The organism is Rhizobium sp. ERR 942 (assembly GCF_007828395.1).
GTDB classification, from domain to species: Bacteria; Pseudomonadota; Alphaproteobacteria; order Rhizobiales; family Rhizobiaceae; genus Rhizobium; species Rhizobium dioscoreae.
This window is the reverse complement of sequence record NZ_VIUA01000004.1, coordinates 571795-687137: the sequence shown is the minus strand read 5'-3', so window position 1 is coordinate 687137 and position 115343 is coordinate 571795. Positions and strand designations below refer to the sequence as shown.

Annotated in this window: 101 protein-coding genes and 12 pseudogenes (1 of these 113 running past the window's edge); 58 read left to right on the top strand and 55 right to left on the bottom strand. The window is 59.3% G+C overall.

Annotated features, from left to right (window positions below):
• The 3 genes in view from FBZ97_RS20130 to FBZ97_RS20120 are tightly spaced (each overlapping or abutting the next) and all read right to left on the bottom strand, a layout consistent with a single transcriptional unit that may run on beyond the window.
• A protein-coding gene (locus FBZ97_RS20130; RefSeq protein ID WP_145320984.1) for a CusA/CzcA family heavy metal efflux RND transporter crosses the window boundary here: on the bottom strand, window positions 1-44 show its start. It extends 3127 nt beyond the left edge of the window; the window shows 44 of its 3171 coding nt (coding positions 1-44); it begins with the start codon at window positions 42-44; its stop codon lies beyond the left edge, outside the window.
• Window positions 41-1480: an efflux RND transporter periplasmic adaptor subunit gene (locus FBZ97_RS20125; protein WP_246661812.1), complete on the bottom strand. Its 1440-nt coding sequence runs from the start codon at window positions 1478-1480 to the stop codon at window positions 41-43. Before FBZ97_RS20125 ends, FBZ97_RS20130 begins: the two co-directional genes overlap by 4 nt.
• Window positions 1477-1881, bottom strand: a complete 405-nt coding sequence (locus tag FBZ97_RS20120) for a FixH family protein (protein ID WP_246661811.1) — start codon at window positions 1879-1881, stop codon at window positions 1477-1479. The genes FBZ97_RS20125 and FBZ97_RS20120 overlap by 4 nt, the downstream gene beginning before the upstream one ends.
• A gap of 299 nt (window positions 1882-2180) precedes the next feature.
• Here FBZ97_RS20120 and FBZ97_RS34480 point away from each other — a divergent pair, with 299 nt between their 5' ends.
• The 3 genes from FBZ97_RS34480 to FBZ97_RS34775 all read left to right on the top strand — a co-directional run bounded on the left by FBZ97_RS34480 (window position 2181) and on the right by FBZ97_RS34775 (window position 3120).
• A complete protein-coding gene (locus FBZ97_RS34480; RefSeq protein WP_186449519.1) occupies window positions 2181-2423 on the top strand; it encodes a hypothetical protein in 243 nt (80 codons plus the stop codon).
• A gap of 84 nt (window positions 2424-2507) precedes the next feature.
• Window positions 2508-2912, top strand: a complete 405-nt coding sequence (locus FBZ97_RS34780) for an enolase C-terminal domain-like protein (RefSeq protein ID WP_246661810.1) — start codon at window positions 2508-2510, stop codon at window positions 2910-2912.
• On the top strand, window positions 2884-3120 hold the full coding sequence (locus tag FBZ97_RS34775) for a hypothetical protein (RefSeq protein ID WP_246661809.1): 237 nt from the start codon (window positions 2884-2886) through the stop codon (window positions 3118-3120). The genes FBZ97_RS34780 and FBZ97_RS34775 overlap by 29 nt, the downstream gene beginning before the upstream one ends.
• A 209-nt stretch (window positions 3121-3329) precedes the next feature.
• On the opposite strand, the gene FBZ97_RS20105 is transcribed toward FBZ97_RS34775, so the two are convergent.
• The 7 genes from FBZ97_RS20105 to FBZ97_RS20075 form a co-directional block, all read right to left on the bottom strand.
• A complete protein-coding gene (locus FBZ97_RS20105) occupies window positions 3330-4547 on the bottom strand; it encodes a S41 family peptidase (RefSeq protein WP_145320988.1) in 1218 nt (405 codons plus the stop codon).
• A 289-nt stretch (window positions 4548-4836) separates the two neighbouring features.
• Complete coding sequence (locus FBZ97_RS20100) at window positions 4837-6126, bottom strand: LLM class flavin-dependent oxidoreductase (RefSeq protein WP_145320989.1); 1290 nt, start codon at window positions 6124-6126, stop codon at window positions 4837-4839.
• 18 nt (window positions 6127-6144) lie between these two features.
• Window positions 6145-7488, bottom strand: a complete 1344-nt coding sequence (locus tag FBZ97_RS20095; protein WP_145320991.1) for an MmgE/PrpD family protein — start codon at window positions 7486-7488, stop codon at window positions 6145-6147.
• A gap of 1 nt (window position 7489) precedes the next feature.
• Entirely contained in the window at window positions 7490-8281 is a 792-nt protein-coding gene (locus FBZ97_RS20090; protein WP_145320993.1) for an amino acid ABC transporter ATP-binding protein, read from the bottom strand.
• Between the two features lie 10 nt (window positions 8282-8291).
• Window positions 8292-9071, bottom strand: a complete 780-nt coding sequence (locus tag FBZ97_RS20085; protein WP_145320995.1) for an amino acid ABC transporter permease — start codon at window positions 9069-9071, stop codon at window positions 8292-8294.
• A complete protein-coding gene (locus tag FBZ97_RS20080) occupies window positions 9068-9814 on the bottom strand; it encodes an amino acid ABC transporter permease (protein WP_145320997.1) in 747 nt (248 codons plus the stop codon). The genes FBZ97_RS20085 and FBZ97_RS20080 overlap by 4 nt, the downstream gene beginning before the upstream one ends.
• A gap of 21 nt (window positions 9815-9835) precedes the next feature.
• Entirely contained in the window at window positions 9836-10672 is an 837-nt protein-coding gene (locus FBZ97_RS20075; protein ID WP_145320999.1) for a transporter substrate-binding domain-containing protein, read from the bottom strand.
• 406 nt (window positions 10673-11078) lie between these two features.
• On the opposite strand from FBZ97_RS20075, the pseudogene FBZ97_RS34770 reads away from it, so the two are divergent.
• Window positions 11079-11629: pseudogene (locus tag FBZ97_RS34770) on the top strand (conjugal transfer protein TraH).
• Between the two features lie 43 nt (window positions 11630-11672).
• Here FBZ97_RS34770 and FBZ97_RS20065 read toward each other — a convergent pair.
• The 3 genes from FBZ97_RS20065 to FBZ97_RS20055 all read right to left on the bottom strand — a co-directional run bounded on the left by FBZ97_RS20065 (window position 11673) and on the right by FBZ97_RS20055 (window position 13976).
• A complete protein-coding gene (locus FBZ97_RS20065) occupies window positions 11673-12089 on the bottom strand; it encodes a DUF5615 family PIN-like protein (RefSeq protein WP_186449518.1) in 417 nt (138 codons plus the stop codon).
• Window positions 12086-12739: a DUF433 domain-containing protein gene (locus FBZ97_RS20060; protein ID WP_145321001.1), complete on the bottom strand. Its 654-nt coding sequence runs from the start codon at window positions 12737-12739 to the stop codon at window positions 12086-12088. Before FBZ97_RS20060 ends, FBZ97_RS20065 begins: the two co-directional genes overlap by 4 nt.
• 454 nt (window positions 12740-13193) lie before the next feature.
• Window positions 13194-13976, bottom strand: a complete 783-nt coding sequence (locus FBZ97_RS20055; protein ID WP_145321003.1) for a FadR/GntR family transcriptional regulator — start codon at window positions 13974-13976, stop codon at window positions 13194-13196.
• A 388-nt stretch (window positions 13977-14364) separates the two neighbouring features.
• Between FBZ97_RS20055 and FBZ97_RS20050 the strand changes: the two genes are divergently transcribed.
• From FBZ97_RS20050 to FBZ97_RS20000, 10 genes and pseudogenes are all read left to right on the top strand, one after another.
• Entirely contained in the window at window positions 14365-15513 is a 1149-nt protein-coding gene (locus tag FBZ97_RS20050; protein WP_145321005.1) for a four-carbon acid sugar kinase family protein, read from the top strand.
• 11 nt (window positions 15514-15524) lie between these two features.
• Complete coding sequence (gene pdxA, locus FBZ97_RS20045; protein ID WP_145321007.1) at window positions 15525-16571, top strand: 4-hydroxythreonine-4-phosphate dehydrogenase PdxA; 1047 nt, start codon at window positions 15525-15527, stop codon at window positions 16569-16571.
• Between the two features lie 3 nt (window positions 16572-16574).
• On the top strand, window positions 16575-17705 hold the full coding sequence (locus FBZ97_RS20040) for an iron-containing alcohol dehydrogenase (RefSeq protein ID WP_145321009.1): 1131 nt from the start codon (window positions 16575-16577) through the stop codon (window positions 17703-17705).
• Between the two features lie 80 nt (window positions 17706-17785).
• Entirely contained in the window at window positions 17786-18676 is an 891-nt protein-coding gene (locus FBZ97_RS20035; RefSeq protein WP_145321011.1) for a dihydrodipicolinate synthase family protein, read from the top strand.
• Between the two features lie 102 nt (window positions 18677-18778).
• Window positions 18779-20188 (top strand): sodium:solute symporter family protein, encoded by a 1410-nt coding sequence (locus FBZ97_RS20030; RefSeq protein WP_145321013.1) that lies wholly within the window; start codon window positions 18779-18781, stop codon window positions 20186-20188.
• A 70-nt stretch (window positions 20189-20258) separates the two neighbouring features.
• On the top strand, window positions 20259-21443 hold the full coding sequence (locus tag FBZ97_RS20025; protein WP_186449517.1) for a sialidase family protein: 1185 nt from the start codon (window positions 20259-20261) through the stop codon (window positions 21441-21443).
• Between the two features lie 86 nt (window positions 21444-21529).
• Window positions 21530-22294 (top strand): fumarylacetoacetate hydrolase family protein, encoded by a 765-nt coding sequence (locus FBZ97_RS20020; RefSeq protein WP_186449516.1) that lies wholly within the window; start codon window positions 21530-21532, stop codon window positions 22292-22294.
• Window positions 22291-22986: an SDR family oxidoreductase gene (locus FBZ97_RS20015; protein ID WP_348642375.1), complete on the top strand. Its 696-nt coding sequence runs from the start codon at window positions 22291-22293 to the stop codon at window positions 22984-22986. The genes FBZ97_RS20020 and FBZ97_RS20015 overlap by 4 nt, the downstream gene beginning before the upstream one ends.
• Before the next feature lie 162 nt (window positions 22987-23148).
• Window positions 23149-23448 (top strand): tyrosine-type recombinase/integrase, encoded by a 300-nt coding sequence (locus FBZ97_RS20010; protein WP_145321017.1) that lies wholly within the window; start codon window positions 23149-23151, stop codon window positions 23446-23448.
• Window positions 23449-24018: 570 nt separating this feature from the next.
• A pseudogene (locus FBZ97_RS20000) lies at window positions 24019-24404 on the top strand (helix-turn-helix domain-containing protein).
• 16 nt (window positions 24405-24420) lie between these two features.
• On the opposite strand, the gene FBZ97_RS19995 reads toward FBZ97_RS20000, so the two are convergent.
• The 5 genes from FBZ97_RS19995 to FBZ97_RS19970 form a co-directional block, all read right to left on the bottom strand.
• Window positions 24421-24780 carry a hypothetical protein gene (locus tag FBZ97_RS19995; protein ID WP_145321019.1) on the bottom strand — a complete coding sequence of 120 codons (360 nt, stop codon included), beginning with the start codon at window positions 24778-24780 and terminating at the stop codon, window positions 24421-24423.
• A gap of 154 nt (window positions 24781-24934) precedes the next feature.
• Window positions 24935-26344, bottom strand: coding sequence for an MATE family efflux transporter (locus FBZ97_RS19990; protein ID WP_145321021.1), 1410 nt, complete (start codon window positions 26342-26344; stop codon window positions 24935-24937).
• 1022 nt (window positions 26345-27366) lie between these two features.
• Complete coding sequence (gene ftsZ / locus FBZ97_RS19980) at window positions 27367-28251, bottom strand: cell division protein FtsZ (protein WP_281406128.1); 885 nt, start codon at window positions 28249-28251, stop codon at window positions 27367-27369.
• The gene (gene fabF, locus FBZ97_RS19975) at window positions 28244-29542 is read right to left on the bottom strand and encodes a beta-ketoacyl-ACP synthase II (protein ID WP_145321025.1); all 1299 of its coding nucleotides are present in this window, start codon (window positions 29540-29542) and stop codon (window positions 28244-28246) included. The genes ftsZ and fabF overlap by 8 nt, the downstream gene beginning before the upstream one ends.
• Before the next feature lie 182 nt (window positions 29543-29724).
• Complete coding sequence (locus tag FBZ97_RS19970) at window positions 29725-30312, bottom strand: TetR/AcrR family transcriptional regulator (RefSeq protein WP_145321027.1); 588 nt, start codon at window positions 30310-30312, stop codon at window positions 29725-29727.
• Window positions 30313-30411: 99 nt separating this feature from the next.
• On the opposite strand from FBZ97_RS19970, the gene FBZ97_RS19965 reads away from it, so the two are divergent.
• The 3 genes from FBZ97_RS19965 to FBZ97_RS19955 are packed head-to-tail and all read left to right on the top strand — an operon-like array spanning window position 30412 to window position 35418.
• Window positions 30412-31527: an efflux RND transporter periplasmic adaptor subunit gene (locus FBZ97_RS19965; RefSeq protein WP_145321030.1), complete on the top strand. Its 1116-nt coding sequence runs from the start codon at window positions 30412-30414 to the stop codon at window positions 31525-31527.
• Window positions 31524-34634, top strand: a complete 3111-nt coding sequence (locus FBZ97_RS19960) for an efflux RND transporter permease subunit (protein ID WP_145321032.1) — start codon at window positions 31524-31526, stop codon at window positions 34632-34634. The genes FBZ97_RS19965 and FBZ97_RS19960 overlap by 4 nt, the downstream gene beginning before the upstream one ends.
• Window positions 34635-34638: 4 nt before the next feature.
• Window positions 34639-35418 (top strand): TetR/AcrR family transcriptional regulator, encoded by a 780-nt coding sequence (locus tag FBZ97_RS19955; RefSeq protein ID WP_145321034.1) that lies wholly within the window; start codon window positions 34639-34641, stop codon window positions 35416-35418.
• Between the two features lie 121 nt (window positions 35419-35539).
• Here FBZ97_RS19955 and FBZ97_RS19950 read toward each other — a convergent pair whose 3' ends face one another.
• Window positions 35540-35986 (bottom strand): PaaI family thioesterase, encoded by a 447-nt coding sequence (locus FBZ97_RS19950; protein ID WP_246661808.1) that lies wholly within the window; start codon window positions 35984-35986, stop codon window positions 35540-35542.
• 376 nt (window positions 35987-36362) lie between these two features.
• Here FBZ97_RS19950 and FBZ97_RS19945 point away from each other — a divergent pair, with 376 nt between their 5' ends.
• On the top strand, window positions 36363-37172 hold the full coding sequence (locus FBZ97_RS19945; protein ID WP_145321036.1) for an oxidoreductase: 810 nt from the start codon (window positions 36363-36365) through the stop codon (window positions 37170-37172).
• A 236-nt stretch (window positions 37173-37408) separates the two neighbouring features.
• On the opposite strand, the gene FBZ97_RS19940 is transcribed toward FBZ97_RS19945, so the two are convergent.
• From FBZ97_RS19940 to leuC, 9 genes are all read right to left on the bottom strand, one after another.
• Window positions 37409-39043 (bottom strand): thiamine pyrophosphate-dependent enzyme, encoded by a 1635-nt coding sequence (locus tag FBZ97_RS19940; RefSeq protein WP_145321038.1) that lies wholly within the window; start codon window positions 39041-39043, stop codon window positions 37409-37411.
• Between the two features lie 75 nt (window positions 39044-39118).
• Window positions 39119-40597 carry an aldehyde dehydrogenase family protein gene (locus FBZ97_RS19935; protein ID WP_145321040.1) on the bottom strand — a complete coding sequence of 493 codons (1479 nt, stop codon included), beginning with the start codon at window positions 40595-40597 and terminating at the stop codon, window positions 39119-39121.
• Between the two features lie 27 nt (window positions 40598-40624).
• Window positions 40625-41623 carry a branched-chain amino acid ABC transporter permease gene (locus FBZ97_RS19930; RefSeq protein ID WP_145321042.1) on the bottom strand — a complete coding sequence of 333 codons (999 nt, stop codon included), beginning with the start codon at window positions 41621-41623 and terminating at the stop codon, window positions 40625-40627.
• Window positions 41620-42492 (bottom strand): branched-chain amino acid ABC transporter permease, encoded by an 873-nt coding sequence (locus FBZ97_RS19925; protein WP_145321044.1) that lies wholly within the window; start codon window positions 42490-42492, stop codon window positions 41620-41622. Before FBZ97_RS19925 ends, FBZ97_RS19930 begins: the two co-directional genes overlap by 4 nt.
• Before the next feature lie 2 nt (window positions 42493-42494).
• Window positions 42495-43211, bottom strand: coding sequence for an ABC transporter ATP-binding protein (locus tag FBZ97_RS19920; protein ID WP_145321046.1), 717 nt, complete (start codon window positions 43209-43211; stop codon window positions 42495-42497).
• Window positions 43211-43933: an ATP-binding cassette domain-containing protein gene (locus FBZ97_RS19915; protein ID WP_145321047.1), complete on the bottom strand. Its 723-nt coding sequence runs from the start codon at window positions 43931-43933 to the stop codon at window positions 43211-43213. Before FBZ97_RS19915 ends, FBZ97_RS19920 begins: the two co-directional genes overlap by 1 nt.
• Window positions 43934-43976: 43 nt before the next feature.
• Window positions 43977-45263 (bottom strand): ABC transporter substrate-binding protein, encoded by a 1287-nt coding sequence (locus tag FBZ97_RS19910; protein ID WP_145321049.1) that lies wholly within the window; start codon window positions 45261-45263, stop codon window positions 43977-43979.
• 30 nt (window positions 45264-45293) lie between these two features.
• Complete coding sequence (gene leuB, locus FBZ97_RS19905; protein WP_145651020.1) at window positions 45294-47030, bottom strand: 3-isopropylmalate dehydrogenase; 1737 nt, start codon at window positions 47028-47030, stop codon at window positions 45294-45296.
• Window positions 47030-48436, bottom strand: a complete 1407-nt coding sequence (gene leuC / locus FBZ97_RS19900; RefSeq protein ID WP_348642376.1) for a 3-isopropylmalate dehydratase large subunit — start codon at window positions 48434-48436, stop codon at window positions 47030-47032. Before leuC ends, leuB begins: the two co-directional genes overlap by 1 nt.
• Window positions 48437-48579: 143 nt before the next feature.
• On the opposite strand from leuC, the gene FBZ97_RS19895 reads away from it, so the two are divergent.
• Entirely contained in the window at window positions 48580-49344 is a 765-nt protein-coding gene (locus FBZ97_RS19895) for a GntR family transcriptional regulator (protein WP_145321051.1), read from the top strand.
• A 597-nt stretch (window positions 49345-49941) separates the two neighbouring features.
• Here FBZ97_RS19895 and FBZ97_RS19890 read toward each other — a convergent pair.
• On the bottom strand, window positions 49942-50730 hold the full coding sequence (locus FBZ97_RS19890) for an MBL fold metallo-hydrolase (RefSeq protein ID WP_197044212.1): 789 nt from the start codon (window positions 50728-50730) through the stop codon (window positions 49942-49944).
• 343 nt (window positions 50731-51073) lie between these two features.
• On the opposite strand from FBZ97_RS19890, the pseudogene FBZ97_RS35115 reads away from it, so the two are divergent.
• Window positions 51074-51253: pseudogene (locus FBZ97_RS35115) on the top strand (LysR family transcriptional regulator); the annotation flags it as partial.
• A gap of 21 nt (window positions 51254-51274) precedes the next feature.
• Window positions 51275-51967 (top strand): LysR substrate-binding domain-containing protein, encoded by a 693-nt coding sequence (locus FBZ97_RS19885; RefSeq protein ID WP_348642467.1) that lies wholly within the window; start codon window positions 51275-51277, stop codon window positions 51965-51967.
• Between the two features lie 51 nt (window positions 51968-52018).
• Here FBZ97_RS19885 and FBZ97_RS19880 read toward each other — a convergent pair whose 3' ends face one another.
• Entirely contained in the window at window positions 52019-53101 is a 1083-nt protein-coding gene (locus FBZ97_RS19880) for a helix-turn-helix domain-containing protein (RefSeq protein ID WP_197044213.1), read from the bottom strand.
• A 60-nt stretch (window positions 53102-53161) separates the two neighbouring features.
• On the opposite strand from FBZ97_RS19880, the gene FBZ97_RS19875 reads away from it, so the two are divergent.
• The 5 genes and pseudogenes from FBZ97_RS19875 to FBZ97_RS19855 all read left to right on the top strand — a co-directional run bounded on the left by FBZ97_RS19875 (window position 53162) and on the right by FBZ97_RS19855 (window position 55925).
• Window positions 53162-53998: an alpha/beta hydrolase gene (locus tag FBZ97_RS19875; protein ID WP_145321055.1), complete on the top strand. Its 837-nt coding sequence runs from the start codon at window positions 53162-53164 to the stop codon at window positions 53996-53998.
• Window positions 53999-54039: 41 nt separating this feature from the next.
• Entirely contained in the window at window positions 54040-54669 is a 630-nt protein-coding gene (locus FBZ97_RS19870; RefSeq protein WP_145321057.1) for an FMN-dependent NADH-azoreductase, read from the top strand.
• Window positions 54670-54690: 21 nt separating this feature from the next.
• Complete coding sequence (locus tag FBZ97_RS19865; RefSeq protein ID WP_145321060.1) at window positions 54691-54999, top strand: YciI family protein; 309 nt, start codon at window positions 54691-54693, stop codon at window positions 54997-54999.
• Between the two features lie 328 nt (window positions 55000-55327).
• A complete protein-coding gene (locus FBZ97_RS19860) occupies window positions 55328-55636 on the top strand; it encodes a type II toxin-antitoxin system RelB/DinJ family antitoxin (RefSeq protein WP_145321062.1) in 309 nt (102 codons plus the stop codon).
• Window positions 55633-55925, top strand: a pseudogene (locus FBZ97_RS19855) (type II toxin-antitoxin system RelE/ParE family toxin). The gene FBZ97_RS19860 and the pseudogene FBZ97_RS19855 overlap by 4 nt, the downstream one beginning before the upstream one ends.
• Window positions 55926-56095: 170 nt before the next feature.
• Here FBZ97_RS19855 and tehA read toward each other — a convergent pair.
• The 6 genes from tehA to FBZ97_RS19825 all read right to left on the bottom strand — a co-directional run bounded on the left by tehA (window position 56096) and on the right by FBZ97_RS19825 (window position 60947).
• Window positions 56096-57106 carry a dicarboxylate transporter/tellurite-resistance protein TehA gene (tehA, locus tag FBZ97_RS19850; protein ID WP_145321064.1) on the bottom strand — a complete coding sequence of 337 codons (1011 nt, stop codon included), beginning with the start codon at window positions 57104-57106 and terminating at the stop codon, window positions 56096-56098.
• A 309-nt stretch (window positions 57107-57415) separates the two neighbouring features.
• Complete coding sequence (locus FBZ97_RS19845; RefSeq protein WP_145321066.1) at window positions 57416-58135, bottom strand: hypothetical protein; 720 nt, start codon at window positions 58133-58135, stop codon at window positions 57416-57418.
• Window positions 58132-58560 carry a heme-binding protein gene (locus FBZ97_RS19840; protein ID WP_145321068.1) on the bottom strand — a complete coding sequence of 143 codons (429 nt, stop codon included), beginning with the start codon at window positions 58558-58560 and terminating at the stop codon, window positions 58132-58134. The genes FBZ97_RS19845 and FBZ97_RS19840 overlap by 4 nt, the downstream gene beginning before the upstream one ends.
• Before the next feature lie 3 nt (window positions 58561-58563).
• Window positions 58564-59283 carry a hypothetical protein gene (locus tag FBZ97_RS19835; protein WP_145321070.1) on the bottom strand — a complete coding sequence of 240 codons (720 nt, stop codon included), beginning with the start codon at window positions 59281-59283 and terminating at the stop codon, window positions 58564-58566.
• Between the two features lie 25 nt (window positions 59284-59308).
• The gene (locus FBZ97_RS19830; RefSeq protein WP_145321072.1) at window positions 59309-60139 is read right to left on the bottom strand and encodes an alpha/beta hydrolase; all 831 of its coding nucleotides are present in this window, start codon (window positions 60137-60139) and stop codon (window positions 59309-59311) included.
• 1 nt (window position 60140) lies between these two features.
• Entirely contained in the window at window positions 60141-60947 is an 807-nt protein-coding gene (locus FBZ97_RS19825; RefSeq protein ID WP_145321074.1) for an SDR family oxidoreductase, read from the bottom strand.
• A 541-nt stretch (window positions 60948-61488) separates the two neighbouring features.
• Between FBZ97_RS19825 and FBZ97_RS19815 the strand changes: the two genes are divergently transcribed.
• Entirely contained in the window at window positions 61489-61896 is a 408-nt protein-coding gene (locus tag FBZ97_RS19815) for a helix-turn-helix domain-containing protein (RefSeq protein ID WP_145321075.1), read from the top strand.
• 443 nt (window positions 61897-62339) lie between these two features.
• Here the strand turns inward: FBZ97_RS19815 and FBZ97_RS19810 are convergent, their stop codons facing one another.
• A complete protein-coding gene (locus tag FBZ97_RS19810; protein ID WP_145321077.1) occupies window positions 62340-63746 on the bottom strand; it encodes an RtcB family protein in 1407 nt (468 codons plus the stop codon).
• A gap of 540 nt (window positions 63747-64286) precedes the next feature.
• Window positions 64287-65843: pseudogene (locus FBZ97_RS19805) on the bottom strand (RNA-binding protein).
• A 210-nt stretch (window positions 65844-66053) separates the two neighbouring features.
• Here FBZ97_RS19805 and rtcR point away from each other — a divergent pair.
• Window positions 66054-67658 (top strand): RNA repair transcriptional activator RtcR, encoded by a 1605-nt coding sequence (gene rtcR / locus FBZ97_RS19800; protein ID WP_145321079.1) that lies wholly within the window; start codon window positions 66054-66056, stop codon window positions 67656-67658.
• 186 nt (window positions 67659-67844) lie between these two features.
• On the opposite strand, the gene FBZ97_RS19795 is transcribed toward rtcR, so the two are convergent.
• Window positions 67845-69482 (bottom strand): XylR N-terminal domain-containing protein, encoded by a 1638-nt coding sequence (locus FBZ97_RS19795; RefSeq protein ID WP_186449514.1) that lies wholly within the window; start codon window positions 69480-69482, stop codon window positions 67845-67847.
• A gap of 326 nt (window positions 69483-69808) precedes the next feature.
• On the opposite strand from FBZ97_RS19795, the gene FBZ97_RS19790 reads away from it, so the two are divergent.
• The 10 genes from FBZ97_RS19790 to FBZ97_RS19745 all read left to right on the top strand — a co-directional run bounded on the left by FBZ97_RS19790 (window position 69809) and on the right by FBZ97_RS19745 (window position 79144).
• Entirely contained in the window at window positions 69809-70627 is an 819-nt protein-coding gene (locus tag FBZ97_RS19790) for an SDR family NAD(P)-dependent oxidoreductase (RefSeq protein ID WP_112341950.1), read from the top strand.
• Window positions 70628-70696: 69 nt separating this feature from the next.
• Window positions 70697-71998 carry an ABC transporter substrate-binding protein gene (locus FBZ97_RS19785; protein ID WP_246661805.1) on the top strand — a complete coding sequence of 434 codons (1302 nt, stop codon included), beginning with the start codon at window positions 70697-70699 and terminating at the stop codon, window positions 71996-71998.
• Window positions 71999-72129: 131 nt separating this feature from the next.
• Window positions 72130-72858 carry an ABC transporter ATP-binding protein gene (locus tag FBZ97_RS19780; protein WP_113396038.1) on the top strand — a complete coding sequence of 243 codons (729 nt, stop codon included), beginning with the start codon at window positions 72130-72132 and terminating at the stop codon, window positions 72856-72858.
• On the top strand, window positions 72855-73583 hold the full coding sequence (locus FBZ97_RS19775) for an ABC transporter ATP-binding protein (RefSeq protein WP_113396037.1): 729 nt from the start codon (window positions 72855-72857) through the stop codon (window positions 73581-73583). The genes FBZ97_RS19780 and FBZ97_RS19775 overlap by 4 nt, the downstream gene beginning before the upstream one ends.
• On the top strand, window positions 73570-74427 hold the full coding sequence (locus tag FBZ97_RS19770; RefSeq protein ID WP_113396036.1) for a branched-chain amino acid ABC transporter permease: 858 nt from the start codon (window positions 73570-73572) through the stop codon (window positions 74425-74427). The genes FBZ97_RS19775 and FBZ97_RS19770 overlap by 14 nt, the downstream gene beginning before the upstream one ends.
• A 3-nt stretch (window positions 74428-74430) precedes the next feature.
• Window positions 74431-75468 carry a branched-chain amino acid ABC transporter permease gene (locus FBZ97_RS19765; RefSeq protein WP_246661223.1) on the top strand — a complete coding sequence of 346 codons (1038 nt, stop codon included), beginning with the start codon at window positions 74431-74433 and terminating at the stop codon, window positions 75466-75468.
• Window positions 75465-76478, top strand: a complete 1014-nt coding sequence (locus FBZ97_RS19760) for an alcohol dehydrogenase catalytic domain-containing protein (RefSeq protein ID WP_145321085.1) — start codon at window positions 75465-75467, stop codon at window positions 76476-76478. The genes FBZ97_RS19765 and FBZ97_RS19760 overlap by 4 nt, the downstream gene beginning before the upstream one ends.
• Before the next feature lie 23 nt (window positions 76479-76501).
• Complete coding sequence (locus FBZ97_RS19755; protein ID WP_113396034.1) at window positions 76502-77281, top strand: alpha/beta hydrolase; 780 nt, start codon at window positions 76502-76504, stop codon at window positions 77279-77281.
• A gap of 43 nt (window positions 77282-77324) precedes the next feature.
• On the top strand, window positions 77325-78551 hold the full coding sequence (locus FBZ97_RS19750) for an acyl-CoA dehydrogenase (protein ID WP_113421336.1): 1227 nt from the start codon (window positions 77325-77327) through the stop codon (window positions 78549-78551).
• Entirely contained in the window at window positions 78548-79144 is a 597-nt protein-coding gene (locus tag FBZ97_RS19745; protein ID WP_233790218.1) for a flavin reductase family protein, read from the top strand. Before FBZ97_RS19750 ends, FBZ97_RS19745 begins: the two co-directional genes overlap by 4 nt.
• A gap of 16 nt (window positions 79145-79160) precedes the next feature.
• Here FBZ97_RS19745 and FBZ97_RS19740 read toward each other — a convergent pair whose 3' ends face one another.
• Window positions 79161-80111, bottom strand: coding sequence for a LysR family transcriptional regulator (locus FBZ97_RS19740; RefSeq protein WP_145321087.1), 951 nt, complete (start codon window positions 80109-80111; stop codon window positions 79161-79163).
• 79 nt (window positions 80112-80190) lie between these two features.
• On the opposite strand from FBZ97_RS19740, the gene FBZ97_RS19735 reads away from it, so the two are divergent.
• The 9 genes from FBZ97_RS19735 to FBZ97_RS19695 all read left to right on the top strand — a co-directional run bounded on the left by FBZ97_RS19735 (window position 80191) and on the right by FBZ97_RS19695 (window position 89582).
• On the top strand, window positions 80191-81072 hold the full coding sequence (locus FBZ97_RS19735; protein WP_145321089.1) for a dioxygenase: 882 nt from the start codon (window positions 80191-80193) through the stop codon (window positions 81070-81072).
• On the top strand, window positions 81069-82130 hold the full coding sequence (locus FBZ97_RS19730) for a maleylacetate reductase (RefSeq protein ID WP_145321091.1): 1062 nt from the start codon (window positions 81069-81071) through the stop codon (window positions 82128-82130). Before FBZ97_RS19735 ends, FBZ97_RS19730 begins: the two co-directional genes overlap by 4 nt.
• Window positions 82131-82165: 35 nt before the next feature.
• On the top strand, window positions 82166-83449 hold the full coding sequence (locus tag FBZ97_RS19725) for an ABC transporter substrate-binding protein (protein WP_145321093.1): 1284 nt from the start codon (window positions 82166-82168) through the stop codon (window positions 83447-83449).
• Window positions 83450-83528: 79 nt separating this feature from the next.
• On the top strand, window positions 83529-84248 hold the full coding sequence (locus FBZ97_RS19720; RefSeq protein WP_113396027.1) for an ABC transporter ATP-binding protein: 720 nt from the start codon (window positions 83529-83531) through the stop codon (window positions 84246-84248).
• Entirely contained in the window at window positions 84248-84958 is a 711-nt protein-coding gene (locus FBZ97_RS19715; RefSeq protein WP_145321095.1) for an ABC transporter ATP-binding protein, read from the top strand. The genes FBZ97_RS19720 and FBZ97_RS19715 overlap by 1 nt, the downstream gene beginning before the upstream one ends.
• A complete protein-coding gene (locus FBZ97_RS19710; protein WP_145321097.1) occupies window positions 84955-85818 on the top strand; it encodes a branched-chain amino acid ABC transporter permease in 864 nt (287 codons plus the stop codon). Before FBZ97_RS19715 ends, FBZ97_RS19710 begins: the two co-directional genes overlap by 4 nt.
• A 1-nt stretch (window position 85819) precedes the next feature.
• Window positions 85820-86938 (top strand): branched-chain amino acid ABC transporter permease, encoded by a 1119-nt coding sequence (locus tag FBZ97_RS19705; protein ID WP_145321099.1) that lies wholly within the window; start codon window positions 85820-85822, stop codon window positions 86936-86938.
• Window positions 86931-88685, top strand: a complete 1755-nt coding sequence (locus FBZ97_RS19700; RefSeq protein ID WP_145321101.1) for an FAD-dependent monooxygenase — start codon at window positions 86931-86933, stop codon at window positions 88683-88685. The genes FBZ97_RS19705 and FBZ97_RS19700 overlap by 8 nt, the downstream gene beginning before the upstream one ends.
• A gap of 9 nt (window positions 88686-88694) precedes the next feature.
• The gene (locus tag FBZ97_RS19695) at window positions 88695-89582 is read left to right on the top strand and encodes an intradiol ring-cleavage dioxygenase (protein WP_113396022.1); all 888 of its coding nucleotides are present in this window, start codon (window positions 88695-88697) and stop codon (window positions 89580-89582) included.
• 94 nt (window positions 89583-89676) lie between these two features.
• Here the strand turns inward: FBZ97_RS19695 and FBZ97_RS19690 are convergent, their stop codons facing one another.
• Window positions 89677-90651, bottom strand: a complete 975-nt coding sequence (locus FBZ97_RS19690; protein ID WP_113248730.1) for a LysR family transcriptional regulator — start codon at window positions 90649-90651, stop codon at window positions 89677-89679.
• Between the two features lie 174 nt (window positions 90652-90825).
• Here FBZ97_RS19690 and FBZ97_RS19685 point away from each other — a divergent pair, with 174 nt between their 5' ends.
• Both FBZ97_RS19685 and FBZ97_RS19680 read left to right on the top strand, forming a co-directional pair.
• Window positions 90826-91782, top strand: coding sequence for a VOC family protein (locus FBZ97_RS19685; RefSeq protein WP_113396021.1), 957 nt, complete (start codon window positions 90826-90828; stop codon window positions 91780-91782).
• A gap of 9 nt (window positions 91783-91791) precedes the next feature.
• Complete coding sequence (locus FBZ97_RS19680; RefSeq protein WP_113396020.1) at window positions 91792-92430, top strand: phospholipase; 639 nt, start codon at window positions 91792-91794, stop codon at window positions 92428-92430.
• Window positions 92431-92631: 201 nt separating this feature from the next.
• Here the strand turns inward: FBZ97_RS19680 and FBZ97_RS34765 are convergent.
• The 4 genes and pseudogenes from FBZ97_RS34765 to FBZ97_RS19660 form a co-directional block, all read right to left on the bottom strand.
• Window positions 92632-92890: pseudogene (locus tag FBZ97_RS34765) on the bottom strand (IS6 family transposase); the annotation flags it as partial.
• 339 nt (window positions 92891-93229) lie between these two features.
• Window positions 93230-93751, bottom strand: a complete 522-nt coding sequence (locus tag FBZ97_RS34475; protein ID WP_186449513.1) for a hypothetical protein — start codon at window positions 93749-93751, stop codon at window positions 93230-93232.
• Between the two features lie 60 nt (window positions 93752-93811).
• Window positions 93812-95001: pseudogene (locus FBZ97_RS19665) on the bottom strand (IS3 family transposase).
• Window positions 95002-95065: 64 nt separating this feature from the next.
• A pseudogene (locus FBZ97_RS19660) lies at window positions 95066-96922 on the bottom strand (hemagglutinin repeat-containing protein); the annotation flags it as partial.
• 1 nt (window position 96923) lies between these two features.
• Here FBZ97_RS19660 and FBZ97_RS19655 point away from each other — a divergent pair.
• The 4 genes and pseudogenes from FBZ97_RS19655 to FBZ97_RS19640 all read left to right on the top strand — a co-directional run.
• Window positions 96924-97318 (top strand): annotated as a pseudogene (locus FBZ97_RS19655) (ATP-dependent DNA ligase); the annotation flags it as partial.
• Window positions 97319-97489: 171 nt separating this feature from the next.
• Window positions 97490-97966 (top strand): Hsp20 family protein, encoded by a 477-nt coding sequence (locus FBZ97_RS19650; protein WP_145321105.1) that lies wholly within the window; start codon window positions 97490-97492, stop codon window positions 97964-97966.
• A 74-nt stretch (window positions 97967-98040) separates the two neighbouring features.
• Window positions 98041-98340, top strand: coding sequence for a DUF982 domain-containing protein (locus FBZ97_RS19645; protein WP_113355644.1), 300 nt, complete (start codon window positions 98041-98043; stop codon window positions 98338-98340).
• A 10-nt stretch (window positions 98341-98350) separates the two neighbouring features.
• Window positions 98351-98623 (top strand): hypothetical protein, encoded by a 273-nt coding sequence (locus tag FBZ97_RS19640; RefSeq protein WP_145321107.1) that lies wholly within the window; start codon window positions 98351-98353, stop codon window positions 98621-98623.
• A 30-nt stretch (window positions 98624-98653) separates the two neighbouring features.
• Here FBZ97_RS19640 and FBZ97_RS19635 read toward each other — a convergent pair.
• Window positions 98654-99072, bottom strand: a pseudogene (locus FBZ97_RS19635) (DUF4112 domain-containing protein).
• Window positions 99069-101741 (bottom strand): DNA ligase D, encoded by a 2673-nt coding sequence (gene ligD, locus FBZ97_RS19630; protein ID WP_145321109.1) that lies wholly within the window; start codon window positions 101739-101741, stop codon window positions 99069-99071. The pseudogene FBZ97_RS19635 and the gene ligD overlap by 4 nt, the downstream one beginning before the upstream one ends.
• 1889 nt (window positions 101742-103630) lie before the next feature.
• On the opposite strand from ligD, the gene FBZ97_RS19620 reads away from it, so the two are divergent.
• The 5 genes and pseudogenes from FBZ97_RS19620 (at window position 103631) to FBZ97_RS19600 (ending at window position 109458) form a co-directional block, all read left to right on the top strand.
• Window positions 103631-105463, top strand: coding sequence for an EAL domain-containing protein (locus FBZ97_RS19620; RefSeq protein ID WP_145321111.1), 1833 nt, complete (start codon window positions 103631-103633; stop codon window positions 105461-105463).
• A gap of 68 nt (window positions 105464-105531) precedes the next feature.
• Window positions 105532-106488, top strand: a pseudogene (locus tag FBZ97_RS19615) (HD-GYP domain-containing protein).
• Between the two features lie 511 nt (window positions 106489-106999).
• Entirely contained in the window at window positions 107000-107776 is a 777-nt protein-coding gene (locus FBZ97_RS19610; RefSeq protein WP_145321113.1) for an SDR family NAD(P)-dependent oxidoreductase, read from the top strand.
• Between the two features lie 1098 nt (window positions 107777-108874).
• Complete coding sequence (locus FBZ97_RS19605) at window positions 108875-109141, top strand: type II toxin-antitoxin system ParD family antitoxin (RefSeq protein ID WP_145321115.1); 267 nt, start codon at window positions 108875-108877, stop codon at window positions 109139-109141.
• A gap of 98 nt (window positions 109142-109239) precedes the next feature.
• On the top strand, window positions 109240-109458 hold the full coding sequence (locus FBZ97_RS19600) for a type II toxin-antitoxin system RelE/ParE family toxin (protein WP_348642378.1): 219 nt from the start codon (window positions 109240-109242) through the stop codon (window positions 109456-109458).
• Window positions 109459-109799: 341 nt separating this feature from the next.
• Here the strand turns inward: FBZ97_RS19600 and pqqE are convergent, their stop codons facing one another.
• The 8 genes and pseudogenes from pqqE to FBZ97_RS19555 form a co-directional block, all read right to left on the bottom strand.
• Entirely contained in the window at window positions 109800-110948 is a 1149-nt protein-coding gene (gene pqqE / locus FBZ97_RS19595) for a pyrroloquinoline quinone biosynthesis protein PqqE (protein ID WP_145321117.1), read from the bottom strand.
• Entirely contained in the window at window positions 110945-111241 is a 297-nt protein-coding gene (gene pqqD, locus FBZ97_RS19590) for a pyrroloquinoline quinone biosynthesis peptide chaperone PqqD (RefSeq protein ID WP_113355819.1), read from the bottom strand. Before pqqD ends, pqqE begins: the two co-directional genes overlap by 4 nt.
• Complete coding sequence (pqqC, locus tag FBZ97_RS19585) at window positions 111238-112023, bottom strand: pyrroloquinoline-quinone synthase PqqC (RefSeq protein ID WP_113355818.1); 786 nt, start codon at window positions 112021-112023, stop codon at window positions 111238-111240. The genes pqqD and pqqC overlap by 4 nt, the downstream gene beginning before the upstream one ends.
• On the bottom strand, window positions 112007-112912 hold the full coding sequence (gene pqqB, locus FBZ97_RS19580) for a pyrroloquinoline quinone biosynthesis protein PqqB (RefSeq protein WP_162748903.1): 906 nt from the start codon (window positions 112910-112912) through the stop codon (window positions 112007-112009). The genes pqqC and pqqB overlap by 17 nt, the downstream gene beginning before the upstream one ends.
• A 32-nt stretch (window positions 112913-112944) precedes the next feature.
• A complete protein-coding gene (gene pqqA / locus FBZ97_RS19575) occupies window positions 112945-113040 on the bottom strand; it encodes a pyrroloquinoline quinone precursor peptide PqqA (protein WP_069614208.1) in 96 nt (31 codons plus the stop codon).
• 522 nt (window positions 113041-113562) lie between these two features.
• Window positions 113563-113973 (bottom strand): annotated as a pseudogene (locus tag FBZ97_RS19565) (IS110 family transposase); the annotation flags it as partial.
• A 388-nt stretch (window positions 113974-114361) separates the two neighbouring features.
• Entirely contained in the window at window positions 114362-114658 is a 297-nt protein-coding gene (locus tag FBZ97_RS19560) for a type II toxin-antitoxin system RelE/ParE family toxin (protein WP_145321120.1), read from the bottom strand.
• Between the two features lie 5 nt (window positions 114659-114663).
• Window positions 114664-114921, bottom strand: coding sequence for a type II toxin-antitoxin system ParD family antitoxin (locus tag FBZ97_RS19555; RefSeq protein WP_113391326.1), 258 nt, complete (start codon window positions 114919-114921; stop codon window positions 114664-114666).
• Between the last annotated feature and the right edge of the window lie 422 nt (window positions 114922-115343).

Sequence of the window (115343 nt, the reverse complement as noted above, 5' to 3'; positions counted from 1 at the left end):
AGCACGAGATTATGGGCGGACCAGGAGATGATACGCGAGATCATGGCTTGGCCTCCTCGGTCATTGCGCTGAGGGCCGAGTTCAGGTTGCTTTCGGCGTCGAGTAGGAAGTTGGCGGAGACGACGATCTTGTCGCCAGCGGCGATGCCCTGCCGGATCTCGGTGCTGTCGTCGCCGCGGACGCCGAGCTTGACGTCCTTCGGCTCGAACTTCCCGTCGCCCTTGTCTAGGAAGACGACCTGGCGGTCGCCGGTGTCCACGACGGCGCTGTTGGGAACGGCGACGACCGGGTTCGGCACGCCCGCCGCGATCTCGACATCCGCATACATGTTGGCCAACAAGACGCCGTCTGGATTGGGAAGCTCGATGCGGACCTTCGTCGTGCGCGTCTGCATGTCCACTTCCGGATAGACGAGGTCGACGGTGCCGTGGAAGGTCCTGCCGGGGAGGCTGCGGACCGTAACATCGGCCTTCCTGCCAATGGCGACGGAGGAAAGATCGTATTCCGGAACGTCGGCGATCACCCACATGTCGGAGGTATCCGCGATACGGAATAAGGTGTCGCCGGGCTTGGCCATCATGCCTGCGGTCGCCATGCGCTCCAGCACAATGCAGTCGCGCGGTGCGGTGTAGGTCATGCTGGTCGGAACCTGCCGTGTCCGGGCGATGCCGTCGATGATCTCCTGCGGCACGCCGAGGTTTTTCAGCCGCAGCGCCGATCCCGTGTCGTCGCTGCCGCGCGAGCCGTCGCGGCCGGCGGCGTATTCGGATGCCGCGGTGGCGATCTCCCTGGAATAGAAGCGGAAGAGCTTTTCGCCCTTGCCGATGTGGTCGCCCGTCGTGACATTGGCGACGTCGTCGACGAATGAATCCGTCCGCATCGAGATGATGCTGACAAGGCGCTCGTCGAGCGCCACGGTGCCCGGCACGCGCACCTTTCGGCCGACGCTGGCCATCTCGGCGATCGCAGTCTTCACACCCGTGCGCTGCAGCTTGCCAAGCGAGACCTTGACGGTGGAGGCGTCGGACTGCTCACCTTCGTAGACCGGGATATAGTCCATGCCCATGGAATCCTTCTTCGGCACCTTCGAGGTGTCCGGCAGGCCCATCGGGTTGCGGTAGTAGAGGATACGACCTTTCGACGCCGAAACCTCGGGGGATGCGTCTGCGGCCGCAGTGCCAGCGGATGCCTTCGCCTTGTCGTCGAAGCTGACGTCCTCGCTCGCATGCACGGCGACGAACGGCCGTCCGTCGCCGGCGGTCTTCGGCGTCGCCGAGAACTGCGGAAGGCCGTCCGGATGGCGGTAGTAGATGACAGCACCCGTTGGAGCGGGCCCACCAGCCACGGACGTGGCCATCGCCGTCTCGGCCAGATTGAGACCGAGGACGGATGCCAGGTTGTTCGTGCCAGCCCAATAGCCTCCCCCGCCGAGCAACACGGCGAGGGAGAGCGTGGCTGCCACACGCGATGGCGTGCTCAAGGGGCCGCCTTCAGCACGACTTCGCCCTCGATCGTGTCCGCCTCGCCCTGGACCTTGGCGGCTAGCTTGAAGCGCCAACCGCCCGCCATGCTGAAGTCGGACTTGAAGGCGTAGACACCGGGTTCCTTCGAGGTTGCGGCCTCGACCGGGGTCGTCATCATCTCCATGCCCTCCGGGGCCATGTCCATGCGGGTGGTGAAGATGACGGCGTCGGGGACGGGCTTGCCCGTCCGCTTATCGACTAGGCGAACGGCGACCGGCGATCCCTGGCCTTGCTTGACGTTGGCCGAAATCGGCTGGAACTCGTAGTCCTGTGCGGCTGCGAAGGAGACGACGGGAGATCCGGCAAGCAGGGCACCGGCGAGGAGCATCGCTCCTGCTGAAAAGGAAGTCTTGTTCATGTTCATGATCTCTTCTCGGGACGGATTTCCAAATCGCGTCCACGGGGCAAAATTGATGGCCGTCGGATCGTAGCGGACGCATTCGTGCATCCGGCGTGAGCCGCAGGCGTGTTTCAAGAATGGTTTGAGATCAGACTTTTGGGGGTCTGGCCGGTGGCTCGATGAGGGCCGACGTCAGTTGCGACGCGGGCATCAGGTCGTATCGGTGGGACTGCCAGGAGATGGCGAAGGACCAGCCGTGGGCGTCTGGCGCTTGGCCGGAGATGGATGTCGTGCAGACCAGAGCCAGGGGACATCCCTTGCCGCAGTCGACCTTCACAGGTTGCCGTTCGGGGCAACAGGGCATCTCTTCAGCCCTCTGCATGCCCGGCATGGCGCTGGCCATTGCTTTCATTGTCATCGAGCCAGAAGATGCCATGGCGCTACTGGCCAACCCGATGCTCATCGGGCCGATGGCGACCGCGAGCAGGGGAATCAGCAAAATCAGGCAATGGGCGACCCTTAGAAATTTCATAGGCGAAGATTGGCATGCCGTTTGCTGAATTGGAAGCGGCTCACGGAGATGTGTTGTGACGCGATGTCCAATCACAAAGGTCTTCGACGCCGGGAAGATTGCAAATCACGCATTGCAGACCTCCACGAAGCTAAACGAGTCTGGTACATCCGAGCCATACGACCTGCTTTTCATTGAGGACTCGATTGCGCCGGAACTCGTCGATCAGTACGCGCGAATTCGCCAGCATGTAAGCGTGCCGCTTGCGGCGGGCGAAAGGATGAGTTCGCTGTGGGGCATGAAGAACCTCATCGAACGCGAACTAGTTGACGTTATTCAACCGGATACCGGGCGGGCTGGTGGCTTGAACCAAATGAAGAAAATTGCCGCGATCGCTGAAGCACATGGTACCATGCTAGCGCCGCATTCGGGATCGCTAGGGCCGGTGGCGGAGTTCGCGGCCCTTCATCCTATGGCCTCTCTCCCCAATGCGCTCATGATCGAGCGAGTTGAAAACGATTGGCAAGGGCCGCAATGACGTGATCTCGGCGCCTCCTGTCTGCGAAAACGGCGCGCTGATTGTCCCCGATGCGCCGGGCCTCGGCGTCGACATCGTCGAATACGAGATCGCGAAATATTCTTCGACCAAAAACATTGCGGAAGGGACGGGAAGAGGGCGGGAAGCCGGGAGTTCCTACATCCAAATGCGGCGGCTGCGCACAACGCTGACTAACAGAAGGTTTTAGGCAGCCTCGAATTGCCTCAGGAGTTCGGATCGCCATTGGCCAAGGCTTCCGGCAGCTTCAAGCCAGTGTAGCTTCCAACCCTCTTCTCCAAATTTGCGAACGTCGTTTGGACGATCACGACACCTCCTATCATGCGAATAGAATGGTCAATCCGTAGCGTCCTGCGAAGCGACGATGACGTTCCTGGCGAGTTTCGGATGAATAGCCTGTTACTGTGCCAATACCGCCTTGGCCGCAAGTTCGAGCTGGCTATCAGTGCCTTTCCTCAGCTCGTTTCGTGTCAAGGGGATCGATACGTCCGGTGTTATGCCCACGCCTTCGAACTGGCGTCCATCGGGAAAATACTCGCGCTTGGTGGATACCCTGAACGACATACCGAATTCCGGGAATCTAACGAGGTAGGGCTGTCCAGTCGATCCGAAGCTAGGTTCACCGACCACGAGGCCTCGATTACCATTCTTAAAACGCAGAACGAAATCCTCGCAGGCAGAAGCACTGCCGCCATTGATAAGCAGGGCTATCTTCCCCTTCCAGCTGTCCGGCAGGGGCATTGTTAAATCCGAGCCAGATTTCATCATGGTTGCGGACAACGCTGGAATGCTGCCGCTAAACGAGTTGGATGCATCGGAGTCGGCGATCGTCAGGGGGGTGGAAACCAACGTGCCGCGATAAGGGTTGGTCATGATGGCGGACAGCAGGTTGCCGGGTGAGCCGCCGCCGTTGTTATCGCGCAGGTCGAGGAGGATGGCAGCGGCATTCTCGACGCCTCGAATGGCTCCAACTGCAGCTTCCTCATATTTCGGATCGTCAAAGCCCGGAATACGGATCACCGCCACACCGTCTGGGCGGTGGATGGTTTCGACTTCGGTTGCGGGCAGAACACCGCGCTCCGGGTCGGTCGATGGTTCGGTCAAATCGATTGCCACCTGCCTGCCGTCATCCGTGCCGATCGTAAAACGCCGTGGCAACAGAAATGGACGGAGCCATGTCATCCAGTCGAGTGCCGCCAGGCTGGACTGGCCGATGTATTCACGCACCGTCTCAAGCCAACCGTCGACGGGTTTGCCGTCGACGACGGTCACGACATCACCGGGATGAAGCTCCGCGAGCCTTGATCTTACGATCGTCCACTGATCATCGACTCGTCTTATTCGAAACGGCATCGGCCCGGTCTGCTGCGCCAATCCTTCGTCCCAGAACGAGGTATGGCCATTTTGCAGGCTTGCGAAGAAGCGCATTGTGGTCAGCGAAAAAACTATCCGATTTGGTGCTTCCAATGCTTCTCCAAGATAAGCACGGTAACGACGCTCGAAATCATACGTGGCAGGTAGTCCTTCAGCATGCGCAAAATAGCGCTTGATCGCATGGTAAGCGGTCGCGCCAATGTAGGCACGATCTGTGAGATCCGGGTCAAGAAATGGGGTCATGCGGGGTGTCTCGCCATCAGCTACGGCAGGTTACCGTTCTGCTATCTCATAGCACAGCAGGCTTCAGGAAGATTTAATCGGCGGTATACATTAAACAGAACGCAGACATGCTGGCCAGCCACTGCGGCCCAAAGGGGTGGGGCGGAACCTTCCCAGCGAGAAGTGATCATTAATTTGCAGGCCTTCCAGCATCGTTGATGAGGTGCTACCAATCGGCTCGCAACATACTCTCGAAATGGTCCAGCTTGTTACGGAGCTTCTACTTATCCCGAATAACCGTCGGAGCGTGCTACGGCCTCGCAAGGCCAAGATGATTCCGCAACGTTGCGCCGCTGTAATCCGTGCGAAATAGCCCGCGCTCCTGCATAATCGGCACTACCAACTGCGTGAAATCCTGCAGACCTTCGGGGAAGAAGGGTGGCATGACGTTGAAGCCATCAGCGGCGCGGCCGTCGAACCATTCCTGCATTCGGTCGGCAATTTCGATTGGCGTGCCGAGAACAATATGATGACCGCGGCCGGCAGCGACTCGCAGCGCCAGCTGGCGGATCGTCAGTTTTTCTCGGCGTGCCAGCGCCGTTAGAAGCTCAGCGCGACTGCGCAGCTGGTCAGAGATCGGGAGGTCGGGCAGCGGGCCATCCGGATCATAGCCGGCGAGGCTGTGGCCGATGCGCTCTTCGAGCAGCGGCATAGCGCTCTTAAGATCAGTCCACTGGTCGAGTTCTGCGAGCTTGTCGGCCGCCTCCTTCGCCGTGCGGCCGACGACCGGCAGAAAGCCGGGCATAACTGCGACATCGTCGGCGCGTCGGCCGAACTTGGCCACGCGCTCCTTCAGGCTCCTGTAGAAGCCCTGTGCCTCTTCCAGGCTCTGCTGCGCGGTGAAGACCACGTCGGCGGTGCGCGCTGCGAGATCCTGGCCGGGACCGGACGAACCGGCCTGGATTAGGACCGGATGCCCCTGCGGAGAACGTGGAATATTGAGCGGCCCCTTGACGGAAAAATACTTGCCGTTGTGATCTAGCACATGCATCTTGGCGGGATCGGCGTAGACACCATTCTGCTTGTTCTTGACGAAAGCGTCGTCTTCCCAGCTGTCCCAGAGACCGCGCACCACATCGACGAATTCTTCAGCTACGGCGTAACGTTCGTCATGCTCCGGATGCGACTTCGAAAAGTTATTCGCGGTGCGGGCATAGGACGTGGTGACGATGTTCCAGGCGGCGCGGCCGTGGCTCAAGTGATCGATCGAGGCAAAGGCACGGGCGGTGTGATAGGGCTCGCCGTAGGTTGTCGATGAAGTGGCGGCCAGGCCGATCTTGTCAGTGACCATCGCCAACGCCGCAAGAAGCGTCAGTGGCTCGAAGCGGGCGATCGTTGAAGGATGCGCGTCGGCGCCGCTGGTGAGCCCGTCGGCAAGAAACACCATGTCGAATTTTGCCGCCTCGGCAATCTGGGAGACACGCCGCAGCAGGTCGAAATTCTCGCTGCCGGCCTCGGCATGCGGATGCCGCCAGCCTGATACGTGATGGCCGGCGCCTTGCAGAAACAGGCCGAGGTGGATTTGTCGCTTGGCACTCATGGCAAGTCTTTCGTCAGTTCAGATTGAGGCGGCGTCCTGGTTGAGCAATGCCAGCAACCGATCGAGATCGGCGGCGCTGTGCATTGTACGAACGAGGGGTGGGATATCGGCGAAGGCACGATTGCCCGCCGTTGCGTCACGGAATTTTTCGGTGGGATCCGTCACGCCCGGAAGGCCATCGAAGCGACGCGTTATGGTACTTCCGTCACGAAGTTTGAGGTCGAGGATAACGAAACGCGATGTCGGATCGCTCGACATGTGCGGGGCGCTTTCGTCATACCGGCGTCGCGCGAGGCTTGCGAGGGCCATCAGGCGCGGTTCCACTGGCTGCTCGTCGAAATGGTCCAGTCGCAACGCTCCATCGATGAGCGCAGCGGAAAAGACGTATTCCGGGCTGAAACGCGCTTCGATGCCGTTGATTGGCTTCGTTGCCACCAGCGCTGCATCGGCGCCGCGCGGATAGGTGAAGATGATGGTCTCGATCATGTCAGCGGCGAGGCCTTCGCGGTGAAGCTCGATGCCGAGGGACGCGACGGGATGGCTCGCCGTACAGCAGGGATAAGCCTTCAGCGTGAGGCCCGGTGCCATGATCTGCCAGGGCCCACCCCAATTTTCCGTCAGCACAGCCAGACGTTCCGCGCCGAAGGCATAGGCGGAATGAAAACCGATGGGATTGTCGAGAAAGTCGGGCGCGCCACTGAAGCCTGCCGCAGCCAGGCGCGCTGCCAAAAGGCCCGAACGTGCCGCCATGCCAGCGTGGAATGGCTTTGCATCATAACCGAATTGCAGCCGCAGGCCGGAAGACTGGGTTGCCGCCAGTCCTAGCGAAACGGCGGTTTCTTTCACCGAGGCTTTGGTCAGATGTGCGATTGCCGCGGCAACACCGACGGGTCCGAGCGTCGCGGTGGCGTGAAAGCCATTCTCATAGTGTTTTGAGCCGATCGAGAGGCCGAGGCGCGCCATCGTCTCCAGCCCGACGACATAGGATGCGATCAGATCACCTGCAGTGAACTTGCGCTCGGCAGCAAGGGCAAGGAGCGCCGGGATGATAACGGTCGTCGGGTGCCCGCGCACGCTGGCATGGACATCGTCGTAATCGAGCACATGGCCTGCATAACCGTTGACCACGCTTGCGACGAGCGGATCGGTGCGGCGGCTCGTCCCGACGAGGATTGCACTACCCGCCAGCCCTGCGCCCACGGCCTGAGCCAGAAGGCTGGTGGTGCGATCGCCGGCGCCGGCAATGGCGCAGGCGAGAAAATCGATGATCGCCGTGCGGGCTGCTCCAATCGCAGCGGGATCGCGACCAGGGGCCGAGTGGACGATCGCCTCTGCGAAGGCAGTAGTCAGTGGTGCAGTCATTTCAGATTCCTTCGCCGTCGCGCAGCGAGCCGCGTCCCACCGACAGGCCCCCGACGAACTGGCGGATGCGCGGATTCTCGGTTGTGTGGAAGATCTGTTCCGGCGAACCATGATCGATAATGCGGCCGTTCTCGGTGAAGACGACCGTGTCGCTGATCTCCTCGGCAAAGCGCATCTCATGCGTGACGAGAATGCTGGTCATGCCATCGCGTATCAGGTCGCGTATCACCCACAGGACGTCGCCGACGGTTTCCGGGTCCAGCGCTGAAGTCACTTCGTCAAACAAGACGAGTTCCGGTTTCATCGCAAGCGCGCGGGCAATGGCGACACGTTGCTGCTGGCCGCCCGAGAGCTGGCCGGGATAGGCATTTGCTTTATCCGCAAGCCGCACCTTTTCCAGCAGGTCGCGAGCCAGCTTTTCCGCCGTGCGCGGTTCGATGCGGAGAATGCGGACGGGTGCCAGAACGATGTTGTCCAGCACGGTCAAGTGCGGGAAAAGGTTATATTGCTGGAAGACGATGCCGACGCGTTTGCGCAGGGCGATGCGTTCGCTTTCCCGGACCAATTGATCGACCCGGGTTCCGCCGACCGTGATTCTGCCGCTCTGCGGCTGGACCAGCGCGTTGATGCAGCGCAGGATGGTGGACTTGCCGGAACCGGACGGACCGATGATAGACACGGCATCGCCCTTATTGACGGTGAGGTCGATGCCCTTCAACACCTGCGTATGTCCGAAGGACAGATGCACGTCTTCCAGTTTGACGATCGCGTTATTGGCGGATGGGCTTGTCATCTCTTGGTCCTCAGGCCGTCTTGAAGCGCCCTTCCAGGCGTCTGGTCAGGCGGGAAATCGGATAGCAGAGCAGGAAGAAGGCGGCCATGACCACGAGATAGGCGATGATCGTGAAATCAAGCCGCCGTACTGCCGTGCTTGCATCGGTGGCGGCATGCAGAAGTTCGTGAACTCCGACTAGCGAGGCCAGCGCCGTTCCCATGGTGATTGAGGACGCCACATTCATCCAAGGTGGCAGCGAGCGGCGCAGGCATTGCGGCAGGATGATCCACCGCAACGCCTCGCTGCGCGCAAAGCCGAGGCCTTTGGCCGCCTCCCACTGGGTCGTGGGTATGGAGAGGATCGCGCCACGGGTGATCTCTGCGACATAGGCGCTAGCGGGAATGGCTAGTCCAATCACGGCCTTCACCCAGTCTGGAAAGGGTAGATAATTACCGAAGACGACAATTTCGAAGGGAAAGACATAGGTGGTCGCGAAGATCAGCACGAGATGCGGCGCATTTCGGAACAGCTGGACATAGGCGACGACGGGATAGCGGACAATGCGATAGGGCACCAGCTCCAGGATACCAAACAGCGCCCCAACCAGGGTGCCGAGCGCCATCGCAAGTACGGCGATCACGACATTCATAGCGAAGCCGGAGGCGAGATAGGGGATCCATTCCACCACCTCCCGGCCGAGCGTCGGATCTGCCAACGACCAGACAAGGACGATCAGTGGCAATGCGAGGAAGCCGAGATTGCGTAGCACCTGGTGGCTGACTGGTTGGGAAATCGTTGCCGCCGTCATAGGCCATATCCTGGAACAGCCAGCCGTCGCTCCACCCACGAACCGATGCGGGCGACAGCAAAGTTGATCAGGCTGAAGAAAAGGAGAATGACGATCATCAGCGAGACGACGTTGTCGCGTTGCGTCCAGACCATGATGGAGGCATAGGTGATTTCGCTGACGGCAATCGCATTTCCCACCGTGGTCAGCTTCACCAGGTTGATGAGGTTATTGATGATTGCCGGCAGCGACGCACGGAAGGCCAGCGGAATTTCCACGTAGCGCAGGATCTCGAACCGGCTGAAGCCGATGGCTTGTGCCGTTTCGACCGTGGATGGCGGCACCGCCTCGATGCCGGCGCGGATGGCTTCCGCATGCAGAGCTGCAATATGCAGGCCGACCACCACGATAACCCAGAAGAAGGGAGAGAGCGGATTGTTCTGCGTGCCGCCAACCAAGTTGGAAACGAGGGTATTCAGGACGAGGAAGCTGAACATCAACTGCACCAGCGTCGGTGTGTTGCGGGTCAGTTCCACAAAAGCGCGAACCGGTGATGAAAGCCACAGCCGCCCGGATGTCAGGCAGGCGGCGAATGCCACGCCCGCGATGAGGCTGACGGGTATCAGGACGGCGATCAGATATAGCGTGGTGACGAAACCATCGCGCCATATCTGCGCCTCGTAACCAGAGGCCAAGAACTCGTAGTTCAAACCAATCCTGCTCGTCAGGCTGATGAACAGGTCAGTCAGGCTCATATCCTGCATATCTTTTCCAGTGTGACGGCCCTATTTGACGGCGGACATAGCCTTCTGCTGCTCCTCAAGATACTTGGTGTTCAGCAGCCGATTGGACTTGGCGAATTCCAGAAGCTTGCCGGACGCGTGTAACTTCTTGACCGCGTTGTCGAGCGCCGTCTGGGTATCTTTCTCGCCCTTGCGCAACCATATCACCGAATCCGAAGGGACAAGCTCGGTCGGGAAGGGAATTGCGTAATCCTTCCACTCTTCTGCGCGATCCTCAAGCAGGAGACCAACCGTTGCGCCGACATGAACGGCGGCAACACAGTTGCCGCCCTGAAGGGCGAGCAGGGATTCCGGCTGACTCGGCAGAGCCTTGACCACGGCGCCGTAGGTCTCGATCAGCGGCTGCGTGTAGTTAGAGCCTTGAGAAACGCAAACCGTTTTCCCCTTGAGATCGGTCCAGTCCTTCAGCCCGCTGTCCTTTCGCACCACGGCGGCACCGCCTGCGCGGTCATACGGTGTGGGCACATAGTCGAGAACCTTGGCGCGCTCTTCCGTGTACTGCATGTTGGCGATCAGAATGTCGACCTTACCCTGCTGCAGGAACTGGACGCGGTTCGGCGGCGTCACCGTAACCGTTTCGAGCTTCACGCCGAGATCATCGGCAAGCGCTTTCGCGATGTCGAGATTGTAGCCCCTCTGCTCCTGACTCTTCGGATCGATATAACCAAAGGGCGCGCCCGACAGGATGACGCCTACGGTCAGCTTGTCACGGCCTTTGATACGATCGAGCGTGGCATCTGCGGAAGCCTGCGTTGCAGCGAGCGTCGCGATTGCAAAGGCAAGTCCGAAGAGGGTTTTGATAGACGGCGTTGCAAACATCTATTGGCTCCTTGTGTGCGTCGCAACCTATTTGAGCCTTGTTGCCCCTGCGAGAAAAGCCGTTCTATGTGTCGCTGAGATATGGGAATGCATCTGCTCGCACCCGCAAGAGAAAGCAATGATGTTTCAGGCAGCTGTTGAGGCGCTCCGCGATATTACTCAAAAAGCTGCATGTGACAGCCACCGCTCTGGCGCGCGACGAGGTAAGCTAGGCCTCCTCGTCAAACATCCGCGAAGCGTTTTCAGATGCACCTCAGTCGTCCTTCAAACCTAGTGGGGCTGCATTTATAATGTCGCCGGGGCATGCTGGATGAGGCGCAACGCATCGAAGCGTTTGCGATATCCGAAAGGCCGACTGCCACGCCTATCGTCATAGCCCTCAACATCTGAAACAGGAGAAACCGGGATGGTCGACGCCGCCCTTGTCCAGCAATGCGCCGATCCGGAGCTGAAACCCGCAATCATCGAGAAGTCCATCGAGCAAGTAGGGTCGCAGGATCCTTTGGCCATAACGGTCCGATCCGACAACCGCGTAATACAGGTGCCGAAGCCGGTTAATCCGGACGAGGCCATGGCGGTTAGCAGGTAGCACGTCGGGCGAAACACAGTGGGCGTCGGGATCACGCAGTATCCCACGGGTGAGCTGAAGCCCGATCTGGTCGACGCCTGCGCGAATCTTCGCATGGGCACCGCGCTCTTCGCCAAGGTCTACCGGATCGTCAAGGGATGATAACGCCGTCGATGAGGCGTTTGCGGACCCCATTATCGCTCAGCAGACAGGATATTTCGAGGGGAGGCCGTCTTCAGCGCGCCCCGATCTAGACAAGCTCGATTTCGGTACGCCGCAATCGGAGCTGGGGGAGGGTGGCGCCAATGCCAATCAGCAAGCGGGAAGATCATGGTGATCCAAACAAGGCCGGCATACATGTCGATCTTTTTGGGATCGGCGCAAGGTGAGCGTAAGGGTGCAACGCTTCTTGAAGCCTCACACCGGCACCAGTTACTCCTTTGGAAGTGCGTACCGGACGATGCGCAGGTTCTCGTCGTCATCAAGGGTCACTTCGAGCACGTGGTTGACAAGGTCCGCGTCCTGATCCAGCTCCATTAGCGCTTGTTCGAATAGCTCGACTTGCATGTCGAGATCCATGCCGGGCGGCCCGTTCAGGCAAACGAGCCCCGCATGGATTGCGACATCGGCATACTGCCCCTTGGCGCCTGGATTGTCCTTTGCTCCCCGGAAATCCACAGAGTTCTTGGTAACGAAGATCCAGTCACCGTCGAGGATCATCGGCTTGAGTTCCCAGTCCTTGCGCCCGGCAAGTCCCATCCACACGACATGGCTGGCTTCGCCATGGCCTTTTTCATGCGCGATCTTTGCCAGCTCTGGACTCAGGCATTCATCGATCAGGAACCTCATCCTGCCTTCCTGAGCCGCGGAACGCGACGGTCGCTGATGATGACAGAGCCTTCGGGCAGATCCCCGATGGAGCGCGGGCGGCCACGAAGCGGGTTAGCCTCGGCGTAGATCGCGGCTAGCCGTACCCTCTCGGCATCGACGCTCGGATAGGCCTCAAGAATTCGCTCGATCGAGTGACCGGCCGCAAGCGATGCGGCGACGTCATATACCGGAACACGTGTGCCACCGATAACGGGCGTCCCACCAAGCACATCCGGCGACGATGAGACCACCTTCCGAGCGGCCTCGAGATCGGACATCCGCTCACTTGTGCTCTTGAGGAACGGCCTCAGGTCGATGGTGAGAAATTCGTCGCGTACGGTCCAGTCCTCTCGCAGCAGCGCAGCCCATGCGAGTTCGCGCGAGCGCGTGAGCTTCGGTCCTACCGTTCTGATCGCAAACAGACGCTCTTCCGAGGTCAGGCGCTTTGCAGTCTCGAAGTAGAAGCTGATGAACGAGCAGGCGCCGGCCAGGACATGCCGACCATTGTCCACCGATACGAAGGCTTCCGGCAGAATGCGCTCGTCGATGGCGCGATTGACGTCGCGCAGGCTCACACGCGAGACTAGGGCGGCCTCGGTGGGCTTTAGCATTTCCCCAACTGCTGGCATGACGCGCTCCCAACTAAAATCTTCCGACACGCCGGAATATATATAGCGCGAGCGCAGGTTTCAATCCCTGCCCAGGAGCGAACCGACATCCGTGTGACTTGGTCCGATATGCAGGACAGTGATGAAGGTCGCAGATTGAAGACAGTTGAGAAATATAAATCACTTACTGCATTTGTGGCGCTTTTCACTATTGCAGCGGATCGAGAACGGACAGAAACCCGTGAACAATCCCGCGTACTGCCGGTTCCAGCCTTCCGCGCAAGACGCAGAAATTGCGTGCGTCTCCGACCGCCTCTTTCTCGCTATGTGCGCCAGAAGCGGGCGCTCCCCCGCAAGTGCCCGGCCCCACGGCAACCATACCACGAGCAACGAGGCCGGTACCGATCGCGGCGCGGCAGCGACCGGCTGCAGGAGCCCGTCGAGGCGCGCACCTGTTCCCGACAGTTCCGCAACTTCAGAACGCCAGGTCGAGTAGCTTGCCACCGAAGGTGCGGTCGCGTGAGCCTTCCAGATGCAGTTGCATCAGCCGCCGCGCCCGCTCGCCGTCCCGGTTGCGGATCGCGGCACAAAGTCCGACATGTTCTTCGTAGACAAGTTCGAGGTCGCGTCCGTGGCCAATCAACGACATGCCGTGGAATTTCATGCCAACATTGATGTGCTCTTTCAGCGCCAGCATTGCCGAGGCGTAATAGTGGTTGTTCGACGCCTCAGCGATCGCCAGGTGGAACTTGAAATCGGCATCCTCGTGGTGCTGATTGTCGCGGGTCGCTGCCCGCATCTCCTCCAGCGCGCTCTCGATCGCTTTCAGCCGTTCCTCGTTATGTCGTTCCGCTGCCCGCGCCGCCGCGTCCGGCTCGATGGTCATGCGGAACTCGTAGCAGCGCTGCACGTCGGCGATCGACTCCACCGGCGCGAAGGTCGGCCTGTTCGCCGGTGCCTCGCGCTGCACGGCGGCAACGAAGCTGCCGGAGCCCCGCCGCGAATAGATCGCGCCGTCCTCGCGCAGGCGCTGCAATGCGTCACGTATGATTGGCCGAGACACCATGAAGCGCGCCGCCAGATCCATTTCGCTCGGCAGTCGTTGCCCGACGGCGAGGCGGCCTGATTCAATTTCGGCACTGAGACGCCGCCAGACCCGCTCGATCATGGGGCTCAACCCGGTGCGGAAATTGCCTTTCACGCTATCCAACACCGGGTTCGCGCCGGCCGCCTCATTCTGCATCCCGTTTTCCGTCATGGTATTCCGCTGCTACTCCGTCATCTGGCGCAGGGCGCCACTAAGACTACAGAAAGCAACTTCCATCAAAGTTGTCAACTTGTAAGTTTTGTAGACCGGATCGCTTACGCTGCAAGCTTTTCCGACGCCCTCGTCTGCCAGACGAACGCCGGCATGAACACGGCGATGAGGGACGCTCAAACATAGAAATATCAATTTAACCAACAGTATAACTTACAGTGCAGTGAATTTGGGTGTCGGAACGGCATTTTCGTTCCGCGTGCAAAGCGAAATATCAACATTACAACATATTGACAACTTTATGAGTCGGCTATACGGTTCGCGGCAATGAGGAGATCGGGGGGCGGACAAAGTGCTCTTCGGGTTTCACGGAGGAAAACACCTGACCATGATCACGGCTCTCCCGACAGATTCGCCGATTGCAAGACACGCGCATCGCCGCTTGTTCCTTGTTGCCGACGACTTAACAGGTGCCCTTGACGCTGCTGCTCAATTTGCAACTTTGGACAGGTCGATCCGAGTTCGCTGGACCCCGCTATCCTCGACGCCTGGAGACAGCATCGCCTGCGACACTGGTACGCGCGAATGTTCGCCCGAGGCCGCCCGCGCCACGGTATCCCGCTGGCTCGCGCATTTGCCGCCGCACGACGGCACCCTGTTCTTTGCTAAACTCGACAGCCTGTTGCGCGGTCACGCGGCGATCGAACTCCTGGCCTGGCTCGACGTGCTACGCCCGACCCGCTGCATCGTAGCTCCGGCCTTTCCGTTCCAGAACCGTGTCACCGTCGGCAGCCGGCAATATATCCGCACGGGCGCCGAGCTGCGTCCGGCAGCCTCGGACCTCGCTGCCGATCTGGAGAGGCTCGGCGTGGCCGTGTCACGCTGCCGGCCAGGTGACCGCGCGCCGGCTGGCGTCTCCTTCTGGGATAGCACTGATGACGTCGATCTCGCCACCATTGTCGCCTCGGTCGACCCCACCGAAGGCACTGTGCTGTGGTGTGGTAGCGGCGGCCTTGCAGCTGCGCTTGCCGGTGGCTCATCGGTCGCGGCCGAGATTGCGCCGCTGCCAAAGCCTGTTCTCGGTCTCTTCGGCTCCAATCACGGCGTGACCCTCGAGCAGATCGCGGTATGCGGTAATGCTGCCGTCACGATCGCCGCTGGAGATGCCGAGGCAGTCGAGCGGATCAACGCCAAAATAACCGCCGAGGGCACGGCGCTGGTCCAGATCAAGCTCGCTGCCGGCACCTCAAGGGACGCGGCCGCTATCGAAATCCAACGCGTCTATGGCGAGCTTGTCACGCGCTTGACGCCGCCTGCCGCGCTGGTGGTCGCCGGCGGCGAGACACTTCGGGCGATCTGTTCGTCACTCGGCAGCGAAGAGCTGCTGGTTGATGGCCAAATCATCCCCGGCATTCCAACCTCGCGAATGCGTGGCGGCCACTTCGATGGGACACGCATCATATCCAAGTCTGGCGCCTTCGGCGCTGCCGACCTTCTGCGGCAGCTGACGGCGCGTGTGACCGTCTTTCAACCCTGACAAGGAGCAAGATGTCCATCCCCCAACTCGCCATCACCATGGGTGACCCGGCCGGCGTCGGCCCTGAGATCATTGCCAAGGCGTGCAAGGCGCTGAAGCCGCGCATCGATGCCGGTGAGCTGCGGCTCCTCGTCATTGGTTCGAACGTCGCCTTGGAGACTGCCCGCGAGGCCCATACGCCCGAGATCGCCATTCCCACGGTCAACGAGACGGACGCGATCTGGCCGGCGCTGGCCGCGCTACAGGCCTGCCCCGAGGGTGCGGCGATCCTGCCCGGCGTCCTCTGCGCCGATGGCGGCCGCTTCGCGTACCACGCTGTCGAGACCGCCGTGCGCCTCGCCCAAACCGGCCGGATCGACGGCATCGTCACCGCACCGCTCAACAAGGAAGCTCTCAACAAGGCGGGCTTTCACTTCGCAGGTCACACCGACATGCTCGCCGCGCTCACCGGCGCCAAAGGCTCCGTAATGATGCTCGCCCACGGCGGCATGCGCGTCAGCCATGTTACGACGCACGTCGCGCTTGAGGATGTGCCGAAGAAGCTGACCAAGGAGCGCCTGCGCTATGTCCTCGACCTGACCGAGGACGCCCTTGCCGGTCTGGGCCTGTCGCGTCGCCGCATCGCCGTCGCCGCCCTCAACCCACACGCCGGCGAGGGGGGGCTGTTCGGCCGTCAGGATATCGACATCAGCGAGCCGGTGATTGCCGAATGCGTTGCTGCAGGCCGCGACATCGTCGGTCCGGTGCCCGGTGATACCGTGTTCGTCAAACTGCATGCCGGCCAGTACGACGCCGTCGTCGCCATGTATCACGACCAGGGGCACATCCCGGTCAAGCTACTCGGCTTCAACGTCAACCCACAGACTGGGAAGTGGGACTCGCTGTCGGGCGTCAACATCACGCTCGGGCTGCCGATTATCCGCACCTCTGTCGATCACGGCACCGCCTTCGATATCGCCGGCAAGGGAATCGCCAATGAGCTGAGCTTGCTCGAAGCGATCGAATACGCCGAGAAGCTCGCCGCCGCCCCCAGCGCCAACATCCAAGGATCGCACTGACCCATGTCCGCTTTTGTCACCCCCATTGATCTGGTGCAACCGGCCCGCATTGTCTTCGGCGCCGGGACTGCATCTCAAGTCGGCAGCTTCCTTACCGAGCGCGGCATGTCGCGCATACTTGTCGTCACCGATCCCTACAACGCTACCCGCGTCGCCAAGCTCAACTTGCCCGGCCAGCCGGCGGTCTGGAGTGACTTCACCGGAGAGCCCGATACCGCCGAACTGGCGCGACTCATTGCAATCGCGGAGGCGGCCGACATCGACGCCGTCATCGGCTTCGGCGGCGGTTCATCCATGGACCTCGCCAAGCTCGCTGCCGTCCTGCCGAATAGTGGTCAGAGCTTCCAGCAGGTCGTCGGTGCGGAGAAGGTCCATACCAAGGGCAAGACGCTCGTCCAGGTGCCCACCACCGCCGGCACCGGCTCGGAGGTTGGTACCCGCGCACTCGTCACGGACCTCGACACCCGGTCAAAGTCGGCAGTGCAGAGCATGCACATGTTGGCCGATATCGCCGTCATCGATCCGGAACTGGCCCTCGGCATGCCGCGCGCGCTCACGGTGTCGACTGGCGTAGACGCGCTCGCCCATTGTGTCGAAGCCTACACCAACCGCAAGGCCCACCCGCTTATCGACGTCTATGCGCTGGAAGGTATCCGCCTCGTCGGCGAATGGTTGCCGAAGGCGGCCGACGACAGCCAAGACGTCGCGGCTCGCAGCGCCATGGCGCTTGCCTCGCTCTACGGCGGCTATTGCCTTGGCCCCGTCAACACAGCTGCCGGTCACGCCGTCGCCTATCCGCTCGGCACGCGCTTCCATGTGCCGCATGGTGCCGCCAATGCACTGATTTTCCCGCACGTCCTGGCGTTCAACGCTCCAGCCGTTCCCGAGCGCACCGCTGCGATCCTGACAGCTCTCGGCTTGCCGACCTCGTCCGATCCAGAGGCCGTTCTGGCTGCCGCCCATGACTGGTGCGTCCGGCTCGGTTGCGAGATGCGTCTCTCCGCCTTCGGCGTCACTGAAGCCGACACGTATGTCATGGCGAAGGAGGCGCACGCCATACGTCGTCTGCTGGATAACAATCCGCGCGACCTTTCCGAGGCTGACATCGTCGCCATGTACCGCGCCGCGGCCTGATCGTCGCGACGTCTGATCATTCTGGAATAATGCGGTCGCGCGACATCCCGCGGCCGGACAATACAGCTGGGAGGAAACACATGTCCAAGATCGCAGGTCCCTTTGTCGCCATCGTCACGCCATTCAACGCGGACGAGACCCTCAACACGGCAGCCCTGAGGCGCCAGGTGAAGCGCCAAGCAAGCACCGGCAACGGTATTTTCTGCGCGGGGACCAATGGCGAGTTCTACACGCTGTCATTCGAGGAGAAGATGCAGGTCGCCGCTGCCTGCGTCGAGGCAGCCGCCGGCGGCGTGCCGGTGCTCGCCCATATCGGAGAAATATCTACCCATCAGACAATCGTGCTCGGCAAGGCGGTCTCCTCACTCGGGGTCAAGGCCGTGTCGGTGGTCACCCCGTCCTTCATCGCCTGCTCGCAGAACGAGCTGATCGAACACTATCGCCGCATTGCTGATGCCCTCACCGTGCCGGTCTACCTCTATAATATCCCCGCACGCACCGGGAATAAAATTGAGCAGTCGACCGCCGCCGCCCTTGCCGATCATCCGAACATCATTGGCATCAAGGATAGCGCTGGTTCGCAAGAGAGCCTCGATGGCTTTCTAGAGGTCGCGCGCGGTCGCGACGACTTCGATGTTCTCGTCGGCCCTGACCACCTCATTCTGCACGGTCTGAAGAACGGCGCTGCCGGTTGTATCTCGGGCCTCGGAAACATCGCGCCAGTAACGCTCAACACTATCCACGCATCCTTCGTCGCCAGCGACCTCGCCAAGGCCGAAGCCGCTCAGGCTCATTTCGGCGAGCTGCGCACGCAACTGTATGCATACGGCTTCCCGCCCACCATGGTCAAACGCGCGCTTTTCCTCGCCATGGCCGACGTCGGCAAGAGCCGCAGCCCGGCTATGATCACCGAAGCCGTCGACGCCCAGGTCGCCGCGGTCTCGCGCCGCTTCGTGGAAGCTATCGTCTGATTGGCACCCGCCGGTGTGGTCACAGTTCCTCACCGAGCGCCTGCTCCGAAATTCTGCACGACAACGACCACATACGAATGTGGACAAGGGAAGGAGTACGTCATGCATGAGTTCAGTACGTTCGATACGATGATCATCGTCGGGATGATCGTCGCATACATCCTGGGAACCGGCTGGTTGACCCTAAGGCTGCGATCGACCACCAACTCCCAATTCATGGTAGCTTCTCGGGGTATGCCAGCCGCCGTCGTCGGCGTGCTACTGATGTCGGAGTTCATCGGCGCCAAGTCGACCGTCGGCACGTCCCAGGAGGCCTTCAACTCCGGCAGCGCCGCTGCGTGGTCGGTTATCGCTGCCGGTATCGGCTATCTGCTCTTCGGCATGTTCTTTGTCCGAAAGGTCTACGGATCCGGTGAATACACCATTTCCGGCGTTCTCAAGCAGAAATATGGTCAGGGCACCATGGTCGTTGTCTCGTTGATCATGATCTACGCTTTGTTCTTGGTGAATGTCGGCAACTACATCTCCGGCGCGGCGGCTTTATCGACGATCCTGAAGGTCAACATTCCCCTGGCCATGGTGATCATTGGCGTGATCTCGACTTTCTATTTCACCTTTGGCGGCCTTAAGGGCGTCGCCTACGTCACGCTGCTGCATTCCGCGATGAAGATTCTCGGTATTGGCATCATCCTCGGTGTCGCGCTGTACATGACCAGCGGCTTCCGTCCGATGATTGAACAGATGCCTCCCGAATACTTCACCGTCACCGGTAAGATCGGCGTGTCCACCATTCTGGCCTGGATAATTGGCACAGTCGGATCGATCTTCTCGACCCAATTCGTCATCCAGGCGATTTCGTCCAACAAGTCGGCCGACGACGCTCGACGCTCATGTTTCTACGCTGCGGCCCTGTGCATCCCCGTCGGTCTGGCCCTCGGCATCATCGGTGTTTGCGCCAGGTTCCTGTTCCCGACTATGAATAGCATCTACGCTCTTCCGGTTTTCTTGCAAGACATGAATCCGGGCCTCGCCGGCATTGTCGCCACCTCGTTGGTTGCCTCGGTCTTCGTGTCGGTTGCGACCGTGGCGCTGGCCATCGCGTCTCTGATCGTCAAAGACTTTTACATTCCTTGGAAAAAGCCGACGGAGGCCCAGCAGCTCAGAACCACTCGCATTCTGTCGGTCCTGATCGGCTTGGCACCACTGGTGTTCTGCTTCTTCCTGCCGGAAATTCTGAAGCTGTCCTTCTTTACCCGCGCCATTCGCTTGTCGATCTCGGTCGTCGCTCTCGTTGGTTTTTACCTACCGTTCTTTCGCACGTCGATCGGTGCCATCGGCGGTCTGCTCTTCGCCACAGTCGCGACCAGTGTATGGTACTATCTCGATAATCCCTACGGCATCGACAACATGTATGTAGCGCTCGCTACCCCGGTCGTCTTCATCGCCGTCGAGCGCCTCATCGAGGTCGCCCTGGGTGTGAAGCCGCACTCCGCCACGGAACCCGCCGAATAATTGGATCCGGCGAGCCCGGGTCGTGACCATCCCGTCGCCGCCCGCGTCCGCCGAGGGAGCCTTGAAAGTCATGTTTAGCATTGGACCTGAAGCTGCAACACTACCCCACGATGGGATCCTACGTCGCGCGCCGCTCGGCGAGGGCGCGACAATGGCGCTCATCCCCTCGCCATGCATTCAGAACCACGCTGCCAATCTCCTTGAGCTGCGCAACGGCGATCTTGCGTGCGTCTGGTTTGGCGGTACCCAGGAGGGCATTCCAGATATCTCGGTCTGGTTCTCTCGTTTGAAGAAAGGTAGCGATCGTTGGAGCGACGCGGTCAAGCTCTCCGACGACCCGACTCGTTCCGAGCAGAATCCGATACTATTCGATGCACCCGACGGGCGCCTCTGGCTAATCTGGACGGCACAGATCAACGGTCGTCAGGACACCTCTGTTGTCCGCCACCGCATCTCCGAGGACGCAGGCATGACATGGGGTCCGATCGAGACGCTGATCGCAACCGAAGGCACCTTCGTGCGCCATCCGCCGGTCGTCGCCCCCAGCGGCGTCTGGCTGTTGCCGGTCTTCCTGTGTCGCACCGAGCCGGGCATCGCCTGGGTTGGCGACGACGACGTCTCCGCAGTCGACATCAGCCATGATAATGGCAAGACTTGGACCCGCTCGGCCATCGTGCCCGACAGTCTTGGCGCCGTGCACATGGACATCGTCCCGCTCGGTGGCGCCGAGATGGTAGCTTTCTTCCGCTCGCGTTGGGCCGACCACGTCCGCATCTCCCGTTCGCACGACAGCGGGATGAGCTGGGGCCCCGTAGAGAACACCGCATTGCCGAACAACAACTCCTCAATCCAGGCCATTTGCTTGGCCGACGGTCGCATCGCCATGGTGCATAACTGGTCGAGCCGTCTCAATGCCACTGAGCGCCGCGTGTCGCTTTATGATGAGATCGAGGATCCGGACGCCGGCAAAACCAAGAAGATCGTGCCAGAAAGCGTGCGCCCGACCGCTTTCTGGGGGGCGCCACGCGCGCCGATGACGCTGTCGATTTCCGCCGATCAGGGCCGCACTTGGACGTTTCGCTGGGACCTCGAGACCGGCGACGGCTTCTGCCTCTCCAACAATTCCAAGGAAAGCAAGAATCGTGAATTGTCCTATCCGTCGATCCACCAGACGTCCGATGGTCGTATTCACGTTGCCTACACATGGTTCCGAAAGGCCATCAAGCACCTGTCTTTTCTTCCTCCCTCGACTTAAGCCCCCTGGGGTCGATCGTCCGGCCGATCCCAGACTCTTGTTGCCTTCTGGACGCGGATCACCGCGCAGCTGCAGGACACCGTCACATGATTTCACCGCGCACGGATCTTCTCGCACAGCTCTTCGTCGATGCCCGTCGCAGTGGTGTTAGCCTGGCGTCGCTCCCTCATAACATGGAACCGATCACCCCTGAGGAAGCCGACGCGGTGCAGGACGCCACCGTGACTCTGCTCGGCGATACCGTCGGCGGCTACAAAGTCGCTCAGGTCGCCGCCGCGCCGGGCAGCTGGGGCGCCATCATCGCTTCGCGCCTGATCAAGAGTCCGGCCAGGGCAATCGTCCCCGCGAGAGGCCTGTGCATCGAGATCGAGCTGGCCTTCGAGATCGGCCGCGATCTGCCCGGCCGCGGCGACGGTCAGCCCTATGGCGCCGACGAGGTTCGTGACGCCATTACTGGCGCTTGCACGGCCTTCGAACTGGTCAAGAGCCGGCTGGCCGCCCATCCCAAGCCTGCACCCGCTGTCGCCCGCGCCGATATGATGAGCAACTGGGGCCTGGTCTTCGGCGAAAAGATTTCAGACTGGGGACCCGCCGTGCATGCCGATCTTGCCGTGAACCTCGATATCGATGGCCGGCCTGTCGTCGTCCAGCGCGGCGGACATCCTTCCGGCGACCCGTTCCATCCCATCATCTGGCTCGCCAATGCACTCGTCAGCCGAGGTCGTGGCTTGACCGCCGGCCAAATTGTCACCACCGGTTCATTCGGTGGCAGCCACCCGCTGCCCGCCGGCGCCATCGCCAACGGCAGCATCGCTGGCTTCGCTCCAATCTGCTTCGAGGCGGGACGATGATGACAGCCCTCGATACAGTCGGCCGCGCGCTGGTGACTGGAATCTCCTCCGGTATTGGCGCTGCCATTGGCCGGCTGCTGCTCGATGCCGGCTGGTCGGTCATAGGTCTCAGCCGCACCGCGCCCGCGTGGCGGCACGACCGACTAACCTTCGTCGCCACCGATATTGCTGACACACGCGGGTTCGCCAAGGCCTTGGTCGACCTACCGCAGGTCGACGCCATCTTTCACGCCGCCGGCGTGCTACGTGTTGGTGCGATAGGCGCGCAGTCACTCGATGATGGTCGCATCATGTGGCGCCTGCACGTCGAGGCGCCTATCCAATTGATAGAGCACCTCGTGCCTCAGATGCCCGAGGGCGGTCGCATCGTGCTCATTGGGAGCCGCACCGCCAGCGGTGCGGCGGGGCGGGCACAATATGCGGCGTCGAAGGCGGCTCTGACCGGCCTAGCGCGCTCCTGGGCACAGGAATTGGCACCCCGCCGTATCACCGTCAACATCGTCGCCCCTGCAGCTACGGATACACCAATGCTGCGTGATCCAGCCCGCAGTACTTTGCCACCGCGCCTTCCGCCAATGGGGCGTTTCGTCGACCCAAGCGAAGTCGCGGCCTTGGCACTATTCCTGGTGTCGCCGGGTGCCGCTAGCATCACAGGCCAACAGATTGTGATGTGCGCCGGATCATCGCTGTAGTGCTGACGATGAGAACGGCAGCGCAGAGCAAACCCAGTTGTCCGCCAGCGTTGGGCTTCCTATTCTTACGAAACTTGTCGAACAGCAGGTTATGAAAAAGGTCGCGCAAGGGCAACAACTGGCTGATCATCCGCCTGCCAACGATGGCATATCTAGAAGAGTATGACCTTTGCCGGCAAGGTCCGTCGCGAAGAACGCCTGCCGCTGACCCAGGAGATCGGCGATGCCATGCTGGCCTATATCGAGCGGGCATGGCCACGCTTTGCGACGGCGCGAGTTTTTGTGACGAGCGCGGCGCTGGTCCGCGCACTGAGCCGCATTGCCCCGAAATGCATCGTGCGCCGCGCCCTGGACCGGGCTGAGATCAAGAACACCCATCGCGGCGCCCACGTTCTGCGCCACTCCGCCGCGACGGCCATGTTGCGCAACGGCGCGAGCCTCATGACGATGTCGATCACCTGATGATTTGTGATACCTTCGCAAATCTTCCAATCTATGGTCTCGAGGACATGGGATTTGTAAAGCGCGGCGAGGCGGGCGCGTTCATTGGCGACGGCCATACCGCATCCGGCGGATCTCTTCCTGTCAACACGAACGGCTGGTGGTTTGTCATACAGGCGTACCGGAATGTACGGCATGTTTGCGATTATGGAGTCCGTTCGTCATTTTCGTGGGGAAGCGGCCGCTTAGGTCGATAACGTGAATATCTCGGTTGTGTTTGGCAATGGAGGCATGTGCATGTCCGCTGCCACGCTCGTTCTCGGCGTTTCCCCAAGATGAAGCGAAACTCCGTCTCTACGACGCCAATGACTTGTTCTGCTTGCCTTCCTGTAATGGTGTGGCTACGTCAACAGGCGTCAAGCCGCTCATCAGGATTCGGCCGGACGGTGATATGATAGCCTATGGCTGGCAATTATGTGCTGTCGGGACGCCCCATTCTACCAAGATAGGAGGGAGGCCGTTCGTTTCGAACTCGGCGGCAAGGCTCGCGCAAATTGCGCCGGCACCGATGATGCGCCCGGCGTTTCTTCTTTGCATCTTCCGGCTCGCGTATGCCTTCGCCCATGGCTTCGCCGAGAGCTCTACCGCCCCATCGAAAGGAAGTGGAAGATAATTGTCATCTGCCAGCTTTTCGGCGCGAAAGGCCTGCTCCGCTTCTCCGAACTGGAAAAGCGTACCGAGGGCGTGAATCAAAAAATGCTCATCCAGCAACTGAAAGAGCTTTAAAAGGATGGCATCGTTACGAGAACTGTTTATCCGCAGGTTCCGCCCAGGGTTGAATATGCCCTGAGCGAGATGGAGATTGCCCTGGGTCCTGCAATGACTGAACTCATCGACTGGGTTTCATGCGACGTGACGCTCGTGCTTCGAAAACTACAAAATCCGATGTCAGACACTTGATAACCGAACCCCGTTGATAAGGGCTTCAGGGTTCTATTTCCATGCAATCGCGCTGATTTTCTTGCGGATCGCTTTCGCATGCAGGGCTGCGGTAGCCTCTTCGATGGAAGTATAGGTCACAGGATCGATGCCATCTGCGCGCCACGCGACAACAGCGAGGATATGTCCTCGCCTGTTTTTTCTGGCAAATAGAAGCGCTCCTGCCGGCAAGTCACCTGGATGAACCATCCCGAAGACATCTGTTCTGACGTGAGGCCAAAGTTCCCTGGATATTCTCGTTGCCGACAGCGCTTGTAGTTCGTTCCAGAACAGTTTCGAGGCGACAGCGCCGTCGGCGGTCTGAATCGCAATTACGTAGCGGCTTCCTTGTCGCAATCGCATCAGAATGGGCAAGCTTGTTGACTGTGAAGGCACCTGCGGGCGACAGCTCATTAGCGGCGAAATTCCGTTTATGGTATGATTCTCACGGATGTCGGGCAGTCCTCCCGGCGTATGCACGTGCGATGGTCGCAGTAACGCAGCTAGAGGGCCAAACTTAATGCCTCCGTTAGGCGGGTTGGCGGTGGGGTTCCCTCACCGGAACGAACATCCGACGTGGAAGCACGGCGATGGCTGTGAGGACTCCATACGCGATCGCCGCAACTGCCACGATTCGAAAGAGGAAATGGAGATTTGCCCCAAACCAGATGACTGAAGCCCACCCGACAAAAGCGGCTACAATCATTCTTACGGTTCCGGCGAGGACGGGGAAACGCACGCGCTTTGCTCCCTGGCTAGCGAAATAGAGCGCCATCCCCAAGCCAACGGCACCGTATGCCGGGGCCACCGTTCGTAAGTAGACAAAGCCCATTTCCTGTACATGTGGGTCGGTTGTGAAGAGGCCCATCCATGTGGCTGGGAATAGAGCGGCAACAATGCCAATAGTCTGCGCAATGCCAAAGGCAATGGCTGCGCCAACCCATGTCACGCGGCGCGCCCGCGCGATCTGGTTCGCCCCGATATTGATGCCGACCATCGTGACAATAGCGGTTCCGAGACCGAAGATGATAGGGATCTGTACATAATCAAGACGCGACGCGATGCCGAACCCCGCGATAGCGTCCGCGCCGAAGTGACCGACGGCAGCCGTCACGAAAGTGACCGTGAGATTGACCTGGACCGTGCCGACGGCCGATGGGAGGCCGACGCTCAATATATCTGCGAACAACCGCCTCTGCAGTGGAACGATGTTGAGCTTCAGCGGGCTGCCAGACGAGCGGAGGAAAAGCGAAAGCGAAAGCGCTGCAAGGACATAATATATAAAGATCGCGGCACCGCCGCCAGCAACGCCGAGCTTCGGAAAAGGGCCCCAGCCGAAAATCAAAGCCGGCGACAAGGCGAACAGAAGAACGGCTCCTGAGATGATCACCAGCGCCGGAATATTCACGCTCCCTGCGCCTCGCAGGGCTGCCGAAAGCAGAGCGGTGATCCAGATCGGAATGGAGCCTGCGAATACCATTCCTGAATAGGTGAGGGCGGCTTTAAGGGTCGCTCCCGTTCCGCCCATCGACCGATAAAGCATCGGTCCGAAGAGGATTGCAAAGACGGAAAGGACGGCTCCAAGAACCGTGGCGAGGACAATTGAATGCCAGACAAGCGCATCTGCATCGTCTTGGCGATTGGCCCCGAGCGCGCGCGCAACGGCCGAAGAAACTCCCCCTCCAATCCCGCCATTCGCCATCATCTGCATCAGCATGAGCACCGGAAAGACAAGGGTAACTCCCGCTAACGCCTCGGTGCCAAGAAAACTGATGAAGTAAGTTTCTGCGATCCCCACAAAGGTCTGGACCACAAGAACGATCACTGTTGGCAATGCCAACCGGAGCAATGTGAAGGTGACTGAGCCATCAAGGACGCCTGAAGGTGCTTTCTGCACGCCTTTCGAGGCAAGAGCATCTTTCAGGCTGTGCATGGTCATCGTTCGTCCTCAGCGAAATTTGACGCCTGCTATCGAGGCGGGCCGCGTCAAGCGATCATGACGCCGCCCGCCGACAGATGATCGACGTTACTTTTGAATAGATTGCAATTGACATCAAAACCACATATAGAGTTCATTTGCAATCTAAAAATCCACATTCCCAGCACGCGATATTCGGGCCTCGACGAAAGTGTTCAAAAATAAGTCTTCCAACCGAAGACCTAGCAAGGTCGAACCCACGGGCAAACCGTTTACCGAAGATCTTTGTTTCGTCGTCCAGCGCACATGCCGCCTAATTTCGCGGCGTGCCGATACGATCTTGCGTTCAACGGGACTGACCTCTGAGCAGACCTATCTACTTGCAACGATCGCTGGGTTGGGTTCGCCGCGCGTCTCGGACCTCTCACGGGCCCTTTGCTTTGACCATTCTACCGCTACTGCAAACCTCAAACCCCTGGTGAGACAGAATTGGGTGACTGTGTCTGCGGATATGGAAGATCGCAGGGCGCGAAGACTTCGATTGACCGGCAATGGAAGAGAGCGGCTGAGGAGTGCGCTTGAACTCCTCCATGAACTTGAAGACGCAATGGCAATACAGTTTGGGGATACGCGCAATGCTCGCAGCCTGTGTCACGCACTTGGCCAACTAACCACAATATCCGCTTGATAGCGCCCTAACGCCAACGGTTCCCTTTATAGAAGATCGCGGCGACTATCACTCGCTATTGCCAAGGGAAACTGGCGCAAGCCACCATTTTCCCGTAGCCCGAGGTTAACGCCTCAACTGAATTTCTGAATAAAGGACCGGAGATGCTCGCGTCATCGACCGGTGGCAGACCTAACGATCTCAACGGGGTGTCCTTATTACATCTGAACTATTTTTCATGCGAAAGCCGCCGAGATCGAAACAGGTGGCTCGATGGGCTGTTTGGCAAGAAGTTCAGGAGCCACTGCGTGGCGCCGACAATGAGTCTAGTTGGTCTTGAACTACTATGTTCTGCGAATGACGTAGACGCATTCCGTCAGGCAATCCTGTTCGCAAATTCAATAACCTGTGCCGATTGTCGCAACCCTGTCGCGATAACAGACACTCTGAAATTCGCTTCCAGATTATCGTCGTATATAGCTCCGACAGTAATGTCGGCTTCGGAATTGACTTCCTCACGAATACGAGTGGCCGCTTCGTCAACCTCGAACAAAGTCATATCTCGGCCGGCGGAAACAGACACGAGAACTCCCCTTGCTCCTCGCAGAGACGCGTCGCCGAAGAGTGGATTTTCAATAGCCGCCTTTGCAGCCGCAGTCGCACGACCCTGACCTGCTGCCTCGCCCGTACCCATGACAGCAGGGCCCATATTCTTCATCAATGATCGGACATCTGCGAAGTCGAGATTGATCAATCCTTCTTTCATGATCAGTTCGACAATCGAGGTAACTCCTAAGTAGAGAACCGAGTCCGCCAATGCGAATGCTGTTTCGAGCGTTGTATGAGGATCTGAAAGGAGGAAGAGACTTTGGTTCGGGACGACGATCACGCTATCCGCGGCCTCAATCAGCTGTTGAATACCTTGCTTGGCTTGACGGGCCCGGTGCGTACCCTCAAAGTCGAACGGCTCGGTGACGACTGCGACGGTGAGGATGCCGGACTGACGCGCCGTATGGGCAATAATTGGGGCGGCACCAGTCCCCGTACCTCCTCCCATGTCCGCCGTCAGGAAACACATCTGAGTATCGGTCAGGTGTTCCATAACCTCCCCGATAGACTCCTCGGCTGCGGCTCTGCCGAGGTCCGGCAGGGAACCCGCGCCCAAACTTTCCGTGGCTTTCGCGCCAAGCTGGACAATGTGCTGGGCTCTTGACATTGCAAGTGCCTGTGCATCCGTATTCACGGCGATGAGGTCAGCCAATGGAGGACGTCCGGCCACTCCTTCCCATAGGCCACCGTCGAAAAAGCGCGCTGGCATTGACGCCGCCAAAGCCGAAACCATTGGATATCGCGTATTCAGCGTCCAGGCGGCGCGCCTCATTTGCGACGAAATCGATTCCGTGCGCTTCCGGATCTGACCTATTCAAGTTCTGGGTCGGTGGTGCGACTTGGTTCTTGAGCGCCAAGATCGTAAAGATTGCCTCTAGACCCCCTGCCGCGCCAAGCAGATGGCCGGTTGCCGACTTCGTTCCACTGACGGCGACAGACTTTCCGTCGCCAAATAGGCTCTTGATGGCTCTGATTTCACAGAGATCTCCCACCGGTGTCGAGGTCGCATGCGCGTTCAGATGACCCACGTCATGAGGGGATACGCCGGCTTGCGCGATGGCAAGCTCCATTGCTCTGCGCGCGCCACTTCCATCTTCGGGGCCGGAGGTGATGTGGTGGGCGTCGGCTGTTGTGCCGTATCCAACAAGCTCGGCGATCGGGGTGGCGCCGCGAGCAAGTGCGTGGCTCAGTGCTTCGATCACGAGTATGCCCGCTCCTTCGCCCATGACGAAGCCGTCACGCGACGTGTCGAAGGGACGCGACGCCTTGCTCGGCGTTTCGTTGAAACCGGTCGACAGCGATCTTGCCGCGGCGAAACCGCCAAGGCTGACGATGTTCATGCAGGCTTCCGTTCCACCGCAAATGGCGATGTCGGCTTCATTGGATCGAATGAGCCTGGCGGCATCGCCGATGGCCTGAACGCCGGCAGCGCATGCCGTTACGGGCGCGCCAAGCGGGCCTTTGAAGCCGTGGCGGATTGAGACTTGCCCGGCTGCGAGATTGACGAGGAAGGACGGAATGGTGAAGGGCGAGAGGCGGCGCACGCCGCGTTGATCTACGGTGCGGACGGCCTCGGTTATCGCAGGGAAGCCACCGATGCCGGACGCGATGATCGTCGCGGTTCTCAGCCTGTCTTCATTCGACGTCGGTCTCCAGTTCGCCTGCGCCAGGGCCTCTTCCGCGGCTGCCAGCGCGAAGACGATGAACCGGTCGACCTTGCGTTGATCCTTTGGCGGCATGATCGTGTCCGGATCGAAGCCTCCCTCAGGGTCTTCGGCTACGGAGGGGACCACGCCTCCAATTTTCGAAGGCAGATCCCCGACTATATCGTCACTCAGCCGCCGAATACCGCTTTGGCTCGCGAGAAGGCGCGACCAGGAGATATCGACATTTGCTCCAAGGGGGCTGACAGCTCCCATACCTGTGACAACGATGCGGCGCATCTATTTTCCACCTGTCTTCGCATTGAAAATTGGCATGCAATCAGGGTCCCGGCCGACAACGGCTCGGGGCCAACTCTTAAAACATGCAGCTTACTCAGAGGCCTAAGTCGCTCTCACCCTGCACAAGCGGCAGCCACATCTCGCACCGTGTCCGCGTTGAGGCGTGGAGGCCGACATGGCCCTCAAGCAACATCGTCGCGATGCGCAATGCGCCTGACTTCGCCACCGGCTGCGTCGAGCACGCCTTGCGACAGGCTTTCGTCCTCGATGATGCGGGATAGCGTGACGGCACCCACCATCAAAGACAGTATCGCCATCGCCTTATCGCTGGGACTTGCGCTGTCGGCGTCACCCATCAGCTCATCCAGCACCTCGAAGTGAGCTCGAATGCCATCCTCAAACGGACGCCTGACCTCTCTGCTTTGCCGAGCAGCATCCGCTCCCAGCGCCACAAGGGGGCAGCCTTCCGCTCTCTCTCCTTTATGATCCTTGGAGAGATAGAATGCCATGACAGCTTCCAGGGGATCGGAGGCGGTTGCCGCCGCGGCCGACCATCTACTTGTGGCGCTTTCCAGAGCGCGCCTTGATGCAAGTGCGGCAAGGTCGTCCTTCGAAGCGAATTGTTTGTAGAACGCGCCTTGGGTAAGGCCGGCGCCCTTCATCAGGTCCTTGAGCCCAATCCCATCGAATCCATGCTCCCGGAAGAGCCGGCTTGCCGCGTTGATGACCGCTTCGCGATTTGCTTCTGCCTGAGCCCGACTGACTCGCATATGGATCTCCATTTAGATTTCACTTGACATCTATAACACATTTAGAGTTAGATCGCAATCTAAATTAACCGCCGTGCCCGCCAACAAGGGTCAAATCACATGAACCGCAAAATTCTCCTTGCCTCCGTGAGCGTATTGGTGGCCGCTGGCGCCACGGCATTCGTTCTCCTTGCCGAGTCTTCGGAAGGAAGAGCACAAGCCGCAGACCCTCGCGTCGCGCCGCCGCTCGTCAGTTTGGTGGATGCAAAGAGGCCAGATACCACTATGCGCACCTTCACCGGTACGATTGCCGCTCGCGTGCAGAGTAACCTGGGGTTTCGGGTGCCCGGCAAGATCATTGAGCGCTACGTCGACGTCGGCCAGCAGGTCAAGGCGGGTCAGCCCCTGATGCGCATTGACGAGACTGATCTGAATCTGGCGCTGACCGCGAAACGCAACGCGGTCGCGGCGGCTCAAGCCGTCCTGACCCAGGCGCAAGCTGACGAGAGACGCTACGCCGCCTTGGTGAAAAACGGGTTGGCGGCCGCTTCTCCGCAGCGTTACGAGCAGGCAAAGGCTGCGTTGGACACAGCTACCGCGCAGCTCGCAGCGGCGGAAGCCGATGCCAGGGTCGCCGAAAACGCGGCGACTTACTCGTTGCTGATCGCCGATACCGATGGCACTGTCGTCGAAACGCTTGGGGAGCCGGGCCAAGTCGTCACAGCTGGGCAAACGGTGATCCGACTCGCCCAGGCCGGGCCTCGTGAGGCACTGGTCTGGCTTCCGGAATCCATTCGACCCCAGATCGGCGACGAAGCCGAGGCGAGCATCTACGGAAGCGGAGGCCGGGAGGACAAGGCGCGACTTCGGCAGATCTCGGATGCCGCCGATCCTCAAACCCGCACGTATGAAGCACGCTGGGTTCTGGATGGCGCCTCCGCATCGGCCCCGCTCGGCGCGACGGTGACGATCAAAATCGCCAGCGATACTGGTCAAGCACATGCGCAAGTACCGGTCGGCGCTATTTTTGATGACGGCAGCCGGACTGGCGTGTGGGTCTTTGACGAAAAGTCATCCACGGTCCACTTCCGCCAAGTCAAGGTCGAGAAGATGGGTGAGGAGGTCGCGGTGGTTTCCAGCCTGAAGGCGGGCGAGCCGATCGTCGCGCTTGGAGCGCATCTCCTGCACGACGGCGCGAGCGTCCGTGCGGAACAAGCAGAGGCAGCTAACCAATGAGCTTCAATCTATCCGCCCTCGCGGTTCGCGAGAGAGCCGTTACGCTGTTTTTCATCATCCTGCTCGCCGCCGCTGGCGTTTATGCCTTCGCCAAGCTCGGGCGCGCAGAGGACCCTTCGTTCACCATCAAGACGTTGACCGTAACAGCCGTATGGCCGGGCGCGACAGCGCGCGAAATGCAGGATCTTGTCGCCGAGCCCCTGGAGAAACGCCTCCAGGAGTTGACATGGTACGACCGCGTCGAGACGACCACGCGGCCGGGATACGCCTTTCTGACCGTTACCCTGAAGGATAGTACACCACCCACGGCGGTGGAGGAGGAATTCTATCAGGCGCGAAAGAAGCTTGGAGACGAAGCGCGAAACCTGCCCCAAGGTGTTCTCGGTCCCTTTGTCAACGACGAGTATTCCGACGTCAGCTTCGGTCTTTATGCGCTTAAGGCGAAGGGCATGCCGATGCGCGACCTTGTACGTCAGGCCGAGGTGATACGCCAAGACCTTCTGCATGTGCCCGGCGTCAAGAAGATCAACATTCTCGGAGAACGCCCGGAGCAGATATTCGTTGAATTCTCCTTCGCCAAACTGGCTACCCTGGGCATTTCCGCGCAGGACATCGCTGCCGCGTTGCAGCGGCAGAATACCGTTACGCCGGCTGGATCCATCGATACTCGAGGCCCGCAGGTTTTCATCCGCTTCGATGGCGCTTACGACAGCATACAGGCGATTGCAGACACGCCGATCGTCGCAGGCGGGCGCACGCTGAAGCTCTCCGATTTTGCGGAGATTCGCCGCGGCTATGAAGATCCGGCCACCTATCTCATCCGTCACAATGGCGAACCGGCCATCATGCTTGGCGTGGTGATGCAGCAGGGCTGGAACGGTCTGGAACTCGGCAAAGCGCTGGAAGCAAGATCCGATGCGATCGCGCAGACCTTGCCGCTCGGCATGACGCTCGCCAAGGTCAGTGACCAGGCCGTCAACATCCAGGAAGCCGTCGGCGAGTTCATGCTGAAATTCGCCATGGCGCTCGGCGTCGTGCTGTTCGTAAGCCTCATCAGCCTCGGTTGGCGCGTCGGCATCGTTGTCGCCCTGGCCGTTCCGCTCACCCTTGCGGTTGTCTTCCTGATCATGCTGGAGACCGGCAGGTTCTTCGATCGCATCACGCTCGGCGCGCTCATCCTGGCACTCGGCCTTCTGGTCGACGATGCCATCATCGCCATCGAGGTGATGGTGGTGAAAATGGAAGAGGGAATGGACCGGATCAAGGCGGCCGCCTATGCGTGGAGCCACACCGCTGCTCCGATGCTATCCGGTACGCTGGTGACGATCATCGGGCTGATGCCGGTAGGCTTCGCCCGTTCGACCGCCGGCGAATACGCAGGCAACATTTTCTGGGTGGTGGGCTTTGCCCTCATTGTCTCCTGGATCGTCGCCGTGGTCTTCACACCTTACCTCGGCGTCAAGATGCTACCGGCTATCAAGCCGATCGAAGGTGGCCATCACGCCATCTACGACACACCGAACTATCGCCGCCTTCGGGGGGTGATCGAGTTTGCCGTGCGGCACAAGTTCGTCACCTGCGCGGTGGTCGGCATCGCTATGGGTATCTCGGTCATCGGAATGGGAGCGGTCAAGCAGCAGTTCTTCCCGACCTCGGATCGTCCGGAAGTCTTGGTTGAGGTCCGCTTGCCCGAGGGCACCAGCATCGAGACGACGACGGCGACAGTTGAGAAGCTAGAGGGATGGCTGCAGAAGCAGCCCGAGGCAAAGATCGTCACAAGCTATATAGGACAGGGCGCTCCTCGCTTCTTCTTCGCCATGGCGCCGGAATTGCCGGATCCGTCTTTTGCCAAGATCGTCGTGTTGACACCCGACGCCGAGGCGCGCGAGGCGCTGAAGCAGCGCCTCCGCGACGCCGTCTCGGAGGGGCTCGCTCCTGAAGCCTATGTCCGCGTTACGCAGCTGGTCTTCGGACCCTATACCCCGTTCCCGGTCGAGTTCCGCGTCATGGGTCCGGATCCCAAGCAATTGTATCAGATCTCCGAAAAGGCTCTCGACATCATGAAGGGCATACCGGATGTCCGGCAGGCAAATCGCGACTGGGGCAACCGCACGCCCGTGCTGCGCTTCGTTCCCGATCAGGATCGGCTGAGCCTCATCGGCCTTTCGCCGGCGGAGGCAGCCCAACAGATGCAATTGCTGTTGAGCGGCATTCCGATCACGCAGGTTCGCGAGAATATTCGCAACGTGCCCGTCATCGCGCGTAGCGCCGGTGAAAACAGGCTGGATCCGTCAAGACTGGCAGACTTCTCGCTGATGAGCCGGGACGGCCGACAGGTTCCGCTCGATCAGATTGGACACTCGGAAATCCGGTTTGAAGAACCGATCCTGAAAAGACGTGATCGAACGCCTGTCATTACGGTTCGCTCGGACATCAACGAGGCCACTCAGCCCCCGGAAGTCTCGCAACAGGTTCTAAAGGCGCTCCAGCCGCTCATCGCCTCGCTTCCGGCCGGATATCGTATCGACATGGGCGGAAACATCGAGGAATCCTTGAAGGCCAATGTTGCCCTCGTCCAGATCTTCCCGGCGATGATTGCCGCCATGCTGATCGTCATTGTGCTGCAAGTCCGCAGCTTGTCGACGATGACCATGGTGATGCTGACGGGACCGCTCGGTCTTGCTGGTGTCGTTCCCGTCTTGCTTATCTTCCATCAACCGTTCGGCTTCAACGCCATCCTCGGACTGATCGGTCTTGCGGGAATTCTCATGCGCAATACCTTGATCCTGACGGAGCAGATCAAGGAGAACCAGGCGGCCGGTCTCGACGACTATCACGCCGTCATCGAAGCCACAGTGCAGCGGACGCGACCAGTCATGCTGACAGCGCTTGCGGCCGTCCTTGCCTTTATCCCTCTCACCCACTCGGTGTTCTGGGGATCGATGGCCTACACGCTGATCGGTGGTACGGCGGTCGGGACCGTAATGATCCTGCTCTTCCTTCCCGCTCTCTATGCCACCTGGTTCCGCATCAAGCCGACTGTGGGAGCAACACATCATACGGAGCAGCATGCTCCAGAACTGCAACGCACTATGGCTGCGGAGTGACATCATGTTCCGGATGTGTACCGACGTGACCACCTCTGGCGCGAAGGAGAAAACGAAGGGTTCAGCATCGGCGGTGTCGGACGCTTATTGGGCGTCCGATCGACAGGCATCGGTGCTCAGGGAAAGAGGGTCTTATTCCTCAGCTTCGGATCAAGCTATTTTAGAGAAAGGACGTGATCGTATCCTCGATATTGCGGAAAGATACATTCGCCATATCGGTCATCGCAAGACGACCGTCGCAGATATTGCCTCCGATCTGGGTACAAGCCGCGCAAACGTCTACCGCTTCTTTCCCACAAAGGCGGCGATCGACAATTCTGTCTGTGAGCGTCTCGTCAGAAAGGTGGCCGAAATTGCTTTTTCGATCGCGCGAACGGACGCGTCGGCGAGCAAAAAGCTTGTTGAACTTTTAAACTTCCTTCACCTGCGTAGCAGCAGGACGCTGATGGAAGAAAGACCCATTCACGAGCTTTTCGTCGCTGCTACGAACGAAAATTGGGCAACGATGAATACGCATAATCAGCAAATGCGGGCGGTCCTGGCAGCAATTATGCGTCAGGGTCAGCAAGCGGGTGAGTTCCAGCTGGAAGATGCTGACGATACCACACGGGGAGTGATCACCGCGTTTCTGCCCTTCTTCCACCCCGTTCTCGTTGAGCAAGGTATTCAAGAGTGGGAGGACATGGCCGGGGCCGCGCACGCGCAAATCCGCTTCATCATGCGAGCTCTCGGCAAGTCGGACTGGGCGAACGCCGAGATCGCGGAGGCAATGATAAGCGCCTAAAGCTCGTCCCCCTCAGCTTGAACCTGCTATAGATAAAGCGATTGATCGCGGCAGGCGGAAGTCTGAGCGATGCCGCCACTGCGAAATCCAAACTCTTTTTTTGACACCAACTGCCCGAACATCACAGTCCGGGTCGAACGATCAGGCAGGTTGACGTGCCATGGGCATAAAGCTTGCCTTCCGAGCCTTCGATCCTGCCGTCCAAGGTGATAACTGTCCGACCGCGAGAGATCACCTTTCCGGTAATCCTTAATTCGCCGCAGTCGACAGAAATCGGACGTACAAACTTAACCGAGGTCTCTTGCGAAGGGCAGACCTCGCCGGGCATCAACGTTGTTTGCGCGGCAAGAGACATGGAAGTGTCGAGCAGGGTCATGATCCATCCGCCGTGGACCGTATTCATCATATTAAGGAAGCGCGCTTCTGGCGTGGCGCGAAGCTCAACGTAACCTTCGTCCGGTGGAAGAAGTGTGAATGGTAACAGGTCGGCCATGGGCGGTCGAGGGAGGGTTCCCTGAGAAAGTCCCGTTACAAACTCAAACCCATTCATCTGAGTAATGTCAGGCAAGGAATCACTCCTCCTTTATAAATCTCAGCGCGCCAATCTGGTAGCGGCCTCCAGCTCAATGTGACGCCGTGGCGTTGAACAATTGGCAATGTCGGGGGCGGTCATCAATCGACTCAAAAACGGCTCTGCACACGCACCTCCGACGTTTGCGGCCGCAACCGGACGCTTGAACGCGTCATTTCAATGAAAATGCACCCAAAACGGCCGGCCCCTCAGTTTATATGTTGATCGACATCCAAAATCAAGTTAGATTGCAATCGAAATCTAACGGAATGTTGTGCGAAGCAAAATGTGGACCCCGATCTGACAACAGAACAAAAAATCGGATCGGGTTGGAGGCTTCCAGCACTCGTTCGCACAAACCTCAGGAGTATGCATGTCCAGTCAGAAAGTCGCCGTAGTCACCGGCGCATCATCCGGCATAGGCGAGGCAACGGCGCGCCTTCTCGCACAAAATGGCTTCAGGGTGTTTGGGGGCGTACGCCACCCGAACCGCGTCAATTCAATTCCCGGCGTGCGCTTCGGAAGGGTTGACGTCAACGATGACGCATCGGCTGAGAGCTTTGTGGAATGGGTTCTGTCCGAAGCGGGAAAAATTGATGTCCTGATCAACAATGCCGGGGTTTCGCTGGTCGGCCCCGTCGAGAATACCTCAACCGCGGAAGCTCAGAGGGTATTCGACACCAACGTGTTCGGCCCGTTGCGCATGATACGTGCCGCTCTGCCATCCATGCGAGCCGCCCGTAGCGGGCTCATCATCAATGTCAGTTCGGTTTTGGGCTTCCTGCCTGCACCCTTCATGGGCCTATATGCCAGCAGCAAGCATGCGCTTGAGGGGCTGTCGGAGTCTCTGGACCACGAAATCCGCGAGTTCAATGTCAGGGTCGTGCTGCTCGAGCCCACCTTCACCAACACGAAGCTCGACGTCAACGCGGCACATACGGAAGCCCCTTTGGGCGTCTACGAAACGCAGACCTATGCGACGATTGAGACGGTTCAAGCGCAGATCAGATTAGCGCCATCACCACAGGTAATCGCCACGAAAATCCTGGCCGCCATCAACGGTCCGTACCGCATGCGCCAACCGGCGGGCGGCAACGCGACGCTGCTCAGCCGCTTGCGCAGATTCATGCCGGCGACGGCAGTCGATAAGAGTTTGCGCAAGACATTCGGCTTCGGCAAGTGAAGTTCGTCCCAAGCTTTGAATGGCGAGACGTCGCACCTCTGGTATCGTTTCGCTCACGCTGCACCACGTGGCTGATTTCGTCGTACGGCTTCTGCGCGTCTGCTGCATCTTCCATTGTCCCCAGCTCGGCGCGGCCGTTCCGCCCTACCGCGCATTTCTGGATTGCTGGCTAATGAACTTCCTACGGCGGCAAGAGAATGGGAGGGCGGATGGTCGCAACCACCCGCTTGTTCTCCTTAGGTTGGCGGCGCGGGGTGGAGGAATGGCCACGGGGAAGCTTCGCTTCCCGTGGGTACCTGAACTTCAATCACCGCTGGACTGTCGATTTTTAGGACAGAAGCGAGAACCTGCCTAAGCGCGTCCGGAGTTGTCGCCTTGTAACCTGGTACGCCAAAACTCTCCGCGAGTTGAACAAAGTCTGGATTATGCAAATCCGCTCCGAGGAAGCGGTTGCCGTAACTGTTCTGTTGATCCCGCCGCACATTGCCATAGGCGTTGTTGTTGAACACGATCGACACGACATTAATTCCGAACTGACGGGCGGTAGCAAGTTCCTGCACGCCGAACATGAACCCGCCGTCTCCAGAGACGGAAACAACGGCTTTGTCAGGATTGGCGACTTTGACGCCAAGCGCGGTGTTAAAACCAAATCCCAGATTGTCTTGATAGCCGCAGGTCACGTATTGTCGAGGTTCGTAAACCGGAAAGCAAAGTCGTGCCGCGAAACCTATCTGAGAGATTTCTTCCACGAAAAAGCTATCTCTGGGCAAAACGTCGCGTATTGCGCTTAAGTAGTTTGCTTGCGGTTGGAGAGCTTCAAGATCCTTGGCGGCGTCGGCCTTCAGAGTTGCGAATTCGTGCTGGCGTTTTGGACGCTCTACGCCCGCAGTAGCTTGCCTAAACGCAGAAATGAGCGCCTGAGTGCCTGCTTTGGCATCCGTCACGATCGCGAGTGTCGGCTTGAGCCTAACCATTTCAGTCGGATCAATATCCAACCGGATCGTTTTGAGGCCGGGCGGCAGCCACCGCCATCGGAAATATTGAAGCTCCAGCCGGCTTCCGATCCCGATCAGAAGGTCGCAGTTTTTCCAGTATTTCCATGCCGCATGCGGGGAGAGAGCGTAATCGCTGTCGTCGCTGACGATCCCTTTTCCGCTTCGGTGGGCCGCAACAGGAACCTGGAGCAATTCGGCGAGTTGACGAATTTCCTCCTTGGCTCCAATGGCACCGGAACCCACCATAACCAGTGGATTCTTCGCCTGTCTGAGCATCTCGACGGCCGCTTTAATCTGTTCAGGATCGGGGATAGGCGGAGCTATCTGTCCGGCCGGCATCGGGTTCTCGACCTCCGCGGCCATCCCGAAGACATCCCACGGGGCCTCGACCGCCACCGGCCGCTGTCGCCCTGACTGCATGATGCGAAACGCCTCCTCCATGATTCTCGCCGCTTCGGCTGGGTGGTTGATGCGCTCTGCCCATTTAGTCAGTCCGCGCATCGTCGCCAGATGATCGGGCAATTCATGAAGCTGCCCGCGGCCCTGTCCTATGAGGTGAGACATGATATTGCCGGTCACACACAGGACTGGAGTGTTTGCGCCATAGGCCGTGCAGAGCGCGGCACCCGAATTCAGAAAGCCTGGGCCAGGAACGACTGTGTACACGCCGGCTCGCCCGGTGGATTTGGCATATCCATAAGCCATATAGGCCGCGCCCTGTTCGTGGCGCGTATGGATGAACCGGACCCGATCGCTCTCCCGGGCCAGCGCGTCATTGAAGTCATACATATGGGCACCTGGGATGCCGAACACGGTATCCACACCGTTGGCAACGAGGGCCTTTGCGATTGTTTCTCCGGTTGTCAGCCGCGTCATGGTTGTTCCTTTGAAAGTGCAGGACCTCTTCCCGCGCGCAAAGCGGGACATCCTCGAAAACACGGTACTCCGCCATCAGAGCCTGACCGTAACCGTCTTTTGTTCCGTGAACGAAAGAAGTTCGTCCAGGCATTCCTCCCGTCCAAAGCCGGACTGCTTCGTTCCGCCGAACGGCGTGCCGAGATAATGGACGCTTGCATCGTTGATCCAGATATAACCTGCCTCGACACGCGATACTGTTTTCAATGCCGTGGAGATGTCGGTCGTCCAAATCGATGCCGTCAAGCCGTAGTCGACAGCGTTCACATTGGCGAGCATCTTAGTTTCATCCTCCCACTCGAGGATGGACAGAACTGGACCAAAGATCTCCTCGCGCGCGATCCGCATGTCCTGCGTAACGTCGGCAAAGACCGTGGGCTGGATGAAATAGCCCTTTCTCAATTCGGGTGCCTCCGCCCGTGCGCCCCCAGTGACCAACCGGGCGCCTTCGCCCAGCGCACCGGAAATATAGCTCATGATCTTGTCGAATTGGCTCTTGTCGATGATCGCGCCCATTTCCGACTGTGGATCTGTCGGAATGCCTTGACGGATGGAAGCGACCCGCTGGCGGACAGCTTCAACGACCTGTTCGTAGATATCCTTATGCAAGAAAACCCGGCTCGTCGAACCGCAGGATTGACCACTGCACCAATGAAAGTTCATGCCACGGACAATACCGTCGACCAGTTTATCGATCTCCGCGTCGGGATAGGCTATGAGAGCGTTTTTCCCTCCAAGCTCGAGTGAAAGCTTTTTCAACGTGTCCGCGCCGGAACGCATCACTGCCTTACCTGTCGCGAGGCTGCCGGTGAGGGCGACTTTCGCGACTTTGGGATGTTGGGCCAACGTTGCGCCAACGCTTCGGCCCCCCGGCACCATGTTGAGCACGCCGGCGGGCAGAATGCCGTCGATCAATTCAATGAGCTTAAGGGTCGATAGCGGTGCCTGTTGCGGCGGCTTTACAATGATTGAGTTTCCGGCGGCAAGCGGCGCCGCCATCTTCGAACCGCAGAACAGAAGTGGGTGATTGAAAGGATAAATACGCGCTACGACGCCAAGAGGTTCACGGAGCGTGAAATTAACCGCGCTGGGGCCGAGAGGCACAGATGCCCCCTTCATTTCCGTGACGAGGCCCGCGAAGAAATCGAGCGTCTCGGCGGCGATGAGCGCATCATGTTTTGTCGCGGAATAAGGGTTGCCGCAATCGAGCGCATCGATTAGCGCGAATGTGTCGGCGTTGTCGCGCAATAGGTTGGCGATTTGCCGCAATAGTCTCGCCCGTTCCAGCGGTACAACATCGCGCCAGACCTTGAAGCCTTCAATGGCTGCTTCCACGGCTGCCTCGACATCGGCCTCATCGCAGTCTGCAACAGGGCCGAGCGACGCCTCATCGGCAGGGCTGGTGATTTCCGTATAGCGGCCGCCAAGGGGGACGTGCCATGATCCGCCGTAGTAAGCCTCGCGCCGGATGGGCAGCGGCGCACCGCCGGCGGTTGTCAGAGTTTCTTTGGACATGGATGTCTCCCATTCATCATATCTAAATTAAAAACTGGTCCCGAGACGAGGAAATCGGACGACGAGACGCTTCCAGATCCCCACCAAACCTCTAGGTTCAAGAAGCATCATGAGAATGGCCGTCACGCCTAGGACGATCAGGTAAGCAGTGCCAAAGTCGGAGAGGGTTTCACGCAGAACCACGAAGACTACGGCGCCAATGATGGGTCCGATCGTTGAGCCGATACCGCCCACCACCACGATGAAGATGATATTGACAGTGTAATCGAGCATGCCGAAGGAGCCGTCCGGCGAAATACGAAGCTTCTGCAGGCTTGCGATGGCGCCGAGCAAAGCCAGTCCCGCTCCAACGGACGCGAAGATTATTGGTCGCAAGAGCAGGGGGTTCACGCCGAAAACATAGGCGCTTGATTCCTGGTCGCGCAACGCCTTGAGGGCAAGGCCAATCCGAGACCGCATCAAAAGGACAATCCCGAGCGTAAGACCGACTGCCGCGGCGAGCGCGATGAAGTACATCACCGTGAGCCTGAGAGATGTCGTAGCTCCGAAGGTCTTGACGATAGAGACTGGAACACTTGCACCTAAACCGAAACCAAACCCTGGTATCTGGGCAACAATCAGCTTGATGGTCTCGGCCAGGACCCATGTGCCAATAGCGAAATAGGCTGCGCGGAGCCGCACGACGACGCCGAAAACAGGGAGCGATATCGCCGCGCCCAAAAATGGTGTCAACACAAGGGCGAGCGGCGAGGGAAGACCCCACAGTACCGTCAGACCGTAAAAGACATAAGCACCCAGTCCGACGAACATATGCTGGCCGACCGTCACCATGCCCGCGTAGCCGGACAAGAGGTTCCACATTTGCGCCAGACCAATGATAACGAAGAGCTCCGCGAGAAAACGCAGGCTGTTTGCAGAACCCCATAAGGGCCAGAGCAATGCCAAAGCGAAGATCGCGGCCGGAATCAAGAGTGCCAACGTCACGGGCCGGTGTGCCGCATTTATCATCTCGACAGCGCTCGTCATGCTTGTGCTACTCCTTTGAACAGGCCTTGAGGGCGAAGCAAAAGGACGACGAGGAACACGATGTGCCCTGCGAGAACCTGCCACGAGGCGTCCACTTGGGCACCGAGCATTTGCGCGACACCGAGAATAATGCCGCCTGCCAGGGTGCCCCAAAGATTTCCCAAACCGCCGATGACCACAGCTTCGAATGCAAAGATCAACCGGCTGGGCCCGGCGCTAGGATCAAAGTTCATCCGGACTGCCATCATGACGGCCGCGATTGCGGCGACCGAAAGCGCAATGGCCATGGCAAGACGATAGACGCGCTTGGTGTTGATACCAATCAGACCCGCCCCGGAATGATCATCGGAAACGGCACGCAGCAACCGCCCGAACCCCGTACGATAAACCAGTCCCTGCAAGACCCAGATCGAAAGGATGGCGAGAAGGAAAGTCACCAACGGCAGGACCCCGATATCAAGCCCTGGAGAGATGGGCAGGCTCGCGGTTTCGAGGCTTCCAACGGAAAGCTTTTGGCTATCTGCGCCGAAAACCAAAAGCAGCACGTTTTGGATGACGATCGCCAAGCCGAATGAGGCCAGCATTGGCGGAAGCTCACCCTTGTTGAGCGTGCGTTCGAATATGGTTGCCTGCAGAACGAAACCAATGATTGCGCTGACTGGCACGAGTAGCAGAAGTGAATAAAGCGGTCCGATGCCAAGAAGCTGGGTGAGCAGTAGGCAAATATAGGCGACCTGTATGATCAGGTCCCCGTGAGCAATGTTGACGAGGCGCATGACGCCGAAAACGAGTGAAAGTCCCAAGCCAAACAGGGCGTAAAGACCACCTAAAAGTATTCCCTGCATCAGGAGGCCGATCCAGATTTCCATGCTCACACCCCGAAATACGATTGATGGATTTCAGCGTCCGTGAAATCCGAGGGTCGTCCGCGAAGCGAAACCTTGCCATCAAGAAGGCAGTAGAAACGATTGCAAATATTGAGCGCTCGCCGTGTTTCCTGCTCAACGATCAGCATCGAAATTCCCGAGGCAATCAGCGCTGGAAATGCGGCATACATGCGAGTTACGATGATTGGTGCCAGACCGAGACTGATCTCATCGCAAAGGATGAGCCGCGGGTTTGCCATCAATGCTCGAGCAAAAGCCGCCATTTGCTGCTGTCCCCCTGACACCATATGTCCGCCCTTCGCGCGCAACGATTCAAGCTCAGGAAAAAGCTCGTAGATCGTCTTAAGCGACCAGGGTCCCTTGCGCCCGACCTGCGCGCCCACCTGGATATTTTCCTCGATGGTGAGAGACGGAAAAAGCCGGCGGCGTTCCGGAACGATCGAGATGCCCTTGGCAGCAATCTCGGTGGAGGAGCGCCGACTGATCTCCTCACCCTGAAAACGAATGCTTCCCTTTACGTGGGACTGCACACCCATGATCGCGCTGATCAGGGAGGATTTACCCGCTCCATTTGCCCCGATAACAGAAATGCATTCACCCTCATAAGCCTCCAGGTCGATATCCCATAAAGCTTGCGCGGCCCCATAGAAGATCGAAAGGGAGCTGACCGACAAAAGCGGCGTCAATGCATTGGTCGTCATCAATCAGCCTCCCCAAGATAAAGGCTTCTCACCATCGGATCTTTGAAGACGTCTTCTGCCTTGCCATCCGCTATGATGCTTCCCTGCGCCAGAACGGCAACACGCTCCACGAACTGCGTCAGGGCGCCGATCACATGCTCGATCCAGATGACAGCGACCTCCTCACCTTCGAAGGTCTTCAAAATCGCCAACAGTTCAGCGCATTCCGCTGTCGTGAGCCCGCCGGCAATTTCGTCCAACAACAGGAGTTTTGGCTTCAAGGCTAGCGCCCGAGCCAGCTCCAGCCGTTTCAGATCGATGAGATTTAATTCACCGGCAAAACGTGCCGCCTTGCTCGCAAGCTTTGTCCTTTCCAACATTTCACCAACGCGCTGGCGGGCATCGCCCATGGAAAGGCCGCTGCCGTGGACGGCGGCCACCATGAGATTGTCGTGAACGCTCATCCCGCCAAACGGCTTGGGCACCTGAAACGTCCTGCCTATGCCACTACGACAGCGTGTCCATGATCGTTGGGAACTCAGATCCCGGCCGTCGAATGTAATATTGCCAGAGGTTGGAGCGAATACACCCGAAATCAGATTGAAAAGAGTGCTTTTGCCCGCGCCGTTCGGACCGACGATCCCGATCCGCTCCCCCGAGGCGAGGTCGAGGTTAAGAGATCGGAAGACCGCAAGTCCTCCGAAGCTCTTCGATAGATTTTCCAACGATAGCAATCGTGCCATGATCCAAGCCAATAAAAAGCGACGCGGAAGCCGTCAGTCGCGTTCAGCCGAGCGCGATAGGCGCGGCACTCGGTTTGATTGCCGGCTCATCCGCATTGTCGATCAAAACAAGGTCGAACGGATGCGACTTGCCCTTTTGCCATTGACCACCAGCCAGCGGTGTCGTGGAAATCCCCGGGGGCAGTCCGGGCCTTTGGAAATCGACTAAACCCGCCACAGACTGATATTTCGTTTGCCTGATCGTGTCCCGCAGACTTTCGGTGGAATAAGGGTCCGGGACTTTCGACAATACGTTAAACAGAACCTCGAAGATCGCGTGCTTAAAGCCCAGCGTCATAGACCACTGACGTCCGCTCTCCTGCTCATATTCGGCGGCCAGTTCACGCGCGCTCTGGCCTGTGAGACCGGATTGGAATGGAAACTCCGGAGACCAAAAAACCGGTACGCTCAATCCGAGGGCACGGTCGCCAAGCGGTTCTATCGCCGGCGGAAATTCGGTGGCCTTCCCAACGGAAACGACCTTGGGCTTGAAATTTTGCTGCGCGGCCTCTGCCCAGAATGTCGCGAATTCCGGTGGCGGCAGCAAGCCATTGATGACTTGCACATCATTTGCCTTAAACTGAGAAATCTGTGAGGCGAAACTTCCCACGGGCATATCGAACCTGCCAGGGTCCACGATCTGATAGCCTTTTGCGCCATAAACCTTCGGAAAGATGCCCGCGACGGCATTACCATCGCCGTCATTTGGCCACAGCACACCAACCTTCTTGTTGGTGTCGAATCTGTCCCAGATTCCAATATATGTATTGGCCACCTGATTGACGCCGAAGAAGAAGTGGTTCGTCCATTCGAAGCCCGTTTTTGGATCGCCTCCGCGCGCAAAGAAATGAGGCTCCCAGGGAGTGTCAGTCGTGATGCAGGGAACGCCATTGACTTCCGCCTGATCGGCAACCGGATTGGTGGTCTCGGGGGTGGACGTTGCCATGATGACCGAGACCTGATCCTTGAGGATCAACTCGCCTGCCACTTCCGAGGCGCGGCTTGCCTTGGACTGACTGTCCCGCACCAGGATCTCGAAGGGTACCTTAGTGCCGCCAATTGCGAGCTGCCCCCCGAAATGCTTTTCGATCTGCTTCAAAACAAACGGAACGTGTTCTGAAAACAGTGCCAGCGGCCCGGTTTGCGGCACGACGAAACCAATTTTGATCGGTTTCGGTGCGGCGATTGCGAACGAATTGACACCTCCCAGCGCAACAGCGGCGCCTCCTGCCGCTGCTGCCCGAAGGAAATTTCGCCTATTGATTGTTGTAGATCTCGATACCGTCGCCATGCTTTCCTCCCTTGACCCGGTTTCGTTCAGTCAGGCATTCAGTCGTTCCAGCTCCTCAAGGACTGCATCGCCCATTTGCGTCGTGGAAACGCTGGCTACGCCGGGCGGAGCGATGTCAGCTGTGTATATCCCCCGGCCAATTGCCGCCTCCACCGCCGATTCCAGCAGATTTGCTTCTTCTGGTTTGTTCAGCGAATGCCGTAAGCACATTGCAAAACTCAGGATCGCACCGGAGGGATTGGCGATATTCTTGCCGGCGATGTCCGGGGCGCTACCATGGATTGGTTCGTAGAGGGCGTGCCGCTTACCATTCACATCCACCGCGCTCAGCGATGCTGAAGGCAGCATGCCGAGCGAACCGCTAACCATGGCTGCGCAATCGGAGAGAATGTCGCCGAAGAGGTTTTCGGTCACGATCACATCGAACTGCTTGGGGTTTCGCACGAGCTGCATTGCGCAGTTGTCGACATACATATGCGTGAGCTCTACGTCGGGATATTCCGCCTCATGCACCTCGCAAACGACCTTGCGCCATAGCGCACCGACTTCCAGCACGTTTGCCTTATCGACGGAACAAAGCTTCCCGCGACGCTGACGCGCCAGCTCGAATGCTGCACGGGCGATGCGCGCGACTTCCGGCTCGGAATAGCGAAGAGTGTTGACAGCTTCGCGTGTTCCATCCGGTGTAACGCCGGGACCGCGAGGCGAACCAAAATAAATGCCGCCGGCAAGCTCGCGTACGATGACCATGTCCGCACCGTCGATGACCTCAGGGCGAAGCGTGGAATTTCTAACGAGCGTGCTGAAGGTCTTGACGGGACGCAGATTGTTGAACAAGTCCAGCTCTTTGCGGATCTTAAGAAGCCAGTCGGTCGTTCGATGCTCAGCTGGAATATGGTCGTATTCCTTGGAACCGAAAGAGATGGCGCCGAACAGGATCGCGTCGGCTTCCTGAATTGCCTGCCATGTTTCGTCGCGCATCAGGTTTCCGTGGGCGGCCCATGCGGCCACTCCGAAGGGCTCCTCGGTCAAGTCGATGCTGACGTTGCGATTTTTCGAGAACCAGCTGATAATCCGTCTCACCTGGGTCAATATTTCCGGACCCACTCCATCCCCAGCAAGAACGAGGAGCTTTGCAGGGCCCGGCTTAGGTGAAGGGTAAATCCAAGATTCATCTTGCCTGTTCATCTTTTGGAACTCGCGTATCTCTTGATCCATTCTCAAAGTCATTCCAATTTCGTCCAATCCGGCAAGCAGCGCTTCGCGACGCTCGGCTTCAATGGAGAAGGAGATCTTGTTCCCCTCCGGCGTGACGATTTCACAATTCTCCAGATCGACTGTGAAGTTCGAAGCCTCGGGGTTTGCCGCTACTCTGTCCGCGAGTGCCTTCACCTGCTCCATCGGTAGGACGATCGGCAGGATCCCGTTCTGGAAACAGTTCGCGCGAAAGATGTCGCTGAAACTCGGCGCGATCACGGTCCTCAGGCCATAATCAAAGACGGCCCATGCTGCTGCCTCTCGCGAGCTTCCACAGCCGAAATTCTCCCCCGCGATTAAAATGCGCGCATCTTGGAAACGCGGATCGTTCAGCTCGAATTCCGGGTTCTCCTTACCACTCGCGTCGTAACGCCAGGCCTCGAACAGCCATGGACCAAGCTTGCCGCGCGGATTGTCGATGAGCCTGTTGATCCTGATCATCACCTCTGTATCCACATTTGGTCGCATCAAGGTGGCCGCTACCCCTTCTACCCGGACGAAAGGTTCCATCAGCCCGCCACCATCATTTGTCTTGCATCGGTTATCTTGCCGACAACCGCCGCGGCCGCGGCCATCTCCGGGCTGGCGAGATGCGTTCGCGCGCCCGGTCCTTGCCTGCCAACAAAATTGCGATTTGTCGTTGAGATCGAGCGTTGTCCGGGAGGAACGACCTCACCATTTGCGGCGAGACACATCGAACAGCCCGGCATGCGCCATTCAAAGCCCGCCTGAATGAAGATTTCGTGCAAGCCCTCAGCTTCGGCGGAACGTTTCGTATCTTCCGAACCGGGGACGACCCAAGCCCTTACATTCGGGGCGATCTTGCGACCTTTCAGAAGAGAGGCGGCCCGGCGCAGATCAGACAGTCGGGCATTGGTGCAGGACCCAATAAATACCCAATCGATCGGCAAGCCGTCCATCGGCGCACCAGGCTTGAGGCCCATATATGCCAGGGCGTCGACCATGCGTTGACGGAGCTTAGGGTCGGTCTGCGACGCGGGGTCAGGTACTTTGCCATCAATGGCAATGACGTCTTGCGGACTGGTTCCCCAGGAAATTTGAGGACCAATTTTGCTCACATCGATGTGATGCTCGACATCGAAATGGCTCTCCGGGTCAGTCGGCAGCTGGCGCCATTGGGCAACGGCGCGATCAAAGTCTCGTCCCTTTGGCGCGTATTCCTTTTCCGCAAGATAGGAGAACGTTGTATCGTCGGGAGCGATCAGGCCGGTGCGTGAGCCAAGTTCGATGGTCAGGTTACAAAAAGTCAGGCGCTCATCGACGGTGAAGCGCGCGATCGGCTCCCCGGCGAACTCCACCGCAAAGCCTCGTCCCGCTGCGGTACCAAGCAATCCGATCGTTGCCAGGATGAGATCTTTAGCGGTGACGCCAAAGGCGAGCGTGCCTGTATAAACGATCCGCATCTGCTTCGGACGACGTTGACGCAACGTTTGCGTCGCTAGGATATGTGCGACTTCAGACGAGCCGATGGCCAGACCGAGGGCTCCAAGCCCACCGTGCGTGCACGTGTGGCTGTCAGGACAGGCGACCGTCATGCCTGGCAGCGTCAAACCCAGTTCCGGGGCCATGACGTGAACTATTCCATGGCCACGTTCGCGCATGTCGAAAAGCCGGACACCAGCCCTTTTCGTCTGTAAGCGCAGTTGATGGAGAAGATCCAGCCCACGGCCGGTAGCTTCCACGGCCGGAGGTGGCAACGTCGATATCGCGTGGTCTGGTGTCGCGAAGGTCAATTCCGGATTGTGAACGCGATATCCCAGCTGTTCGATGCGATGAAGATTTGGGCCGCCTTCGAGGTCGTGCAGATAATGGCGGTCGATGTGAAGGAGAACGACGCCGTCACCCAGCTCGCGGATCACGTGCTTCTTCCACACCTTGTCGAATAAAGTGGTCACTTCGATCTCCTCCCGGAAGCTCCCTTGTCTTTTGACTAGTCGTTCTATAGTTAGTACAACAGTACAAGTCAAACGATTTCTGTGTTTCTATTGCCGATGAGCGCGTGAGCTTGCTATGAGGCGATTTAGGAAAGGAGGCCGATGTGACGGAGCGGGTTGAGAGCGATATGAAAAGCCACGTCCGCCGCGTGCCGGGCGTCTCGTTTCATCGTCAGGTCTACATGCTCCTTAAAGAGGAGATAAATCAGGGCGTGCCCGCGGCTGGATTTTCTCTTCCAAGCGAAGATGAGCTGGCCGCGCGTTTTGGCGTCGCACGCGTGACCATCCGGACAGCACTTGCCGCCCTCGAAACGGATGGTCTGATCGAGCGCAGGCAAGGAAAAGGTACCTTCGTCCGCGCTACCGTCACGGTCGCGCCGCTCCAGTCATCGATGGCCGACTTGCTCGTGCATATGCGCGATGTCAGCAGCCACACCGAAGTGGCTGTACTCGAATTTGAATATGTCGGGCCCCCCGCGCAATTGCGGTCCGAGAGGGGAGGCGAGAATGCCCTGTTCCAGCGCGCTGTTCGCCTGCGCTCGCATGCTGGAAAACCACTTTTCCAAATCACCACCTTCGTCCCTGAGCATCTGGGTCGAACGTATTCGAGGGAGGAACTCGCCGGCACACCGCTTCTGGACTTGCTCAAGCGTGCGCATACCGGCTACTATTCGGGCAAGCAGATCGTGAGCGCCACTGTCGCGGACCTGATCGTCGCCCCGCGATTGGGGCTAGCAGTAGGTGATCCGCTTCTTGTGGTCAAACGTCGCTATTACGACAAGAAGGGCGATTTGGTCGAGTATCTCGAGATGCTTGCATCTCCGTCGGTTTTCGAGCTCCACATGTCGATCGAACCTTCGGAGCTATAATGGAGGCCCTCTAGCCCCCTGATAACCCTCGAAATTTAGCAGAAGCGGCCATCCGCCTCTCTGATGTGCGATATCATCGATCCGTTCGGCGTGGTGCGCGATCAGGTGGTGGAGAGGGCGAGCGGGCACGCTGGTGTGGAAACCGCAGGACGCGGGTCTGACATTTTACGCCTCGAAGTCCCAGTTGAGATGATCACATCGCTATCGCGACATCTACGTTGGCCGCGCGAAGATAAAAGCCTATCTCGTCGCGGCGTGCCTTAAGCGCCGGATATTGCCCGGCCGGCCGGTATCTCTGCTAGTCAACTCGTTCACTGGCGCAAGGAGTGGTGCCAGATCGAGGAGGTCGCAAACAAGCTATCGCTACCATGGTGCCAGCTCTTGTAGATTATGCATCGGCAGCCAAGCCGCCGATGCCAATAAGCCGCAGGAGCAGCGATGTAACGATCTAACTTGGTTGCATCCGTCATGTCGGCGGTGATAGCGATATATCAATCCCGAAGCGCGTTCTTATGACGCCAGCGCTAAGATGCCGGCTGACCTTAACTGAACGGATGCAGGACCCGTATCAGTCGATAAACGGAGCGTCTGGTCGGGCTAAACCACGGGGTTCCAGTGGATTGGCGTGAAACGATAGTCGGTTCCTTGCTTGGCGACATGTCCGAGGGTCGGAAAACTGAAATGAAACGCCTGGATCAGAATTTTTTCAGAAGCAGCCAAATCGTAGAGCTTCCTGCGAGATTGCTCGGCCAGGTCGGGATCCATGTCACTCCATCCATGCCAGCCCGGGCGCTCCGCAAACAAGTTTGGATGCGTTGTCGCGTCAGCCTGAATGATTGCTTTTTCTCCCGCGGAATTGATGATGAAAGAGGTATGACCGGGTGTATGGCCGGGTGTCGCGATTGACGTGACGCCTGGGACGACCTCGACTCCAGCGTCGAATTGCTTAACGCTGCTTCCTAGTATCCCCATCACGCGCTTCGCACGCTCAAAGTTTGCTTGAACGACGCTGGTCGCCGCGCGCGATGCATTTCCGGAATCCAGCCAAAACGCGTATTCCGCGGCGGGAACAAGTATCTCCGAATTTGGGAAGGCGGCTTTTCCATCTTCCGTAATAAGACCGCCAATGTGATCGGCGTGGAAATGGCTGATGACGACCTGATCCACTGACTTCGCATCGTATCCAGCGGTATTGAGATTGGTGTGAAATTGCCCGCCAACCCCCTTGCTTGACTTGAACGCTGCTTCACCCAAGCCCGTGTCCACCACAACGACCCGACCAGATGTTTCGAGAACCACCGGTGTGAATGTCAACGTGATCTGGTCTACCGGCAGAAAGGCCGCCTCGAGCGCTGCCGCTACGTCTTCCGGCCTAACGTTCGACACGAAGCCCTCCGACCTAGGGAAACTATTGGCTCCGTCCGTAACACACGTCATGAGGATATCGCCGATTTTGTGGCGATAAATCCCAGGGCCTTGTTGAGAGGACGGAGGACTGCCCTTGTCCTGCGCGAGCGATGACCCCGAAGATGCCAATGTCATCGTTGCTGCTGTGGCTGCGGTTGCAGCCCCGGTAAGGAGCACACGGCGAGAGACTTCCATTGTCGTTCCTTTCTTCAATACGCAAAGCTCGAGGAATTTGTTCTCGAACGATATTTACAATCTAGTCAGGAAAGAGCGTGTGAATTAGGGTTCCGAAACTGTACGAATTGTTGAAGGATGACCACCAATTTCGAAGCCGACGCTTTCAGACCTTTCTGCATTCGCCGCGGTAGCTCGACATAAGAGTTTCACTCGAGCAGCCGACGCGCTGGGGCTTGTTCGCTCCTCACTTAGTCACACTGTTGCTTCTCTGGAGCGCCAGCTAGGCCACAGACTTTTTCATCGGACGACCCGAAGCGTCACCCTCACAGAAGCCGGTGACCGGCTTTTGTCGGACATTGGCCCTATCCTCGATGATCTCGACCGAGCCCTCGACCGCTTCGGTGAGCAAACTTCGAACGTGACGGGTACCCTGCGCATCAATGCTAGCGACACTGCTGCCCGGATTTTAATGCAGCAGGCAGTGCCAACATTTCTGGCGAGGCATGTACGCGCTGGCATCGAGCTTAACGTTGAGCGGGGTTTTGTTGACATCATCAAACGTGGCTTCGATGCAGGTGTGCGCTTCACGCGATCTGTGCCACAGGATATGATTGCGGTCCCATTCGGAGAGCCTGTGCGATTTGTTACAGTCGCCGCGCCAAGTTATCTGGAACAACATGGGTGTCCAATGGCGCCGGAAGACTTGATGCGGCATCAATGCATTCGCCAACGTATGCCCAGTGGACGTATTTATCGCTGGGATTTCTGCAAGGATGGTGACGACTTTGCAGTTGATGTTCCGGGGGCTTTGATGCTCAACCACAACGAGCTTATGGTTGAAGCCGCCGTTGCGAGCCTGGGGATAGCCTATCTGCCAGAAAATTCTGCACGCGCGATGGTGGATGCTCGTAAGTTGACGGTCGTCTTAGATGATTGGTCTCCTGAACCGTCAAGGCTATGCCTCTATTATGCGGGACACCGATATGTACCCGCCGGTCTTCGGGCCTTTATTGATATACTAAGACGTCTGTCCAGCTGAATCCCGAGTATCAGATCGCGCTTTGCAGAAAATGTTGTTCATGACGCGCCCTCAAACGGGGCTCTCCGGTTGCGCGAGGCGCTTTTGCGACCAGCGCCGATAATCTCCTGGCGTCATACCGCTCAGTTGGGTGAAGGCTCGCCGGAACGCGGTTTCGTCGGTATACCCGCATTGAACGGCCACTTGCTTGATGCTCGATCCGGGCGTTTCCAGGAGCACGCAGGCCGTCTCCATACGGACCCGCGTGATGAAACTTTTCGGCGCCTCGCCCGTGAGTTCCTTCAGCCGTCTGTGCAGTGTCCGGGCGCTGAGCTTCAACTCGCTCGCCAGAGCTTCTGCGGTAAGGCCGGGGCCAGCGCCGCGAATGATTTGCTCGGCCCTAAGAAGTAGTGGATCAGCTGCGTTGACGAAGCCGCGTGGTGCGTAGACCATTTGCGGCATAGGCGAATTATCAGCAACCGACACGTCCGCCGCTAGTTTAGCGACATCGGCCCCGGCGGTGCGCTTGATCACGTGCAGGGCCAGATCGATCCATGATAGCGGTCCACCCGTGGTGATGACGTTGTCCTGCTCTTCTATCGCAGTGCCCCAGATCGGCCTTGCCTTGGGAAACCTGCGCTTGAACGCGTTGTGTAGCCACCATGTCGTTGTGCATCGCTTGCCATCGAGCAGCCCTGCCTCGCCAAGGACGAAGGTCCCGGCACATGCCCCGCCGATCAGCACACCATGTCGGTGTTGCGCTTGCAGCCAGTTCGCCGCATGCCTGATCGCGTCGGAGGATGGCGGCAGACCGTCCGTTCCCAACGCCATGCCCGCGACCAGGATGACATCGCAATGCCTGACGTCGGCGAAGGCAGCATCAACGGCGATGCTCCGCCCTTGGGCCGCCGGCAGGTTCGCCCCGTCGGCACTGACGATCACGGTTTCGAATAATGGCCGTATATGTACCGACGCTCGCGGCAAGGGACCTTCTGGTGGCGCCTGCAGAGCCTGATTTGTGATCCAGAACAAATCGGTAATGCCGGCGATTGCGGAGAGAAGGCTGCCATCTACGGCGATGATGGCAACACGCACAATGCGGTGATCGGGCTTACTGGCTGGCGAGTTTTGCATCAATAGTGTCCAGTTTGCCAAGTTATACCTGCGGCCAACGCCGCGTACAATCATGTCGACAAATTATCGAGGTGATCCAACATGAAATTATTCCGTTTTCGAGAGGGCACAAAAGCAGCTCGTCAGCACAGCAGCGCCGCGACGGCTGTGCCTTTAACCCGCCTTCTCGCAGCTCTTGCCGGGCTCACGGTCGCGATCGCTGGCACCGCGACCGAAGCCGCTCCCACCGCGGCCACTGTGCGTAACATTGTCCTGGTCCACGGCGCCTTTGCCGATGGGTCAAGCTGGGCCTCCGTCATCGAACGGCTTCAGGCCCGCGGCTACCATGTGACCGCCGTCCAGAATCCCTTGACCTCGCTTGCCGATGACGTCGCCGCTACCAACCGGGTGCTGCGCCGCCAGACTGGCGACGTTCTCCTCGTCGGCCATTCCTGGGCTGGTGCCGTAATCACCGAGGCAGGCAATGCCTCCAACGTGAAAGGCCTTGTCTATCTCTCGGCACTCGTCCCGGATAGCGGAGAGTCTGTCGCCGACTTGCTCACGCGTCTCAATGCGCCGATGTCGGGTATGACACCTGATTCCGAAGGCCTGATCTGGCTGGACGACGCGGCAGCCTATCGGCAGGTCATGGCAGCCGACGTGCCGGCAGAGAAGGCCGCCGAACTAGCAGCGATACAACAACCAATCGCGGCGGCAGCTTTCAGCGCGAAAGTCGGTCACGCGGCTTGGCAGGACAAGCCGAGCTGGTACCTGCGCACCGAAAACGACAACGCCCTGCCGCCCGCCGTTCAACAGACGATGGCGCAGCAGATCGGAGCTCAAATCACGTCTATCCCGTCGAGCCACATGTCGCTCGTCTCCCATCCCGACGCTGTCGTCGATCTGATCGATCGCGCGGCACGGCAAGCCGGACAGTGACCCCGGCGCCACCCTTAGAATCAGATGAAACCGAGGTTAAAATGAAGATCCTCCACATCGACTCCAGTATCTCCGGCGACAACTCGATCACCCGCGAGCTGACTGCCGCCGTTGTCGCGAATATTGTCGTCGCCGACCCGAGCACCGAGATCACCTATCGCGACCTGGTTGCTGACCCTGTCGCCCACTTGGACGGGGCTATCGCCGCAGGCTTCCGGCCGCTTGGCATAAGCAGATTCGATGATACCACCCAACGAGAGCACGAAATCTCCGACCAGCTCGTGACGGAGTTTCTCGGTAGCGACACTGTGATCATCGGCGCACCAATGTATAATTTCTCAGTGTCCACCCAGCTCAAGGCTTGGCTCGACCGCATCGCCCAGCCTGGCAAGACCTTCAAGTACACCGCGACCGGGCCAGTCGGTCTTGCCGGGGGTAAGCGCGTCATCGTCGTCTCAGCCAGAGGCGGCTTCTACGTCGAGGACCCGATGGCACGCCTGGATTTCCAAGAGAACTATCTGAAAGGCTTCTTCGGTTTCCTGGGCATTGATGACGTTCGTTTCGTCCGCGTCGAGGGTGCCTCGCGCGGCGAGGAAATTCGGCAGAAGGGCATCACCGCTGCCCGCGCTGCCATAACCGACGCGATCGCCGACATTCGGGCGGTCGCCTAAGATCTCACAGGAGCTCACATCGTGCTATTCGCCATCAAACTGCGCTATATCCGTCCGAGCGAAGACATTCAGGCGCATCTCGATGCTCATAAGGCCTGGCTCATCAAATATACACAGGCAGGCATCATTCTCTTCGCAGGCCCCGCGCCACAAGGCAACGCCGGCTTCGTTCTGGCTCACGCCGACGACCTGGCCGTCATTCAGAGCATGATCGCCGAGGACCCGTTCGATATTCATCAATTGGTGACGTTCGAGATCGACGCCTGCGATCCCGCATTGCGCGCTACAGACTTTCCGGCCCGCTGGGCTGGGTCTGCAAAGCCCATCTAGAGCGAAGGATTTAAACCGCCTGTGAAAGCCCTGTACGGACGGCCCATATGGGTATGGTTGGGCGGAAAACTTAGGGAGTGAGCCTATCAATGACACGCTTCTTCACGTATCGCCCAGCTTGAGGCCGGTTCGGCCTCAAACCATTGCGCTTATGCGATAGCATGCCCATGAAAGCTATGTGACTCAGTCGGTTCGATAAAATTCGGAATAGGTCGCCGGTTAGTATCGCTTCAAGAGCTTGAAATAAAGCGATTTTGGAGATGACCGAAAGATCGCCAAGGATATTGTCATTCAAATGCATTACCATGTATTGAATATGGAGATAGCTATGGCTGCAAACGCACTTGTCCAAACACGTATCGATGCTGACGTTCGCGATCGTGCCTCGGCCGTTCTTGAGAGCATGGGTCTAACGGTATCGGATGCAGTTCGAATCTTGCTCACCCGGACGGCTAATGAGGGTGTGCTGCCACTTGAACTTTTCTCGGGCAGTGAAGTTCATGACGCTTGGTTTCGTACGAAGGTGCTAGAAGCACTGAACGACGCTAGGCCCGACATTTCGGATGATGAAGTCGAGGCCCATTTCGCAAAGCGCCGAGTGACAGCACGCCTCAAAGCGCGTGGCCGCAAATCGTGAAGCTGACATGGTCTGCGTTCGCCCTATCGATCGTGACGCGATTTTCACCAGCATCGAGGCAGACAATCATCCAGCCGCTGTCATGATCGATGAACGGATTATGGCTGCCACCCGCCGCTTGATCGACTTTCCCGCAAGCGGCCGCGTTGGGAGAATTGAGGGGACGCGCGAACTGGTGATCAACGGAACGCCCTATATCGCGGCATATGCCGTTTCGGAGACAGCAGTTCGTGTCCTTCGCGTCCTTCATGGTTCGCAAGAATGGCCGGAGACTTTGCCAAATAGTTGAGTTTCTAGCTTGACGCGCATCCTCTACGTCCTGTGCGATAATCGTCGGGGATCCGCGTTGTCGCTAGTTGTCGATCGAGCACCTTAGCTTAATGCCTGGAAGTATCGGGCCCGCGGTTCAAATCCCTTCAACAGCAAAAGAATTCAGTTACGGGTCGAATTCCCGGTCACTCAGCTCGACTTTGCGACTGGAGGCTGTTGAGGCGCGGTAGAAGGGATAATCCTGCCTTTGACGATAAGGTAGATTGTTCCCATGGCGATCCCGCCAACGATTAAGTTTGCCAATACGAATAGCAAGGGTGCAAGCGCGGAAACTGCTCCTGCATCGCCACGTCCAATCATCCGAATTGCCGAAGTTGCGAGTGCGGTCGCTCCAAAGGTCACTCCCCAGTATGAGGGTGCAAATGGCTGCTTCAAGATCCAGGGAAGGAGGCGCGTGAGAAGCAATGCCTGAAGTACGGCATACCCCAGCATTGCATGAGAGATGATGTCGGGTGCTCCCGTTGTGACGCCCATATATGCAGCGCAGCCGACGGCGGGCGGAGCAAGCTGGATGCCGAGGGTCGGTCGCAGCGGAACCGCCAATTCTTGAGACGTGAGCATGCGGTTCAAAAGAACCGACTCGATCGCCAGCCACGAGAAGAAACCTGCTCCGAAGGCAAGCTGGCCCCAATCGGCATGACCAACGGTGCTGGCGGCTATAGCGGTTGTGAATGATCCGGCAACAATGGGAAGATAGAGAACAGCGGTGGTCGTCGCGGGATCTCGCCCACCGTGCCACAGACTACCGGTCCGCCAGACGGCGAAAAGAACTGTGAACAGTGCCCCTGCAATAAAAAGAACCCACGCGATGCTGACCCTGTAGGGAAGCAGGACGATGGCGATCAGCATAGTGGAGACGCCCGCCAGCCCTATGAAACAACATTGGACGGGATGCTCTGCTTCTGCCCGGGCCTGCTCAGCGGCAAAGATCCATTTCAGCGCATAGAGACTGGTCACGATCATCCAGACCGCAAGCGCCGCAAAACCGATTGCTTCACCGAAAATCGGCGGAAGCTGCCAGACACTGACGGCCGAACGCCAGCTATTGCTGAGCCCGGCGAGGCCGAGGACGATGCCGAAAAAGGCAGCTGGGATCAGCGGCAGACGGGGTGAAGTTGCGGGGTTCTTGTTGCTGATCATTAGCCGTCTCATTGTGAATTTTTGCCACGGTTATCAAAAGGTCGTATCGAGAATTTCAAGTGCACCGGGACAATCCCACGGGCTCGTTAGGCCTTGTCATTTAGGATTCCGGCCGTAGTACTGGCGCTCGCCACGCAGTGAGCGCCAGTACTTGAAAAGGCCCAAGAGTTGACGCTTCTAAAGGGGCGATCCGCTCGGCATCGATGCAGGCCAGATCGTGGGAGCCGCCTTCGTAGATTTCAACTCGCATGCTTGCGTTTGCACTCTGGTTGGCGTCGCCGGCACAAGCTGCTAGCGGTCGACGACGCCTCACTCGAAACGGAAATCCGAAAGGTCCACCGAGACAATCAGCGGTTCCACCATCGGGGTGTTGTCCGGTTTTCGAGGAAAGATGCGCATTTTGGTTGGAAGAGATATTCCGGACGCCTTGACGTAATCCGTCAGATAACGGGCGGCGGCATTCCGGCCTTGGATATCGACTTCATAGTCGTGCCGCACCAGGAGTCCCACCGAATTAAAGTAGAATGTCTGCTCGGCGCTGTGGGTGGCGATGTCATCTGGAAAGCGAACGTGCAGTCGACGCCATGTCTCCCCATTTTCCTGCCAGGGCTCGATCTCGTCAGCGATCACGCCCGGCCGTTTAAGGATGAAGGGTGAGGTGAGATAGGTCCACATGGTATATCCGGCAAAATACGCTACTTGCGGATTGCTCCAGTGCGTTTCCATCTCGTAACCTTCGAAGGATTTCCTCGGATGGAAGAGTTCTTCGACGACGGCTCCAGCCGGCGTCTCGATCATCACACGGTCTGGCGTGAAGACAGAGCGATATTCGGTCGGGGCGAACGGCCAGTGCGAAACCCGCTCATCCTTCAAATCCACGCAAACCTTGCAGTCCTCAAGCACCGTGGGTTTTCCCTTCAGACCCCAGAGTATACCGCCCTGACGCAGCGTCGCCGTCAACGATGAGAAGGCATTGAAACGGTCGAGACCGCCGTGGGCCTGGATGGCAAAATTGACGAGATCGGTCATGATATCTTCCTATCAGTTACGTGCTTGAATGCTGCGACGGCCGCCTCCGCGATCGCGACATCCTGATCGATGGTTCCGCCGCTGATGCCGACGGCACCCATAAAGTTTTCCCCCGATCGCACCGGAAGTCCTCCGCCTACAATGACGTACCTGCCGCCGGCCACGCTGTTGACGCCGAAGAGAGGCTCTCCCGGCTGGATCATTGGGACGAAAGTCGACGATGGTGCCTGAAACGCTCGTGCGGTGTGCGCTTTCCCAAGGGCGAGGTCGAAGCCTCCAGCCCATGCACCATCCATCCGGGTGACGGCGACGAGGTCGCCACCCTGATCGAGGACTGTAATAGTCGCCTTGACACCGAGTTCGCCGGCGCGGGTCTCGGCGGCAGCGATCATTGTTCGCGCAACTCCCAGTTCTAGCAGAGCCATGTCTTACCGGAGCTCAATATTGGAAATGTCGATGGAGACGACCAAAGGCTCGGCAAGGCTGCTTCCATCCGGCTGACGGGGGAAAATGCGACGTTCGGTTGGAAACTTGATGCCCTGCACCTCGATATAGCCGCGGATATAGTGCGCTCCCGGCGTGTTGCCCGCGATTTCGACGTCGTAGTCGTGCCGTTTCAAAAGACCCGTCTCGTCCACATAGAGTGTCTGGATGGTGCTGTGGGTCGCGATGGTGCGCGGGAACGCCACCCTTAGCCGACGCCAGGTTTCGCCATTCTCCCGCCAATCACCAACGTCCTCAGCCGCGACACCCGGTTCCGCGAGCAGGAAAGGGATGTTGAAATAGGTCCACATGGCGAGCCCCGCGAAATAGGCGAGCTGCGGCTCCGACCATGGTGTCTCTAAGCTGTGTCCAGCAAAGGAGCTGCGAGGATCAGCAAGTTCCTCCAGAAGCTTGCCCGACGCATTCTTTAGCGTCACGTTCTGCGGTTCAAAGCGGCTAATTTTCCCCTCGGATCCGAACGGTGTATGGGAGGCCCATTCTTGACCGAGGCCGACGGTGACGTTCGTCTCGTCGAGCTTACCGCCGTGACCCTTCAGTCCCCAGAGCGCACCACCTTGTTTTAGGTGGGCGCTCAGGGTTGTAAACGTCTTCCATCTGTCGAGGCCGCCATGGGCATCGATGATCGTCTTTGCCAAAGCATTCATTGTGTTTTCCTTTGAATTCGATTTGTCACGCGTCGAGGAACGTCTTCACATGCGCGACGAAAGTATGGGGATATTGAAAGAGGGCGCCGTGTCCGGAATCGGGATAGAGGATCAGGGTCGCGTTGATCATTGCCTTGAACATTTCGTAGGCATTGATCGAGGGAAACATGGTGTCGTCGCTGCCATGGACGATCAGCGTCGGCTGCTTGATTGCCTTCAGTAGCGCGTGATCTTCATCCTGTTCGGCACACCATGCGATGATCGATTTCGCCTGCGGCTCGCTTACGTCCTCGCCGCTGTCGGGGTCGCGATCATTCGTCCTGGCCAACGCCCGGTCAACGAAAGCCTCCCCGGCTTTTTGGCTTTCCTTCGATAGTGTAAAAAATAGCGGCAGCCGCACGTCACGGGCATTCTTGGCGAAAGCCTCCTCAACCACCTCCAGCAGATGCTCTTCGCCACCTCTCGGCGCACTTCCTGCGATGATCATCTTACGGACTTTGATTCTGGAGCGCGACGCCATGATCTGGGCAAGAAATCCCCCAAGCGAGAAGCCGAGAAGATCGACCTCGCCGAAGCCGAGGGATGCGATGAAGCTTTCGGCATCCGTCGATTGTTGCTCGACATTGTCGGGAACGATGCCGGAAGAGGCGCCAACACCTGCATTGTCGAAGACGATAATGGGCCGGTCGACTGCCAGCGCGTTGACGACCGCCGGGTCCCAGGAGTCCATCGTTCCGGTGAAGTGCTGCAGCAGGATCAGCGGTGTTCCGGCATCCGGGCCTAGCCGGCGGTAAGCGAATCGGATGCCGCCTGCTTCGAGATATTTCGTGGATGCAGTTTCGAGGGAAACAGTCATTTCACTTTCCTTCAGCGACTTGGGAGGATTCGTAACGGGCGGCGACGGTGCGGCGGGACAGGTTTGGCGCCATGGAAAGACGTGCCTCCTGCATGGCGGTCCAAGGGGCGTCGTCGGCCAGGGGGGGAATGGTTACGGGCTCGCGGCGATCGAAACCGAGAAGCGCCGCGTCAACGAGGTCATCGACGTCCATTAACATCTCCAGCGGGAAGGAATCGATGTCCTTTCCGGAGCGCTCCCACAGTTCCGTCCTTGTCGCGCCCGGCAGGACAGCTTGGGTGTATATGCCCTGCGTTGCATATTGTGCAGTCATCGACTGGCTGAGATTCAGCAGGAAAGCTTTCGAACCGCTATAGACGCCGTCATAGCGCTCCGGGGCGAGAGCCAGTACAGAAGAAATATTGATCACTGCGCCGTGCCCCTTCTTCACGAAGGTTTTGCTCGCTGCGGCTGCCAGACGGGCCGGCGCGGTAATATTCAGCGCAATGATCCTGGAAATGTCGGTCCCGCTGTTTTCGAGCAGGCTGCCATTCAGCGACATGCCGGCGTTGTTGACCAGGAGCGATATGTCTTCGTTCGCAAGCCTGGTTTCCACCCGATCGAGATCATCATCATTTGTAAGGTCGGCGACGAGGATTTCGATCTTCGATCCCGTCCCTTTCAGCCGATCGGCCAGTGCGTCCATCCTCGCCCGATCACGGGCAATCAGGACGAGATCATAGCCGCGATGCGCGAGCCTATCGGCATAGACAGCACCGATGCCGCTGGACGCTCCTGTTATCAGAGCCGTGCCATTTGCTGCATTCATTGATTTCTCCGTTTAGTCTTTTAGGGTTCGAAGGTGCAGCAAGGCGCCTGCGGGTCCCGGAGAAACCAGCCGCTGCACCTATATTCACAAGCTTGGTTGTCCGGCCGCGCTAGCGGTTGACGTCGATCAGGGTTCGCCCGCGGCTTTGACCCGCCAGGATGTTGCTGGTGATTTTGTCACCGGGTCTAAAGCCCCGATCGACGGAATTCTCTACGGTTCCGGCAAAGTCGATCTCCGGGATGAGCGGAAACTTCTGAATTATGTTCTGGCCCGCCAGTGCGACAGTCCTTGTAGTTCACCGTCGACCATTCGACAGCTACGGCAACCTCGCCTGCGGTCAGGAATTCATCCTGCATCGTTTCTACGGCGGCGGTCACTTTGTTGTCGTTCTGCCTTGCAACAATTGCTTGAAAAGACACTCTGCGCTTCCTAGCTCATGGAACACGCGACCATGTAAGCGGATCCGGAAGTCATTGAAAGAATGCACAATTACAGCCTATACTATCATGGATGTAAGTAAGATGCTGAGAGGCGGTCATAGATGAGACCCAAGCGTTTGGAGCCGAAGAGCGGCTGTGCGGCCGAGCTGACGATGGCAGTGATCGGCGGACTTTGGAAACCTACGATCCTTGTCAACCTGCTGATGGGAAAGAAGCGGTTTATGGAATTGTGCCGTCTTATACCGGACGCCACACATCGTGTTTTAACGCTGCAGTTGCGTGAACTAGAGGCGGATGGGTTGATCACGCGGCGCGTCTTTCCCGAGGTTCCGCCCCGAGTGGAATACGAAGTGACAGAGTTGGCGCGATCGGTAGCGCCGATTTTAGGAAGTTTACGCGACTGGGGAAACGCATTTCGAGACAATCAGCAGAAGCTCCCGGAACTCGAACCCTATTGTCCGGCAGAAGATGTAGCGACGGAGGCCGCTTCGGCGGCAGGCTCCATTTGATTCTTGCTATAAGCAAGCTGGAGGCCGAGTGGTACACCGATCGAGAGCTTACCTCCAATGAATTGGTGAGACCGATTATTCTCACGGGACCTGGATCGGGCAACCCAAATTAGATCCCAGTTCCGATGCGAATGTCGCGCCTACATCGCTCTCAGTGAACTGAACGCAAGATCATGAAGCTTCGCATCCGATTGCGCGGCTTAGCTCAGCTGGTTTTTTATACGGATCAACGTGTTATCACTAAGATTGCACACGGATCGTCGGTTCGCATCCCCTCACATCAAACAGAATGAGCCACCCGCAGCGTGCGTTTACGTGAATGCGATATACTCTGATGCGACCGAGACCACCAACGTACCAGACGATAAACACAGTCCATTGCGGCGGTGGCGGACAGTTTGCGTTCGAGGGAAGGCAACCAACCCTGGTTGCCTTCCCGATTCTTACCGGCGATTCTTGCGCCAGGGCGCATTCTTCTGCCAGTCACCCGCCATGATGCTCCCGAACGGGATCACTTCGTCGACCACTTCGGCAAGGCCGTAATGTTCGATTTGTGCCCGCACGTTGGCGGCGCTCTTGTAGGCGCTCGGCAGTTCCGACACGTCGGCAAAGCCGGAGAAGAAGCGCACATCGAGGCCGCTTGTCTCCTTTTCCAGGATTGCTGCGATGTTGTTCGGGCTGAGCCCGCGCGAATCCGCCCCATACTCCGCCGCCAACTGCCGCATATGCGCGCTGCGCGAGATATTGCGGCCGGCGCCATGCGGCGAGAAGCCGAGACCGTGAGCGGCATTCGTCCCGCGAACGATCAGCACCGGTTCCGCCATGTTGAGCGGAATGATGGTCAGATCGGTTGCATCGTGTGCCCAGTTATCAAACGCCGGCGTTGCACCCTTGCCGTGATAGAATAGCCCGTCCGACTTCCGGAAGACGAAGTTATGCTCGTTCCAGAAGCGATCGGCGATCTTGGCCGAGAGCTTTTCCGCCGCCATGTCGTGAAGGACAAAGTGATTTTCCTTCGTCCACTGACGGATCGTCTGCAAGGCCGACCAGTAGAGGGCGCCTTCCTCGGTATCCGCCGGGATCCAGGCATTCTCGCGGTGGGTCTCGGGCGAAAGTTGCTCACGAAACCGGTTGGCGATCTTCATACCCTTGTCGTAGAGGCGTGCGCCCGGAGCTCGCGATCCATGATGGGTGACAAGCGCGGTTTCGCCGGTCGACTTCATCGTGCCGACATAGGCAAAATGATTGCCGTCGCCCTGGGTCGCGAAGTGTTCGATGCCGGCGCTCAACGCTCCATCGCGTAGATAGGGGTTCTGCTCGAAAGCCGACAGCGTCGCTTCCGAAGGCTTGAGCTGTGCGCCGCGCGGACGGCCGCCCGGGCCGAAATGCGTCACGGTATGCACGGCGTCCAGTAGCGACTTCGGATCGATGCCTGGAAAGATCGAGATCGCCATCGAGCAGCAAATATCGGCTGAATGCATGCCGGGATGGATCGCTTCGGACGCCACGACACCGCCGACCGGGATCGTGCCGATCGGCCCAGCCGGGCAGGCATCCGGCATGATTGCCGCGGAGCGCACGACCGGCGTGCGCACCAGTGCCCGCATTGTTGCGTGGACCTTTTCGACATTATCCTGCTCAAAAGCGTTCTCGGCGCGGATGTTCGAATAGATCTCGATGTCGTTGTCGGCCCGGAGGGCGAGCGTTGGCCCCGGCTGGAAAGCCTTTGCCGCGTCCAGCGCATCCGCCATCGAGCCGCCCTTGCTCAAAACCGCGTTGGCGGCGTCGAGGGCTGGGCGGAACCATTTTCCCTGGCTCATGCCGGCATCGATCAAGTCCTGTCCGCTCATTACCGTTATCATTGTCTCTTCTGCGTCTGCAGTCCTTCTGGTTCAATTGTGTTTCTTTGCCCCCGCAGAGCGGGGGTATGTATGCGATCGATGCAGCGGCGACGAGGGTGGACGAAACCGGATGGCCCCGCTCGTGCCAGGGAGCGTATGCCCAGGAGGAGTCGAACCTGCCAGACCATCCAACTTTGGCGGCTGTAGTTCCGCCCGGCATTCGCCGCTGCATTCGGCCATGGCGACAAGGCTTGAGGAAACAGCCTGCTGGTCCTCCCGAAGAGATCGCAGCAGGGCGGGGTTCGAACCCGGGACCCTAAGGGTTAACCAATGTAGTTTCCCCTGCATTCGCCATGTCACTTCCATCTGTCCGTGACGACGAGAGTTGGTGAAACGTCCTGCTCTACCGCTGAGCTACGGGTCCGTTGATTTTAGAGAACCCGGCGGGACTCGAACCCGCGACCTGGAGATTAAGAATCTGTAGTTTCATCCGGCATTCGTCACGGCCTTCGCATTTGCGACGCGAAGGTATTGCTTTTGACGAGGTCGTCAGAGCTCGATCGCCTCGATGGCTTTCACCCAGCTGTCCGCTCCCTGGCCGTGGGCCGCAAAAGCGGCGATCACGCCATAGACGGCATCGGAGAAGCCGCCGATGTTGAGCACATCGTCCCGGGTCGGCGCCTGTGTCGTGGCATGGGGCTGGATGTCGAGGCAAACAAGCTTTGCAGCCGGATTGTCTCGTTTGATCCTTGCCCATTCCGTCATCACGGCGGTCGGCTGGCCGTTCCCGCGCGCATCCACCCAGGATTCGTTGTCCGAGATGAACACGACGAGATCGACCTTGGCCTTCTCGTGTGCCAGCTTCCGCAGCGGCGCGGAGCAGTTGGTTCCGCCGCCGCCGATCTTCGCGAGCTTGTCGGCATTGGTCATGACCGAATCCCGCTTGTTGAGGCTGACATGCACTACGTCGTTCTCGAACGGCAGCACCCTTGCTTTCGGGTTGCGCTGCAGGAACGCTGCGGTCATCAGACCGGCGACGTCGATGCAGCGGACCGAGGATGTCGCTCCCTTCCGGTAACCGGTCGCGGGCGAACCCATGGAACCGGAAACGTCGGGGCAGAGCACGACGTTGCCCATCAACGGCGGAACGTTGGAGATGGCGATATCCATCGCATCCTGCAGCGCATCACGCACGACCTCCGGGATCTGGCCATCGACCGTCTTCCACGCCATCATGAGCTGATAGGGGAAGACCTTCGCCTTACGGATTTCATCCGGATCGGCCAGCCGCGCCGCCAGCGCCTCGGCAAAACCCTTGACCTCGAACACGCCGTTGCGTGCAAAGGTGTTGAGGTTCTGACGCACCATCTGCCAGCCGCCCCTGCGAGCGATCTCGACCCAATGCTCCCGCGTCAGCGGCAGCGAGGTCAGCATCTGGAACGGGACGTCCGGAACTGGCGCCGTCTGGTCACGCCGAAACGCTTCCAGTGCCTTGACGAGCTCCGGCAGTGCCACATAGTCATGCGGCTTGCCGATCGCCCAGGCATAGAGGGCCTTGCGCTCCTCCGTCGCCGGCTTAGGATGCACCATGCGGATGATATCGGCGAGCGAAGGGTCGTTGCCGACCATTGCACGCAGGATCTGTTCCGTGCTGGCCCGTTCGAGCCATGCCTGCACCATCTTCTTCGGCCGTGTGCCAAGCGACTTGCGGCCCGTAGCGCCAGAGCGCATGACCTGCACGAAGCCGCGCAGCATCTTGCCGCTCTTCACCACCCGTGGGAATGCACGGGCAAAGGCATCGCTCTGAAGGCTGGAGAGCATCGCGAGCAACGTCACGGGCATGTCCTTCATGTGACCTTTCTCGGCCGCGTAGACAGCCACCTTGGCGAGGAATTCCGCTTCCACCTCGAGGGCAAGCGCCTTCACAGCCTCAAGCTGCTCGGCTCCGTCCGCATAGAAAGTGCTGTTGAACGTACCAGTGACAGCATATTACGCCAGTGCCTCGCGCGGCGTCAGGCGATAGGACGGCGTGGCTTCATGATTTGTTGTATCTGTTCCCGGGAGCAGCTTCCCCAGATAGGTTTTGAAGATTGCCTTGTTCACCATGATGGCACCTCTTGTTTCGTTCGTGCCAGATACATTTCAAGTGGCGTGCCAGTTTGGGGAAATGAGCACGGGCAGCGATAATATTTCTAATATCTATTTGTTTTTATAGATTAAAATTTTTTACCGCCGCTGGGTGAATCTCCGGTTGAGAAATCCGGGGCGAGAGAGATATTATCCTATCGTCTAGGAGTATATAATTTTGGATAAGCCATGAAGCGGCGCGTCGCCATCAGCATATTGGGAACGACACTGGATGCCGGCAAATGGGACAATCGCTGGAACCGGTGGCGACCCACGGTCGCTCTTTGTCAACAGCCAGGCCTCTTCATCGACCGGCTGGAGCTGATCCACGACAATCATGCGCAGCCTCTCAGCCAGCGTATCGTCGCGGACATTAGTACGGTCTCGCCGGCGACGGAGGTGCGCAGCAATGTCATCAACTTTCGCGATCCCTGGGATTTCTCGGAGGTCTACACAAACCTCAGGGACTTTGCCCGCGGCTACAGCTTTGATCCCGACACGGAAGACTATCTCGTCAACATAACCACCGGCACGCATGTGGCGCAGATCTGCTGGTTCCTCTTGACCGAGGCGCGCATCATTCCCGGCCGGCTGCTGCAGCTTTCGCCGCCGCGCGATCGGGAGGCCGAGCAGGATGTCGTCGGCACCCACCGGATTATCGATCTGGATCTTTCCCGTTATGACGAGATCGCCAAACGTTTCGCGTCGGAACGGGAGGATGCAGCCTCCTTCTTGAAGTCCGGCATATCGACCCGCAATGCCGCTTTCAACAGGATGATCGACGAGATCGAGAGAGTAGTGATCCGGTCGACCGCACCCGTCCTTCTCACCGGACCGACCGGGGCCGGCAAGTCGCAGCTTGCCCGCCGCATTTACGAATTGAAAAAGAGCCAAAGGAAGATCAGCGGACCTTTCGTTGAAGTCAACTGTGCGACATTGCGTGGCGATCAGGCCATGTCAGCTTTGTTCGGCCATGTGAAGGGCGCCTTTACGGGTGCGGCCAGTGAGCGTGCGGGCCTCCTGAAATCCGCCGACAAAGGCGTCCTGTTCCTCGATGAGATTGGCGAGCTCGGCCTCGACGAGCAGGCCATGTGCCTGCGCGCGATCGAGGAAAAGAGATTCTTGCCCGTCGGCGCTGATCGCGAGGTCGCGGCAGACTTCCAACTGCTTGCCGGCACGAACCGCGATCTTGGCGAAGATGTTCGTAAGGGACGCTTCCGCGAGGACCTCTACGCCCGGCTCAATTTGTGGACCTTCCAGCTGCCGGCTCTGCGCGAACGAAAGGAGGACATAGAACCCAATCTCGATTTCGAACTGAGGCGCTATCTGGAGCGGGAAGGGGAAAACGTGACCTTCAACAAGGAGGCGCGGGAACGCTATCTGACGTTCGCGACCAGCCCGCAAGCCGTCTGGAGTGCCAATTTTCGCGATCTATCGGCCTCGGTGACGCGTATGGCGACACTCGCGCCGCACGGGCGTATTACCACCGAAGTCGTCGACGATGAAATCAAGCGCCTCAATGCGTTTTGGCGCCGCGCGACCGATGATGATGGGACCAATGCGATCATTGAAGATGTGCTGGGCGCAGAGGCTGCCGCCCGCCTCGATCGTTTTGATGCAGTGCAGCTTGCAAGCGTTCTTCAGACCTGCCGCGAGCACGCGACGGCGAGCGCTGCCGGCAGAGCCTTGTTTGCGATCTCGCGATTGGAAAAGAAAAGCAGCAATGACGCAGATCGCCTGACGAAATATCTTGCGCGCTTCGATCTCAGATTTGAGGACGTCAAACGGCGGTGACCGACCGTAGGCTCGTCAGTGCTTATATCTGAAAGCCGGAAGACGAGTTGCATAAGTCCGTCTCGTCGGAAACATAACATTTTCAAAGGCTTAGCAGGCTTCTGGTTGTTCGAAACAGCCGGGCCGGCGGTTCGCATCCATTCAAGAGCGAGACATTGGACAGGAGGGCAATGCCTGTCGAATGGGCTATCCTAGCAGTTCTTCATCACCTGTGGCTTTGCGTTGCCGAGTATTTTCTACGCGGTATGCGAATTGTGCTCTAGTCAGTCCAAGCATACGAGCGGCGGCGGAAAGATTTCCATGCGCCCGATCCAAGGCCGCGGTGTATAGTGCCTGTTCAAGAGTACTGAGTGAAAATCCTTCGGATTCTAACAATTGATTGGGATCGGTCGGCGTTCCCCTGTATTCGTGGCTGTTGCTGCTCCCCGAACTGATAGCGAAGCGTGTCAGTTGAGCTTCGATCTGTGCAGCGGAAATCGTTGTATTGTTGGTCTTTGTGTCGAGCACGGCGACAAGTACGTTACGCATCTGGCGCAGGTTTCCTGGCCAGAGTTCTGCCTCAATCAACTCCTCGGCCGCCGCTTCGAAGCGGAGAGGCTCGAGGCTCATTCGATCCGCAAGCACCGGCAACATCGAGCGCGCCAACGCCACTCGCTCGCCTTCCCTTTCACTTAATGTCGGCATGCGAACGGTTATCGGGGAGAGAACGGAAAAAAGTTCTTTTAGAGAGCCTTGCTCCTTCGTTGCAAAGCATTGGTCAGCGACCGCGACGACGCGCGGTCCACCAGTCGCGATGCCTTCCTCGATTGCGCGGGCGAAGTGGTGCTGGACGTCGTGGGGTATAGTTTCCACAGCGTCGATGACGATCATCTCGCGATGGGATGTTCGTCGGGTTGCCTTCATCGGCCGTGCGACCTCGGCGCAAAGCGCAAGGTCGACCTGCACCCCAACCAAGCGTCGCAGATCGGTCGCAGACGCAGCAGACCTGCGGTGCAGATAGCGCGCCGCTATACCGCGTCCCGTCCCCGGTGCACCCGTTAGCAGCACGGGCAGGGTTGTGGCCGCGAGGCGGTCGAGTTTGTCGCGGACCGGCATCAGGATCAGGTTGTCGAGGCTGGAGAAGGACGTGTCGGTGGCGCGCGCGGCGCTGCCGCGCGAGGCGGGAGCGGGGCTGATGTCGTCGGCAACATCGATACGTTCGCGGAAAAGCGTCACTTCTGGATCATTGAGGCCCCAGCCATCGGCTGGTTTTCCGACCACTCGGCAATGGCTGTGGCCCTGCGCGGCACATTCGATCTCCTTGTACACGATCAGCGTGTCAAAGAACTCGCTGGCATAACCCGAGGCGTAGCCAAGCTGCGTCCAGCAGACGGATTCGGATGCCAGTCGCGTCTTACTGAACTCGGCGGCTTCGACGCTGTCGCGCCAAAGGAATTCGGCAGAAAATCGCTTCTTGCGGAAGTCGTAGGAGTTGAAGACAGTCTCTACGCGCACCACGCCGCTAAAAGTGTGTAGCCGCGTTCCGGCCGTGAATGCGTCACCTATGTCCAGATTTGGCCAGCCGGCGCGCACGAAGCGTGCGTCCGAGCGGCCGGACATGAAGCCCAGGCGCAAAAGGAAGACGCGCGCCTCTTTCTCGCCGAGCAACCGCACAAGTTCCCGCCTCAGATCGGAAAGGGCGGACGCGCGCTGCATGACGATGCGTGCGCCATTCAGCTGGATCGTTCCGTCATTGGGATTGAAGACCAAGCTGGAGAGAAGCTGCCGGACGGTTGGATTGCCGCCTCGATCCAGCATCCTAGAAGATTCGACCAATCCCTGCATCAAGACCTCTTCCGCGCAGCGAGCCGTTTGGCGATCCTTTCTCGGACGCCGATTTATCATTTCATCAAGTCGCTTCATCTTTTCAGTAAGCGATTGCCTTGGCAAGCCACGTATGTGGGAGCGCGCATCCAAAAAATACCGTTGTATTTCAACATATTGAAGTTTGGTCGAGAAACTTCTTTCATTCCCCCGCCTGCGTGTTTGACAGGCGGTCGGGAGTTCTCGTCCTAATGAACCAGTTCTGCTGCGTCCGGGAGGGCAAGGCAGAATGGAGGAAGTTCGGGCCGAGGCTCCGGCATGCCATCCTCGACGGCACGGGAGGAAAAATGACGAGCTTGCAGGATATGTTCGACGTTCGTGGCAAATCGGTCATCGTGACCGGCGGCGCGAGCGGCATAGGGCGGGCCTATGCGGAAGTGATGGCGGATAACGGTGCTCGTGTCTGCATCTTCGATATGGATGGCGAAAATCTCGACCGTGTCGTGGCGGAAATCGCCCGACATGGAGCTGACGTTTGCGGTCTGGAGATCGATGTCTCGGATCGGCCGGCCATGGCGGCGGCTTTCGACGCGGTAGCAGAGCGTCAGGGACGGATCGACATCGTCTTTGCAAATGCGGGCATCGATGCTGGGCCTGGCTTCCTGTCGACGACAGGTGAGCGGCTCCAAGGCGGCGCCATCGATGTTCTCGACGATCATCACTGGGATCGGGTGATCGAGGTCAATCTCTCTTCGGTCTACACAACCGTCAAGCATGCGGCCCGGCACATGAAAGCGACGGGGGGCGGTCGTATCATCGTGACCTCCTCGATCGCTGCCCAGATCAATGAGGCGATCGTTGGCACGCCCTACATGCCAGCCAAGGCCGGCGTAGACCATTTCGTGCGCCAGATGGCGATGGAATTGGGCCAATTCGGCATTCTCATCAATTGCATCTCGCCTGGTCCCTTCATGACCAATATCGCCGGCGGCAGGCTGCGGATACCGGCGGATCGCAAGGCCTTCGAACAGCAATCGCTGATCGGGCGGATTGGCGATCCCGAGGACATCAAGGGGCTTGCTCTCTATCTCGCGTCGCCGTGCTCGTCCTACGTCACGGGCAGCCAGATTGTCATTGACGGAGGTTCGATGCACCGCATCAAGTAAATGAACTTCGCCGGATGCGGGAGGAGGAAATCGCAGCCGGCGAATGAGCTTCAGAGGGAGGATAAAATAATGGAATCGAAAACCAGTTTGTCGATGCCTTCTCGCCGCACGGTGCTGAAGGGAATAGGCGCCGGCCTTGCCGCCTCGGCGCTCGGTGCGCCGACGATTGCCCGCGCGCAATCGGCCGGCACGATCAAGGTCGGCTTCATCACGCCGGCGACCGGGCCCCTTGCCCTTTTCGGTGAGACCGACGGCTGGGCTCTGGAAAAGGTCAAGGCGCAGCTCAAGAATGGTCTGGAGACGGCGGCCGGCCACTACGATGTCGAATTCCTGATCCGCGACAGTCAGTCGGACCCCAACAAGTCGGCGGAAGTCGCCGGCGATCTCATTCTCAATGAGGGCGTTCACCTGCTGCTGCCGGCGTCTACGACCGATACGGTAAGCCCTGCTGCCGATCAGGCCGAACTCAACGAATGCCCCTGCATTTCGACAGGCGCGCCTTGGCAGGCGGTCATCTTCCCGCGTGGAGGCAAGGACAAGCCGTTCAAATGGACCTATCACTTCTTCTGGGGCCTGGACGAAGCGCTGAACACCTATGTCGGCCTCTGGAACACGCTGGACAGCAACCGCAAGGTCGGCATGCTGTTTCCGCAGAACGCCGATGGTGAGACATGGGGCAACATGGATTATGGCCTGCCTGCACCCACCAAGAAAGCCGGCTTCGAGATCGTCGTTCCCGGCTTCTTCCAGCCGCGCACCAACGATTTTTCGGCGCAGATCACGGCTTTCAAGCAAGCCGACTGCGATATCATCGGCGGTATTGCCTATCCGGCCGATCTGAAGACCTTCGTCAACCAGTGCGCCCAGCAGGGCTATAAGCCGAAGGCGATCACGGTCGCGGCTGCATTGCTCTTCGCCTCGGGCGTGGAAGCCATGGGCTCGCTCGGGGAGGGCATGTCTTCGGAAGTTTGGTGGACCCCCGCCTTTCCCTTCAAGTCGACGCTGACCGGTCAGGTGAGCCGCGATCTTGCCGACCAGTGGGAAGCGGAAAAGAAGAAGCAGTGGACGCAGCCACTCGGCTACAGCCATGCCATCCTCGAAGTGGCGATCGACATTCTCAAGCGCTCCAAGAACCCACTCGACCGCACCGCCAATCTCGAGGCGGTTGTCGCCACCAACACGCAAACGTTGATCGGGCCAGTCAATTTTGCCAAGGGACCGCATCAGAACGTGGCGACCTCGCCGATTTTCGGCGGGCAATGGGTCAAGGGCGACAAATGGCCGTATGATCTGAAGATCGTCGACAATACCGTCAACAAGCTCTTCCAGCCGGAGCGCAAGATCGTGCCGCTGCCCTGGCGGACTGCCTGAACAAGGCGTGAAGCCAAGGCAAAGCGAGATACCGCCCCTGCTTGATGCGATCGGGCCGGGACGGATCGGACGGAGGATCGAAGGGCGCGCCCAAACGCGCCGCCGGCATTAAAAGGCCGGGGTGGAGGAGCATGGAAAACGGCGTACTACTGGAGGCACGCGACCTCAGCAAATCGTTCGGGGCTCTCAAGGTCCTGCACGAGGTGAGTTTTGCGGTCGGCGCTGGCGAGGTTCTGGGCATTGTCGGCCCGAATGGTGCCGGCAAGACAACCCTATTCAACCTGATCAGCGGCGACATGCGTGTCGATGGCGGTGAGTTGGTCTTTGACGGCCAGAAACTCGTTGGTCAGCCGCCCTATCGCCGCTGCAAAATCGGCATTGGCCGGACCTACCAGATCCCGCGTCCCTATGTCGGTATGACGACCTTCGAAAACCTCCTCGTCGCCGCGTTTTTCGGCAGCGGCACCAAGGATGCCGAGAGCTATCAGCGCTGCGCAGAGATCCTCAAGGCCTGCGAGTTGTCCGACAAGGCGAACCGTTCCGCCGGCTCGCTGACGCTGCTCGATCGTAAGCGGCTGGAACTGGCGCGTGCGCTTGCCTCGTCGCCAAAGCTCCTGTTGCTCGACGAAATTGCCGGTGGGCTTACCGATGAGGAGGGTAGGGCGCTCGTCTCGCTTATCCGCCGCATCCGCGACAGCGGGGTCACTATTGTCTGGATCGAACATGTGCTGCACGCGCTGCTCGCCGTCGCCGACCGCATGCTGGTGCTGAATTTCGGGGAGAAGATCGCAGAAGGTGTGCCGGCCGAAGTCATCCAAAGTCCGGAGGTGCGAAGGGTCTATATGGGGGTCGAGGCATGAGCGCAGCACTGCTTTCCACACATGGACTGGTCGCCCGCTACGGCGATTTTCAGGCTCTTTACGGTATCGACTTCGAGATTGCCGCGGGCGAGGTCGTCGCCCTGATCGGGGCAAACGGTGCCGGCAAGTCGACGCTTCTGAAATCGATCATGGGCCTTCTGAGCGTTGCGCCGGGCATGGTGCAGCTCGAGGGACGGCCGGTCGGCGGCGCCAAGCCGCACCGGATGGTGGCCGATGGCGTGGCGATCGTGCCCGAGGGCCGTCGCCTCTTTGTCGGCATGTCTGTCATCGACAATCTGCGCGTCGCTATCGACCATGCCGGCAAATCCGCCGCCAATGGCTGGACGCTGGAGCGCCTGTTCGCGCTCTTTCCGGTCCTGAAGGAAAAGCAGGCCGTGCCTGTGCAGTCCCTGTCCGGTGGACAGCAGCAGATGGTGGCGATTGGCAGGGCGCTGCTCAGCCAGCCGCGCGTACTTCTATGCGACGAAATCAGCCTGGGCCTCGCGCCGAAGGTGGTGAAGGAAATCTACCAGGCGCTGCCGTCGATCTGTGAAACAGGTACGGCGATCGTGTTGGTGGAGCAGGACGTCGGGCTCGCCCGCTCCTCGTCGAACCGGCTCTACTGCATGCTCGAAGGCCGCGTCAGCCTTACCGGCCGATCAGCTGATATCTCGCGCGAAGCGATTGGCGAAGCGTATTTCGGAGGGGCCCATGCTGTGGCTTGACGGCCTTGTCCAGGGCATTCTTCTCGGCGGTCTCTATGCCCAATATGCGCTCGGTATGGCGCTGATGTTCGGCGTCATGCGCGTCGTCAACATCACCCATGGCGACCTGGTGATCCTCCTGGCGCTGATCGGCATCAGCCTGGCTACCACATTCTCGCTCGGCCCGTGGTCGGTGCTGGTGATCCTCGTGGTGCTTGGGGCCATCATCGGCGTCATCCTGCAGCGACTCATCCTCAACCGCGTCGTCGGCGCCGATCCGCTTCCCTCGCTGATCGCCACCTTCGGGCTCTCCATCGCCCTGCAGAACGCCATGCTGCAGATATGGTCGGCCGACACCCGCTCGCTAGGCGGCGGCGACATCGTGCATGCCTCCTTCCAACTCGGGCCGCTCTTCGTCGGCGTCTTGCCAGTGATCGTGCTTCTGACGGCTACCGTGCTGACCGGCGGCCTCGATGTCGCGTTGCGCTCGACACGCTTTGGCCGTGCCCTGCGCGCAGCTTCGGCCGATGTGGAAGCCGCGGCGCTGACAGGTGTCAACCCGAAGACGGTCTATACCGGGGCAACGGCAATCGCTGTTGCGATCCTCGGATTTGCCGCGGTCTTCCAGTCGTTGCGTTCGACCGTGGCGCCTGCCGACGGGGCCTTCCAGCTGATCTACGCCTTCGAGGCTGTCATCATCGGCGGCATGGGGTCGATCTGGGGTGCCTTCCTCGGAGCGATGGCGCTCGGGGTCAGCCAGTCGGTGGGATTCCGCATCGACCCCGGCTTCGGCATCCTCGCCGGCCACCTCGTTTTTCTGATCATCCTCGCCCTGCGTCCCCAGGGCTTCCTAGGAAGGGGTTGAGCCGTGACCAATGCCTTCGCCGCCCGCTTGACCGATGCCGTCCCGCGGCCCGCCGTGCGCGTACAGCGCCAGACGCGCTCGAGCCTGATTGCACTCGTTATCAGCGTCGCGCTGCTCGCGGCTGTCGCTTCGATGCCGCTCTGGGCAAGCCAGGGCCTCATCCGCGATGTCGTTGAACTATGCTGCTACATCACCGTCGCGCAGATGTGGAACCTGCTCGCCGGTTATGGTGGCCTCGTCTCCGTCGGCCAGCAGGCCTTCGTCGGTACGGCCGCTTATGCAATGTTCATCATGGCGCAGCTTTGGGGCTTAAGCCCCTTCCTTGCCGTGCCTTTGTCGGTCATCGCACCGGCGATACTGGCGGCACTTACCTATGGCCTGCTGCATCGGCTCGATGGCCCATATTTCGCTATCGGCACCTGGGTGGTGGCGGAAGTCATGCGCCTTGCCACGTCCGTCTTCAGCTATGTCAATGCCGGCGCCGGCATGAGCCTGCGTGTCATGTCCAGCTATACGCCCACTGAACGCGCAATCGGCATTTCGGTACTGGCGGCGCTGATGCTGCTTGTCGCCGTCGGCGGCAGCTATCTGCTATTGCGTTCGCGCTATGGCTTGGCGCTGGTCGCCGTGCGAGACAATCCGATTGCCGCGGCAAGCCAGGGCGTCAATGTGGGCCTCCTGAAATTCCTGATCTGGGTTGCCGCCGCCATCGGCACTGGCCTTGCCGGTGCCATCTACTTCATGGCGCAGCTGCGCATAACGCCACCGGCCGCCTATAGCCCCACCTGGGCGAATGTGGCGATCTTCATCGTCATGGTGGGCGGGCTCGGCTCGCTCGAAGGGGTGCTGATCGGCGCGCTTGTCTATTTTGTCGCCGACCGCCTGTTCGGACAGTACGGCGCCACCTATCTCGTCGTCCTCGGGCTACTCACCCTCGTCATGGCGCTTTTTGCCCGCGGCGGTCTCTGGGGATTGATCCAGAAGGCGACAAACGCCTCCTGGTTCCCGACGAGGCGCACGCTTCTGGAGGACCCGCGATGAGGGCGGCACTGTTCGAGGCGGTCGGACGACCGCTTGAGGTCAAAACGATCGAAACGCCGCAGCCAGGCGCTGACGAGCTATTGCTCCGCGTTGCCGCCTGCGGCATTTGCGGTTCCGACCTGCACATGACGGAAGATCCCGAAACCTTCGCGCTCAAAAGAGGCGGCGTCCTCGGCCATGAAATTTCCGGCGAAGTGGTGACCTGTGGCGCTGAGGTCGCGAATTTCAAAACCGGCGACCGGGTTGCCGTCGCACCGATGCGCGGCTGCGGCCACTGCGACAGCTGCTCGCGCGGCGAACCCGCGTGGTGCGCCGAGATGCGGCTGATCGGCGGCGGCTATGCCGAATTCGTCACCGTCGCTGCCCGTCAGTGCCGCCGGTTGCCGGACGATTTGCCGACCGAGGAGGGGGCTCTGGCCGAACCGGTTGCAGTCGGCCTGCATGCGGTCATGCGTTCGGGGCTGAAGCCGGGCAACCGCGTGCTGATTCTCGGTGCAGGCCCCATCGGTCTTCTTGTCGCCTTCTGGGCGAGGCGGCTGGGGGCGGCCCATGTCGTCATCGCCGATCTGAACCGCCACCAAGCAGAGCGTGCCGGCGAAATCGGCGCCACCGGCTTCGCACTCTCCGGGGAGGGTCTGGCAGAGGAGTTTCGCGCATTGACCGGTGGCGTACCGGACATCGTCTTTGAATGCGTCGGCAAACGCGGGTTGATCGATGCTGCCTGCCGGCTGGTACGCGTGCATGGCACGGTGGTCGCGGTTGGCCTCTGCGTCGGCGGCGACACATGGGACCCGTTCGCGGCGATTTCCAAGGAAATACAGGTGATCTTCGCCGTGTTCTTCACCATGGCGGAGTTCAACATGGCGCTGCAGGCGCTCAGTCCTGGCCGCCATCGGCCGCAGGCGCTGGTGACCGGCCGGATCGGTCTTGCCGCCGTGCCAGAGGCATTCGAAGCGCTCAAGCGACGCACCACGCAATGCAAGGTGCTGATTACGCCCGCGGTCGGCTGAAACGGCATAGGAGGAGGTTTGGAATGAATTTCGAAACGGTGCATTACGACATCGAAGGTGTTGCGACCGCTGTACGCGTCATCGGCAAAGGCCCGGCCGTGCTCGCGCTGCATGGCGCCGCCACCATCGAAGGCACGGAATGGGCGCGGGGTCTCGCCGATCGCTTCCGCGTCTACTTGCCCTATCATCCCGGCTTCGGCGACAGCGGCGAAGCGCCGGATATTACCGGCATGCAGGATATCATTGTCCACAACCTGCATCTGGTCGCCGCCCTTGGCCTCGATCGGCCGCATCTCGTCGGCCACTCCATGGGCGGTTGGATGGCTGCCGAAATGGCCGTCGTCGCAGGCGAGCGTTTCGGCAGGCTGGTGCTGAATGCGCCGGCTGGCCTCAACGATCCAGATCATCCTGGCGCCGACCTGCCGGCGATCGCGCCCGAGGCGCTACCCGGCTATCTCGCGCATAATATCGACGTTGCCTTGCGCTATTTTCCGGGCGGAGCCGAATGCCCGCCGCTCGACGCCTTCCTTGCCGCCCGCGAAAAGGAGGCGCAGGCGCTCGGCAACATCGTCAAGGCCCACGGCATGGGCCATCCCAATCTCCGCCGCTGGCTTTCCCGCATCCCGAACGAGACACTGATCGTCTGGGGCGAGAAGGACCGAATGCTGCCCGCGTCGCAGGCGCCGCTCTGGGAAAAACGCATTCCAAACGCCCACACCTTCATGGTGCCGGATGTCGGCCATTTCGCCATGCAGGAGGACCCGCGCGTGGTGACCGCCATCGGCGATTTCCTCGCCGGCTGAGACAGCTTGCCGCGAGAACACACCAGATTGTCAGGAGGAACAGATGAACGCACCTTTGAAACATGGCGCCGGGTATTGGGGCACCAAGACAAACTTCGCCAGCCTTCTCGAGCATATCAGCAGGATCGGCCCGATTCTTGAAGAGAATGCCGTGGCTACCGAAAAGCTCGGTAGGCTGAATGAGCCTACTTTCGAGGCGCTGAAGCCGCTTCGTATGTCGCACATCTTCGCGACCGAAGAACTCGGCGGCGCACAGCTTTCGCCGACACAAGGCCTGCAGTTGATCGAGGCCATCACCTACCACAGCGGCGCTGCCGGCTGGGTGTCGATGGTGCATGCCTGCATCGGGGCGATGTCCGCCGCCTTCCTGCCCGACACCGCGATCTCACGGCTCTTCGGCGGTGGCACCGACAACCGCTTTTCGGGTCAGGGCACACCGACCGGCATGCTGAAGAAGGTCGATGGCGGCTATTTGTTGAACGGCAAATGGTCCTATGCAAGCGGTATTCACCACGCCACGTTCACCCATACCGCCGCCCTGCTCGACGACGGCAACGGCCATCCGGCCAAGGATGAGAATGGTAACGTCGTGGTGCTGTGCGCCCACGCGCCGGTCGGCGAGCATGGACTGCTCGGCAATTGGAACGTGCTCGGCCTGCAGGGAACCGGCAGCATCGACTACGACGCCAAGGATGTCTTCATCGCCGACGACATGGTTTTCCCGATCATGACCGCCGAGCCGCAGCGCCAGAAGGAATTCTTCAGCCTCGGCGTCGTCGGGCTGGCTGCCATCGGCCATTCGGGCTGGGCGATCGGCGCATCCCGCCGCATGCTCGATGAAATGGCCAAGTTCGCCGTGACCAAAACCGGTCGCGCCGGCATGCTCGGCGAGAGCGATAAATTCTGGTTCGATTACGGCCGTGCGGAAGCTCGCGCGCGCGCCGCCCGCGCCTTCTTGTTTGAGGTCTGGCGCGACGTGGAGGCCTCGATCGAGGCGGGGAACCGGGTATCTACGCGGCAGATCACCCTCGTGCATCTCGCCAAGTCGGAAGTGCACGAGGCGGGCGTCGATGCCTGCCACTTCGTCTACCGCGCAGCCGGTGGTGCGTCGCTGCGCGACGGCGTGATGCAGCGCACTTACCGCGAGATGCTGGTGGCGGCCAACCATTTCACGATCAACACCAACATTGTCGGTGCCGCCGGCCGCGAGATCGGCGGGCTGTGGAGCGATCGCGTCTGGCAGTTCTACGACCTGGTGGAGAAGAAATGATGGCGCAGTCCGGAAAGCAGGAGCGTGAAGCTCCGGCGACGGTCGCTGCCGGCGTGACGGAGGCTTTCATGATGGCCTTCCGCCATCATCCGGCGGGCGTTGCCATCATCACCGCCGATCCGGGTGACGGGCCGGTGGCCCTGACGGTAAGCTCGCTGATCTCAATCAGTGCCTCGCCGCCGATGGTGGCTTTCTCGCTGTCGGATAATTCCTCCAGCGCGCACGCCGTGCGTCGGGCGCAGACGGTGGTCGTGCATTTCGTGCGACGCAGCGATAGGGAGCTTGCCCGGCTCTGCGCCACCAGCGGCAGGGATCGTTTCGGGCCTGATGTGCGCTGGGCGCGGTTCGAAAGCGGCGAACCTTATTATCCGGATGTCGGCCTCTGGTTCCGGGCAGCGGTTCGCGGACTGTTTCCGCTCCCCGGCGCCTGTCTGGTCTCAGCCGAACTCCTTGAGGCCTCTCCTGGGGCGCACGAGGAGCGCCGGGATGACGCCTTGGTCTATGCCAACCGCGCCTGGCACGGACTGCGCCCGATGGCCGATGCCGGCTTGGCGCCGTTGTTCCTATGGCCGGACGATTCTGCAACATTTTGAAGAACGTCATGAGCCGTCACAGGCTCCAGATCACCGCCTGCTCATGGCGCTTGATCAGGTGCCTGAGGTTTTCGAAGCTCTTGCGAATATGGGCGCAGAAGGCCTCGACTGCCGGGACACGGATTTCCTCGGTGCGCCGCAGGAGACCGAGCGCGCGCTCGGGATGAGGAATACTGACCGGCAGTGCCGTGATCGACTTGTCATTGCGATAGGCGAAAACGACGCTGTGCGGCAGGATGGTGAGCGCATCGCTCGCCTTCAGATAGTTGATTGCGCTCACCAGCGAGCCGCCGGAATAGCGGATCTTCGCCTCGGTGGCGCCGAGCGAGAGGACGAGACTGTGCAGATCGGCAAACAGCGGGCTGCCGGTGGGCGGGGCAATCCATGGATAGTCGAGGAGTTCCGCAGGCGCGAGCTTGTGCCTCAGGAGAAGGGGGTGGGTTACACGGCAGGCGACGACATTGCGGCCAGGAAGCAGTTCCTGGAAGCGCATGCCGGAGCCCTCGTCCAGCACGTCGATCGGGCAAATGGCGAGGTCGATGCGATCGGCGTCGATCGCCGCCCGCAGATCCGGCAGGTAGCCGTAGCTCTGCTCGATGCGCACGTCCGGTGTGGCATTCTGGAACTCGGCGATCATGCCGGAGATCAGCGCATCCATGAAGAAGGGCGTGCCGCCGACGCGCACTACGCCCGTCCGTCCGTGTCGGAAGCCGTCGACAAGCGACGAGGCCTTGCGCGCAGCCACCAGCATGGCTTGACCGTGGTCGGCGAGCGCCCTGCCCAGCGGGGTCGGCTGCAATGGCCGGCGGCCCTTGACGAACAACGGTTCGCCGAGCCGCTTTTCCAGCATGCCAAGGGTACGCGACACCGCCGGCTGCGTGAGCCCCAGCAGGGCCGCTCCCTCCGTGACGCCACCGGCCTGTACGACGGCGGCAAGCTGTATCAGGTGTCGTTCATCCATCTTCATAGCAATAAGGTATATTAAACTGCAGAAAAATCATCAACTGCTACGTTTGGAGCTGGTAACGTACGGTTGAGGAGGTGCCATGGTGATCATGTCTTTTACAGAAGCGGATTCGGCTGCGCTTGTGGCAGAGCGACTGGCGCAGTGCGCCGGACCGCTGCCGGCCTTCCTCACCGCGCTGGTCGGACATATCCATCAGGCCATCAAGGAAACGCGGCCGACCCATGCGGATTGGCGACACGCCATCGAATTTCTGACCGAAGTCGGTCACGTAAGTGACCACAAACGGCAGGAATGGGTGCTGCTCTCCGATCTTTTCGGCGTGACGGCGCTGGTGGAGGAGATCAACACCCACCGCCCGAAGGGCGCTACGCCCAACACCGTGCGCGGCCCGTTCTATCGCGCCGATGCACCCAGGCTTGTGTCGGGCGCGGATATATCGCTCGACGGCATTGGCGACCCGTTGCTGGTCAATGCCCGCGTGACCGATCTCGATGGAAATCCCGTCGTCGGCGCGAAGGTCGAGACATGGCAGGCCAATGCGGAAGGGTTTTACGAGAACCAGCAGCCGGATCTCCAGCCGGAGTTCAATCTGCGTGGCGTTTTCAGCACTGATATAGATGGCGGCTTTTCCTATAGGACGGTTCGACCGGGCGGTTATGCCGTGCCCTGCGACGGACCGGTCGGACGGACGCTGCATGCGATCGGCTATCCGCTGCGCCGCCCGGCGCATCTCCATTTTACGATCACGGCACCCGGCTTCGAGACGATCAGTACCCACGTCTATGATGGGCGCGATCCGCATCTGTCACAGGACGCATTGTTCGGCGTCAAACAGGAACTGGTCGGCACCTTCCTGCCGGTTGGCGGCATTGAAGGCCCGACGCCGGTCAAAGGCAATTGCTGGTCGCTCGATTTCACCTTCATAATGGTGCGGGCGCGAGAGGAGCGCAGGTCGGCATGACACTCGATTTTTCCTATCAGCCGCATTCGACACGCGTCGTCTTTGCTTCCGGAGCGAGCGCCGGCGTCGACCAATGGATCGAGACGCTGGGCTGCCGCCGCGCGCTGGTGCTGACGACGCCGCAGCAGGCAGCCGACGGCGAGGCGCTGGCCGCGCGGATTGGCGCGCTTGCAGTCGGCACGTTTGCAGGCGCCACGATGCACACCCCGGTCGATGTCACCGAGAAGGCCTTGGCGCGCGCGGCCGCACTTCAGGCCGATTGCGTCGTCTCGCTTGGCGGCGGCTCGACCACCGGTCTTGGCAAGGCGATGGCCTACCGTACCGACATTCATCAGATCGTCATCCCGACCACCTATGCCGGTTCGGAAGTAACGCCGATCCTCGGTCAGACGGAAGGCGGCATCAAGACGACGGTTCGCAGCCCGAAGATCGTGCCGGAGGTGGTCATCTATGACCCCGACCTGACGCTTGGCCTGCCTGTTGCCATGAGCGTCACCAGCGGCCTCAACGCCATCGCGCATGCCGCCGAAGGTCTTTATGCCGATGATCGCAACCCCATTACCACCATAATTGCGATCGAGGGCATGCGCGCATTTGCCGAAGCGCTACCCGTGATCGTCAAGACGCCGCGCGATGCCGAGGCGCGGGAAAAGGCACTCTACGGCGCTTGGCTCTGCGGCACCGTGCTTGGGCAGATTTCGATGTCGCTGCATCACAAGATCTGCCACACGCTGGGCGGCAGTTTCGACACGCCGCATGCGGAGACGCATGCGATCATGCTGCCGCACACGATCGGCTTCAATGCCGCCGCAGTGCCGGAGCTGCTTGCGCCGATCGGGAGCATTTTCGGCGGCACGCCGGGCCAGGGGCTCTACGATTTCGCCAGATCCGTCGGCTCGCCGCTGGCGCTGAAGGATTTCGGCCTCACCGAGAGCGATCTCGACCGCGCCGCCGAAATCGCGACACGCAACCCTTATGCCAATCCGCGGCCGATCGACCGAGCCTCGATCCGCACGCTGCTTCAGGACGCCTGGGCGGGAGAACGCCCACCACTCTAAAACGCTTGTGTTTACTTTGGGAGGAGGAAACCAAAATGTTTACGAGACGTGACCTGCTGAAAACCGCGGCGGCGACCGGCGCGCTCGCGGCGACATCCAGCCTTGCCATGCCCGCGATCGCCAAGGGAGCGGCGATCAAGCTCGGTTATGTCAGCCCGCAAACCGGGCCGCTTGCCGCTTTCGCCGAGGCCGACAAGTTCATCCTCGATGGCTTCCTGGCCAAGACGAAGGCCGCCGGGCTCAACTACGAAATTGTAGTCAAGGACAGCCAGTCCAACCCGAACCGCGCCGCTGAAGTCGCCAAGGAGCTGATCGTCAAGGACGAGGTCAATCTCGTGCTCGTCGCATCGACGCCGGAAACCACCAATCCGGTCGCCACTACCTGCGAGGCGGAAGAGATGCCCTGCATCTCGACGGCCGCGCCCTGGCAGCCCTGGTTCATCGGTCAGCAGGCCAATCCAGGCGACCCTTCATCATGGAAGCCCTTCAACAGCACTTTTCATTTCTTCTGGGGCCTGGAGGATGTGATCGCTGTCTACACAAACATGTGGCAGCAGCTGGAAACCAACAAGAAGGTGGGCGGCCTCTTCCCGAACGATGGGGACGGCAATGCCTGGGGCGATAAAGTGGTCGGTTTCCCACCGGTTCTCGAAAAAGGCGGCTACACCCTTGCCGATCCCGGCCGCTACCAGAACCTGACGGATGATTTTTCCGCGCAGATCAATGCCTTCAAGTCGGGAAACTGCGAGGTCATCACTGGCGTCATGATCCCGCCTGATTTCACCACCTTCTGGACCCAGGCCAAGCAGCAGGGTTTCCATCCGAAGATCGCCTCCATCGGCAAGGCCATCCTGTTTCCGCAAGCCCTCGAGGCTTTGGGCAAGAGTGGTCACAACCTATCCTGCGAGGTCTGGTGGTCGGCCCGCCATCCATTCAAATCTTCGCTGACCGGAGAGAGCGCCGCCGAACTCGCAGCAGGCTTTACGAAAGCCACCGGCCGGCCCTGGACGCAGCCGATCGGCTTCGTTCACGCGCTTTTCGAATTGGCTGCAGATGTCATGAAGCGGGCGGACCCGACGGACAGCGCGGCTGTAGTCAAAGCGATCACAGCGACCAAGCTGGACACGATCGTCGGTCCGGTCGCCTGGGACGGTGCCAATGTCCCGCCTTTTGCCGCGAAGAACGTGGCCAAGACACCGCTCGTTGGCGGCCAGTGGAGGTTGAAGGAGGGCGGTGGCTACGATCTCGTCATCACCGACAACAGGACCGCTCCCAATATTCCGATAGGCAGCAAGATGGAGCCGATCGCCTCGGCGTGATGCCTTGACCGGGTTCGGCCCGGAGGCGGTCATGCGCCGGATTCGGCGAAGGACGAAACGGACACCAATCAGGAAGACGATGGTCATACTTGCCCTCGAAAACGTTTCGAAGAGCTTCGGCGCCCTGAAGGTCGCGGATGGAGTGTCGTTTGCGCTGGGGAGCGGAGAGGCGCTCGGCATCATCGGGCCGAACGGTGCGGGAAAATCCTCCCTGTTCAATCTCATCAGCGGCAATCTGCGCGTCGATGAGGGGCGGATTATCTATCGCGACGAAGACGTGACGTGCCAGCCGCCGATGGCGCGATGCCTGGCAGGGATCGGCCGCACATTCCAGATCCCGCAGCCCTTCCAGCAGCTAACCGTTTTCGAAAACCTTCTGGTCGCTGCCGCCTACGGATCGCGAAAGACGGAGCGGGAGGTGTCGGAGCGCTGCGCGGATATTCTGGTAAACACCGGGCTGATCGCGCGCGCCAACCAAGTTGCCGGCAGTCTCGGCCTACTCCAGCGCAAACGCCTCGAACTTGCTCGGGCGCTGGCGACAGAACCCAAGGTGCTGCTGCTGGACGAGATCGCCGGCGGCCTGACGGAGGGCGAGTGTGGGGAGCTGGTGGAGACGATCCGGACGATCCACGGAGCCGGTGTCGCCATTATCTGGGTCGAGCACGTGCTGCATGCCCTCAACTCCGTAGTGAGCCGTCTTCTCGTCCTAAATTTCGGCAAGGTGGTCGGCCTCGGCAGGCCGGCCGAAATCATGGAATCGCAGGCGGTCCGCCAGATCTATCTCGGGATTGACGTCTGATGGCTCTTCTTGAAACACGGGGCCTCACGGCTTTCTACGGCGACTTCCAGGCGCTCTTCGGGGTCGACATCACGCTTGATGCCGGTGAGACTTTGGCGATCATCGGCGCAAACGGCGCCGGCAAATCCACGCTGATGCGCTCGATTTCGGGCATGCTCGCCAACGAGCCCGACCAGATCAGTTTCGATGGCAGGCCGATCGGCGCACTGCCGGCGCCAGAGGTCATGGGGCTCGGTGTCGCCATGGTGCCGGAAGGTCGCAGGCTCTTCCCGTCGCTGACGGTGGAGGAAAATCTGCTGATCGGCAAATATGGGCGCAGCGTCAAAGGGGCGTGGACGCTTGAGACAATATACGAGCTCTTTCCGGTCTTGAAGGAGAGGCGCGGCAATTCCGGCACCGCGCTATCGGGCGGCCAGCAGCAGATGGTCGCGATCGGCCGGGCGCTGATGTCCAATCCGAGGGTGTTGCTCTGCGACGAAATCAGCCTGGGCCTGGCACCGGTGGTGATCCGCGATATCTACGCAGCCTTTCCCAAAATCCGCGCCGAGGGCGCAGCCATCGTGATCGTCGAACAGGATATCGGCCAGGCACTCAAGGTGGCAGACCGTCTCTATTGCATGATGGAGGGACGCGTGACGCTGACCGGAACGCCGGACGCAATTAGCCGCACCGACATCCATTCTGCCTATTTCGGAGCGCATACGGGATGAACTGGTTCGACACGATCATACAAGGCATTCTGCTTGGCGGTCTGTACGCGCTGTTCGCGGCCGGCCTGAGCCTCGTTTTCGGCATCATGCGGCTGGTCAATCTCGCGCATGGCGATCTTATCGTCCTAGCCGCCTTCCTGCTTCTGGTGCTGGTCAGCGCGCTCGGGCTCAATCCCTTCGTTGCGGCTCTCGTCGCCGTTCCGGTGATGTATGTGGTCGGCTGGGCCCTGCAGTTCCTCGTGCTCAATCGCACCATCGGAGACGACATCCTGCCGCCGCTGCTTGTCACCTTCGGCCTTTCGGTCGTTATCCAGAACGCGCTGTTGGAAGGCTTTTCCGCCGATAGCCGCCGCGTTTCGGTGGGCGCGCTGGAAACCGCGTCTCTCAAATTCGGCCCGGTCAGTGTCGGCACTATGCCGCTCCTGACTTTTCTGGCGGCGGTTGCCGTTATCGTCGGACTGAACCTCGTCTTCTACAAGACGAGCCTCGGCCGCGCCTTCCGCGCCACCTCCGACGATCGCGCCACGGCGGGCCTCATGGGCATCCGCTCCGACCGCATCTTCGCGACCGCGACGGGGCTCGCAATGGTGGTAGTAACGATTGCGGCCCTCTTTCTCGGCACGCGCGCCAATTTCGACCCAACGATGGGTCCGGCGCGGCTGATCTACGCCTTCGAGGCGGTCATCATCGGCGGGCTCGGCTCCTTCTGGGGTACGCTCGCCGGCGGCGTGATCATCGGCGTCGCGCAAACGATGGGCGCAGCCGTCAACCCCGAATGGCAGATCCTTGCGGGCCATGTTGCGTTTCTTCTCGTGCTGTTGGTCCGCCCGCGCGGGCTTTTTGCAAGGGCGGTGGACTGACATGGTGTATGACAGGCTTTCCTCCGATTCCGCTTCGCCCGCGCCGCCGCCCAGCTGGACCGTATCGACGCGCAACCGCGCCTCGTCGTTTGCGGTGATTCTCGTCGTTGCGATGGTCGCAGCAGGCGTTGCCGCTCCCTTTTTCGTGCCACGCGCCGCACTTCAGGACCTGTTCTTCATCCTGACGATGTTGACGCTCGCGCAATGCTGGAACCTGCTTGCCGGCTATGCCGGGCTCGTTTCGGTCGGCCAGCAGGCCTTCGTCGGCTTCGGGGCCTACGTCATGTCCGCTGCCGTCATCCTCAGCGGGCTCAATCCTGTTGTCGCGATCGTGCTCGGCGGGCTTGCCGCCATGATGCTTTCCGTGCCGACGGCCTTTTTCGTCTTCCGGTTACACGGTGCCTATTTCGCGATCGGTACCTGGGTTATCGCCGAGGTAACGCGGCTGTCCCTGGCGCAATGGAAGGCGCTCGGCGGCGGCACGGGAACATCGCTGCCTTCCGGTATCACGCGCGATTTGCCGGGTGCCCGCTTTGCTGCCGAATGGCTCGGCGTGCGGCCGGCCCAGGCCGCGGATATGGTGTGCTATTGGCTGGCGCTTCTGCTGGCGTTTGCCGCCATCGGCTTTGCCTATCGGCTATTGCGTTCCAAGCAGGGATTGGGGCTTGCCGCCGTGCGTGACAACCGCGAGGCGGCAAGATCGGTCGGCATCGATCCAAACCGCATTAAATTTGCCGTCTATCTCGCCACTGCCTTCGTCACGGGCCTGACCGGCGCGCTCATCTACCTGCAAAAGGCACGCATCTCGCCGGACGCCGCCTTTTCGGTCACCGACTGGACCGCCTATGTGATCTTCATCGTCGTCATTGGCGGCATCGGTACGATCGAGGGACCGATCGTCGGCGTCATCGTCTTCTTTATTCTGCAGAAGCTCTTTGCCGATTACGGCTCTTGGTATCTGCTCGTTCTCGGCCTTCTCGGCATTGCCGTCATGCTGTTTGCCCCGCGCGGATTGTGGGGCCTCTTTGCCGAGCGCACCGGACTTCAACTTTTTCCCGTTCGCCGCATCCTTGCCGGTGGACCATTGACCAAGACTATCAAGGGAGGGCCGCATGGCTGACATCAATACCGACGTTTTGATCATAGGGACGGGCCCTGCCGGCTCGGGCTCAGCGGCACTGCTTGCCAGCTACGGCGTCGAGACTATGGTCATCAACCGCTACCGCTGGCTGGCCAACACGCCGCGCGCGCATATCACCAACCAGCGCACGATGGAGGTTTTGCGCGATCTTGGAAGGGATGTCGAGGACGAGGCCTATCTCTTTGCCACCGGGCAGGATTTGATGGGTCAGAACGTCTTTTGCACCTCGCTTGCCGGCGAAGAGATCGGGCGTATGCGCAGTTGGGGAACGCATCCGGTCAGCCGGGCCGAGCATCAGCTGTCGTCCCCCTCGCACATGAACGATCTGCCCCAGACCTTCATGGAGCCGTTGCTTTTCAAGACGGCATGTTCGCGCGGCGCGCAGGCGCGGATGTCGACCGAATATATTCGCCACAAGCAGGACGCCGACGGCGTCACGACGACCTGCCGCGACAGGCTCACAGGCGCGGAGCTCACGGTCCGGTCCAAATACCTGATTGGCGCCGACGGCGGCAATTCCAAGGTGGCTGAAGATGCAGGGCTCAGCTTCGAGGGCCGTATGGGCGTCGGCGGATCGATGAATATTCTCTTTAAAGCCGATCTTTCGAAATACGTCGCCCATCGTCCCTCGGTGCTCTACTGGGTCGTCCAGCCGGGCGCTGACGTCGGCGGCATCGGCATGGGCCTGGTGCGCATGGTTCGGCCATGGAATGAATGGCTGATCGTCTGGGGATACGACATCAACCAGCCGGCGCCGGATGTAGACACGGCCTTCGCCACCAAGGTGGTGCGCGACCTCGTCGGGGACCACGAGCTGGCGGTGGAAATCCAGTCGGTTTCGACCTGGACCGTCAATAATCTCTATGCAACGACGATGCAGAACGGCCGGGTCTTCTGCATGGGTGATGCCACCCATCGGCATCCGCCGTCGAACGGACTGGGTTCCAATACGTCGATCCAGGATGCTTTCAATCTCGCGTGGAAACTCAGTTATGTGTTGAAAGGCAAGGCTGGTCCCGCTTTGCTCGACAGCTACCAGCGCGAGCGCGCGCCGATCGCCAAGCAGATCGTGACCAGGGCCAACAAGTCGATCGAGGAGTTCGGGCCGATCTTCAAGGCGCTTGGCCTGCTCGATTCCATCGACCCCGTGAAAATGCAGCAGAACATGGATGCGCGCTGCGACGATACGCCGGCAGCCGAAACGCAGCGCGCTGCCATCCGTCAGGCGATCGCAGCCAAGGTCTATGAATTCGATGCCCACGGCGTCGAAATGAACCAGCGTTATCGCTCGGATGCCGTTCTCGCCGACGGTGAGCCCGAGCCGGCCTTTGAGAAAGATGCGGAGTTGCACTACCAGCCGACTACCTGGCCGGGTGCGCGGCTGCCGCATGCCTGGATCTTTGCCGATGACGGCGCCAAGGCTTCGACGCTCGATCTTTGCGGTAAGGGCCGCTTTACGGTGCTCACCGGCATTGGCGGCCGCGGTTGGGTCGAGGCTGCAAAGCTGCTCGGCCGTGAGCTTGGCCTTGACATCGAGGCACATATCATCGGGCCGCGCCAGCGTTGGCAGGATCTGACCGGCGACTGGGCCAATCTGCGCGAGGTCCGTGACAGCGGCGTCGTGCTTGTTCGACCCGACCAACATGTCTGCTGGCGCCGCGAAACCATCGCCCGGGATCCCATGGCGGAGCTTCGTCGTGCACTGTCCTTTGTTCTAGCTTTGTGAGATTTCGCTATGGAAACGCATGAAAAGGGATTTTTCACGGAGGAGAACTCCGTCGAGGTCGTCACCGGGCGCAATGCCAATGCGCGTGATCCGCGGCTGAAGCAGGTGATCGAGGTCATCACGCGCAAGCTGCACGAGGCGGTCAAGGAAATCGAGCCAACGCAGGATGAATGGTTCAAGGCGATCATGTACCTGACCCAGACCGGTCATCTCTGCAACGAGTGGCGGCAGGAATTCATCCTGCTTTCGGACGTGCTCGGCGTGTCGATGCTTGTCGATGCGATCAACAACCGCAAACCGTCGGGTGCGTCGGAATCGACCGTGCTTGGACCATTCCATGTCGCGGACGCGCCCGAATTGCCGATGGGGGCCAATATCTGCCTCGATCAGAAAGGCGAGGATATGGTCATTCATGGCCGCATTCTCGATATCGACGGCCGACCCGTTGCCAATGCCGTGCTCGACGTCTGGCAGGCCAACGATGAAGGTTTCTACGACGTGCAGCAGAAGGGCATTCAGCCCGATTTCAATCTGCGCGGCGTGTTCCGCACCGGCGCGGACGGCCGCTACTGGTTCCGGGCGGTCAAGCCGAAGTTCTATCCGATCCCCGATGACGGCACGGTCGGCAAGCTCCTGGCGGGACTCGGCCGCCATCCCTATCGCCCGGCCCACCTGCATTTCATCCTCAAGGCCGAGGGGTTCGAGACGCTGACGACACATATATTCGACCCCCACGATCCCTATATCAACTCCGACGCCGTCTTCGGCGTCAAGGAAAGCCTGCTGGCCGAATTCAAACGCGTCGACGATGCGGCGCGGGCTCACGAGCTGGAGTTTCCGGGCTGGTTCTGGGAGGTCGAATACGATTTCGTGCTGGCACCCTCGAAACCGGGCTAGGCTTTGCCGGCGACGCGAAAAGGCCGGAGCGCGACAACCTGTGCTTCGGCCTCACGCAGCCGATTGCGGCGACGGCCGCTCGGGCCGGACCCTTTCATTCACGCTCGGCCATGAAAGGGCCGTGGGCCCAGCGGATTTCCTGCTCGTGCTTTTCGACCGACCGGCGCAGCTCGGAGAATTCGCGTCGCAGATGTCCAATAAGCTTGCGGGCGGCCGGATTTGAATAGGGCTTCGTTCTCGTCATAATCCCGAGCGCGCGCTGCGGCTGCGGGATGTCAAGCGGAATGACGCTAATCCTGTTTTCACGCCGGAACGAGTGAGCGACGGAAAGCGGCAGGATTGCCAGGGCGTCCGTTCCGACCAGATAGTTCAAGACGCTCATCAGGGAGCCTCCGGCGTAACGGATCGAAACTTCCTCAATTCCCAGCGTGAGCAGAATATTGTGCAGGTCCAGTACCAGCGGCGAGCCGGGCAGAGGAGCGACCCATGGATAATTGAGGATGTCCTCCGTCGCCAGATTGCGTTTGCGCATCAGCGGATGGCCCGCACCGCAGGCCAGCACGTTTCGCGCAGGCAGCAGTGGTTCGAACTGCTGGTCAGCGCGAAGGTCGGTGGAGCCCGTCGGTGTAACCGCGACATCGATCTGGCCGGATTCGAGCTCGCTTACAAGGTCGGAATAGTTGCCGTAAGACTGGTGCACCATGATCCCCGGTTCATCGTGCTGGAACGAGGCGATCATGGGCGAGACAACCGCATCCATGAAGAAAGGAACGCCGCCGATCCGCACGCGGCCGAACGAACCCGACTTGAAGCTGCGGATGATTTCCATCGCCTTGCGCGAGGACGCGAGAATAGCCTTGCCTTGCAGGCCAAGCTGTTCGCCAAGGGGCGTCGGCTGCATCGGCCGGCGCCCGGAAACGAACAGCGGCTCACCTACACGCTTTTCGAGGATGGAGATGGTCCGCGACACGGCCGACTGTGTCATGCCAAGCATGGCAGCGGCTTCCGTCACGCCTCCGGTTTCGATGACGGCGGCAAGCTGAACAAGGTGATGTTCCACAATCTTCATAGCAAAATGCTATAGTATTTATGAACAATCTCATCAACAGTCGTTTTAGATCGGCTATATTTTGCAAGTGTTGAGTGATTGGCAAGCGGCTGAGATCCTGATTGCCAATCGACGGGGAGAAAGCGGAGGAGGGCCGCGCCCCGGGACGATCGATTGTTTCACGGGAGGAGAACGATGGCACTTGTCAGCGGCTATCATCATTTGACCCTTTGCACCGATGGCGTGCAAGAGGATTACGATTTTTATACCAAAGCGCTCGGCCTTTATTCGGTCAAACGCACCGTGCTGTTCGACGGCACCATCCCCGTCTATCACCTCTATTACGGATCCCGCAGCGGCGAGGCTTCGACGATCATCACGACCTTTCCGTTCCGTAAGCCCGCCGTTTTTGGCCGACGTGGAACGAACCAGTCGAAGATCATCCAGCAGGCGATCCCTGCCGGCGCGTCCGGCTATTGGGTCGAGCGGCTCAATGCCCGTGGTATCGAGGCTAAGAAAATATCGCGCTTCGGTATCGCGCGCGTGGCCTTCAAACACCCTTGCGGCATTCCGCATGAACTTGTCGAAAGCCCTGCAGACAACCGGCCGCCCATCGTCAACGAGGCGCAAGGCGTTACGGCGGAGCATGGTATCAAGGGCATTTACGGCGCGGCGATTGCCGTGTTCGATCGCACCGCCATGGATGACTTCCTGACAGTTGGCCTGTCGATGAAAAAGGAGGCTGACAGCAATGAGGGACTGATGTTCTCCGTCCCGAACGCAAACGGTCCCAACAGCATGGTCGAAATCCTGCATGAAGCAAATAGCCCGCAGGGCACTTGGACGCTTGCTGGCGGTACCATTCATCATCTGGCGCTGAACACTGGCGACGAACAGAACCAGCTGCAGCTGAAGGCGCATCTGGAGGGTTTGGGGTTCACGGACGTTTCCGACCAGAAGGATCGTAACTATTTCAAGTCCTGCTACGTCCGCTCACCGGGCGGCGCGCTGTTTGAGATTGCCTGGTCGGTCGAGGGCGGTTGGGCGCTTGACGAGCCGGCCGACCGTATCGGCACCACGCTGGTCTTCCCGCCGTGGTTCGAGAACCGTCGCGAAGAGCTGATCGCCGGCCTGGAACCGGCGAACTTCTGAGCCGGGGCAATGGCGATGCATCATGAATCTCTCCTGCTCGGCGCTACGCCCGAGGAGGCCCAAGTCCACTGCATCTTCATCCATGGGCGTACCCAGTCGCCCGAAGACATGCACCAGCAGGTGATCGCCAGGCTCAAAGCATCGGGCGTGGCCTTTATTCTACCGCGCGCCACCGGCAAGAGCTGGTACGGAGCGCGGGCGACGGAGCGGCTGACATCGACAACGCGGAAGGAACTGGAAGACTCCCTGGCTTATCTACGTGGCATCACAGGCGACCTGACTTATCGCCGTCATGGGACGCCGCTGGTGATCGGAGGCTTCAGTCAGGGTGCGTGCCTGGCTTTGGAATATGCGATGAAATATGGACCATGGCGGGGTGCCATGGTCAATCTTACTGGTTGCCGTGTTGGCACCTCGGAGTGCGACAGACCCTTTGCGGACCTTGATCGCATGCCGGTTTATCTAACCGGGTCCGACAAGGATCCTTGGATACCAGTCGGGGCCTTTGCCGAAGCTGCCGAAAGTCTTGCCCGAGCACGGGCGAGCTTACGTTGCGAGGTCTTGCCCGATCGTGCCCATGAGGTGTCGGCCCAGGAAATTGGCGAGTTCGACAATTTGCTCTCGCAGATGCCGGCGGTGATCGCGTAGCACTGTAATATGCACTGCTCCTTTGAAAAATTATGGTGATGTTCGCGAGGAATCTGCAAGCGGAGGATATTTAGACTCCGCCAAAAAACGGATAAACCTTCAATTGAGCACCGTGCTGGAGCTACCCTTCCCGGTCTTGCCGCGTGGTAGCACACCAGGGTTTGGCCGCGTCGGCATTCCGGCAACGTTAGAGCAGGACATCAGAACGAAACCATCCTGATCAACCGCTCTCCTCAACCAGCATTTCTGACCATTGACGGGTACCGCGACTTCATCGAAATACCAGACATCTTCTTCGTCGGCACCATCGGCGGATAGTCTCATAAGAAACGACGATCCCGTGATCGAGCAGCGTTTCCGCGACGGCGTTCAGGCTCAGATTAAAACGGAAGCAGAGCCAGACAGAATAGGCAACGATTTCGGTCGGTTGGCGGGCGGTGGTCCCTGTGGGCCGGCTTATTCAGGCATCGCTTCATGGATAGGGATCTGCGGTTCGATACTCTTCAAGAGCAAAAGTAGGAGGGACTGAAGGCAGAGGCATTTCAGGGCTGTCGGCTAACTTAGCAGTAAGAAGAAGCAAGCTGCGCCATCTGAGATCACTTCCAACGATTGGCCGGATCGTTGTCGCTTGCGGGAGACGACTAAGGGGATTTCTACCGGTGCCAGGCTAAATGCCCTGCGTATCGCTTGACGATCCTTGTAGGCAGGGTAGCGATCAAGGGGACTCCCTGAACGGCGGTCAGCACAGTGGAAATTTCGACGCGTCAGGGGAAGACTTTCGACGTACGTCATTCCCAGATCACGGTTTAGTAATTTCCAATCCTGATGACGTTGACTTCCAATTATCATGGTGCAAATTTCCAACTGTCAGAGATTCGGAGAAAGCATGTACGAACGTCTCGTCGCGCACCGGGTGGAGGAAGCCTTTCAGATACCCCGGTGGTCCTGATCGTAGGACCGCGCCGGGCAGGCAAAACCACACTAGCAGCAGAGACATGGTGGTTTGGTAGTCGAGATTCTTTAGGGTCTCTACCTGCGACTGAAGCTGTGCTTTGTAGGTATCGGAGCAGGTAGTGGGGGATGCTTTGCAAGCTTCCAAAGCCTTCTCGGCGTCCGTAAGCTCCTTGGCCTGCTCGTGCGTGAGATAGTTATACTGATAATTCGCAGCCCCGTCGGACCCTCCTTCTCCCCCACCAACTGCCGCACCGACCGCCGAGCTAAGACTCGTTCCGATTAACGTGGCGAGAGTTTGTTTGTCCTGATCGGACAAGGTGCTGTCCTTCAACATACCCTTTACGAGAGCGGCGATGGCCGGTGCCATCAAGGCTGTTGCTTCGCCGCCCAGAGCACCCTTTATCGCCCCTGACCTGCCACTGAACTTTCACCCAGCGGCGACTAGAGCCCCGGCGGTTTTGAATACGCCAAGTGGCGCGGTGTGAGCAACCGGCGGAAACGCGAAGCTTTCATCTTGCGCAGCGTTGGAGCCGGTTGCGGCGATGGTCCCGGCAAAGTCTGCCGGGGTTTTGTATCCGAGCGATGAGTGCGGCCGGAAATGGTTGTAATCGTCCGCTCATTCAGCAATGGCGCCGCGGGCATGATTGAGGCCGAAGAAGAGGCTCTCGTTGAGCAACTCGTCACGCATCCGACCGTTGAAACTCTCGACATAGCCGTTCTGCATTGGCTTCCCCGGCGCGATGTAGTGCCACTCCACCTTGTGATCCCTCGACCAGGCGAGAATGGCATTCGACGTGAGTTCGGTGCCGTTGTCGGAGACAATCATTCCGGGCTTGCCGCGTCGTTCGATCAGCGTCGTCAGTTCTCGGGCGACACGTCGACCAGAGATAGACGTGTCCGGGATCGCTGCCAGGCATTTGCGCGTCACGTCATCAACGACATTGAGGACCCGGAATCGTCTGCCGCAGGCGAACTGGTCGTGGACGAAATCCAGCGACCAGCGGGCATTGGCTTTCGCCTCGACCAGGATCGGTGCACGCGTGCCGACAGCACGCCGCCGGGCCTTTCGCTTGCGAACGGAAAGCCCTTCCTCGCGATAAAGACGGTAGATGCGATTGACGCCGGACGGCTCTCCATCCCGCCGAAGCAGGATGAACAGCCGACGGTAGCCGAAACGCCGCCGCTCGTTGGCGAGGTCGCGCAGCTTCGCTCGCAGATCGACCTCCGGCGGTCGACTGGACCGATAACGGATCGTCTTGCGGTCGGCGGATATGATCTGGCAGGCCCGACGCTCCGAAAGGCCCATGACGGCCTTCAGGTGGGTGACGGCTTCACGCTTGGCGGCAGGCCCTACCCTTTTTTTGCAAGAAGCTCGCGGAGTGCGGCTGCATCCAGCATTTGTTCAGCCAGCAACTTCTTTAGCCTGGTATTCTCGTCCTCAAGCGCCTTCAGACGCTTCGCTTCGGAGACTTCCATGCCGCCGTATTTGGCTTTCCAATTATAAAACGTCGCTTCTGAAATCCCGTGCTTCCGGCAAAGATCGGCTGCCTTCGCGCCAGCCTCCTGCTCCTTCAACACCGCAATAATCTGCTCTTCCGTAAATCTCTGCTTCTTCATTCGTCCGTCCTTTAACAGGCCGAACTCCAATCCATTCTGGAGGAAATTCTCAGTGGCAGGTCACCCCCTCCCAGCCATTCACACCGCCGAGAATACCGCCGCCGATCGCGTGCAAAAGCGCCCGGCCCTGGCCGCCTTCGGCCCAAAGATCCCTTTCGGCCTGAGTTTTAGCATTGTCATATAGGCTGGTAGCGATATCCCCGACCAGTCCCGCCATAGTGGCTTGAGCTGCTTGAAGGTCTGCCTGGGTCTTGTATTGGTCGCGCAAGATATGTTCGAGGCCCGGCAGACCGGGCAGCGAGGTGTTGGTGTTGTTGGTATCACGGCGGATCGTGCCGATATCCTGCGTCTGGTGGGTCGGATCGGTGATCACAATCGGAATATTGTCGCCAATAGCCGAGAGTGCCTGACCGGTCTTGTTCTAGCTGGCCTTGACCGGCAGCGTCGGCATGATGCCACTTGTGCCGATCAAAACACCATAGGTATCCGCCTTCCAGGTCGAGTGTGTGTCAATATCGGTAACCGTCAGCGTTCCGGTGGAGAAGTTGTTACGCTCAGCGACGGCTTCGCTGGTAATCAGACCGCCAACGAGCGAGGTATGGTCGCTGACGCGGATATCGAGCCCTCCTACCCCCGCATGAATACCGGATTGTTCAGATACCAGTGCTGCGTCACCATTGGCTTTCTGGGTAACACCGGACGCGCTGGTCGAGCCAAAGCCTGTCTGTGCTGAAAGATTGAGCTGGTCAGCCTTGGCCTTGGCGGTGTCCAACTGACTTTCGATCGTCAAGTTTTTGACGGCTGCGGTAACCGAGTTGCCGGTAACGGTCGCACCACGCAGCGCCAGATCGTTCGTGATGATGGTGATGTCGCCGGTGCCATTGATGTGGGTATTGGTGTGGCTAAGGTTTTCCGTGTCACTGTTGCCCTTGCCATAGCCGGCATTGGCAACCAGACCGAGGTCCCCCATGCCCTTGCCGCCACCGCCGAAGGTTGCGCCGACGCCGACGCCAACGCTCCAGGACTTGTTGGCGCTGGTCGAATCCGACGTGCCGGCAGCGGCATTCAGATTGATGTCACCGTTCCTGGCCGACAGGAAGATATCGCCGGTCAGCGGATCTCCGGAGACCGTGGGAATGCCGTTCTTGTCATAACCTGCCAGGATCTGGGCGCCATCGCTGGTGATGGAACCATTCTCGGCTTCCATCGAGATGGAGCGGCCTGCGCGGATATCCGTGACGACCGGGGTAGAGGATGACGAGGACCAGCTATTCTCCTGATGGCTGGCACCGACCGTCAGCGAGACGTTGACGCCGATATCGCCCGATTTCTGATACTGATCGTAGACGTTCTGCAGGTCCTTGTAGGCCTGATAGAAACCGAGGCCCGCAATCGCCGTGTTGGTCACCGCATTGACGCCGCCGCTGTCCGAAAGGCGCTCGGCCGAGTTCATGATGCTCTGGGCGGCCTTGCCGACCTGGCTCGACACGGTGAGCGTCACACCGGCGAAGCTCTTCTCATGCGCCTCCTCATAATTGGTGACATCATTGGCCGACAAAAGATTGATGTTGCTGCCGGCATAGAGATTGACGTCGCGCTCGGCCGAAGCGCTGGTCGCCTGCAGATTGACGTTGTTTCCCGCCGAGATGTTGAGATCGCGGCCGGCTGAAAGCGTCGACATGGCATTGGTATCGGACTGCTGCGCCTTGCTGTCCTTCGTCGACTGCGCGCCGATACCGATCGAGAAACCGCCGCCGCCTGCCGAAAAGGCAAGACCAAAGCCGGACTTCTTCTGCTGCTCGGACTGCAAGGTGCTTTCTGCTCCCGGCGTGACATTGACGTCACGCGTAGCCGAGAGATTGATGTCGCGATCGGCGTTGACCGACGATCCCATGATATTGAGATCGGTTGCCCGCGCGGTCCGTCCATACCGCTCGGGCAGAACCGGCGATTGGCTGAAGATCAAATGTGTGCAAAGCGAGAGTTCATGATCGTCGGCTACGAACAGTCGGCCGTAGCGCGCGGGATCGGCAGTCTGCTGCTGGCAGCCCGGCGCGGTCATGATTGGGTGTATGTCGGCGCCGTCGGCACGGGTTTCAAGGAAAACGACGCATCCTACCTGAAGAAGACGCTCGACACGCTCAAGACGCGCAATCCAGTCGTGCCGCTCAAAGGCAAGAATTACCTCTTCGCGCAGCCGACGCTTATCGCCGAGATCGAATTCCGCGGCTGGACCGACGACGGCAATCTGCGACACTCATCCTACAAAGGGCTGCGTGAGATCCAGGACAATGCTGCGGTCTACGAGCTCGACTGAGCCGATGGGGGCGGCCCTTATCACGTCCAATTTTTTTCCGCTGACTCTCTTGAATCCGAAATTCTCAAAAACCAAATCGATTGCAGCCAGTTGCTGAACACAGGGTTGGCCTTGCTGGAAGCGCGGCTTTCGGCGCTTCCGTACCCATGTTGCTTCAAGGAGGATATGGCTATGGCAACATCTTACGACTACGCACCCTTGTTCCGCTCGACCGTCGGGTTTGATCGGATTTTCAATCTTCTCGAAAATGCTCAGCGCGCTCGTTCGATCAGCGATTGGCCGCCTTATGACATCGTCAAGACCGGCGACGACAGCTACCGGATTTCGATTGCGGTCGCGGGCTTTGCCCAGGACGATCTCGACATCACCTTCCAGTCCAACCTGCTGACGGTCACCGGCAAGAAGCAGGAGACCGCCAATGACGGTTATCTCCATCGCGGCATCGCCAGCCGGCCGTTCGAGCACCGCTTCGAGCTTGCCGACCATGTCAGGGTGAACGGCGCCAATCTGCAGAACGGACTGCTGTCGATCGATCTGGTGCGTGAGATTCCCGAGGCCTTGAAGCCGCGCAAGATCGATATCCAGGCAAACCCGGCTCTCTCACAAAAAGCCGCCCCGGCGCAGATCGAGGCGCAAAAGGCAGCGTAACCCGCATTCTCCGCACAACAAGGGCGCCACGGTGGTGGCGCCCATTAACATTCCGGGTTGGGAAGGAGAGAGCGATGAAACCCGACATGTTCAGACAACCTGTGACCATCCTCGTCGGCCTTGGCTTTCCGACGAAGGTCCACACCGTCATGGACGCCTACCGGCACCTTGCCGATTGGCCCGCCTCGTCTGGGGACACGGCGCATTCCATTGCCCTTAAGGCATGTCAGGCGGCCCTTCGCGGAGAGATCGAAGCCGAGACCGCGCGCGGCCTGTTTGCTGCCTTTGCTGAGAAGCACGATCTGCTGGCGCCGGAAACGGACGTGATCGCCGCCTCCCGCCGCAGCCACGACAAAGAGCCGCACGTTCGCTAAGGAGGCCGAGATGCACGGGATTTTGGAGCAGGGCGCAAGCAGTGCCGCTGCGATGGGTCCGACGATCCTGCTTCAGGGCATGCAGATTGAGCGGCCTCTTGACGTGGTGAAAGCGACCGCGCTCTCCGCAGACGACAAGCGGACCGTCCTGGCTTCGTGGGCTTCGGACTTCTATGCGATCGACTCGAAGCCGGCGTTCCGCCACATGCCTGGAACACCCGACCCGATTTCCATGGGTGAAGTGCAGGCTGCCCTCAAAGAACTGGATCGGTGCTACGGATAGTGAGTGAGCGTGCCGGCCGAACGTGCCGGTTCATTCGCGTGGCGACCGTCTGCGATCGAGATCGGAATGGTCGAGACCGAAGTGTTCCAGGACGAGGTCGAGATTACGGCGGTTGGATTTGAAATAGACGTCGAACAGGTCCCGGCCAATGGGACACTCCCGGCCGCCGCGTCGAAACCAATATTGACCAGCATCTTAAAAAGCTTGTCATTCGGCACGCCAAGCCGCCGCGCCTCGTTGATGATGTAGAGACTGATCGCAGCGCCGGCAAAGTCACCGACAACAGGCACCAACCCTATGATGGAATCTGCACCGAACGAATAGCGCGTTCCGGGAATGCGCAGCGCAGTGTCCATGAGGCGCGCCAGCCCGCGCATGCGGCGAAGGCGGGCCAGACGGTCCATGTTGCGGAAATCCGTGTACGGACTACGCGTTCGTTCGTATGTCATGCTGCCGCTTTCGTCATCTTGCCCAGTCTCTTGATGGCCTGCTCCAGCGACCTTTGTCCGTCACAATAATCCTGCCAGGCGCTCGTCTTCGCCAGCAACGCTGGCACGGTGCGGATAGTGAAGCGTTTCGGATCCAGATCTGCCTTCACCTGGCTCCAGGTGAGCGGCATCGATACCGTCGCGCCCGGCCGCGCGCGGGGCGACAATGGCGCGACGGCGGTCGCCATTCGATCGTTGCGCAAGTAGTCGAGGAAGATCCGGCCGTTACGCTGGTTCTTGGCCATCTTGATCAGATAGAGCTCAGGGTTCTCGCGTGCCATCTGCAGGCAGACATCGTGTGCGAACCCTTTTGCCTCCGGCCAGGTAAGCTTTTTGCCCCTCGGTACCGCGAGCGCCGTGACGACATGCAGACCCTTGCCACCGGTGGTCTTGCAGAAGCTGACGAGACCCAGTTCTTCGAGTCTGTCACGCATTTCCCGAGCCGCTTCGACGACGGTGGAGAAGGGGACGTCCGGACCGGGATCAAGGTCGAAGACGAGACGGCCCGGCACCTCCGGCTGGCCCGGTTCGCAATTCCAGGGATGCAGCTCGACACCGCCGATCTGGGCGACGGCGGCAAGGCCCTCGACCCGGTCAACTTGCAGATAGGGTTTCTTGTCGCCGAACACCTTGACCAGTTCAAGCAGGTTCGACGTTCCCGGCGTCGCGTGGCGCTGAAAGAATTGCTCGCCGCCGATCCCATCGGGAGTGCGGATGATCGAGCATGGCCGCCCCTTGATACGGTCGATCAGCCATTGACCGACGGCCTCGTAGTAGCGGGCCAGTTCCACCTTCGTGACTGGTTCGCCATCATTGGCATCCGGCCAGAGCGGCTTGTCCGGGTTGGAGATCAACACGCCCATGACAGCTTCCTTGCCGCCCTTGCGCGGCGACTTCGCGGTCCGTTTCTGATTAGCCTGTGTCTCCGGATCGGGCGTTTCCACCTCAGCTGGCTCGATCGGCTTCTCCGCGACGACTTCCCCTGCTGGCTTATCTTCCCTTAGCCCCTTGAACGCTGCTTGGCGCACCAGCCCGTCGGCGGTCCAACCGGCAAACTCAATCTCCGCGACAAGTTCCGGCTTCACCCAGACGACGTTGGGCTCCTCTTTCGGCGCCCCAATACCGGTAAACGGGGACTTGGCCGTTTCAAGCGCGCGCAGCTTGGGAAGCAGCACACCGACCTTGCCAGCGCCGTAGCCCGTGCCGACCCGGCCGACATAGACGAAATGGCTACCGCGATTGACGCCGACCAGCAGCGAGCGGAACTTGCCGTTGGTCTTGGCATAGGCGCCGATGACGACTTCATGGCCAGCGCGGCACTTCGACTTCGCCCAGATGTCCGTACGGCCCGATTGATACGGCGCGTCGGCCTGTTTCGAGACAATGCCTTCGAGCGATAGCTTGCAGGCCGACTTCAGGACGGCATCTCCGCCGGTCTCGAAATGCTCGACGAAGCGCAGGCGCGGATCCTCGCCAGCTTCTTCGAGCAGTTTCTGCAGACGATCCTTGCGCTCGGTGAGCGGCAGTTGTCGCAGATCCTCATCTCCCGCGAACAAGAGGTCGAAGGCAAAATAGACCAGTGTATCGGTCTTGCCTTCCGACAGTGCCGCCTGCAGCGCGGCAAAGTCCGGCGCACCATTTTCGTCGAGGGCGCAGATCTCCCCGTCGATGATGGCATCAGGCAGGTTTGCAGCCGATGTCGCGATCGCCGGATATTTTGCCGTCCAATCCAGGCCCTTGCGGGTCTTTAGCGTCACCTCGCCGTTTTCAATGCGTGCCTGGATGCGGTAGCCGTCGAACTTGATCTCGTGGATCCAGCCCTCGGTCGAGGGCGGCCGTTCCAGCGTTTCGCAGAGTTGCGGCGCGATGAAGTCGGGCATTGCGGACTTCGCTGGCTTGGCAGCTTTGGCTGGGGCTGATTTCCTTTTAGTTTTGGTTTCGGCTTTGCGTTCTTCCGCAGCAAGGCCGTGGTTGCTGTCCCACACCGCATCCGCCTGAACGTCGCCACTCTGGACCATGAACGGCTTCGGCTTCCTGCCTTTGCCGGCGGCGATCGCTTCCATGGTTCGGCCCGAGGCGACGGAGGTTGCGTTCTCCTCAAGGACCGCAGCACCGTTCTCCTCGACTGAGAAGTCGTCATGATGTTTGATCAGCAGCCAGTTGGTCCGCTTGCCCCCGTCGCGGTCGTTGCGCATCCGCACCAGCACGAAGCTACCATGCAGCCGCTCGCCTTCCAGGGTGAATTTGAAATCGCCTTTGGCGAGAGCCCGCTCCGGCGTCTTGCTGCCTTCGGGCTCCCAGTAGCCGCGGTCCCACAACATTACCGTGCCGCCGCCATACTGTCCCTTCGGGATAGTACCCTCGAAATCACCGTAGTCGAGCGGGTGGTCCTCGACCTCGACCGCCAACCGCTTGTCATGCGGGTCGAGCGAGGGCCCCTTCGTCACCGCCCAGGACTTGAACACCCCATCGAGTTCGAGTCGCAGATCGTAATGCAGCCGCGTTGCATCGTGCTTCTGGATGACGAAGCGTCTGCGGTTCGATGCCTTCAGCTTCGCTGCGCCGCTCGGCTCCTGCGTCTTCTTAAAATCGCGCTTCTGCTTATAGGTTGATAGCTTGTCGCTGGCCATGGCAGTCCCCAGTACAAATCCGCCTCCCGCCTCGGATGAAGACGGGATGAGGCGCGGGCCGGACAGGTGATACGCTCGACTGCCGTTTCGTTGGCCGCGATGAGAAACCGGAAAAATCATCGCGTTCGTCATCCCTGTTACGTCCGGTTGACACAGCACGCGACCTCAACAAGCAAAAGGCGACAGATAATCGTTTTGTTCCATGGAGTTGGACAAGGGAGTTGGGCAAGAGCGCCATCAGCTCTGAATGACCGACCTGGCCCGTCGGAATTGATATGCGCTTTCAGCATAACTGCGCTGCGGCAAAGTCTATTTAATAGGCGAGGGGAACCCGTATGATGTGGCTATCGAAGCGATGCACCTCCTCCCGCGTCGGTTCGATATGCAGACGTCCTACTCCTCCTCCCAAGGCGTGTGCGGGAACAGCAACACTCCTCCTCCCAGTTGCTGTTCGGTTATTTTCGAAAAGCCTGCCGCACCTCCTCCCGCGGCAGGCTTTTTCGTTTTGTGCGTGGAATATGTCCGCTACCACGGATCCAGCACTTGGAGACATCAAGTGTGCCTTCACCTGCGAGATTTTTTAGGTTGTACTCGAAAATTGCGCCACCCAAGCAACGACTTAATCCGCTCAAACCGGGCGCAATTAACAGGGTAGGCGGTTCGTACCTCGTCAAGAGCGTCGTTCTTGATGGTTCGAGTGTCTGGCCATTGCCGACCAAAACGACAGCCTTGATCAGGGCGACGGGCCGATTTCGGAGCAGCAGTGCCCTTTAATTTCCAGTAAAGCATCCAGAGTTTGATTGAAGATGTAAGAGACTGTCTGCCGTATTTGCTCCGCGTAATAATCATGAAGTTGGCGAAAGACCTTCCGCGAATGGATCGGGCCACGTGGGCTCATCGAGAACATCAATCAGATGTTTGCGTACTTAGCTTGTTGAATTCTTCACGCGCCCTCAAAATTCACCATTCAGTATCACGTATCCGTCGCCGATTCCGTCAACGTGGGCGCGCCCACGAAATTCGGCAAAATTATCCAATAGGATGATTTCTCGTCCAGCTGGAACTACGATCAGGTCTCCTTTCTCCATCAGCTGCGTTTGGGAGGATCCATCACCATAGTCGTCGAGCGCTTCCTGCGTTTTGAAGAAAAGAGCGCCTCCCTTTTCACAGTTCCTTTTGAGAACGGTGGGGCGATCCCGTCACGAAAGCTCTGTATCACCTTATAATCTCCGGAAGTTGGGGCGGGCGATCGGACGTCGCCCGCATAGGCTATTCCCGGCCAGGGCTCCCAAAAGAGCCCCGGCAACAAATACCCTACGGTTCGTTTTCACTTTCAACTCCCGTTGCAGTCGCCGCGTCAAGCGTGATGTTGATGAAACCCACCTGACGACGAATTTGTGACAAGCATTTGTTGGGACGCAATAGCTGACGCAGAAAGGGACGGCGATGTTTCCATGCTCGAACCGGTATCGAACGTTGACTTTGCCTGCGCGAGGCGACTTGCGGAGGCCGCGGTTGTTCCGCCGGAAGGTGCTTGGGTCGCGTTGAGAACCGGCTGCTCTCTTGATTGCCGATATCGCCGTTGGGCGTTTCGATGCTCTGGCCGGCCGTCTCTTGCGTGGTGTCGATGATCGGGATGGGCTCGCAGAGGAGATGGACGCCATAGTCGCGGCAGACGGCAGAGCCTTGCGTTTTAGCTCCGTCGAACAAGCAAAGCTGTAAAGCGGTTGAGCGGGGACATCGACTAACCCACTAATCCCATCGGACATCACGCAAGTTGTTCATCTCGCGTCCTGCACGCCGCCAGATTGATCAATATTTAACCGATACGGTAACTTGATCTGAAATCGCGACTGTTAAAGAGGGCTTCCCTTTCGAGACGCCCTCTCATGATCCTAGAATTGCAGAATGCCATTCTTGAAATGATCGCCAAAGGCGAACCGCTGGCGACCACGCTTTCAGCACTATGCTCAAAGGTTGAAGCAGCGGTTCCCGGTATTGCGGCCACCGTCTTAAAGTCTGATGGCGTCCGTCTATCGACGCTGGCGGCGCCGTCACTTCCAGCGTCGTATTCAGCCGCTGTGGACGATCTTAAAGTGGGGCCTCACTCGGGTTCTTGCGGGTCCGCCGCCTTCCATGGATGGCCCGTTGTCGTCACCGACATAGAAACCGACTTTAGGTGGACCGATTACGCGGCAGTCGCTCTCCCGCTTGGCCTGAAGGCTTGCTGGTCAAGTCCCATCAAGAGCGGGAACCGGGTGGTCGGCACGTTCGCGTTCTATTACCGTGAGAGCCGCGGACCAAGTGAGCTTGAGCAGACGATCGTGGATGCGTGTGTGCATCTCTGCTCGATCGCAATCGAGCGTGAAGAACGGGTGGCGGAGCGTCAGCGTCTGACATACACGGACGGCCTCACTGGGCTTCGGAATCGGGCTGCTTTCGATCTCGCTCTTCGAACCCTGGCGCCGCCTGTAAATCACGGCTGGGGCATTATCATCGCCGATGTCGACAACCTAAAGATGGTAAACGATACGTTTGGTCACGCGGCTGGCGATGCTCTGATCCGCGTTGTTGCGGAGCGCATCGCGGCAGCCGCGGGCAGGGAAAGGAGCTATCGGCTCGGTGGTGATGAATTTGCAGTCATCGTTGTCGGCGGAGGCGAGCTCGATCTGCAGAGCGAGGCGGCTCAGATCCTGAGGGAAATCGAGCTTCCAACAGATTGCGCGGGTCACGTCATCTTTCCTGCGGCGACACTCGGCGGCGCTTTGGCTACCAACGATATCAATCCCGAGCAAGCCCGGCAAAATGCAGACATTGCGCTCTACCATGCCAAGGAGCATGCCCGTGGACAATTCGTCGAGTACCATTCGGGTCTCGGGACAGCGTTGACGCGCCGCTTCAGGGCGATAAGAGACGTCAGCCTTGCACTATCCGACAACCGCATCGAGGCCTACTACCAGCCGATCGTGCGACTTGATACACGCGAGGCTGTGGGCCTTGAGGCGTTATGCCGGATGAAGACCCATTCCGGCGACATCGTCGCAGCAGCTCATTTTCATGAGGCGACCAAAGACGCTCACGTTGCTTCAACACTGACGGAACGAATGTTGAGCAAAGTTGCTAAGGACATGCGGACATGGCTCGACGGTGGGCTTCCTCTGCGGCATGTCGGCGTCAACCTGTCGGCTGCAGACTTCCGCAAGGGTGGACTGCGTGACAAAATCTGCCGAGTGTTCGAAGATGCTGACGTCCCCCTTGAGCACCTAATCCTCGAGGTGACGGAGTCCGTTTACCTAGGACAGCGAGACCACGTTGTGGCGGATGAGATCAAAGCGCTGCGCTTAGAGGGCCTGAAAGTCGCGCTCGACGACTTCGGGACCGGCTATGCGTCCTTGACCCATCTTCTGACGGTGCCGGTCGACATCATCAAAATAGACAAATCCTTCATCGACCAAACGAGGCTTGGTGACGCCGGGATGGTGATCGTCGAGGGCGTGCTTTCGATCGCAGATAAGCTTGGTATCCGCGTGGTGGCGGAAGGTATCGAGGACGAAGAACAAGCCTGCCGTCTCGAAGCCTTCGGGTGCAAGCTTGGTCAAGGCTACCTTTTCGCCAGAGCGATGGACGCCATGAAAGCAGGACAGTTCTTGAGCGCGCACGGCCAACGGCTCGTGCCAAGCGGCTCCTTCTCGGAGCCACTCAAGGTGCTCCAGCTAAGATAGCTCCTTCATCACTTTCATACGCGTGGTTTTCATCAGTCGATAATGCAAGACTTTCAGGAAGATCATAAATGCTCAAACGCATCCCATTGAACCAGCTCCGGGTCGGCATGTTCATCAACGACATGGAATTCGCGACCGAGGTCGGTGCTGCGCGCTTCAAGCCTTTTCTGGTCTCAAGAGGCGATGAGGTGAGAAGGCTTGCTAATGAACATGTCAGAAGCGTCGTCATCGATATCACGAAGGGCGCAGATGTCGCTGGCATGCCGCAACGCAACGGACCGGAGAGCTTCGAGGCGCAGCTGCTGAACGCATTCTCAAAGAGCGAGATCAGCCGCGCAAGACAGTCGATCCATGATGTCGCACCGCATCTTCGCCACGTGCTGGAGGATGCTCGCGTGAACGGTTGTTTCGCCGACGAGGCTGCCAGCACTGCCGTGGAGCGCATCATGTTGGAGACGCTCGACAACACCGGCGCGCTGATTGCTGTCGCCAAGCTCAAGCAAAAGGACGAGATCACGTTTCTTCACTCGTTCGCCGTCAGCGCTTTAATGATCGCATTCGGGCGGGGTCTCGGCCACAGGCAAGAAGATGTCCGTGTTCTCGGTCTAGGCGGCCTCGTTCACGATCTTGGAAAGATGGCCATTCCCGATCACATTCTGAACAAGCCAGGCAAACTGACCAGCGAGGAGATGGATCTTGTTCGCGCCCATCCGCAAAAGGGCTACTAGATGGTGGCGAAAGCAGGGTCGGCGCCGGCCGAGGTCCTTGATATCTGCCGTTTCCATCATGAGCGGTATGATGGCGGAGGTTATCCCGATCGCTTATCGGGCAGGAAGATCCCGTACGTCGCACGCGTTGCTGCCATTTGCGACGTATACGAGGCGCTGACAACCATCCGCCCTTACAAGCCGGCATTCTCACAGGCTGAAGCCATCAATACGATGATGAACTCTTCCGGGCATTTCGATCAGAATCTCCTGTCAGCGTTCGTCTCGAAGATGGTCATAAGCGGCACGCTACACTAGCTTTGCTATCTGGCACGGAAAGGCGGGCCGGCCCACTCCCCGTTTCACGCCTCCAGTTGAGCCTTAAGCGTGCTGATCAGGCACTCCTCGATAGCACCGCGTGTTACCCGCAGTGTGGTACCATCATTACCCTTCCATGATCGTACAACTTTGCCCTTGGCAAGGAACACGGCTCGCTCGACTGCATAAGCGAGGTATGATTTCCACGTCGTGAGCGGAGATGAGGACTGCACGTCTTCCGCTTGCCGTCAGCTCCATCAACAGGGACTTCATCTCCCAAGCGGCCGGTAGATCCAGGCCTTTCGGGGCTCATCAAGGTCAGCAACGGCGGCGAGCCGAGCAGGGTTGCGGCGATTGAGATCTTCCCGCGCATGCCCAGTGAACATTCTACGTCGACGGCGCTCAGTCAACATGGTTTTAAACAACGTCCCGCACCGTACAGAACCTCCGTTTGATGGAACTTCAAGCCGATCCACAAGTTCCACTACTACTCAACAGCTCGGAGTTCGCCATGAAGCCAGCCGTCGCCCTTGTCACTGGAGCGGGATCCGGAATCGGAAAAGCGGCGGCGTTAGGTCTGGCCAGAGAGGGATACAAAATCGGTGCGCTCGGGCGTACGCCCGGAGAGATCTCCGCCACGGTGGAGGAAATCTTGGCGAACGGAGGACAAGCTATCTCCCTGCTTGCGGACATATCGGATGAGGGGCAGATGGATGCAGCTGTGGATCAGCTCGTTAAGCAGTATGGCCGCCTCGATGTTGTAGTCGCCAATGCCGGCATCAATGGCGTATGGGCGCCCATCGACGATCTGAAGCTTTCGGAATGGAACGACACGATTTCGGTCAACCTGACTGGCACCTTCCTAACGATCCGCGCGACCGTGCCCGAGCTGAAGCGATCGGGCGGAGGATCCATCATCGTTGTATCGTCCATCAACGGAACGAGAACGTTCACGACACCGGGCGCGACAGCCTATACGGCCACGAAAGCAGGGCAGGTCGCGATGGTGCAGCAGCTCGCTCTCGAACTTGCCCGTCTCCACATTCGTGTCAACGCCGTGTGTCCAGGTGAAATCGAGACGAACATCGAAGCTAACACCAAGGCCCGAAGGGAAGACGAAACGTCGATACCTGTCGTCTGGCCCGAGGGGCAGGTACCCATTACCGGAGGGCGTCCGGGTCGCAGTGAAGACGTCGCCGACCTCATCATCTTTCTCGCATCCGATAAGTCTCGGCATATCACTGGCTCGCCTATCTGGGTCGATGGCGGCCAAGGTCTGCTCCGATAGTATCAGATATCCGCCGCGTCGGTTCAGGCCCTGCGAACCGTGACGAGATCTCCGCTCTGGGTGTTGCGAAGCCGGCGCACACCGCTCAACCGTTTTCCAGGACGACAACCGTGGCCGAGTTTCCAGCGGTACCTCAATGAGGCTCAGAACTATGCTTTGAGGGCGCTCCTTATCAAGGTGATTACGTTTCGCACATCGTTTGGTTGATCGCGGGTCGGTGAACACGTCGATCTCATCCCTGGCCGGCGCGAAACCAGTCCTCATACTCGCAGAGGGCAAATGCTCCCTGTTGAGCGCGCAACCCGAAACGACGTCGGGAGTGGCCTAGAGACAACGTTTCGTCAGGTTGGCAATGAATCCAGGATCGGATCAGGCTTGAAAATCTCCGGTCCAAAACGGAGGCGGCCGTCAAACGGCCGGATGTCTCGTAAATCCAGGCTGTCGAGCGCGAACGATACGTGGGGTGTGTAGTCTCGGTAAACCACGTCATCCCCGCCCGGCGAAACTCAGCGTGACGGCGGGAAAGCTTGACGGAACCAAGGCCAGTACGACGATGCCTCCAAAGTTCAGTATAGCTCTTCGTTGGCTCGCGCGGACCGTCAAATCGCTCGCGGCGGGAACCAACTGCCGCCAGAAGCAAGTCCACCATCCCACCGCTCTGGAAATTTAAGTTGACGATGCCTTTCGAACACGCCAGAAGCGAAGCCCTTTACGCAACCCAGTTCGACAGAAATCGAGTTTCGGAATTTGGCGGGATTTCGGAGGCTGCGGATGGCGAACTTGTATTGGGCGAAGGCCCAATCGATATCGCCTTCAGGCACTTCGGGTCGGGTTGCCTCTGTTCAACAACGGCCTCAGCGAATGCCAGGCTTCTCGGCCATACTGGAGGGCGACGCCATATGATGCCGTCTGCGCGTTGGATCGCATCAAGTAGCAAGTGAAGACTACCTTCCTGAACCCATTGATCCGTTTGAACTATGCGGGGTAGTTCCGCATCAATTTCATTTCTGATCCTATGGCCGAGGCGACTATCAATAGATAACAATAGTTGATAATTTTCGCGCTCGTAGCTCATATTCAGAACAGGAGGTAATCGTCATGGCAAGTTTCGCACTCAACGAACACTACGAGCGCTTCATCAAAAGGCAGATTGAATCCGGTCGCTATAACAACGCAAGTGAAGTTGTTCGCGCGGCCCTGAGATTGCTTGAAGATCAGGAAGACGCCCGCGAACGCTGGCTGACTCAGGAAATTCCGAGCCGTTATGCAGATCTGAAGCGCGACCCGTCCGCTGGCGTGACTCTGGATGAGGCTTTTGACCAGTTGGAAGCTGAGCATCGGGCTCAACTGGCGAAAACCCAGTAGGTATGAAATAAAATTGTCCTGCATAAGCAGGCGCAGGCTGAGTTGCGTGACTTGTACCGGGATCTCGCCAGCGTTGAAAGGGCTGGACCTACGGTGGCGTGGAGCTAGTCAACGGCATCCGGCAGTTTATCGAGGAGCTTGCGACGTTTCCCAAACGCGGCACGGTGAGAGACAACCTCATCCCCGGTCTTCGGATTATTGGTTATCGTAGGAGCGTGAGTATCGCCTTTGTTGTAGAGGAGGCCGAGGTGCTGGTATTAGGGATCTTCTATGCCGGACGGGACATCACGGCTGAGATCCTCCAGGAACGCCTATAGGTGATTTGTCCCACTCCTCGGGCGAAAGGAGAGTGCGAGGTGAGGGGCAAAGGACTTCCCTCACTCTGGTACTGGGTGGTCGAGTTGGCAGAGCCGCATCTTAGCAATACCTGCCGTGAGCACGTAACGGCAAATTCTGCCGGCAGAGCCTTGTTTACGATCTCGCGATTGGAAGAGCAGCAATGATGCAGGTCGGCGAAATATCGCACGCTTCGACCGCCGATTTGAGGACGTTAAACAGGGGTGGCGACAGCAGATTCGGCGACCCCTCTTTCCAAAGCGCCGAGAGAATTGATTTTAGGTTGCGTTGACAAGCCTAAGATTCTCAAAGGTGTGCGAGTTTATGAGTTTGAACGCCGGCAGGAAGCCTTCCGTCCGCGGTAGAGGTACGGTTGCAAGTCCATTTCCCCCGACGCGGCTACCCTTTCGTCGACGATCCAGCGTAGCGTTGAAAGGACACAGACGGGATCGGTAGCGTTGGCATCGCCTGCCAATGCCATAGCTTGACAGCGGCAGCCCCCGAAATCGATATGCTTGCGGTCACAACTCCGGCACGGCTCTTCCATCCATTCATCGCCGCGATAGGTGTTAAAGGCGCTGCCATCATACCAGATCTCAGCAAGAGGTTTTTCGCGAACATTCTCAAAGCTCAGGCCAGGAATCGTCTCTGCAGCATGGCAGGGCAGGACAAGACCTGCGGGCGTAACATTGAGGCCAATTCTGCCCCATCCGCCCATGCAAGCTTTTGGATATCGCGCATGATAATCGGCAGGCACGTAATCGATCACCAAAAAGCCTTCGAGTTTTTCGCGCGCCCTTTCGACAACCGCTTTTGCCTTGGAGGCCTGGTTTGCACTTGGCATTAGCGCCTGCCGGTTAAGCTCGGCCCATCCATGGAACTGAACAGTCGCGACCTCAAGTCGTCGTGCCCCGAGTTCGACAGCCAGCGAAATCATGCTTTCAAGTTCGTCCATATTCTGTCGGTGGCAAACTGCATTGACGGTCAAGGGCAGGCCCGTAGAGCGCACCCATTCCGCGACCTCGATCTTCCGCGCATAACCACCTTTATAACCGCCGACTAGATCGGCTTTCTCGGGTGTCGCGCCCTGGATCGACAGTTGGATATGATCAAGGCCTGCAGCGCTGAGCGCCTCCACTCTTTCGCGCGTCAAGCCGACGCCTGACGTGATAAGGTTGGTGTAAAGCCCGAACGAGGTCGCGGCAGCCGCAAGTTCAACGAGATCGCGACGTGATGCTGGCTCTCCACCGGACAAATGCAGATGAAGAACGCCAATATTAGCTGCTTGACGGAATGTCTCAATCCACTCGTCGGTCGATAGCTCATCGTTCGGTTTCGTCAGCTCCAGCGGATTGGAACAATAAGGGCAGGCGAGCGGACAGCGATGCGTCAACTCCGCCAACATCGCCATCGGAGGCGGTGCTCGCCTCGCCTCCGGCAAAGGAAATCGCTGACGCGTATTCGCATTCATTCGACTGCCTCCAGCATCCGCCGGTTGGCAAATTCCCGGACGAACGAGAGGATGTCGCCAAGCACCTGCTCCTTCGGAGCCTCGAACTGTTGTGCAAAATCGGAGGCGATGTCGTCGAGTGTTTTATGCCCGTCAAGAGCCTGGACGATCGCTAACGCGATCTCATCCAACGCAATTGCGCGTTCCGGAGCCAGAAGAACCATCTGATTTCGGACGTTATCTTCCCGTAGTCGCACGCCACGGGAGAGCTTGACGATGGAGAAGGGACCGATAAGCGGCGCGTCGCCTGTCATGATGCAGCTCCCAAGGCTGCCGTCCGGTCGGAGACAGTTCCCGGCGTCACGGCTTCAAATCCATCCCAGGCGCCCGGGGGGATCCGCGCCGGCGCTACATAAGCGGAATAAAGGGCGTCCAACTGTGACCATAGGACATCTGTCTTGAAGGTGAGCGCCGCCGCCGCTGCATTCTGCTTCTCTGTCGTGTCCGCATTGTCCAGCACATAGGAAAGGCCGAAAGCAACCTCCTGCGGCGCCTCGTTCAGTCGCTGGCGGAAATAGGAGAGTGCGGCATCGTTCGCGAAGCCATAATGTTTAAGCAGGCCGGCAATACGATCCGCATGGATCGCCGGCGCAAACATCTCCGTTAGCGATGAGGCGACGGCCTCAAGCATCGGCTTTTCACGAACGAAGGAAACATAGGCATCGACCGCAAACCGCGTTGCGGCGAGAACGCCCTTGGTGGAGGCCACGTAGTCGGGATCAAGGCCAACCGCCTCCGCGAGTTTGAGCCAGCGGCGGATCCCGCCGCCTTCTTCGATGCCGCCATCATGATCCTCAATGCGTCGTCGCCAGATGCGACGCAGCTCCGGATCTTCGACACGAGACATGAACGCTGCGTCCTTCATCGGTATCCGGCTTTGGTAATAATAGCGATTGATCACCCAGGCCCGCACCTGGGTCATGGTACATTCACCGCCGTGCAGCATTCGGTGAAACGGATGCTTGTCGTGGTAGCGCTCCGCGCCGATTGCCTTCAGGCGGCGTTCGAATTCGGCTTTGTCAGGGGTCGAGGGCAAGCGTCACCTCCATGCCATCCCGGGCTATCTCAAAGCCATGTTCCAGAACGAAGTCTCGTTCCGGGCTATGTCGCCAGATCGGATTGGTGTTATTGATATGAACGTAAATCTTGCGGGGGATGTTCAGTCGGGAAAGAACTTCCAGACTGCCTTCCGCGCCGCTGATCGGGATGTGACCCATGCGCCGTCCGGTCTTATGACCGGTTCCCGTTACGATCATCTCATCGTCGCTGAAAACCGTGCCGTCGAAGAATACCAGCGACGCACCATCAAGGCGCTCAGCAAGCGCATCGGTGATCTGGGCACAGCCGGGAATGTAGTAGGCTCTCGCATCTCCTACGACGATTTCAACACCGATGGTCAGGTCGTTTTCGATCCCGATCTGCAAATCGCCTGTCTCCATGAAAAGCGGAACCTTGCCCGGTACGGCAAACAGCGTCGCCGACATGCCGGCAAGCGGCTGGAAGGGGTGGTCCAGATTTGCTGCGCTTATGGCAACAAAAGCCGGATTCAGCGCACGGAAGATAGGATTGTCGCCTAAGATGTTTGCCACGGAGGGACTGGTGAACAGCTTGAAACTCTGGCTTTCCCTCAGCACCAGAAGACCGGCGATATGGTCGATGTCCCCGTTAGTGATGATGACGCTTTCGATCGGCGTATCTCGCAAACTCTTCGGGGAGAGTGGACGGTTATCGATAAGTTGCTGGCGGATGTCGGGAGAGGCATTCATGATCGTCCAGTTCTCTCCATCCAGCGTGGCAGCGAGGGACGATTGGGTCTGCGGACTCAGCGCCGCGCTGGGGTCTCGCGCCATATTGCAGTTAAGGCAGCCGCAATTCCATTGCGGCAACCCACCACCGGCTGCCGCGCCAAGCACGAGAAAACGCAACTTGTCAGCCTCGTGCCGCACGTGTTGCGGGCTCAGAACAGAATGGGTTCGCCGCCGTCCGCCGGAGCGTAACGATTGATTTCCATGCCACAGCTGACTTCAATAAACTTCGGTGCATGCCATTTCATGATCATCTCCTTGTTTGCGTTGCTTTGTTTCTGCGAGCCACCGCTCGCCGGAGCTCGGGGACCCTTTGAGGATATTCGCCACACGCATATATGACGCTCTAACCCTACCCTTGAGGTGGTCCCTTAATGAAGAACGTCAAGGGGACGTCCTTGCGCAAGAAATCGTTACTGCCGATCGTCTGATACCGCGAAGGGCTGGCCATCGGCGTGCCTGGTGACGCGGCTTTGCATGTTCGATTTGACCTTGCCCCCATATGTGGAACGGCCCGCGTGGCAAGAGCTTTTTCAGTCGATTTACATTGGAACGGTGCGGTCATATGTCCGGCCTTTACGCGCAGCACATGGCCGCTGGCCTTGATGAGATCCGCGAAACGAGGAGCTAAATCAAGTTTACGCCCTTGTGCGCATTGGGGGCAGTAGCTTCACTCGCGTCGGGATTATGTCCCATGGGTTCATCGCCTGTTATTGCACCTTGCCCTCTGCCAGCCTGCGCCGGTCAGATCGTTTTGAGGGGCACAGCGTTCATCCAACGGCGACCGCTGTAATCGCCAGTGGATCGGCGCGCCGATAGGTTCCGCCCCGATTCAGAAGCGCCCAGATGATCCGCGCCGTCTTGTTGGCCTGCGCGACCGCTGCAACCTTGAAGGGCCTTCTGGCGAGAAGCGACTTCAACCACGGCCGCGTCCGACTGTCATTTCGGGCAACCCGCAAGACGGCGGTTGCCCCGACGACGAGGAGCGCGCGGAGTTCCGGATTTCCCATCTTCGATATTCGTCCCAGCCTCTCCTTACCTCCGCTTGAATGAGGCCGTGGTGTCAATCCGAGCTAGGCGGCAAAGTGGCGCGCCGACTTGAACCCGCCGGGATCCGGTACAAGCGCCTTGATGGTCGCTGCCGTAATGGCGCCTACGCCAGGAATCGTGGTCAACCGACGCATGTCCTTGTCGCGCTTGGCCTCCACGACAATTGCGCGCTCGAGCCTGCCGATCTGGTCGGCTGAAGCTTCGATCACATCGGCAATAGCCATCAGAGCGAAGCGTGCTGCTGCGGGTAGCCGCAGCAGTTCCAGCATGGATGGACGGGTTCGAGGTGGAGCGGGAACGCTATCGCCAGGAGTTGGACGATTGCCGGCGCCGTCTCGTATCCTATCAGTCCCGGCGGGGCGGTGTATTCGGCTTCATTGATGAACACGCGAAGAAGCGCAAAGCATTGCGTGAGGTCGAGGGGGGCGCTCGCCACCTTAGCGCGGGAGGATGCCGGGACGTATAAAATCGCCGCATAGCCCAGCGGTTTGGAGAGAGATTGTCCAAGGCCGACCGGACTTAATCACCCAACAGGATGGCGCCATAGTCGGTAGCGCCATGCAACACATGGATGATGACCACCTTCGCGTTTTCGACGCGGTAAAAGATCAGATAATTGCCATGAACGCGGCGGCGGATACCATGGTGTTCGTAGCGGGGCATCAGCGCGAAGCCGTTCGGATTATCGGCGAGATCTTCACACTTGCTCCGCAGCTCTCGAACGAATGAAAGGGCGCGCCAGGGATTGTCCCGTGCGATATAGTCGGCGATCTGCTCAAGATTGCTTTCCGCCTCGTTGGAAAACTCAAGGATCATACCGATTATTCGGCCTGGTCAGCCATCGCGCGGTATTTTGCCTCAAGTCGCTCGAACACATCGTTCGCTGGCCTCGTTCGCCCCGCGTCGGCATCGGCAATGCCGCGCATGACGGAAGCATCCAACGCGGCAAGTCGGGTCTCGCGGTCTTGGACCAGTCGCACACCTTCCCGCAGGACTTCGCTTTTCGAGCCATAGCGACCTGTGTCAACGAGCTGCTGGATATAGCTTTCGAGCTGCTTTCCCAGATCGGCACTAATCATGCTGTACTCCATCGGATGTGATGAAAGAAGATAGGCCGTTTATCAACTATTATCAATCCTCTTCCCTCTCACCCTCCTTCCGAATGTGTGAGGTGAGATTGGAAAGTGGCAAGGAAGAGAAAAAGATGACGCTGCACGGCAACATTGTCCTCCTTCCGGAGCATCTTCATTCGAGATCGATACGCGCGCCATTGTGTTCTCCCATTTCCATGATAAAGGACATTATCAGGGATTTCGAGGACTTGGCGAGCGGCCAAAGTGATTGCGCGTTCGAATCTCATCACATCAACGGCTCCGATTTTGCTGACCGTGGGTCGTGATCTGTAAAAGTGGTGTTGCAGCAAGGGGTGGAACGATTGCTTTCGCCCTCATCGGCCGTTGAGACGCCGCTTCGTACTTTCCCGACCGCGGAAGCATCGTTA

Coding starts and splice junctions, on each gene's coding strand:
- FBZ97_RS20120 (WP_246661811.1), bottom strand. CDS start 1,881: ATGAACAAGACTTCCTTTTCAGCAGGAGCGATGCTCCTCGCCGGTGCC.
- FBZ97_RS20105 (WP_145320988.1), bottom strand. CDS start 4,547: ATGACCCCATTTCTTGACCCGGATCTCACAGATCGTGCCTACATTGGC.
- FBZ97_RS20100 (WP_145320989.1), bottom strand. CDS start 6,126: ATGAGTGCCAAGCGACAAATCCACCTCGGCCTGTTTCTGCAAGGCGCC.
- FBZ97_RS20095 (WP_145320991.1), bottom strand. CDS start 7,488: ATGACTGCACCACTGACTACTGCCTTCGCAGAGGCGATCGTCCACTCG.
- FBZ97_RS20090 (WP_145320993.1), bottom strand. CDS start 8,281: ATGACAAGCCCATCCGCCAATAACGCGATCGTCAAACTGGAAGACGTG.
- FBZ97_RS20085 (WP_145320995.1), bottom strand. CDS start 9,071: ATGACGGCGGCAACGATTTCCCAACCAGTCAGCCACCAGGTGCTACGC.
- FBZ97_RS20080 (WP_145320997.1), bottom strand. CDS start 9,814: ATGCAGGATATGAGCCTGACTGACCTGTTCATCAGCCTGACGAGCAGG.
- FBZ97_RS20075 (WP_145320999.1), bottom strand. CDS start 10,672: ATGTTTGCAACGCCGTCTATCAAAACCCTCTTCGGACTTGCCTTTGCA.
- FBZ97_RS20065 (WP_186449518.1), bottom strand. CDS start 12,089: ATGAGGTTCCTGATCGATGAATGCCTGAGTCCAGAGCTGGCAAAGATC.
- FBZ97_RS20060 (WP_145321001.1), bottom strand. CDS start 12,739: ATGCCAGCAGTTGGGGAAATGCTAAAGCCCACCGAGGCCGCCCTAGTC.
- FBZ97_RS20055 (WP_145321003.1), bottom strand. CDS start 13,976: ATGACGGAAAACGGGATGCAGAATGAGGCGGCCGGCGCGAACCCGGTG.
- FBZ97_RS20050 (WP_145321005.1), top strand. CDS start 14,365: ATGATCACGGCTCTCCCGACAGATTCGCCGATTGCAAGACACGCGCAT.
- pdxA (WP_145321007.1), top strand. CDS start 15,525: ATGTCCATCCCCCAACTCGCCATCACCATGGGTGACCCGGCCGGCGTC.
- FBZ97_RS20040 (WP_145321009.1), top strand. CDS start 16,575: ATGTCCGCTTTTGTCACCCCCATTGATCTGGTGCAACCGGCCCGCATT.
- FBZ97_RS20035 (WP_145321011.1), top strand. CDS start 17,786: ATGTCCAAGATCGCAGGTCCCTTTGTCGCCATCGTCACGCCATTCAAC.
- FBZ97_RS20030 (WP_145321013.1), top strand. CDS start 18,779: ATGCATGAGTTCAGTACGTTCGATACGATGATCATCGTCGGGATGATC.
- FBZ97_RS20025 (WP_186449517.1), top strand. CDS start 20,259: ATGTTTAGCATTGGACCTGAAGCTGCAACACTACCCCACGATGGGATC.
- FBZ97_RS20020 (WP_186449516.1), top strand. CDS start 21,530: ATGATTTCACCGCGCACGGATCTTCTCGCACAGCTCTTCGTCGATGCC.
- FBZ97_RS20015 (WP_348642375.1), top strand. CDS start 22,291: ATGATGACAGCCCTCGATACAGTCGGCCGCGCGCTGGTGACTGGAATC.
- FBZ97_RS20010 (WP_145321017.1), top strand. CDS start 23,149: ATGACCTTTGCCGGCAAGGTCCGTCGCGAAGAACGCCTGCCGCTGACC.
- FBZ97_RS19990 (WP_145321021.1), bottom strand. CDS start 26,344: ATGACCATGCACAGCCTGAAAGATGCTCTTGCCTCGAAAGGCGTGCAG.
- fabF (WP_145321025.1), bottom strand. CDS start 29,542: ATGCGCCGCATCGTTGTCACAGGTATGGGAGCTGTCAGCCCCCTTGGA.
- FBZ97_RS19970 (WP_145321027.1), bottom strand. CDS start 30,312: ATGCGAGTCAGTCGGGCTCAGGCAGAAGCAAATCGCGAAGCGGTCATC.
- FBZ97_RS19965 (WP_145321030.1), top strand. CDS start 30,412: ATGAACCGCAAAATTCTCCTTGCCTCCGTGAGCGTATTGGTGGCCGCT.
- FBZ97_RS19960 (WP_145321032.1), top strand. CDS start 31,524: ATGAGCTTCAATCTATCCGCCCTCGCGGTTCGCGAGAGAGCCGTTACG.
- FBZ97_RS19955 (WP_145321034.1), top strand. CDS start 34,639: ATGTTCCGGATGTGTACCGACGTGACCACCTCTGGCGCGAAGGAGAAA.
- FBZ97_RS19945 (WP_145321036.1), top strand. CDS start 36,363: ATGTCCAGTCAGAAAGTCGCCGTAGTCACCGGCGCATCATCCGGCATA.
- FBZ97_RS19940 (WP_145321038.1), bottom strand. CDS start 39,043: ATGACGCGGCTGACAACCGGAGAAACAATCGCAAAGGCCCTCGTTGCC.
- FBZ97_RS19935 (WP_145321040.1), bottom strand. CDS start 40,597: ATGTCCAAAGAAACTCTGACAACCGCCGGCGGTGCGCCGCTGCCCATC.
- FBZ97_RS19930 (WP_145321042.1), bottom strand. CDS start 41,623: ATGACGAGCGCTGTCGAGATGATAAATGCGGCACACCGGCCCGTGACG.
- FBZ97_RS19925 (WP_145321044.1), bottom strand. CDS start 42,492: ATGGAAATCTGGATCGGCCTCCTGATGCAGGGAATACTTTTAGGTGGT.
- FBZ97_RS19920 (WP_145321046.1), bottom strand. CDS start 43,211: ATGACGACCAATGCATTGACGCCGCTTTTGTCGGTCAGCTCCCTTTCG.
- FBZ97_RS19915 (WP_145321047.1), bottom strand. CDS start 43,933: ATGGCACGATTGCTATCGTTGGAAAATCTATCGAAGAGCTTCGGAGGA.
- FBZ97_RS19910 (WP_145321049.1), bottom strand. CDS start 45,263: ATGGCGACGGTATCGAGATCTACAACAATCAATAGGCGAAATTTCCTT.
- leuB (WP_145651020.1), bottom strand. CDS start 47,030: ATGGAACCTTTCGTCCGGGTAGAAGGGGTAGCGGCCACCTTGATGCGA.
- FBZ97_RS19875 (WP_145321055.1), top strand. CDS start 53,162: ATGAAATTATTCCGTTTTCGAGAGGGCACAAAAGCAGCTCGTCAGCAC.
- FBZ97_RS19870 (WP_145321057.1), top strand. CDS start 54,040: ATGAAGATCCTCCACATCGACTCCAGTATCTCCGGCGACAACTCGATC.
- FBZ97_RS19860 (WP_145321062.1), top strand. CDS start 55,328: ATGGCTGCAAACGCACTTGTCCAAACACGTATCGATGCTGACGTTCGC.
- tehA (WP_145321064.1), bottom strand. CDS start 57,106: ATGATCAGCAACAAGAACCCCGCAACTTCACCCCGTCTGCCGCTGATC.
- FBZ97_RS19845 (WP_145321066.1), bottom strand. CDS start 58,135: ATGACCGATCTCGTCAATTTTGCCATCCAGGCCCACGGCGGTCTCGAC.
- FBZ97_RS19840 (WP_145321068.1), bottom strand. CDS start 58,560: ATGGCTCTGCTAGAACTGGGAGTTGCGCGAACAATGATCGCTGCCGCC.
- FBZ97_RS19835 (WP_145321070.1), bottom strand. CDS start 59,283: ATGAATGCTTTGGCAAAGACGATCATCGATGCCCATGGCGGCCTCGAC.
- FBZ97_RS19830 (WP_145321072.1), bottom strand. CDS start 60,139: ATGACTGTTTCCCTCGAAACTGCATCCACGAAATATCTCGAAGCAGGC.
- FBZ97_RS19825 (WP_145321074.1), bottom strand. CDS start 60,947: ATGAATGCAGCAAATGGCACGGCTCTGATAACAGGAGCGTCCAGCGGC.
- FBZ97_RS19815 (WP_145321075.1), top strand. CDS start 61,489: ATGAGACCCAAGCGTTTGGAGCCGAAGAGCGGCTGTGCGGCCGAGCTG.
- FBZ97_RS19810 (WP_145321077.1), bottom strand. CDS start 63,746: ATGAGCGGACAGGACTTGATCGATGCCGGCATGAGCCAGGGAAAATGG.
- rtcR (WP_145321079.1), top strand. CDS start 66,054: ATGAAGCGGCGCGTCGCCATCAGCATATTGGGAACGACACTGGATGCC.
- FBZ97_RS19795 (WP_186449514.1), bottom strand. CDS start 69,482: ATGCAGGGATTGGTCGAATCTTCTAGGATGCTGGATCGAGGCGGCAAT.
- FBZ97_RS19790 (WP_112341950.1), top strand. CDS start 69,809: ATGACGAGCTTGCAGGATATGTTCGACGTTCGTGGCAAATCGGTCATC.
- FBZ97_RS19785 (WP_246661805.1), top strand. CDS start 70,697: ATGGAATCGAAAACCAGTTTGTCGATGCCTTCTCGCCGCACGGTGCTG.
- FBZ97_RS19780 (WP_113396038.1), top strand. CDS start 72,130: ATGGAAAACGGCGTACTACTGGAGGCACGCGACCTCAGCAAATCGTTC.
- FBZ97_RS19775 (WP_113396037.1), top strand. CDS start 72,855: ATGAGCGCAGCACTGCTTTCCACACATGGACTGGTCGCCCGCTACGGC.
- FBZ97_RS19770 (WP_113396036.1), top strand. CDS start 73,570: ATGCTGTGGCTTGACGGCCTTGTCCAGGGCATTCTTCTCGGCGGTCTC.
- FBZ97_RS19760 (WP_145321085.1), top strand. CDS start 75,465: ATGAGGGCGGCACTGTTCGAGGCGGTCGGACGACCGCTTGAGGTCAAA.
- FBZ97_RS19755 (WP_113396034.1), top strand. CDS start 76,502: ATGAATTTCGAAACGGTGCATTACGACATCGAAGGTGTTGCGACCGCT.
- FBZ97_RS19750 (WP_113421336.1), top strand. CDS start 77,325: ATGAACGCACCTTTGAAACATGGCGCCGGGTATTGGGGCACCAAGACA.
- FBZ97_RS19745 (WP_233790218.1), top strand. CDS start 78,548: ATGATGGCGCAGTCCGGAAAGCAGGAGCGTGAAGCTCCGGCGACGGTC.
- FBZ97_RS19740 (WP_145321087.1), bottom strand. CDS start 80,111: ATGAAGATGGATGAACGACACCTGATACAGCTTGCCGCCGTCGTACAG.
- FBZ97_RS19735 (WP_145321089.1), top strand. CDS start 80,191: ATGGTGATCATGTCTTTTACAGAAGCGGATTCGGCTGCGCTTGTGGCA.
- FBZ97_RS19730 (WP_145321091.1), top strand. CDS start 81,069: ATGACACTCGATTTTTCCTATCAGCCGCATTCGACACGCGTCGTCTTT.
- FBZ97_RS19725 (WP_145321093.1), top strand. CDS start 82,166: ATGTTTACGAGACGTGACCTGCTGAAAACCGCGGCGGCGACCGGCGCG.
- FBZ97_RS19720 (WP_113396027.1), top strand. CDS start 83,529: ATGGTCATACTTGCCCTCGAAAACGTTTCGAAGAGCTTCGGCGCCCTG.
- FBZ97_RS19715 (WP_145321095.1), top strand. CDS start 84,248: ATGGCTCTTCTTGAAACACGGGGCCTCACGGCTTTCTACGGCGACTTC.
- FBZ97_RS19710 (WP_145321097.1), top strand. CDS start 84,955: ATGAACTGGTTCGACACGATCATACAAGGCATTCTGCTTGGCGGTCTG.
- FBZ97_RS19705 (WP_145321099.1), top strand. CDS start 85,820: ATGGTGTATGACAGGCTTTCCTCCGATTCCGCTTCGCCCGCGCCGCCG.
- FBZ97_RS19700 (WP_145321101.1), top strand. CDS start 86,931: ATGGCTGACATCAATACCGACGTTTTGATCATAGGGACGGGCCCTGCC.
- FBZ97_RS19695 (WP_113396022.1), top strand. CDS start 88,695: ATGGAAACGCATGAAAAGGGATTTTTCACGGAGGAGAACTCCGTCGAG.
- FBZ97_RS19690 (WP_113248730.1), bottom strand. CDS start 90,651: ATGAAGATTGTGGAACATCACCTTGTTCAGCTTGCCGCCGTCATCGAA.
- FBZ97_RS19685 (WP_113396021.1), top strand. CDS start 90,826: ATGGCACTTGTCAGCGGCTATCATCATTTGACCCTTTGCACCGATGGC.
- FBZ97_RS19680 (WP_113396020.1), top strand. CDS start 91,792: ATGGCGATGCATCATGAATCTCTCCTGCTCGGCGCTACGCCCGAGGAG.
- FBZ97_RS34475 (WP_186449513.1), bottom strand. CDS start 93,751: ATGGCACCGGCCATCGCCGCTCTCGTAAAGGGTATGTTGAAGGACAGC.
- FBZ97_RS19650 (WP_145321105.1), top strand. CDS start 97,490: ATGGCAACATCTTACGACTACGCACCCTTGTTCCGCTCGACCGTCGGG.
- FBZ97_RS19645 (WP_113355644.1), top strand. CDS start 98,041: ATGAAACCCGACATGTTCAGACAACCTGTGACCATCCTCGTCGGCCTT.
- FBZ97_RS19640 (WP_145321107.1), top strand. CDS start 98,351: ATGCACGGGATTTTGGAGCAGGGCGCAAGCAGTGCCGCTGCGATGGGT.
- ligD (WP_145321109.1), bottom strand. CDS start 101,741: ATGGCCAGCGACAAGCTATCAACCTATAAGCAGAAGCGCGATTTTAAG.
- FBZ97_RS19620 (WP_145321111.1), top strand. CDS start 103,631: ATGATCCTAGAATTGCAGAATGCCATTCTTGAAATGATCGCCAAAGGC.
- FBZ97_RS19610 (WP_145321113.1), top strand. CDS start 107,000: ATGAAGCCAGCCGTCGCCCTTGTCACTGGAGCGGGATCCGGAATCGGA.
- FBZ97_RS19605 (WP_145321115.1), top strand. CDS start 108,875: ATGGCAAGTTTCGCACTCAACGAACACTACGAGCGCTTCATCAAAAGG.
- pqqE (WP_145321117.1), bottom strand. CDS start 110,948: ATGAATGCGAATACGCGTCAGCGATTTCCTTTGCCGGAGGCGAGGCGA.
- pqqD (WP_113355819.1), bottom strand. CDS start 111,241: ATGACAGGCGACGCGCCGCTTATCGGTCCCTTCTCCATCGTCAAGCTC.
- pqqA (WP_069614208.1), bottom strand. CDS start 113,040: ATGAAATGGCATGCACCGAAGTTTATTGAAGTCAGCTGTGGCATGGAA.
- FBZ97_RS19560 (WP_145321120.1), bottom strand. CDS start 114,658: ATGATCCTTGAGTTTTCCAACGAGGCGGAAAGCAATCTTGAGCAGATC.
- FBZ97_RS19555 (WP_113391326.1), bottom strand. CDS start 114,921: ATGATTAGTGCCGATCTGGGAAAGCAGCTCGAAAGCTATATCCAGCAG.